This is a genomic window from Nonomuraea sp. NPDC005692 (genome assembly GCF_040631115.1).
GTDB lineage: Bacteria > Actinomycetota > Actinomycetes > Streptosporangiales > Streptosporangiaceae > Nonomuraea.
Genome location: NZ_JBEXYU010000007.1, coordinates 284,220 through 397,629 on the forward strand (window position 1 = coordinate 284,220; position 113,410 = coordinate 397,629).

Sequence of the window (113,410 nt, forward strand, 5' to 3'; positions counted from 1 at the left end):
AGGTGCCGGCGTCGTTCTCGGTCCACGACCAGGTGCCGGTCCTCTCCTTGGGGACCGGCATGAGGACGGTGGTCGCCCCGGCCGCGGAGATCGTCTGGTCGGTCAGTCCCCCGTTGACGCGGAAGGTCACGTCCATGGCGGCCAGGGCGTCGGTCACGAACCGCGGCGGCAGGGCCACCCGGGCCGTCGGCAGCAGGCCCGTGGTGGCGTGGACGGCGGCCCGCGGGTCGACCAGCATCGACACGTACGCCGCCGTCGTGCTGTCGAAGGGCAGGTAGACGTAGTTGCCGTCCACGCCGATCGGGGTGAGGTACGACGAGGACGTCCGCACGGCCTGCTGGACGACGTTGAAGTGCGTGTAGTCGTCGCCGGTGAAGTAGCCGATCAGCCCGTCGCCGAGGCGGGCGAGGTCGCCCAGCTCGATCGGGAACTCGTAGCCGGTGACGACGGGCGGCGCGGGGTCGAAGGTGTACTGCCAGCTCGGGTCGGCGTAGGGCGGGCCGTCCAGCTCGAACCGCAGCCGGGCGCGGACCATCGCGATGGGCCGTCCCATCAGTACGGCGAGATCGTGGTCGAACACGGCCCCCATCGGCGCCGTCGTCCACAGGGTCTCGTCCACGGCCCCCAGGAAGGCGGTGAACGTGGCGGGCTCCTGCCGCTTCAGCGCCAGCAGGAACGGCCCGAAGTGCGGGATGGCGCGGGCGATCTGGTGGAGGGTGGTGTAGGGGCTGCCCGGCAGCGCCACCCAGTGGACCGCCGGCTGGTCCGACAGGTCGTAGCCGACGGACATCTCGCCCAGCGCCGTGCCGGTCGCGTCGTAGGCGATCAGTGAGGCGTCCAGGTGGTTGGGCAGCACCCAGCCGCACACCGGATCAGCCTCGGCGCCGTACCTCGTCCTGTCGTCCGTCGCCGGTGACAGGGTGAAGTCGAGGCGCGCCGGCTGGAGCAGGGCGGGCGGCAGCTGGACGTAGTCGGCCGAGTCGTCGGTCACGCACTGGTGGCCGAATATCTCGGTCACGTACGCCATGCCCTGCTGCGCGATCAGGTCGGCGGTGACCTGCGCGGTGAGTTCGGTGGGGCTGACGTAGGCGGTCTGCAGGGGTGAGCCGTTCCAGGCCAGCATGGACTGCGGCGCGAAGCCGACCCCTGTCGCCGTGAGGGTGAAGGCCGCCGACCCGGCCACGGCCGACGACGGGTCGAGCGTGCCGATCGCCGGGCCGGCCGAGACGGTGAGGACCGCCTGCGGCGAGGTCACGCCGCCCGACTCGACGGTGACGTCGAAGGCGCCCGGCTCCATGACGAAGGTGGCGGGCACCGAGCAGACGATCTCGTCGTCGCCGTTGACCGTGGCGGTGAGCGCGGTGCCGTCCCATCGGACGACGCTGTCGGTCCCGAAGCCCGACCCGCTGACGGTGACGGGGATCCGCGCGGAGGGCGCCATGCCGGCCTGGATCAGGTCCGGTGACAACCCGGTGATGACCGGCCCCGAAGCGTCGGCGGGCGCCGGGGCCTCCGCCTGCCCGTCCGTGATCGTGAACAGCACCTGCTCGGAGGTGTACACGGGCAGCAGGTCGTCCGGGCGGTAGACGATCTCCGTACCCTTCGGCTGCCCCCCGATCGGCCACAGGGCCTGGCCCCATTCGTCGACCAGCACCAGGTTGTCGAAGGCGAACTGACCGGCGCGCCAGGGCTGGAAGAGGCTCGCCGGGACGCCGTCCGACGGGATCAGCGGCAGGTACGGCGGATACTCGTCGGCGCCGCCGATGAGGACCGGCAGCGGCGGATCCGTGGCCGGCGCGGCGCTCCCCGGCCCCAGGAACACCCCGGGCATCCCCAGCCGGATCTGCTCGTTGAAGCCGTCGAGCGACTGCGACAGCAGGTCCCAGCTGTCCTGGGTCTGGACGAAGCCGAGCAGCGCCTCGAACTCCTCGGCCTCCTGCGGGGCGAGCGAGGGATCGTCGCGCAGGAACGCCTGGATGCGCGACTCCATGGTGAGCGAGGCGGTCGAGCTGAGCTGGATGAGGCCGGACAGCGTCCTCGGCTGCTCGACGCTCTGCGGTGTGCCGTTCCACACGTAGGCGCCGTCCTGGAGGGTCCAGTTGGGCGCGTCCGGGGTGCCGTACGCGATCGGGTAGTAGGTGGCCTCCCACATCAGCAGCAGCGGGTGCCACGGGTTCCGGGTCCAGGTCAGCACGCCGCCCTCGGGGTAGACGCCGGTGTAGCTCGCCGGGTCCCCCATGGCGGTCAGCACCTCGGCCGGGGTGCTGCCGGGGATGACCGCGCTGATCGCCGTCGCGTTGGCCGGGTCGGTGAGGAAGAACTCGTTCACGAGGCCGGCCACCAGGTCGTCCGTCCAGGGGGCGCCGCTCACCCCGGACAGGCCGGGCTGCGCGATGGTCAGGCCCTGGGTCGACGCCGAGACGGTCGTGCCGCCGCAGGCGAAGGCCGTGACGAGCTGCGAGGGGAAACGGCACAGCGCGGGGCCGCCGGGGCCGACGATGCCGGCGGCGCCGGCGCCGCTGATCAGCACCACCGGGTTGTTGGGCAGGTGGAAGGGGGCGGCGGACGTCCGCTTCAGCACCCGGGAGGCGGGCAGGTCCCGCAGGGCGGAGAATGCGGCGATCGCCTGCTGGAGCGCCTCCGGGGTGGCGCCGTCCGGCACGAGGGCGGCCAGCGCCTGCACCGTCCGCAGCTGGGCCGCCGTCCGCTGTCCGACGCTCCCCTGCACGGCGGGGTCGATCAGCGATTCCAGAGCCGTCTGGTCCTGGAGTCCCGGGACGCTGGTCTTCCCGGTGTAGAGCCAGGGCTGGCTGACGTACTTCCACCAGGCCGTGTACAGCAGGGTCTGGAGCGCGGCCAGCTCGCGCAGCGCGTCGTCGAGCGCTTTCTGGTCGGCGCGCAGGTTCGCCAGCCACTCCGACTCCCGGGCCCTCTCCCCCGGTGAGAGGGTCTCGGTGCTGCCGGGCGCGTCGACGATCGTCCAGTCGTAGCCGCCGCTGAACCGCTGGAAGAAGCCGGCCTGGAGCCTTTCGGCGAGGATCGCGGCGCCGTCCGGTTCGTCGAGCACGTCGAGCAGCCCGAGCTGGAACGCCTCCAGCAGGTCGGCGTCGACCGAGGTGTCGGCCAGCGCCTGGGCCTGCGTGGCCACCAGGGCGGTCAGCGCCTCCACCGACGTGTTGCCCACGCTGACGGCGATCGGCGTGGTCCCGCCGGGCGTTCCTCCTGGCGGGAGTTGTCCGGTCTGCCAGGTGACGCCGCAGACCGATCCGGTCAGGAAGGTCGTCCGGGTGGTCAGGGTGGGGTCCGTGCCGGGCTGCAACGTCCAGCCCAGCGCGTCGAGCCGCGCGGCGAAGTCCTGGGCGTCCACGCCCGCCAGCGGGTCGTCCCCCGCGTCGGAGAACCAGCCGAGCACCTGGTAGCTCAGCGTGTCGTCCGGCCCGTCGGCCAGCACGTCCACGAAGGAGAAGACGTTGTTGTTGTGGGGCTGGTAGAAGGCGAAGGCGGGATTGCCCGGCGCGACCGCCGTCAGGTGCAGGCTGTCACCGCTCTCCGTCCAGGTGCCCAGCTCGACGTTGCGGCCGATGCGGATGGCCTCGGGCAGGTTCTGCTGCTCGCCGACGTAGAACGAGGCCAGGCCGGCGACCGTCCCCGAGGGCGGCGGCGTCTTCCAGACGAAGTCGCTCTCGATGATCCACGCCCTCGCCTGGCGGTCCGTCTCCGCGCCGTTCATGCGGACGACCAGCCAGCGGTTGGGCACGGGCGGATAGGTGGTGACGCCGGTGACCGGGTCGTGCGCGCCCCGGGTGAGCGCGTCCGGCATGCGCCATTTGAGGTAGACGCCGTCGTAGAAGTCCGTCGTCGGCACGCCGGACTCCGTGAGGCCGGTCCGGGTGAAGTAGAGGTCGTTGTCGCCGATGACCGGCTGGCCGCTCACGCATTCCTGGAGGGCGCCGTACTGCATCTGTGTACGCATGAACGCCTTGCGGGACGTGGGATCGCGATCCAGGCGTACGTCGTCGTTGACCACGAGGGCCTCGACCGTCAGGGGCACGAGAAGGGGTACGGCGTCGCTCATGAGTTCCTCGGCGTCGGGAAGTCCTGCGATTTCGGAGCCTGCACGACCTGGAGCCCGTAGGCCCCCGAGCCGAAGCCGGTGGTGACCGTCAGGGTGAAGCCGGCCGTCCCCGCGACGACGGTGGCGGGTTCGAGCAGGCCGACGACGGGCTGGGGCGTGATGACGCCGAACGGCAGGGCGTTGGAGGTGACGCCGCCGGACACCACGGTGACGGCCGGTTGCCCGCCCGCCGTCAGCAGGTCCGCCGGCACGGTGGCCGTGACCTGCTCGGCGTCGTGCCACGTCGTGACCAGTGCGGTGCCGTCCCAGTGGACGGCCGCGTCGGTGCCGAAGTTGACACCGTCGGCCGTCAGGGTCAGCCCGGCGCCTCCGGCGAGGGCGACGGCGGGGCTGAGCAGGCCCAGGGTGGGGTCGGGCCCCGTGACGGTGAAGACGGCCGGTGAGGACGGCTGCCCGTCCGCGCCGGCCGTGACCGACGCGGTGCCCTCGGTGGCGATGAGGTCCTTCGGCACGGCCGCCGCCAGGAGCGTGCCGTCGGCGACGATCCGGGTGACGAGCGGCGAGCCGTTCCACTGCACGGTGGTGCCGGAGGTGAAGCCCGAGCCCTGCACGGTCAGGGTGAAGCCCGGTGAGCCGGCCGGTCGCAGGGATGGTTCCAGGCTGTCGATCGCCGGGCCGGCGCCGGCCACGGTGAAGGTGGCCGGGTTCGAGGTCGCGTCGCCCGAGGTGACGGTCACGGTGGCGGTACCGGGAGAGGCGAGCTCCTGTGCGGGGACGGCGGCCGTCACCTCCATGACGCTGACCACCTGGGTGGTGAGCGCGTCGCCGTTCCACCGCACGACGGCGTCGGCGCCGAAGCCGCGCCCCAGCACCGTCAGCTTGAGCGGGCCGCTCCCCGCGCCGGTCAGGGCGGGCGCCAGCTCGTCCACGGCCAGCGCGGCGTCGATGGTGAAGGTCACGGGCGCCGAGGTGGCGCCGCCGGTCGTGACCGTCACGGCGGCGGTCCCGGCGGTGGCCACCAGGGTGGCGTCCACGGTGGCCCGCAGCTGGCCGCCGCTGACGGTCGTGGCCAGCGGGGCGCCGTTCCAGTGCACGACGGCGTCGGCGGCGAAGGGCAGGACCCCGGCCGCGGTTTCGAGCCGCGCGGCGAGGTCCGCGGTCTGGATCACGCCGCCGACCGCGCCGTCGGCCGGTGCCCGCAGCATCGGCGCCAGGGGCACCGGGGTGGCGTTGGCGATCTGCGCCCCGGTCGCGGCGGGCAGGGTGAGGCAGCGCGGGTAGATCTCCTCGTCCTCGGCGCCGAAGCGCAGCCCCTGGCACGGCTCGCTCAGCCGGACCACGTCGGGCACCCCCTGGAACAACGACAGGCGGACCGCCGGTGACAGGCAGTCGTCGCGGATCACCGGCAGCGGCGCCCCGCCCATGCTCGGGCTGACCACGAGGGACGGCCAGCCGGCGACGAGCTGGGAGCGGATCAGCATGCCGGTCACGCCGGGGCCGTCGCCCTCCGCCTGGACCGCGCCTCCCGACAACCGCACCCGGTGCCGCGCCACGGCCTGCCGCAGGTACGGCCAGGAGGACGACAGGAGGGCCACGTCCGCCGAGCCGTGCACGGCCAGGCTGAGCGCGCCCGCGACGGCGGCGTCGATCCAGCCCTGGTCGACGTAGAAGAAGCGGACCGACTCCGCCGGCAACATGCGCGGATCGGGCACCAGGTACGAGAACGGCACCGGGCGCAGCAGGCTGAGTCTGGCGAGCCATTTGGCGATCGGCTCCAGGACCTCGTGCAGGTTGTCCGTCACCGCGTCGGCGGCGCCCGGCAGGGCCAGCACGTCACGCGGATGGAGGGCCCTGCGGCGGCCCGCCGGCACCGGCCGCCGCCGTACGGGACCCGGGGGCCGGTCGCCGTCGTGCACCGACTCCAGCACCCGCGTCCACGTACGTCCCAGGCCGTCGCCGATCAGGGACGAGAATCGCGGGCGGGTCGCCGTGGGCGCGGCCAGCGGGGTCAGGTCGTCGTACCGGGAGAAGTGGCCGAAGGTCAGGCGTTGCGAGAGCCTGCCCAGCGCCGCATGGGCCGACCGGCGGTAACCGTTGACCGTCCGGGCGAACGCGCTGTCGGCCAGGGCCAGCTGGCGGCCGATGTTCCACGCCACCGCGTAGCTGAGGTCGAACAGCCCCTCGTCCGCCAGGTAGATCATCAGGGCGTCGGCGCTGGTGGCGTCGCGCGGCTCGACCGCCGGGTCGCCCACCGGCGGCAGCTCCTGCGCGACGAACGGGGTGAAGGGCCCCCGGTACCAGGCGTAGCTCGTCTCACCGGTCCCGGCGGCGAAGGTCAGGGGTGCGTAGCCGAGTCCCAGCCGTTCGTACACGACCGGGTCGACGCCCAGGACGAAGGGGGCAGGCAGCGACAGGGAGGGGGTGGCCGCCTGGCTGTCGATGAGTCCCTGCATCAGCTGGGTGAAGCTCTCGCCGGTCTGCGGCTGGGAGACGAACGTCCAGCCGGTCAGCGACACCAGCCGGACGTCCTTCGGCCCGCTGCCGTCCTGCCGCTGCGGGACGGGGGTGCCGCCGGGGCCGAGGTAGGCGGCGTACCCCTCCAGGGAGACCAGGTGGGCGTGGTAGCGCAAGGGCGCGGGGGCGCCCTGCCGGGTGTCGGCGACCGCCAGCCGGTTCGCCACCAGCACCGACGACATCGCCTCGCCTTCGGCGGCCGACGGCACCGCCCGGCAGTGCGCCAGATAGGGCAGGTCGCCGGTCTGGGGGGCGGCTGCGGTGAAGGCGTCTCCGGTGACGGTGATGGTCTGGCACTGCGAGGCCAGGGTGGTGTCCGACAACCAGCCCTGGGGGAACGCGGGTTTGAGCACGTCCGGGTCCTCGGCCGTCAGCTCCCCCACCGTGCAGGTCGACACCGGGTTGTTCGTGCCCTCCTGGAGGCGGATCTCCCCCTCGGCGAAGACCAGCAGCGCCATCCACGGCGTGTCGCCGGCCGCGTCGCCCGGGACGAGACTGCGCTCCCACGGCAGGCAGGGATCGGTGAGCACGACGAAGGCAAGCGTCTGACCGTAGACGCCGCAGGACCCGGCCGGCGGATGGACGGTCCGGACGACGCCCCGGTCGATGACGAACTCCGGTGCCTGGACGACGAACTCCTGCTGGATGTCGTACGTGGGCGTCGATCCGTCGCCGGAGACGACCTGCTTCACCTCGACGTGGTAGGTGTCGGCCGGCAACGAGGGGACGTAGCCGTCGAAGAACTGGATCGTGCCGGGCTCGCTGACGGTCGGCATGAGGCGTGCTTTCTCCAGACCTGGTCGCATGAGTGGCATCAGCCGACCATCAGAGGCTCGGCGGCGAACAGACGGCCGGCCTCGCCGGCGAAGGACGTCATCGGGTCGTCGGGCGTGTCAGGGCCGTAGCCGAGGATGTCGAGGCCGGTCAGGATGGAGGCGCGCGCGGCGCGTACCGGGTCCGAGGCGATGCCGGAGGCGGCATCGGCGATCCGGCTGATCGTGTTCCCGCCGTTCGCCGGGGTGGGGCCCGCCGGTTGCGCCGAGCCGCTGAGCGGCAGCTGCGCGTCCGGGAGGGCGAGGTCGACCGAGGCCAGGGCGAGCCCGACGTCGACCGGTCCCGGGGTGGCGCCCGTCCGCGGCGGCCGCACGACGATCGTCAGGCCCGTCATCTGGTCCGGTACGAGCTGGGCGCCGCCTGCCGGCACGCCCCCGTTCTGGGGCGGCGCCCCCCACAGCGAGGCGGGTACGGCCGCGCGCAGCGGCGCGACGTCGAAGGCTGCGGATCTGTCGTCTCCCGCCTGGTCGGTCAGGGTGACGGTCAGGCCGGAGGAGACGCCGGTCCACCCCAGCGGGTGGACGTCGAACGTGTCGCCGCTGAAGGCGTGGGCGGACCCGACCCCGGCCGTGGTCACCGGGACGGGGGTGGTCACGGTGAAGCCGAACGTGCCACCGCGTACCGGCCACGACGTGTCGTCGCCCGAGCCGGGGCCCGAGGCGCCCGTCGGGATCATGCCGGAGGTGGGCGTGGCCGACAGGATGTTGGGCTCGGCCTGGTCGCGGGTGTCGGGGAGCATCGCCTCGACGTCGCTCCAGCCCTTGATCCGCGGCCCGGCCTGCCTGGCGGAGCCGAAGGGGACGGTGAAGGAGATGACGGTCCAGTCGACGGTGACCGTGCCGCCGGTCGGCGGCCCCCAGAACTCCAGGTCGCAGCCCAGCTCCACCGAGACGGTCGCCGAGGTGACCAGCAGGTTCATCTTGTACGAGGCGCCGATCGTGATCCCGATGCCGGCGTCGAACCAGAACGGCTTCCACCGTACGACGATGTCGGCGTGGGCGTCGAACCACGCCTTGAGGCTGCCGGACTGGTAGGTGGCGTCGAGCCGGCCGCCGACCATCATGGCGGCCGGGGTGAGGGCGAGGTAGGCGTCGCCGCTGATGGAGATGGTCGAGTCCATCGCCCAGTGGAAGCCCACCGGCGGTACGGCGGGATAGTGGGCGGGCCGCTGGAAACCGGGGTTGTAGCCCCCGAGTGTCACCACGAAGTCGCCGGCGTGGGGGTTGTCGCCGTACCAGACGAAGAAGGCGAAGCCGCCGGTCAGGACGCAGGCGGGGTCGAGCAGGAAGGAGCTGCGGGCCAGCACGGCCTGGGCCGAGAACACCCCTTCGCCGGGCGCGAACCGGACGTCGAGGTCCAGCTCGACACTGGCGTAGCACGGCTCGCCCGCCGTCCCCGTCGGCTGCGGGAACGACGCCCGCGCGTCGCCGACCAGCGAGATGACCAGCTCCTGCCCGGTCTCGACGAAGAGCATGGCCTGGGAGTCGACGAGTTCGTAGCTGGTGAAGGTGATCCCCGCGCCGAACCACAGCGCCCCGGCCTCGTCGCTCACCCACGGCGGCTGCGGCTTCCTGATGACGTCGAGCACCGTGGCGGGCGTCGGGTCGGGGCCGAAGAGCCCGGCCTTGGCGGCGGTCGAACCCGGCAGTACCTGGACGAAGGGAAAGACCTGGACCTCGTCGATGGACGGCAGGCGCAGGGCGGAGTTGTAGCCGAAGCCGAGCGCCGCGCCCGTGACGAAGAACGCGGGCGGGCCGCCGACGGCGTAGCTCAGGTCGCCGAAGACGAACATCGACGAGAAGCCCGACGCGTTGCCGTAGTAGCCGAAGGCCTCCAGTGTCAGTCCGCTCGCCGAGACGATGAGCCCGCCTTCGATGTCGACGGCGTCACTGCCCGGCGGCTCCATGTTGATCAGGGTGCCGGCGATCTCCAGCGGCGGCGTGCTGTAGGCCACCCCGAGGCCCTGGAGGCAGAACTGCGGGGCGAAGCTGGTCAGGGGCGAGCCGACGCCGAGCCCGTCGAGGTTGAGCGTCAGCGGGCCGAAGGCCAGCGTGGCGTCCAGTTCGAACCACAGGGCCTGCTGGCTCGACTGGTACAGGACGCCGATGCGGTTGATCGACACGGGGCCGAAGCTGCGCTGGACGGCGAACCAGGTGATCCCGTCCGCCGCCGGAGCGGACGCGTACGCCTGGGGCCGGCTCGGACCGCCCATGGCGACGTCGATCGGCAGCGCGTCGTCGCCGATCCGCAGGACGGCCGAGATCAGCAGGGTCCCCGCCACGCCCTGGGCCGGGAGGAGCGGGTAGTCCCCGCCGAGATCCTGGATCAGGTTGTTGACCGCGCTCGGGTCGGCGATCGGGGCGCTGGCGGCCAGGACCTTGAGGGCGCCGATCGAGACGTCCTCGACGCGGGCGAGTTCGTCGCCGACCAGCGGCAGGTCCGACAGGCTGAAACTCTGGCCGCCGGCCAGGCAGAAGGTCCAGACGCGGGTCTGGCCGGTCTTGAGCGTGACGAACGCGGCCTCGCCGTAGGTTCGCGACTGCGCTCCGAAGGCCATGCTGTCGTCGGTGAAGTGGTAGACCAGCGTGGCGCCCGTGAGCCCCAGGTCGAGGTCGGGCGGGACGGCCGGCATGGACGTCCAGCCGAAGGCGGCGGCGACGTCGGCGAACCCGAGCGGTTCCCCCTGGTCGATCCAGGAGGCGGTCATCCTGCTGCCGGCGCCGCCCAGGTCGATCTCGACGTCGAAGAACTCCTCGCCGATCTGCAGCGCGCCCACCAGCTGGTACGTCTTCTGGCCGCCGGCCGAGGAGATGACCGCCGTGACGGTGACGTTCAGCGGCCCGGTGTCGAGGCCGAGGCTGAACAACCCCTGCGCCGTACCGTAGATCTGCCAGTCGGAGCCGTCGCCGCCCTTGGCGAAGCTCATGCCGAAGTCGTCGAACTGGATGCCCTGCAGGCAGTCCGGCAGGTCGACGGTGTTGCCCGAGATCCCGTCCACCAGGTCCTTCAGTGTGACCGTACCGCTGAAACCGGCCACGATCCCGAGGTCACCGGCCGTGTCGGCGGTCAGCTCGAACTCGAACACGCCTTGGAAGACGTCCGGGAAGATCTGCGCGGTGGCGCCGAAGCCGGCCAGCACCATCGGGGAGGCGTCGAACGGCGACATGACCGAGCAGTTGAGCGTCAGGTTCTCCAGCGTGAAGTCCCCCAGCGTCCAGGACGACGTCGTGCCGATCCCGCCGGTGATGTCCAGGACCGCGGGCGTCTCGACGTTGAAGGTCGCGCCGAGGCCGGTCAGCCCGACGGAGGAGAAGACCTCCGTCAGCGCCGAGGGGATCGACTGCGTGTAGTCGACCTTGCCGATCAGCTTGATGATCTCGTCGGGCGTGATGGGCTTGCCCGTCGCCGTCATGGTGAGGCAGAGGTTCGGCGATCCCTCGATCAGCGCGGCCTGGAAGGTGCTGAACGGCTGCCCGCCGACATTGAGCGTCGAGGCGAAGGAGAGCCAGTAGGCCAGGAACCCGTTCTCGTCGGGCTCGCTGGTCACCAGGACCGTCGGCAGCGACAGGTCGAAGGACGTGTCCGCGGTGATGGGCGCGTCGATGGTGCCGGTCAGCGCCACGGCCGGCCGGTCGGTCGTGGGGTCGATCGTGCCGCACAGGACGACCGTGCCGGTGGGTTCGAGGCTGTCGATCAGCCCCAGCAGGAGGGCGGCGGGGCCGTCGAGCCCGAGGAGCGCGGCGACGTTCAGTCCCTTGGCGAGGGTGAGGGCGGGCGCCCCCGGCTGCCAGGCGTAGGTGGTCTGGGCGGCTGTGGTCACCAGGAACGCGGGCTGGGTCAGGGTCATGCTGGTGAACGGCTGAGTCTCCAGCGCCTGGAAGCTGGTGCCGAAGGTCCAGTCCGCGGGCAGGGTGGCGACGATCAGGGCGTCGACCGTGCCGCCGGTCTCAAGGGTGAGGACCACCAGCGTCGGAACCGAGGTCACCCCCAGGAAGGCGGCCGTGCCCGAGAGGCTGAGCTGGTTTCCCACGGGCGCCGGGACCTGGCCGGTGAAGGCGACGGACAGGCCGGACGTCACGTTCAGGCTGGTCCGGATCGTGGCGTCGAAGCCGGCCGCCGGGGTCAGCCCGGCCGCCGTCAGGGTGGATTCCGCGACGGTGACGGCGCCGTTCCCGTCGGCCTGGGACTGGAGGACGGTCTGCAGGTCCTGGAGACTCATTCCGCCCCTAAATGTCGATCATCAGAGGCAGGTGGTCACTGGTGCTGAACGGCAGACCGGCGTAGTCCCAGCTTTGGAAGATCTGCTCCAGGAATGCGGCGCCACCGGTGTTCGGCTGAATTCCGCCGGTTCCCAGGAGTGCCGGTGGACATTTGGTGAGCACTTTGGAGGGAAAGTGGCTGGGAAAGGGCAGCCCTCCCGTCAGTTCCGCCGTGACCCCCTGCGGCGCCGGTGGAAACAGGTTGTACGGCGTTCCGGTGTAGGTGTTGACGACGGTCAGGTTGGCGGCGGCGCCCGCGCCGCCATAAGCCGTCAGGATGTTGTCGATGGCGCCGGTGTCGCTGATCCCCGACCACGAGCTGCCCATGTAACCGAAGCGCGGATAGACATTGTGCTGCGGATCCGCCGCCACCCCCGAGTCGTTGTACGGCATCGCCACGTTGGCCGGGAGCAGGTGCGTCATGCAATACGGTTTGCGGCTCGGGACGGGGTTGCCCGCGTGCGCCACCCGCGCGTCGAGTTCCAGCGTGTAGATGCCGCCCGAGCCGCTGAGAAGGGCCGTGAAGGCGTCGGCGGCGGGCTCGAACGTGTCCACGTTGAAGTCGCCGAGCAGGACGTTGACCTCGCCCGCGTTGACGGCGGCGATCTCGGGGACGAGCGCCATCCGCTTGACCCCGGCCCGCGCCGTGTCCGGGGAGGTGTGGACGGCGAAGAGGTTGATGGTGCGATTGCCGGCCACGTCGAGGAAACGGGTGTAGAACGGCGCCCGGCAGCCGTCATTGGGGAACTGCAGGCGGTTGGGCGGCATCGGGGGCGGCACCGGCGAGGGGATCGGCCGGACGGTGCCGGCGGTGTAGTACTGCCATTCGCCGGCCAGCTGGTTCTCGGCGATCGGCTGAGGGACCCCCGGGAACGTGGTCGTCCGTCCCAGGGCCGCCATCCTGGCGAGCCAGGGAGCGGGGTAGGGGGTCAGCTTCTGTGAGGTCGCCAGGGTGACCGGCTGGCTCTGCCCGACGACAGTGCCCGGCGGGCCGTAGAGCTCGTAGAAGAGGTTCGGGCCGGTGAACTGGAGCCTGTTGGCGTTGTAGAGGACGGCCACGGCCTCCTGCTGGCCGAGCCCGCCGATGTTGATCGGCGGGACGAGGCACCAGTCGGTCGCGTTGCCGAGGGTGGCGTCCGCGCGGATCTGGCCCAGCAACCGCAGGACGGCCTTTCCCGCGTTGCTGCTCGGATTCAGCGCGATGCCTTCGGCGTCGACGTCGGTGATACGGGAAAAGACCTCGACGACGACGATGAGGTCGGGGATGGGGCCGCCGGTGGGGCCGCGCATGACTTTGGTGACGATATAGCTCTGCCGGGCGGCGGACTCGTTCGTCGTGGTGACGGTCGTCGGGTCGGAGATCTTGGGCAGGGAGAAATTGCAGAGGTTCCAATAAAGGATGCGGATCACGATGGCACCTTCCCGCCCATCGGCCGTGGCGAGCCCTGGCGGTCACAGTACTTCGTGATGTGTCGGCGGCGTCGTACGCCATTCCCGGGCGGGCGGGTCAAATGCTCACCACCCGCTTTTTACCCGCCCCCGGAATCTCAACTATAAATCCACTGAGTTTTCCGGAAATTTCAGGCAGCGGCGGACGCGTCCGCCGCCGCCAAGCCCGCGGGGCGATCGTCGTCGGCGTCGCCGTCGACCAGGTCCCTGAGTGCCCCAGGTGCGGGCAGAGGGCCGTTAGACTACACCGGTGTTCGCGCGCGTTCCCCTGGCCGTCCGCTCATGGCCGGCCTGGTGGAGAGCCCGGCCGTCCTCGCTCAAGGACGGCGCGCTCGCGGCGACGCTCACCGCGCTGGCATTCGTCCCGACCCTGTCCGTCATCGGAGCGCAGATCGGCGACCTGCCGCGACGCCCTGCCGATGCCTTGGCGGTGGCGCTGACCGTGGCGCAGTCGGCGCCGCTGGCGCTCCGCAGCCGTCACCCGGCGGCATGCCTGGCCGTCGTCGGCGCCGCCTTCGCCGTTCATCAGGCGCTCTGCTATCCGCCGACGTTCGCCAGCATCGGCTTCTACCTGGCCCTGTTCACGGCCGGAGCCCAACAGCCCAGGCACCGACGCACGCTCGCGGCGGCGGTGAGCGCCGGCTACGCCGCGCTGGCGGTCGTTCTGAGCTGGTGGGGATCTGCCAACCGGATCTCGGACTTCCTCGCTTTCTACCTGGTTCTGGTGGTGATCTGGACGGCCGGTGCAGGGATGCGCCGGTGGCGGGCCGAGGAGGCCGAACGGCGGCGGCTCGGCGCGCTGGCGGCCGGCGCCGACGAACGCGCCCGCATCGCCCGTGAGCTGCACGACGTGGTCACCCATCACGTGACCGCCATCGTGGTGCAGGCCGACGCTGCACAGTTCCTGGTCGGCACCGCACCGGAACGCGCAGGGCAAGGGCTGGCCGCCATCAGCGACACCGGCCGGCGGGCGCTGACGGAGCTTCGGCACCTGCTCGGCGTGCTGGAGGCGACCGGCGACGACGCGCTCATGCACCGTACGCCGGGCCTCGACGGTATTGCCGACCTGGTCGACCAGGCCCGCGTCTCCGGCCAGCCCGTCGAGCTGACCGAGCACGGCGAGCGCCTGCCTCAGCCCGTCGACGTCGAGCTGGCCGCGTATCGGGTGGTTCAGGAAGCCCTCACGAATGCCATCAAGCACGCGACGGGCCGGCCCACCAGGGTCACGGTCCACCACCGCGCCGGCCACATCGACATCGAGGTGACCACCGACGGGTCCGCTCCGGCGGAAGGTCCCGTCGTGCCGTCCGGGGGACGAGGGCTGGACGGGCTGCGCCGGCGCATCCAGATGCTGAACGGTGAGCTGTCCGCCGGCGCCCGGCCCGGGGGCGGGTTCAGCGTCCGGGCTCTCATCCCTTTCAGGAGCACCGCATGACCAGTACGCCGATCCGGGTGCTCATCTGTGAGGACCATGAGCTGGTGCGTACCGGCTACACCACGATCTTCTCCGCCCAGCCCGACATGGAGGTCGTCGGGGATGCCGCGGACGGCCGCGCGGCGCTCGAGGCCGCCCGGCGGCTGCTGCCGGACGTCGTCGTGATGGACATCCGGATGCCTGTCCTGGACGGCATCGAGGTCACCAGGCGACTGGCCGGGCCAGGCGTCGCCGCTCCGGTGAAGGTGCTGGTGGTGACCACGTTCAACGTCGACGAGTACGCCTACGAAGCACTCAGGGCGGGCGCCAGCGGCTTCCTGCTCAAGGACGCGCGGCCGAAGGAACTCGTGGACGGCGTACGCACCGTCGCGCGTGGCGACTCGCTGCTCGCGCCCGCCGTCACCCGTGCCCTCATCGGCCACTTCGCCGAGCGCCTGCGCCCCACCGACTCCGCCCGGCCGGCCCTGCAGCAGGTCGTGCGGGCACTGACCCAACGGGAGCTGGAAGTGCTCGAACAACTCGCCGAGGGCCTGTCCAACGCGGAGATCGCCACACGACTGTCCATCAGCACCGAGACCGTCAAGACGTACGTGTCGCGGATCCTGACGAAACTCGACCTGCGCGACCGTGTCCAGGCGGTGGTGCTCGCCTACCGGGTGGGACTGGTGTCCGCCGATCAGGGTTGACGCGGCGCCCGCGCCGGCCGGTCTCCTTGCGGTCAGGCGGAGAGCTTGGCGCGGTGCGGCCGAGGCTGGATCCGACCGGCGCGGGCGGCCCGCCGCAGCAGGAGAATCGTGGGCACCATGCAGACCAGCAGCGCGAAAAGGCTGGCCTCGGGGCCGAAGACGCCGCCGGTCAGCGCGGTCGGGCCGGACAGCGTGACGTTCAGCAGGCCCTCGGGCGGCACGGCCGATCCGGAGACCGTGACACCGAAGATCCCGGCTTGGGCGAAGTTCCAGGCGAAGTGCAGGCCGATGGGCAGCCACAGCGAGCGGGTGGCGACGTAGGCGGCGGCCAGCATGGCTCCGCCCGTCAAGGCGATCGCGAACGCGCCCCACAGGGTGGCGTTGCCGTTGACCAGGTGCATCGCGCCGAACAGCAGCATGGATACGACCAGGGCGATCACCGTGCCGGTACGTTCCTCCATGATGCGGAACACCACCCCGCGAAACAGCAGTTCTTCGGCCACGGCGACGCTCGCCATCAACCCCGCGGCGCCGAGGAAGCCGCCGAAGGACCCCCAGGACAGCTCCTGCCAGCCACCGAACGCCGCGATCAGCACCATCAACCCGATGAACAGGCCCGACCCGAGCAACATCCCGCGCCACAGCTGGGACCATCGCCCCGTCTTCCCGAGTTCGGGGATGTCCGGACGGAGCTCGACGGCCCGGCACAACCAGCGGTAGCAGGTGACGGCGATGACGGCCAGGCCGACCCCCACCGGCAGGGCGAGGATGGGTATGGGCGAGACGAGTTGGTTGATCCCGGTCATCACCGACATCACACCGAACAACGCGACCAGCAGGACGGGGAACCGGAACCTGCGCAACCGGCCACGGCCCGTGGCCGAACCGGTGTGCGAAGGGGTGGTTCTCGGATGCTCCGGGGACGCCACGATCGCGATCCTTTCGATCAAGTGGCCGCGGTGTCTTCCGCGGCTTAAAAGAGGTTAGGGATCGGAGCCAGGCATGCCATCCCCCTGGAACGGACACAGCGGTAGCTCTCAAGAGGGACCAGGAACCGTCCCGGTTTCTGTCCCCACGCGTCGCCGGCCCGCACACCGGCAGCGACCGGATGCAGGCCGCTGAACATCGTCCGGGCCGGAGCTGCTTGATCACGCGCCGACGGAGTACGGCGTCCCGCGCCGGGAACTTCAGCAACCCCGGCCGCCCCGCATGGTTGAGAACGGCACAGCCCGCCACGGACGCCATCGGCGGCCTGATCCCCATGGGAATCCGCGCCACAGGCCGCTTCCTGCCGCTTGACCTGCGCGGACGGAATTATCGGCCGGCGGCATCGCGGGCCACGCCGGGCTGATGTTCAGCACGCCTGACGGCGGCACGACCCTGACCGCTTCGCTGAACTACATGAGCGGACCTGGGAGAAGCACACACGAACCGGTGACAGATGCCTCTGGGCAACCCCTGACCGGGCTGCCTAGTTTCTTGAACGGAACCGTCTCCGTGAAGGGAGCATCGTGCGTCCGCTCAAATGTTCTGTCATCGCCGCCGCAGTGCTCGCGGCGCCCCTCTTCGCGACCCCCGCCGCCCACGCCGAAGGCTCCTACGAGTGCTTCTTCGGCAGCATCACCCCTGGTCAGTACGGCTACCACCTCTCCGGCAACCCGTGCGACGGCACCGGATACGCCGACGTCGTGATCACGATACGGTCCGGCTCGGCCGCCGGAACCCACCGCTGCGCCACCGCCTTCTCCTGGAACGGCTTCCTCGGCGCCGACGGCTGCAGGAAGGAACCCGGGTGAAGCCCCCGCCGCACGCCAACGGCTCCTCGGGCGTGGGCCCTGGGCAGCTTCGTCCGCCCACCCTCAAGACTCCGAAGGGAAACATCATGCGCCCCGTCCGAACGCTCGTCCTCGCCCTCGTCGCGGCAGCGCTCCTGCCCGCGACGCCGGCCGCCGCCCAGGAGCGTGTGTACGACTGCGCCCAGGGCTTCTGGTCGCTCAACCCCTACCGCGGAGGAATCGACATCCTCGCCGGCCCCTGCACGAGATCGGCGTCGGGCACGGAACCGGCCTACATCACGCTCCGGTCCGGAGTGCCCTCGCCTCCCGAGACGTTCCTGTGCCCGACGGCCGGCTATGTCAACGGCACCGTGGTCGCGTCGCAGTGCGCCCACGTGCCGCCAGCCTGACACCGAAAGCCCATTGAACGGGGTCAGCCCTGCGCCGGCTGGAGGTGGGCCCGCTCGTGGACGAGGGTGGCGAGGACGGCGCCGGTCCACATGGCGGCGGCGGTGGCGTCTCCGGCGGCTTCGACGACGCGGGCGAAGAGGGTGAGGACCACCAGTGAGCCGCCCCGGGCCAGACGACCGCCGCCGCAACCAGGAGCTTCAGGTGTTGTTCTACCGTGCCGCCGTCAGGAGCGAGGCGAGTCCGATCGACCCAGTGAAAGCGGCTTCGACGGCCTCCTCGGTCGTGGTGCTCAGCTGGTTGATCTCCAGTACGCGTTCGATCTGGTCGACGAGGCGGAGCGAGGGTCTCGAACCCTAGCGTTGGGCCGCGAGAGTGATGCCCAGGCCGATGAACATGGTCCCGGTCGCGGCGTCGAGCCGGCGGCGCACCGCCTGCCGACCGCGCAGCCAGCCACCGATCCGCCCTGCCAGCACGCCGACCGTCGCGTCGGCCAGGAACTCCAAAATGATCAGCACCGCGCCCAGGATTGTGAACTGCAGCCAGACAGGCCCTGCCCCGGGATCGATGAACTGGGGCAGGAAAGCGACCATGAACGCGAACGTCTGCGGGTTGGCCGCAGAGGACACCACGCCGTTGAGGAAGGCTCGCCTGCCGCTCATCCCGGCGGCCGAATCGGCGGCTTGCCCCTTCCTGAGGTTGCGGAACATCTGCACGCCGAGGTAGATCAGGTACGCGGCGCCGGCGAGCCGCAACACCGTGAACACGACGGGAAACGCCGTCAACAACATGGAGAGGCCGGCTGCGGCTGCGGCGATGTACAACGCGTCACCCGTGATCACGCCGAGCGTGGCGAGCAGCCCGGCTCGGGCGCCGCCCCGCATGCCGCATCCCATGACGAACAGCATGTCGGGGCCAGGGGTGATCAGAGCAACGATGGTGGTCGCCGTGAACACGGCGAGCAGGTGCGAATCAATCGGCATTTGAACTATTTTTCCATTCATCGAGGCGCACTTAGGGACCAAACCGTTCAGGAAACATGGGAGACCTTGACGGCGCGCCCGAGGTTCCAAATCACCTGCTGTCTGTGCGGCAGGCTCATTCCTCCGAAATCCCCAGATGAACGGCACCATTGCGTGCGGCTGTGCTGTGAAGATTTTGGTCCTGGGGTCCTCGTGACGGGGGCCCCACGAACGCGGGCGTGCAACGGACACCACGGGCTCCTGGTCGCCGAGTAGTGCAGACAATGCCTCGGCTACCAGGAGCCCGCTCTTGTCGGCGTGATCAGCGAGAACGACAGCGACCATCCGGCGCCGAACCTCGGCGCGGTTCACGCGTCATGGGACTCCAGCACCTTCATGAGCGGGAGCGGGTTGATGTAGTCCCGGTAGGACACCACCTGCCCGTCGCGGACCCGGAACACGGCGATGACCCGCTGGGTGAACGGCGCTCCTGTGCCAGTGACCGTGCCGTGCGCGGTGTATTCGACGATGACCACCTCGGGGTCGACGGTCTCGTGCATTACCAGGTCGACATATTCGTCGAAGCTGATCAGCGAGCCCTTCGCGGATACGAACGCGGCGATCTCCGCCCGGCCGCACAGCTTGGCCGGCATGCCTTCCAGCCGGTACGGCCACTCGATCACGGCGTCGGGAGCCATGAGGTCGAGGAATCGTTCATGGTCTCCCGACCTGCCCGCCTGGAGGATGTCCGCCACGACTTTCGTTGTACGCATGTTCATTGAACGAGCGTATAGCGAAAGAGGCGATTGGGTCAACGCCCGTATAATGAGCCGGTGAGTGAGTCGTCCAAGCCCAGCCGTACGCGGGCGCAGCAGCGCCTCGACACGCAGCAGCGCATCCTCGCCGCGGCCCGGCATGCCTTCGCCGAACTGGGTTACGAACACACCACCATTCGCGCCGTCGCCGCCGCGGCCGGGGTCAACGCCGGCCTGGTGATGCACTACTTCGGCTCCAAGGAACAGCTCTTCACGCAGGCCGTCCAGGTCGAAACCCACGAACTGCCGCCCGGCGAGCCCGCCGAGGCGCTGCTGTCGATGCTGCGCAGACGCCTCGACGACGAACCGGCGGCGTCGCTGGCGCTGTTGCGTTCCGTACTCACCCACGCCGGCGCCAGTGACGACTTCCGCGACAGCGGGCGTGCCTGGCTGTCCCAGGTCGGCGAGGCCATCCCGCACCGGAACGCGGACCTGCGGGCGGCCCTGATCACGGCCATCATCACCGGCGTGGTCATCGACCGTCACCTTCTCAAGCTGAGCGCGCTCGCCGACGCCTCCGCCGACGACATCATCGAGCTCCTGCGTCCCTGCTTCGAAAGCCTGGCGGGCGAGCACACCAACCCTTGATCGGCGCGCTCGCCATCCGCGCGCAAGGTCATCGCGAGGCTGCGGATCGATGAACTGCGGGAGGAAGGCGATGGTGAAGGTGACCGCCTCAGGGTTCAGCAGATCGGTCAGCAGACCGCTGGTGAACGCGCGCCACCGGCACCGCCTGGAGTGGCGCTCCTCAGGATGGCGGCTCGATCACCGATCCGCGTAATTTCGCCGGCAGCTCGGCGGCCACTAATTTCCTGGGGGCGACCTTGGCGACGGCCCCGTTGATGCGGACCCGTCCCTTCAAGGAGCGGCTGCTCCCGATCGGCGTGCCGGCACCGGGATCGGTGACCTTCCGGGACCGGCTCCCGCGCGGCCTGAAGCCCCGGCCGCGCTGCGCGTCCCGCGTGGGCCGATCCCCGCGCTCCGACAACCCGCGCGAGCCGGTCTTCTCAGGCTCCGCGACAGCCACGTCGCGTCCAACGCAGGACATCGCCGACTGGCACGGCACCGCACGACGCGCCGGGCAGCGCCATATCCGTGCCGCCGGCGAGTTGCGTCGCCAGGCGGCCTTCCACTCGACGATCCGGCGAGCCTGAGCTCAGTCGACGATCGCGCCGCCGGTCAGATTGGCGATCGTCCCGGTCATGGCCCCCGCTCGATCCGAAGCCAGGAACGCGGCCGTCTCCGCGATCTCGGAGAGCGTCGGAAGCCTCTTGAGCAGCGTCCCCTGCGCCATCGCCCCGCCTTCGAGCATCTCCTGGACCGACTGCCCGGCCGCTGCCGCGGTCTGCTCGAAGAGCTCCTTGGTGTAGGAACCGGCTGCCGGCGCGTCGACGACAGCGTGGGGACGGATGCCGATGACCCGGACGTTCCCGGGCGCCAGCTCCGCGGCCAGAACCCGGGAGAACGCCTCCTTGCCGGCCGCACTCACGGCGTGCCCCAGGATGCCGCCCACGGCCAGCTTGGCACCCGGCTCCGACAGCGTCAGGATCACACCGGGACGCTCACCACCCATGTGCCGGGCCACAGCCTTGCTGGTGATGAACAGCGTCCGCAAGAAGCCGTCGATCGGCCGCATGAACTCCTCCAGCGACAGATCCGCCAGCGAAGTCCCCTGGTCGTGCTGGACACTCACGGCGTTGACGGCGATGTCGAGGCCGCCGGCCGCCGCCGCGACCGCGTCGGCGTGCTTCTCGACCGCCTCCTGGTCGAGCACGTCGACCTGGGCGGTCTCCACCTTTCCGCCCGCGGCGGCGATGTCACGCGCCACGGCGTCGAGCTTCGCCGGTGTCCGTCCGGCGATGAAGACCCTCGCGCCCTCCCGGGCGAAGACCCGTGCGATGGCGCCGCCGATGGCGCCGCCGCCTCCGTAGATCACAGCGTTCTTGTCCTTGAGCAGCAATCCGCTCATCGGTGACCTCCACATGATTGTTCTTCCGGACGGACAGGCAGGCTCCCCGGTCGCGGCCGGGCCGCCGTCCGGCACACGAGAGCTCACTTGCGTGATGCAAGCGAGGCTAGTGGGGTAGCCTTGCATGACGCAAGTGCTCCTCGGAGAGGTGTGGTCGCCATGCTGGGCAAGACCTACGACACGCAGGTGTGCTCGGCCGCCAGGGCACTGGAGGTCATCGGCGAGCGATGGAGCCTGCTGATCGTGCGCGACGTGTTGTTCGCCGGGGCGACCCGGTTCGCCGACTTCCAGCGCCTGGGAATCGCGACCAACATCCTGGCCAAACGCCTGGACAGCCTGGTCGACGCGGGCGTCCTCGAACGCCGATCGAGCGAGGAACACCCCGACCGGAGCCGCTACGCCGCGACCCGGAAGGGACTCGACCTGGCACCCGTGATCATCGCGCTGACGCAGTGGGGCGATCGATGGGCGGCGCCCGGCGGCCCGCCCATTCTGTACCGGCACACCGGTTGCGATGGGGCGATCACCGAGCAGACCACCTGCGACACCTGCGGGGAGGTCACCGACCTCGCGCAGATCCACGTCGTCCACGGCCCCGGCTTCCCCGAGGCCCTCATGATCGCGCGGAAGAATCGCCCGGAGGCCGCCGACCTGCGATAACACTCCGCTCCCGGAGATGAGGGCTCAGCCCGCCAGGCGGGATCCCGCGCCCTGCGACGGCCACACCCCGCCCCTCGACCCCAGGACGCGATGCGGGCCGAGCCGAGCTTGTGACTGGTGCGCAGCCGGCACACCTGCGCTTCCAGTTCCGGGGCGTGCAGTCTGACACGAGGCCCCCGTCCGGTGCAGATTCGCCAACTGCACCGCAGCGGAGGCCTCTCCATTGAGAGAACCCTTGGCTGTCAACAACGCTCGTGGTCAATACAGCTACCAGGCACCGAGTCTGCCCCAGAAGCATCCTCAGTAGCTCCCATTAGTGGCAGATCAGCGGGAGTGGTTGGGGACCGCAGGGACGGCCCCGGTTGCCGCCGCCGTCGATCACTCCTGCGGGCGGCGTGATCCAGACGAAGTAGCCGGCGTTGTGCTTGCCCACGTTCCCCGTCAGGGTGATCGGGGAGCTTCCCCGACCGATGTGGATGGCGCCTCGTACGGGGTGGCCTGCCTCGTCGGTGAGCCCGCTGGGATCGCGGCCGTTTCCCTTGAACACGTTGTCGATGAACGACGACGTGGAGGAGGTGGAATTCCTGACGTAGATGCCGGCGGTGCGGTTGCCGATGAACCGGTTGCGGGCGATGGTGGCGTCCGACCGATCGCCGTACACGCCGATGGAGTTGTTCTTGAACGTGTTGTCCTCGACGAGCGTGCCCGGCGCCCAGCCGGCTCGTACCGCGATGTCGGCGTTCTTGAAGACGTTGTCGCGCAGCACGAAGTTCCAGCTGTTGTTGTCCGCGCTGATCGGGGCGTTGTCGAAGACGTTGCCGGTGACGAGGCCGGCGTTGTTCTCGTTGAAGGACAGGCCGCCCGAGATCACTCTGCTCGACGTGAGCGTCGTGTAGGTGCTGCGGGCCGAGACGCGGTGCAGAGTGCAGCCGTCGATGGTCAGGCGGACCTGGCGGGCGTCAACGGCGTCCACTTCGCATCGGCGGAGGGAGGAACCGCTGATGGAGAGCTCGGGCCAGGCGCCGCCGCGCAGCTTCACTGGACCTCCGGCGATCGTCATGTCGCGAAGGCCGACAGTGATGTGGGGTGTGAGGGCGTCGTCGCCGACGCTGGTGGCGAACCCTTCGATCCGGCCGTCGCGTATGACGGTTCCGGTCCAGGCGGTCCCCTGGGGGCTGACCTGAACGCCTGTGCCGGTGCCCGCTCCCCGGAGGGTGTGCCCGGCCAGGTCGATGGTCACGTTGTCGGCGCCGACGATCAGCGCGTCACCGGGGCACGTCAGATCCCCGGTCAGGGTGACGCTCGCCGTCACGACGCTCCCGCAGGTGACGGGGGCGTCTGCGGAAGCGGCGGAGGCCCGGCCAGGGCCGACGGTCGCGGTCAGCAGCAGGACGGAGCAGCCGGCTCGAACGAGCCACCGCGTCGTCGTGGAACGCCTGGGTCGGTGACCCGTGCGGAAGAACCGTTCACCGCGCATGTGCCCTCCATCGCCGATCGACGAAATGCCTGCGCCCTCCTTTCGCTGGAATGGCGCGGTCATTACCGATGTGGCCGCAACAGGACACACCTGACGGCAGCTGCCCGCATCGCCCCGTACGACGGCGACCTGGTGCACGTCGACGTCAAGAAATTCGGTGCCATCCCCGACGGCGGCGGACACCACATCACCGACCGGCAGACCGCACACCACCACCGCCCTGGACGACGAGAGGCACTGACCTTCGTGTTCCTGCTCAGGCCGAACTGGATGACGATCGTGAGACCGGCGGGACGAACGGGCTCTGAGCACCCCCCGGCGGGTGGGGGCTCGGTGTCGCCGATTTGTCTGGGTAGCGGATGGGGTTCCAGACAATCTCCCGGACGCCCACGCTAAGCGGCGTACGCCGGTAGGCCATGGTCGCGCCTGGCGCCTGAGTACCCCGGAGCGAGGGAGACCGCTTCACGGATCCTCAACACGACCTCAACAAGGCCCGGCCTAGCTTCACTCCTACAGCGGATTCACAAGCGAAGGAGATGACATGAAGGCCATCGCAAAGTTCGGCACCGCAGTCGCGGCGGGTACGTTCGCCCTGGTGCTCGCGGGCGGGACGGCGCAAGCGGCAACCCAGACCCTGACCCCCGCGGCGACTTCCAGCGCCGCCGGGGCCATGAGCACGCCGCCGACCCCCAACATCAAGTGGTTGTGCAACAAGCCGATCGTGAGGAAGTTCATCCCCCAGTGCAGCAGAGGCAGGGGCTGGACCCCGGAGGGGCTCAGGAAGGCGCGATGCGTGCTGGGGCACGGGCCCTACATGGGCTGGACGGGCATGCCGAAGCTCACATGGTGGCTGCACAAGTGCTACGAGAAAGACGAGTGGAAGAAGTGGTGACCCCGGGATCCCAGCCGCACATCGCCCAGGTCCCGCCTTCGGCCGTGTAGACCCAGGAGCTGTTCAGGGTTCGGATCATGTGGTTGGGACGAGGAGCCTCAGCCACATGATCGAGCTTCGGAGGCGAAGTCCGGCCTTCCGGTTCCTGAGACGGCGCCTGAGCAGGTCAGCGCGGTGAGAGCTGCGAGGGCCAATCCGGCCCCACGCCGGGCACTGCCATCCACGGGGACGGCAGGAGGCGCGCATGCGGGTTCTGATCATCGGAGTCGGCACGCGTGGGGACGTGGCGCCGTACACGGGGCTGGGGATGCGGTTACGCGAGGCCACGCACGGGCCGTACGCGGAGCCGGTGACCGATGCAGACATCCATCGGATCATGACGCCGGGCACATCGTTGGCCTGGCACAGCCATCTGGTCTGGTGGTCCAGGCGCTGGTCGGGTTGGAGGTGAGGCCCGGCAGGTGTATGAGTCCACGCTGGACCTACCCGAACGCAACGGGGCGTCCGCCGATCCCGGACGAACTGCGTGAGCTGGTCATCCGGCCGGTCAGAGAGAACCCACGATGGGGGCACCGGAACGCTCGTATGGGCCCACGAAGGCCATGCTCCCCGCACGCGGCCTGGAATTCCCGTACCTACGGCGAGCCGCCACCCCGTTGATCACCGGGGGGATCGAGTGGCGAGCCGAGACAGACCGAGTACGCAGAAGGGGGCGCCACCGCTGATTTCTGCGTGCAGCCCGCTCAGGTCAGGTCGAGCCCGGCGAGTTGGGCTCTGCTGGTCACGTTGAGCTTGGGAAAGGCTCGGTAGAGGTGATAGCTGACGGTCTTGGGGCTGAGGAAGAGCTGGGCGCCGATTTCCTTGTTGGTCCGCCCTGCCGCGGCCAGGCGCACGATCTGCAGTTCCTGGGGTGACAGGGCCGGCAGGCCGTCGCCGGCACCGACGGCGAGAGTGGTGTCGCCGGCGGCGCGGAGCTCGTTTCGGGCGCGTTCGGCCCATGGGCGGGCGTCGAGGCGTTGGAAGATCTCGAGCGCGGCACGGAGCTGGACGCGGGCGGCTCTCTTGTTTCGTTCCCTGCGCAGGCGCTCGCCGTACAGGAGCGCGGTGCGTGCCGACTCCCAGGGGCGCCCGCCGTGGGAGTGCAGCCGTACGGCAGTGTGGAAGAGACTCTCCGCACGGTCGCTGTCGGGTTCCAGCAGAGCCCGGCAACGGTGCAGGACGGCTTGCGCCCACGCCAGCCCGGAGGCCTGCGCCCAGGCCTCGTAGCGGCGCAGCGGCTCATCGGCCGGCAAGCCGAGGTGGGCGGCGGCTTCGATCTGGTCGGGGGCGAAGTGGACGGCCTGGTACTGATGGCGTACGGGACCGGCCATTGCCGCATCGAGCCGGTCCAGCGCCTCGGCGAGCCGGCCCTGCCCCAGGTCGAGCAGAGCCTGAGCCCACTGCGCCCAGGCCAGGCCGTTGACGATGCCGTTGGCGTCGTACTGCTCCAGGGAGCCGCCGGCCAGCTCGGTGCATCGGCCGACGTCGCCGCGGGCGGCGGCGATCCAGGCGAGCATGCCCTGCATGCAACCGGCCCGGCTGTGCCGTCCCGTCTCAGTGGTCAGGTGCAGCCCTTCGCTTGCGGTGGCGATGGCGTCGGTGAATCTGCCGAGGAAGATCTCGCTGGTGGCCAGCGTGATGTGGAGCACCGCGAGCTTGCTGATCTCGCCGGCCGTCCGGCATTCGTCGGCGGCGGCGCGGGCGATCTCCCACGCGGTCTGGAAGTCGCCGGTCTGGAGCGCGAAGTAGGCGGCGTTGATGCGGCGCGAGTGCATGCCCGGGGTGATCCGGCTGCTGTTGGCCACCAGCTCCCGCATGACGGGCAGCGCGGTGGCGGGCCCGTCGGTCAGCAGCATCGCCGTGCTGAGGGCGGTCTGTCGGGCCAGGTCGAGATCGTCCTGCGGGCGCAGGTCCAGCCTGCTCAGCCGGGTGGCGGCTGCCACGATGCCGTCCGCGTCGCCGAGACGGTGCGCGTTGCGTGCCGCCTCGACCAGCATCAGTCCTGCGGCGGCACGGTCGTCGTCGGCCACGTCGGCGGCGCCGTTGAGCAGCAGTTCGTGCGCGAGACGCGGTGCGCCCTGGCCGAAGGCGATCCTGGCCCGCAGCGTGGGAAGGGTGGCACGGGCCGACGCGTCCGGCACCAGGCCGGTGGCGGCATCGAGGAGCTGTTGGGCCCGGTGCAGCTGTCCCTCCTCGGTGGCGTCCACGGCGGCTGCGAGCAGCCGCCGTCCCTTGAGTTCCGGATCCTCGCTCAGCTCGGCTGCCCGCTCGAACGCGGCGCAGGCGCTGACGTTCGCGCCTCGCTCTCTGGCCCGGTGAGCTGTCTCCTCCAGGGCTCGTGCCACGCTCTCGTCCAGGCCCGTCGCGGCGGCCGCCAGATGCCAGGCACGCCGGTCCGGATCATCGACCAGCAGGCGAGCCAGGACCGCGTGTACCTCCAGGCGCTGATCGTACGTGCTGAGCTGGAAGGCCGCGGCGCGCATGAGCGGGTGTCGGAATGCCGCCTGCCGGCCGGCGATCCTGATCAGGCCGGCGAGTTCGGCCGCTCCCAGAGCCGCGGGCTCGATGCCGAGTCCGGCACAGACGTTGGTGATCCTGTCCAGGTCGCCGTCGTCGACCAGGGCGGTGACCAGCAATGCGGTCTGAGCGGGCCGCGGCAGCCGGCCGATGCGGTCGGCATAGGCCAAGCGCAGCCGTTCCGGCAGTGGCAACGGGCTGTGGTCATAGGCCGGCACGTCGGCGGTGCGCGGCAGCTCGCGCAGGGCGAGCGGGTTTCCAGCGCTCTCCTGGAGAATCCGCCGGCGCGCCGGTCCGGCCAGTTCCGGGGCTACGTCGGCGAGCACCTGGGCGGCGCTCTGGTCGTCCAGGCCGGCCAGTCGCCGTTCCGGCAGGCCCGCCGGGTCGAAGCCGTCGCGCGCACCGAACACGATCACGACTCCTTCCGCGTGCAGGCGGTGTGCGGCGAAGCACAACGCGCGCGCGGAAGCCTCGTCCAGCCAGTGGGCGTCGTCGACCAGGCACAGCAGCGGCCGGTCCTCGGCCAGCTCCGCCAGCAGCGACAAGACGGCGACGCCCACGTGAAAGCGGTCGTCGGTCCTGGTGGGCGCCAGCCCCAGCGCGCCCGCGAGCGCCACCGCCTGGGGCTCGGGCAACGCGTCCAGGCAGTCGAGCCGGCCGCGCAGGAGCAGGTGGAGGGAGGCGTACGGCAGGTCGGCCTCGGTCTCGATACCCAGACCGCGCAACACGGTCATGTCGTGCGCGCGTTCCCCGGCGTAGGACAGGAGCGAGGTCTTGCCGATCCCCGGCTCGCCCTTGAACACCAGAACGCCGGAACGTCCGGCGCGCGCCTGGTCGAGCAGCACGTCAATGGCCTGCTGATCAGGCTCCCGCCCCCGAAGCATGGGACGAATCCTAGTCGTTTGTCCGGTACCGCCCAGATGTCGGCGTGCCTAGTGTCGTCGTCCATGAATCCCATGCAAGCGGTCGACCTGAGCTCGGTCACCAAACACCACGCCCACGGCGTGACGGCGCTCGACGACGTGTCGATCGTGTTCGGCGCCGGTACGTTCACCGCCGTCATGGGGCCTTCGGGGTCCGGTAAGTCGACGTTGCTGCAGTGCGCCGCCGGGCTGGACCGGCCGACCTCCGGTCGAGTGGTCGTCGACGGGCGGGACCTGGCCACGCTCGGCGACAGGAAGCTGACGCTGCTGCGGCGCGATCGGATCGGGTTCGTCTTCCAGTCCTTCAACCTGCTGCCCTCGCTCACCGCCGCCCAGAACGTCGCGCTGCCGCTGCGCCTGGCCGGCCGCCGGCCCGACACCCGACAGGTACGGCAGAGCCTGGCCTCCGTAGGCCTGGCCGAGCGCATGCATCACCGGCCCGCCGAGATGTCCGGCGGCCAGCAGCAGCGCGTCGCCATCGCCCGCGCTCTGATCACCAGGCCGGCCGTACTGTTCGCCGACGAGCCCACCGGCGCTCTGGACACCGGCACCAGCCGCGAGGTGCTGCGGCTGATGCGGGACCTGGTCGACAGGCAGGCTCAGACGATCATCATGGTCACTCACGATCCCGTGGCCGCGTCCTACGCCGACCGCGTGGTGTTCCTGGCCGACGGCCGGGTGTTCGGCGAACTGCGGGATCCGAGCGCCGAGCAGGTCGCGACCAAGATGTTGCAGTTGGAGGCGTCATGCTGAGCATCGCCTGGTCCACCCTGCGTACCCGATCGTTGTCCTTCGTCGGCACCTTTCTCGCCCTGGCGCTCGGCGCGGCCCTGATGGCCGCGCTCGGCCAGGTGCTGGCCTCCAGCCTGTCCTCGCCGGACCGCGTGCCGCAGCGGTACGCCGCCGCCCCCGTCGTGGTGGCGCCCGATGAGCGGCTTACCCTCAGCAGCCCGTACGGCGAGAGCAGCGCGCCGCTGGCCCAGCCACGCGGCCTGGCGCCCGAACTGGCCGACCGGCTGCCCGGGGCCGTGATCGACCGGATCTTCCCCGCGCAGCTCGTGGAAGGGCCGTCCGCCGTGGGCCGTCCCTGGTCCGCCGCCCGTACGGCGCCACAGCGGTTGGTGGCCGGCAGGGCGCCCGCCGGGGAGGGCGAGATCGTCGTCACCGCCGGGGCCCGTGCCGGTCAGCGCGTCCGGGTGGTGACCACCGCGGGGACCAGGACGTACCAGGTGGTGGGGCTGGCCTCGGCGACTTCACAGCCCACGGTGTTCTTCGCCGACGAGCACGCCGCCCGGCTGTCGCCGCGCATCGACGCGCTCGCCCTCTGGCGTCCCGTCGCGGAAGTGCGCGCCGCGCTGGGCCAGGCGGCCGTGCCCCGTTCGGCTCAGCAGGACACACCGCAGGTCTCCAGCCGGGCGATGGTCCTGACCGGTCAGGATCGGGCGCTGCTCGATCCGACCCGCGAAGCGGACGAGCAGGCACGGAACAACGCCAACACGATCATCGGCATCGCCGCCGGTTTCGCCGGATTCATCGCCATCTTCGTGGTCTCCTCCACCTTCGCCTTCGCGGTCGGTCAACGGCAGCGGGAGTTCGCCCTGCTCCGTACCATCGGTGCGACCAGCGGCCAGGTCAGACGCATGGTGTACGGCGAGGCGCTCCTGATCGCGGTCGCCGCCTCCGTGCTCGGCGCGGTGCTCGGCCCGCTGGGTGCCCAGCCGATCCTGCACTGGCTGATCTCGCTCGGGATGGCGCCCGCTTGGCTCACGCCGTCCACCTCGCCCGTTCCGTCCTTCGTGGCCTTCGCCGTCGGGCTGCTGGTCGCCGTGCTCGGCGTGGTCGCCGCCGCCTGGCGCGCCGCCCGGGTACGGCCGGCGGAGGCACTGCGCACTGCTGCGGTGGAGCCGAAGGCCATGACGATCGGACGCTGGGTCGCCGGAGGCGGCCTGCTGGCCACCGCGGTCGTCAGCATGACCGTCAACGCCGTCAGCGACCCGGACGGTGCGACCAACAACAAGACGTTCATGCCCGTCGTCATGCTGCTCATCGCCGCTGTCGGGCTGCTCGCCCCGGTCTTCGTCCGCCCGGTCACTGCGCTGCTGGCCGCTCCTCTCGGCCGCTTTCGTGGTGCGGGCGCGCTGGTGGTCGCGGCATGGGCGGGCGCCTCGGCGCGGCGTACCGCCGCCGTCGCCGCACCGGTCATGGTCACCGTGGCCCTGGCCGCGACCCTGCTCGGAGCCACCGCGATGACCGACGCCACGAAGGCGGCGATGCAGACCACTCCCGTCCGCGCCGACTATGTAGTGGTGCCCACCGGCGCGGTCGGGCTCGACCGGCAACTCCTCGACCGCCTGCGTGACGTGTCCGGCGCCGATGTCGCCACCGTCACCTCGACCAGCCTCTACACACTGGAGGGGGCGGGCACGCAGCTCGTCAGGCGGGCCGCCGAGGCCGTGAACCCAGCCGCACTCACCAGCACCCTGTCGGTCCCCGTCACCGCAGGATCGCTCGCGAAGCTGGAGGACGACACGATCGCCGTCTCACCCACCTGGGAGCTGAACCTGGGGCAGCGCGTGAGGATGTGGCGGGCCGACGGCAGCCAGGCCACCCTGACAGTCGTCGCGCTGCTCGGCGCCGGCTCACCCGCCGACGCCTACCTCGCCTCGGCCCACGCCCTGTCCGCCCCGCCGTCGGTCGCGTACGTGAAACTGCGCCCCGGCGCCTCCGCCACCGAGGTCCGGCAGGCACTGCAACGGGCCACCGACGGGCACAACGCTCGTGCCCTGACCAAAGCCGCCTGGGCCACCGCCACCAACGACCGTCAGACCTCCGCCAGCCGCCTCGGCCTGTTGGTGGTGCTCGGCATCATGCTGAGCTACACCGTGATCGCCCTGGTCAACACGCTGCTGATGGCGGCCCCGGACCGAGTCGGCGAACACGCCGCCCTGCGCCTGCTCGGTGCGGGCAAGGCTCAGGTGCTGAGGTACGTCATGGCCGAGGCGCTGCTGGTGGTGGCAGTGGGCGTGGTCCTGGCCGCCGTCGCGACCGGGCTCGGACTGCTCGGGCTGTACGCTGCGCTGGCGCAACTCTCCGGGCCCGTGGCCATCGACGTCCCCTGGCAACCGGTCACCGGGCTGATCGGCCTCTGCAGTGTCCTCGCGGTGCTGACGGCCGTACTGCCCGCGACGCGGACCAGGACAGTGGCGACTCCCCGAGGCTGAGCCGCTGCGGCGCGGAACGCGGCACCGGGACGGGGCCCGCCACCAGCTGTTTGTAATGACTTTGTAGCGGCTGTGTAGGGGGTCTCTGGCAGCGGCTCCCAGTCTTGATCGCAGAGGGCGCGATCGGTGCGCCCCCTGAGGAACTGGGAGTTCGTCATGGTCAAGACCGCCCGTCGTTACGCGAAGTACGCCGTCAGCACCCTGTCCAGCGCCATCTTCGGGCTGCAGGTCTGACGAACAGCGAGTGATCCCCCGGGAGCCCGCTCCCGGGGGACACCACGACGGGAGGAAAGCGGCGTGTTCGGCACCGCGGTACGCCAGCTCGGCTACGCCTGGTCGATGATGTCGGGGCGCAGGTTCCGGCTGCGGGACGTCTACACGCTGGTCGACGACATGCGCGAGACGCTGGAGACGTTCGGCTCGCCCGGCGAGGGCGCCGACGACCTGATCGCGGGCAACGACCCCGAGCTCCAGGAGGACCTCACCCGGCGGCGGCTGCGGCGCACGGTGGCCCACGCGGCGGCGGAGAGCCCTTACTACCGGCGGTGGTTCGCGGAGCACGGCGTGGACCCGGCCTCGATCACCCCGCAGACCCTGTCCTCGATCGCCCCCACCTCCAAGGCCGACCTGCGCGGCAGGCCGGCGGCGTTCGTCTCCGACCTGGCCAAGCCATCCGTGCTCGCGCACACGACGGGCACGACGGGCACGCCCACGCTCGTGTGGTTCTCCGCCTACGAGATCGAGCTGCTGTCGTGCCTGTCGGCGCTCTCGCTCATGATGTCCGGGAACGTGCGCACGGACGACGTGTGGGCCAACGCGAGCAGCTCGCGGTCCGTTGCGCAGATCCTCACCGAACGGGCCGTCACCCGTACCGGGGCCGTGTTCGCCCACCTGGGCACCATCGACCCGGCCGCCACGCTCGACCGGCTGGCCACTCCGCTGCACGTGCCGGGCAAGCGCGCGCAGATGTCTCACCTCAACGTGCCGGCCTCCCACCTCGCGGCGCTCGTCCAGGAGGCCGAGCGGGGCGGCTGGCGGGCCGCCGACTTCGCGCTGACCACCATCTGGTCCGGCGGCGAGGTCCTCACCGACGCGCTGCGGGAGCGGGCGGAGCACGCGTTCGGGGCCGAGGTCCGCGACGGGTACGGCATGACCGAGATCGCCCCGGTGTCCGGCCGCGTCTGCCCCGACGGTCATCTGCACCTGTCCGCCGACCAGGGCCTGGTCGAGATACTCGACCCCGAGACCCTGGCCCCCGCCGCTCCCGGCGAGGTCGGCACGATCGTCGTGACGCCGTACTCCACGTTTCGCGACACCACGCTCCTGCTCAGGTACGTCACCGGCGACCTCGTCCAGGTTCTGGCCGAGGCCCCGACGTGCGCCCTCGCCGCCCTGCCCGCCACCTCGCGGGTGCTCGGCCGCCGGTCGCCCGGCGGGCTGACCACGCGTGACGTGCTGGACCTGCTGCAGGCCGAGCACGCGCTGCCGCTGCCCACCCGCTACGCCCTGGAGGGCACGATCCTGTACGTCGTCGCGGGCAAGGCCGAGCAGGGCCTGCTCGGCCGGCTGGAGGAGCGCGCCCACGGGCTGCCCCTGACCGGCATCGTTCTGGTCGAGACCGCCGAGGACCTGCCCACGCCCTGCCGGCTGCGCACGGACCTGCTGGAGATCAGCTTCGAGCGAGGACTGTGATGACCCCGTACGTGCTCGCCCTGTACGCCCTCGTCGCTCTGGCCGTCGCGCTCACCGCCGCGTACCTGCGCCGTTACGTCATGCCCAGACCGCCGGTCGGCCGGATGGTGGGCGCGGACATCGCGGTCATGGTGGTGACGCTGGTCGTGATGCCGTTCGCGTACCTGCATCTGCCCACGGGCGTCGTCGTGTCGATCTTCGGGCTCGTGGTCCTGACGTTGACCCAGCTCACCCTCGCCCCCGTGCTGGGCGGCCGGGGGGGCATGATCGCCGCCCTGCTCCTGTGCGCCGCCGACGTCACCGCCTTCGCGCTGGGATGGCCGGCCGCGCTCCTGGTGATCAACGACGCCCTGCTGATCCTGCTCGTCGTCGGCGTGGTGAACATGTGGGTGCAGGCGGCGATCACGCCCGCGCAGGTGGCCGCCCTGGCCGCCGCCCTCACCCTGTACGACACGCTGGCCACCGGGCTGACGTCGCTCACCGCCGACTTCGTCCAGCGGATGCAGGGGCTGCCGTTCGCGCCCGTGCTGGCCTCCTCCTACGGCGACGATCCCGCCCTCATCGGGCTCGGCGACTGCCTGATGTTGTCGATCTGGCCGGTGGTGGCGCTGCGGGCGTACGGGAAGGCGGCCGCGTGGTGCGCCGCCGGCCTGGAGGCCGTCCTGCTGGCTCTGTCCATCGCCTTCGTCCTGTCCCATGGCCGGCTGCTGCCGCTGCTGACCGTGCTCGGGCCGCTGATCGTCGTGCAGTGGCTGTACTGGCGGCGGCGGCAGGCCCGCCGGACGCCCGCCCCGGCCCGGCCGGAGGTGAACCGGGCGCTGGAGGTGGCCGACGCGCCCGCCGGGATGTGGGCCGCCCTGTCGCCCGAGGGCGTGCTGGTCGCCGAGGGCGCCACACCGGGGCTGGCGCGCAAGGAGGCCAGGCTGGCGGGAACGCAGGACGTGCCGGTCGTGTGGCGGCTCGGCGAATAGCGTCGGTCAGGGCGTCAGGAACGCGGCCACCTCCCGTCCCTCCGCCGCGTCGCCGAACAGGGCGAGGGAGCCGCGCCACGCCGCCACCGCCTCCTCGTGCCGCCCCAGCAGGGCGTAGGCCCGGCCCAGCTCCCTGAGAATGCGGGCTCGCCACACCGAAGGCCCGTCGCCGCCGAGCCGTTCCAGCGCGGTCCGCAGGTCTGCCACCGCCCGGTGGGGCTCGCCCTGGCGCAGGTGCACGACGCCGAGCGTGTGCCCGGCCAGCGCCTCGCCGAGGGTGTCGCCGCTCACCACGAACAGCCGCAGGCTCGCCGCCAGTGTCTCGGTCGCCTCGTCGAAGCGGCCCAGCGCACCCAGTGCCTCCCCCAGCCGGCGCAGCGCCTTGCTCGTCTCAGCGCGATCGCCGAGCGCCTGCGCCGTCAGCAGGCCCTCCCGGTAGCGGACGACGGCCTCCGCCGTCTCGCCCCGCTGGTGGAGGGCGGTGCCGAGGCCGCGCAGCAGGTTGCCGCGGATGGCGTAGTCGTCCTTCTCGGTCACCTCCAGCCGCGCCCTGGCGATCTCCACGGCCCGCCCGTGCTCACCGCGCTCGACGTGGATCCAGACAGGCCAGGTCCACGCGTACGCCAGCCCGGCGGCGTCGCCGTGAGCCGCCATCAGGTCGAGGCAGGCGTACGCGTCGGCCAGCGCCTCGTCCAAATGGCCGATGCCGTGCCGCGCGGCGGCCCTGACGATCAGCGCGTACGCCGCTCCATGCCTGTCGCCGGCGCGGCCGAACTCCGCCAGAAGCACGCCGCACATGGCCTCGGCCGACGGGAACCGACCCCATTCGATCTCCACCGTGGCCAGCAGCAGCCGGGCCCGCAGCGCGGCGCGCCCATCGCCCAGCCCGATCACGATCCGCTGGACCCGCTCGGCGTCGGCCAGGAACCGATCCATGATCAAATAGCTGGTGAGGTGGTGCCCCAGCTCGGCCGCCACGTCGTTCAGGCCCAGCTCGGCGGCGGTGCTGAGGGCAAGCATCAGCGTACGCCGCTCGGCCGCCAGCCACATCTCGCTCACCCGTACGTCGGGCGCCGGCCCCTCCTCCGGCTCGCGCTCGTACGGCGGGGCCAGCAGGATCGGCAGGCGGCGCGTGGCGGCCCGGGTACGCCGCAGGCATTCCAGGACGTGCCAGGTGAGCGCCGCACGCCGCCCCTCGGGGGTCTCCTCCGCCTGCGCCCGTTCCCGCGCGTACACCCGCAGCAGGTCGTGCAGCCGGTAGCGGGGCTGTCCGGCCCCGTCCACCTCGGTCGAGGTGAGCATGCCCCGCGCGACCAAGGTCTCCAGCGCCGCATCCGCCTCCAGCGCGAGCTTGTCCGCGTCCGCCTCCGGCGCGGCCGCCCCCGGCTCGTGCGCATCGGCCTCCGGCGCGGCCGCCCCCGGCTTGTCCGCATCCCCGTTCGAGCCAGGCGGTCCGGCGGGCGCCGCGTCCGTTTCCGTGGCGGGTCGTCTGAGGAGGGCCGCGACCGACCACTCCGCCACGCTGTCCAGCCCGGCCAGGCCCAGCAGCCGGAACGCGCGCCTGGCCGGATCCGGCAGCGCCGCGTAGCTCGGCTCGAACGTCGCGCGCACGTCCAGCCCGCCGACGACCAGCTCGTCCAGGCCCCGTCCGGCCAGCCGGGTGGCGAACTCGCTGACCGGCCAGACCGGCCGGGTGGCCAGGCGGGCTCCCGCGACCCGGATGGCCAGCGGCAACCGGCCGCAGGAACGCAGGATCTGCTCGGCCGCGCCCGGCGCCGAACCGATGCGGTCCGGACCCGCCACGCGTTCCAGCAGGAGCCTGGCGTCCTTCTCGTCAGGGAGGTCGAGCGTGAGCCGTACGGCACCTTCCAGGGCGGGCAGCGGAGAGCGGGAGGTCACCAGGACGGCGCCGCGTGCGGTGCCCGGCAGCAGATGGCGGAGCTGGTCCTCCTCGACGGCGTCGTCCAGCACGAGGAGCACCGCCCAGTCGGCCAGCCGCTGACGCAGCAGTGCCGCGCGTTCCTCGACCGGGACGGGGATGAGCGCGCCGTCGAGGCCGAGCGAGCGCAGCAGCACGTCCAGCAGCTCGCCGGGCTCCCGGGGACCGCGCGCGTCCCGTCCGAGCCGGACGAAGAGCTGCCCGTCGGGATAGTCGGCTCGTAACAGGTGCGCCAGTCGTACGGCGAGCGTGGTCTTGCCCACCCCGGGCAGACCGGACACGACCACGATGGGCGGACCGAGCCGATCCGCGCCCGCCCGCAGCAGCCCCAGCAGCTCGGCTATCTCTCCCGCACGCCCGACGAAGTCCGCGGTATCGCCGGGTAACTGGCACAGCCCCCGGAACGCCATCGGCCGCGCGCCCGCTTCGACGTCCGCGGAAGGCGGCATGCCGTGCCGGTCGGCGTCTGCGGGCGGCGGCGAATGACGACCGCCCTCTCCTGTCGGTGGCGGCGAGTGGCGCCCGGCCTCTCCGGCCGGTGGCGAGTGATGATCGGTCTCGCCGGGGAGCAGCGGCGAACGGCGATCGGCGTCGCCGGAGAGCAGCGCGGCGTGCAGGCGGCGCAGTTCCGGGCCCGGCTCGATGCCCAGCTCGGCCACCAGCAGCTCACGCGCCTCGCGGAAGGCGTCGAGGGCCTCGTCCCGCCGCCCGCTGCGGTGCAGGGCGACCACGAGCTGCTCTCGTAACCGCTCACGCAGCGGGTGGGCGGCGACGAGGGTACGCAGTTCGGCGGCGAGCCCGTCGTGGCCGAGCGCGAGCCGTACGTCGATCCACTCCGATCTGGCCACCGCCAGCTGCTCCTCCAGCTCGGTGATCCGCGGCGCCACGGCCCCGCTGAGCGGTACGTCCTCGGCCGGGGTTCCGCGCCACAACGCGACCGCGGCCGCGTACTCCCGTTCGGCCGCCACCAGGTCGCCGTTCGCCCGTGTCCTGCGCGCCCGGCGTACGCCCTCCTCGAACACCAGCAGGTCCAGACGCTCCGGCGGGACCTCGCAGGCGTACCCCGACCCCTCGGTCCCCAGCCACAGGCCGCTGCCCTCCAGGGAGCGGCGGAGCTGATGGACGTAGGTCTGGACGTTGGACAGTGCCGAGCGGGGCGGGTCGTCCCAGAGTGCGCCGATCAGGCGTTCGGTGGAAACGGTCGCGTTCGGGTGGAGCAGCAGGACCCCGATCACGGCCCGCTGCTTCCGGCTGAGACGGATCCGGCCGCCGGGACCATTGAGGCGAATGGTGCCCAGGATCGCGAAGTCCACCGGTCCTCCCTCGTGCGTGATCGGATGATCAGCTTTCCGGAAGGCAGTACACCTCTGGTGACACCCATTTGACAAACGCGGCAAAGCCGGACGATCAGCGACGGCCGGTGTCGGGTGCCATCAGCCGTGATCGGCCCAGGGGAACAATGGAACAGCGGTTGGCTCTACCCGGGAGTAACCAGTTCGAGCTGGTAGCCCGCTCAGGGTTTCGGTCGCGGGTGAGCGCAAGGCTCTGAGACCAGAATGGCGGACACTCCGACGCGGCGTCCTCCTCCCAACCGTCAAGTAGACCGATCGGTACAGGCCGCGCAGGGTCCGCGCCGGACAGCGCGGAGACCGAGGTCCCGGCCGGCGGAGGTGCCCATGGCCGCGAACGCCGGCCACCAGATGGACGGCGGCCGCGGGCCCGCGTTCTTCGCTCATGGCAGAGGTCTTCCATCGAGCCTGGCCGAGGCCTCGCCGAACACCGCCTGGCCGGCCTGGGCGAGGAAGTCGCCGGGAAAGCCCAGGGTGAAGTCGGTGGCCGCCTCCAGGCGTCGTACGGCGTGGTCGGGCAGGGTGAGGTCCAGGGCGCCGAGGGTCTCTTGGAGTTGCGCCGCGTTCCTGGCGCCCAGGATCGGGTGCACGGCGGACGATCGCGCCCGGGTCCAGGCGATGGCCACCTGCGCGGAGGTGGCGCCGAGTTCGTCGGCGACCTCCCGTACGGCCTGGGCGACGGCGTGCTCGCGGGCTCCGAGGGAGCGCGGGCTGACCCGCGTGCCGGCTTGCGGCCCACCGGCGGAGGTGAACTTGCCCGACAGGACGCCGTGGGCAAGCGGTCCCCAGGCGGCGACCGTCAGGTCGAGCGTCTGGGCCATGGGCAGCAACTCGCGTTCGATGTCCCGGTTGAGCAGGCTGTAAGGAGCCTGCAGGGCCGCGAACGGGGTCCAGCCGCGCCACTCGGCCAGGGTGTTGGCCTGCGCGATGACCCACGCCGGCGCGTCGGACATGCCGATATGGAGGATCTTCCCGGCGCGGACGGCGTCGTCCAGCGCCCGCATGGTCTCCTGGATCGGGGTGTGCCGGTCCCACAGATTGACCCAGTACAGGTCGAGATAGTCGGTACGCAGCTGGCGCAGGCTGGCTTCCAGGGACAGGGTGAGGTTCTTGCGGTGACTGCCCGCGGCGTTGGGATCACTGCCGTCGCGTGCGACGGTGTACTTGCTGGCCAGCACGAACCTGTCACGGCGGCCGGTCAGCAGTTCGCCGAGGATGCTCTCGCTACGCCCGCCCGAGTAGAAGTTCGCGGTGTCGATGAGGTTGCCGCCGGCCTCGCCGTACAGGTCCACGATGCGGCGGGCCTCCTGGGGCGAGGCGCCGATCTCTTCCTCGCCGAAGGTCATCGCGCCGAGGAAGACCTCCGAGACCCGCAGTCCGGTACGGCCCAGCAGCCGGTATCGCATGCTCATGCGCTCACCGCCTGACCGGTTTCCTGGCGCAGCGGCTGCAGCGCCCGGGACCAGGCGATGACCTCGTCGAGCAACTCGTTCAGGGCCGGCTCCTGGTGCGGGCCGGGGGCGAGGGTGCCGGGCTCGGCCGGGTCGGTGATCTCGAAGTCGGTGAAGGCCGACAGCGCGACCTGGGTGCGCACGTTGGCGACCTGGAGTTCGGTCATGACGTGCCGCAGGTGCTCCACGGCGCGCACGCCGCCGTGGACGCCGTGGCTGACGAACCCGGCGGCCTTGTTGTTCCACTCGGCGAACAGGAAGTCGATGGCGTTCTTCAGCGCGGCCGGGGCCGAGTGGTTGTACTCGGGGGTGACGAACACGAACCCGTCGAAGGAGGCGATGGTCTCGGCCCACCGGTTGGTGTGCGGGTGACGGTAGTCGCCGAACAGGGCGGGCAGCGGCTCGTCCAGTACCGACAGGCCGTATTCGGCCAGGTCGACGACCTCGAAGGCGGCCTGGCCCGCCATGACGGCGGGGTGATGGGCGGCGACTTCGGCGACCCAGCGGGCCGCTACGGCGGTCCGGCGCCGCGGACGGGTGCTGCCGACGACAATGGCGATCCTGATCATGCGTGGCTCTCCTCACAAGGTGCCGCCCGGGTGCGACACGAGGTAAAGTACAACGTGTATGGCAAAAATTACAACGCTCCTTGCAAATTGCTGGAAGGCCCCATATGACCACGGAAGACAGCACGACACCCCGCCCTCGCCGAGGGCCGACCGGCAAACGGCAGGCGATCCTGGACGGCGCCCTGACGGTGTTCGCCCGCGACGGATACACCCGCGCCAGCGTGGACGCGATCTCGTCCGAGGCAGGAGTGTCCACCCGGACCATCTACAACCACTTCACCGACAAGGCCGAACTGTTCCGCGTCGTGATCCAGGAAAGCGCCGAACAGGCCGCCGACATCCAGATCGCGATCATCGACCGCCACCTGCGCAAGGTCACCGACGTGGAGACCGACCTCATCGACTTCGGACGGGACTGGGTGACACCGAGGCCCGACAGCGCCGCCCACTTCTCCCTGGTCAGACAGATCAACGCCGAAGCGGACCACATCCCCAAGGAAGCCATCGACGCCTGGCAGGAGACCGGACCACGGCGGGTCCGCCGCGAACTGGCCGCCCACCTGCGGCGGTTGGCGAACCAAGGGATGCTCCGCATCGACGACCCCGACCGCGCGGCGCTACACCTGCTCCTGCTGGTCTCAGCCGGGTTGCCGGCGCATCACACCACCCTGTCCGCCGAGAAGATCACCGAGACGGTCACCGCGGGCGTCCACGCCTTCCTGTACGGTCACCTGCACCACAGCGGCACGCCCGGACACGAGTGACACCTGACTCGAATGGCGCGAAGACGGTGTGCAGCCGCTGACGCGAGCCGAAGAGGGCCTCTTGAGCAGAACTCGAGCCGAATCTCGCGGCAGAGCTGGACGCCGACGCTGAGAGGGCGGGATCGGGGTCCTCTGGCTGCCGACCTCAGGCTCCACGTCCCGAGGCTTGGCATGTACTTCGCTCCCGGTACTGGCATCAGCGCCCAGCAGCGCCTTGGCCTGCCGCCGGATGCGGTTGCCGTGCCGGTCGAACTGCAGCGTGGCGACCCGGTCGGCGGCCTCGCGACTCCCGCACTGGGGATATCAAAACCGTCCGAATGCATGCCCTGTTGGCCTGTTCTGGTAGCGAAGGTGGACGACGTCGCGCCTCCGCTGGCCGAGATACCAGTCGGCGGCCTCGTCCGTGTCGATGGTCGCCCGCAGCATGCCCTTGCCGGTGGCGGGCACCTCGGCGAGGCTCTCTCCGCGAGGGGAGATGATCATGCTGGGGCAGTGCTGGTGAGGATCGGCGACATTGGCCGCGAAGACAAACCGCTGGTTCTCTGCGGCCCGGCTGATCAGGTGGCTTCGCCAAACTCCAGCCGGCTCGGCGAGGTTGGCGGCGTGGGTGAGGTAGATGAAAGCCTGTGCTCCTGCGTCGGCCAGGTACTGCCACTGTTCGGGAAAGCGGATCTCGCGGCAGAGCTGGACGCCGACGGTGAGAGGGCCGTTGGCCAGGTGAAGTTGGAGCGTGGGGAGCTCGGATCCGGCCTGCAGCAGGCCGCGCTCGTTCATCGCCAAATTGATCTTCCGATAGGTCCATCTGGTGCCGTGTGGCGAGAGGTAGAGGGCGGCGTTCCACCAGGCGCCGTGCTCGAACAGCAGCGAGCCGCAGAACAGGTGCACCGCTTTCGCACGCACCAACGTGGCGAGATCGTCGATGGCGCGGGCGAGCGTCGTGGGGTCGAGATGGCGGAGAACCGACAGGTCAGAGCCGTAACCCGACAGGGCGCCCTCGGGGAGCACAACGATCTCGTCCGGCTGGCTGTCGGCCAGGACCGCCGCGATGGTCGACAGATTCTCTGCGATGTCCCAGGTGATGGGGATCTGCGCGACCGTTATCGATGCTTTCATGAGTCCTTCCTTCGGCGGCTGACGCTGGCGGCGTAGGTCGTCCAGTCGCCGGAGGCTGGTTGCCAGGCGACGGCGACGTCGATCTGGATGCCGAGCATGCGGGCGAGTCTGTCGGAGTCGAGGTCGCCGTGCACCGCGGTCACGGGATCTTGCCCTGCGTGGCAGTGGGGCATCCGTGACGACGGCTCGTTCGGCCAGGAGTCATCCCTGGTTCGGGCTGCATGGGCCGTTTCGGCGGAGACCGCAGCCGGCGGGGGGCTTGTCAGTGCTCATCGGGAAGCGTTCCGCTTCGGCGGAGGTGCTCATGGGCGTCGTGGAAGAGGACGAGCAGGCCGACGGCCAGGGCGCAGCCGTGAGGGCGGTGTGCTCGTCCTCGCCGGATCTGCCGGCCCTGGTGGTGCAGCACCACGGCGCCGTCCAGCAGCCGGGCGACGGCAACGCTCGCCTCGGGCAGCCTCACCCCGCGTACGCCGTCGCCGAGGTCGCCGCTGAGGTCAGCCGGCTCGGGGCAGCACCAGCCCGGCGGCAACCGGCGCGTCCGGTGCTCGGCCAGGGTCTGCTCCGCTCGGGCAGAGCGTCGTCGCGCGCCTGCTCGGCTGCGCCCGACGGGCTGTCGCCTTCATCAGCGGCCCACCCGTCAGCCGTCAGGCCAGTGCCCCCTCGAAGACCGCACGGTGCTCGTAGACGAAGTGGCGTTCCCGCCTGGTCCTCCAGCGCCACGGCCTGTTTCGATGAGATGGACCAGGTCCAGGCCATGTACGCGACGTCTTCAAGGCGGCCCCCCGGAGCGGCCTGCTCGAAGTCGATGAACGCAACCGGCATTCCGTTCCGGAAGACCGCGTTGTTGGGGCCGGGAACTTCTCAGGGACGTCACCCGCGATATAGGTGAACATGTCTTTGCCGTCTACTTGGCCGAGATACTTCGGGGCGCCGACGAAGTTCTGTTGATCGAAGATTCTCAGAAGTGACGCCATGAATTCCGTCATTGTCGCCACTCCCCCACCTTGATCGTCGCACGCGGTGTCTGCCTCTCCGCCACGGCGAATCGTCCGGCCGGAGAAGGTACATCAGTCACGAGCGGACTCTCTGCCCGTTCCATCGCGATGGGCGCTGTGTGACGTCATGCCTGTTGCCGGCGCGACCTCCGCGCCCTCGACCGGCTGCGGCCCCGGCCGGGAAGCTGGGGCCGCACCGCATTCGTCAGACGCGGGTCGAGGGGCTGTAGCCGTGGTAGCGGACAGTGTTGTTGAGGAACGCCCACACATGGGACCTGACCAGCGTGCCCACGGGGATGCTCGCGTAGCAGGTCGTCGAGTAGGTGTCCTTCGCCGTGCACGCGACGACCTGGACCCATTCGCCGCGGTAGTACTTCTCGATGCTGCCCCTGATGCGCCAGTTGCCGAGGTCGGTGAAGTCCTGGACCTTCAGGTACGTCTGCCCGCCGCTCGGGCCGAGGTGGGCCTCGCCGTAGACGCTTCCGCCGCCCACGGTGGTGGCGACCACGTAACCCGTCGCGGCTGACGCCTGCGCCGGGACGCTGGTCAGAGACAGGGCAAGGACGGACGCCGCGAGGGCGGGAAGCAGTTTCTTGATCTTCACGGGGGAATCATCCAGGGATAACCACCCATATGTCCATAGGTGGGTGATTAGTCCGTGGCGCGGCCCATCCTGGCCCCCGCTCGCGAACCTGTCCTCAGCCGCCAGGTAGCGGCATCAAGGACCAAGCTTAGGTTCGGGCCGTGCGCGCCTGAACCTTGGTGCAGGCGACCCCGGCGGCCGTCGAGCTGGACCACCGGAGCCGCTGGCGCGCGGCGAGGAGGCCACCCGCCGCTCCCGGGGCACACGCCCGAATGGACGCCCAGTGTGCACAAATCAGGGCCCGCCATGAGGACGGCACGTGCAGCGGCGGCATGGGCCGCTGAGGAGTAGGCGCGCGCCAGGCCCTGGGCAGGTCCGCCGCGCCAGCCGGGCCTCCACGGACTGCAGCCCATGGTCATCGCGGCTGGAGGTCCGTATCGAAGCAGTGCTCCCAGCTTGACCGCCGGCACCGGATCGGTGGCCATCCGGTCTCTGCCAGTACCCGGTGTGCCGGTTCCTGGGCAAAACTCCTCACCCGTCCTGCCTCGGGAAAACCTCGTAGCCGGGGGTGAGGACGCGGCCGGGGTCATACGCCCGCTTGGCGGCGGCGAGCCGGTCCCACACCGGACCGAAGTGGGCCTGCCAGTCGCGGGCGGACATGGGCAGGGCGCTGGCCGGGTTGAGCATGCCGCCCGCCGCGACGACCCGCTCATACACGGCGCGGTTATCGGCCACCATGGCGGCGACCATGTCGGCGGGGCCCGGTGTCGGATATCGCATGAGGTTCATCGCGAACGCCACCGGCTCCGCGGGGAGCCGGAACAGCGGGCTGCGTACGGCATTCGTCCGCAGCGGCAGGACCGAGACGACGCCGTGGTCGCCGAGGTCGCCGACGGTGAGCCCGGCGAGCGTCTCGGCCAGGACCGCACCCGCGCGGGACGCCCCGATGAAGGTGAACAGCCATGGGTGCGGGGAATCCCAGCGCCCGGCGTCGCGCAGGGCGTTCTCCAGGGGCGTGAACCGGTCGGTGTAGGTGCGGTAGTCGTGTGTGCCGATGGTCGCCTTCGCGCGGTCGTCGGCGAGTCCCGCGAGCATGGCGTCGTCGTCGGGCACCTCGCCGGAGAACAGCGCCGCCCCGTCGACGAGGTAGGTCCAGCCGCCTTCCCGGCCGGGGACGGCGCGGCCCTGGAGGTAGTCCCATCTGCCCTCGTCGAGGAGCAGGCGCTGGTCGGTGAGCATCGCGTCGAGGTCGGAGTAGAGGAGCTGGTACCTGCGGACGGACTCTGGCGCTGGCGTCAGTCGCAGGGTCGCCCGCGTGATGACGCCCACCTGGCCGAGTCCGGCGCGCACGGCGTCGAACAGGTCCGGGTGCTCGTCGGGTGAGCAGGTGCGGACGTGTCCGTCGCCGGTGACGACCTCGAGCGCGAGCACGGAGTCGCTCATGACGCCGTGCCGCCAGCTGGTGCCGCCGACGCCGCCGACGGTGACGGTGCCGCCGATCGTCAGGTCGAGGTACTCGGGGAGGACCGGTGGGGTGCGGCCGTCGCGGAGCGCGGCCGTGAGGACGTTGCGCCAGGTCGCGCCCGCGTCGACGACGATCCGGTCCGCGCCGACATGGTGGATCGTGTTGTGCCCGGACATGTCGACGACAACGCCGCGCTCGACCTGGGACCGGCCGTACACCGAGTGCCGCGCGCCCTGAACAGCGACCTGCCTGCCGGCGCCGGCCACCCACCGCACGACGGCGGCGACGTCGGCGACCGAGCCGGGGCGGAGCACCGCCTCGGGGACGGTGTGCACGACGTGACCGAAGTCCGCCGCGGCCCGCTCGCGGGTCGCCGGGTCACGCACGAGCTCGCCGTCGAGCGGGGGCTGGTCGAGGTCCTGGGGGTACCAGCGGAGTTCGACGGTGTTGCCGTCGGGGTCGCGGACGTAGATCGACTGGCCGTCGCCGCGGGCGCCCGAGCGGACAACCGGGCCCTGGACCACGTCGAGCACTCCGGCGTCGATGACCGCCGGCCAGTCGAGCGGCGCCACGACCAGACAGATGTGGTCCACGTTGGACTCCCCGCGCGGACGTTCGACGAGGTCGATGATCGTGGCCGCGTCGATACGGACCGAAGGGAAGGAGACCTGGCCGCGGCGCCACTTGTCGACCCGCTCGGCCTCGAGGCCCAGGATGTCGCTGTAGAACCGCAGCGAGCGGTCGACGTCCTCGACGTTCAGGACGATGTGGTCCAGTGCCGTCACGCGGATCGCCCCGTTGTGCGTGCTGGTGTTCACGTGTGCCCCTCTCAGGCGTGCGCGGCGTCGCGGTGCGAGCTGAAGGCGGTCAGTAGTGCGGTCGCCGTCAGCGCGACGCCGAACCACACCGCGCCCGTGGTCCCGAAGCCGTCCGCGAACAGCCCGCCCAGCAGCGCGCCGAGCGCGATCGAGATGTTGTAGCCCATGGTGTTGAGCGACATGGCGGCCTCGAAGGTGTCCGGGGCCGCGGCGAGCATCATGTTGACCTGACAGAGGTTGGCGGCGCCGAAGGACAACCCCCATATCACCACGGCGACCGCCAGACCCGCCGGGCTGTCGCCGATCACCAGGAGTAGCAGCAGCGAGGCGACGAGCCCGGTGCAGGCGCCTACGAACGTCGCGCGCATGTTCTTGTTGACCGTGTGTCCGGCGACGAAGTTGCCGACCGCGCCGCCGACCCCGAAGACGATCAGCAGCCCGGTCACCCACGCCGCCGACGCCCCGGCACGCTGCTCCATGAAGGGGCGGATGAACGTGTACGCCCCGAAGTGCCCGAGCACGTACAGCGCGACGGTGATCATCACGACCCGCAGCCGCCCGTTCCGGATCGGCAGCGCGAACACCTCCCGCACCGGGATGGCGCTCTGGGACGGCAGCGACGGAAGCGTGAGCACGACGGCGAGGAGCACGGCCAGGCTCAGGCCGCTCCAGATGAGGAACGTGGTGCGCCAGTCGGTGAGGCTCTCGATGAGCGTGCCCAGCGGCATGCCCACGACGGTGGCGATCGACATGCCGGAGAGCACGACCGCGGCGGCCTTGCTGGCCTTCTCGCCGGGGACGAGCCGCATCGCCATGGCGACGCCGATCGCCCAGAACACGCCGTGTGCGAACCCGGTGACGAGCCGGGCGGCCAGGACGATCGGGAAGCTCGGCGACACGGCCGTGACGAGGTTGCCGAAAGCCATGATCACCAGCAGCATGGCGAGGAGAGCACGGCGGTTCACCGTACGGCTCCACGCGACCAGGAACGGCACCCCCACGCCCGCGGAGATGCCGTACAGCGTCACCATCATGCCCGCGAGGCTGACGGAGACGGACAGTCCCGCGCTGACCGGGGTGAGCAGCCCGACGGGCATCAGCTCGGTGGTGACGAAGACGAACAGGCTCGCGGTGATGGCCGCGACGCCCAGCCACGCCCGCAACTGTGAGCGTGATTCAGTACTGACAGTGGTCATACGTGTCCTTACGAACGTCCCCGCACGAGCGGGGAAGAGTGCGAGGTCAGGAGAAGCTGGGTTCGCGGTCGCGGCCGCGCTTCAGCTCGAAGAACCCGTCCGTCGCGGCGACGGTGACGACGCCGTCCCAGAGCGCGCCCGCGGCCTCGCCGCGCGGCGCCGGGGTGATGACGGGACCGAAGAAGGCGATCCGGTCGCCGGCGGGACCGGGAACGTGGATGACAGGGGTGCCCACCTCGCCGCCGACCGGAGCCATCCCCGCGTGGTGGCCGGCGCGCAACGCCGTGTCGTAGCGGGTGTCCTCCGCCGCGTCGACAAGCGTGTCCGGCAGGGCGACGGCACGCAGCGCGGCGAGCATCATGTCCCGGCCCAGCCCGGCGCCCTCGAGATGAATCCGCGCTCCCATCGCCTCGTACAGCGGGCGCAGCACCGCTTCCCCGTACTGTTGCGCCGCGGCGACGCACACCCGCACCGGACCCCAGCCCTCGATCTGCGCCTGCCGGTACTTCTCCGGCACCTCCCGGTTCTCGTTGAGCACCGAGAGGCTCATGATGTGGAACCGTGTCCGCACGGGCCGGACCCGCTCGACCTCCAGCAGCCACCGCGACGTGATCCACGCCCACGGACAGCGCGGATCGACCCAGACGTCGATCGCGGTCACTTTCTCTGGCGCATTGGCCATGACGATCCGTTCACCTCCGAAGTTCCGATGGTGGCCTTGCCACGACTCGAGTCTTGCGGCGCGCCGGCGATGAGTCCAACGCATTGTTGTCACTTCAGCGATGCCGAAGCATCATTGATCCATGGAACTCCAGCAGATGCGTTACGTCCTCGCCGTCGCCGAGACGAACAGCTTCACCCGGGCGGCGGAGCAGTGCCTGGTCGTCCAGTCGGCGCTGAGCCGCCAGATCGCCAGCCTCGAACGAGAACTGGGCGCGCGGCTGTTCGAGCGCACCAGCCGCCACGTGCGCATCACCCCGGCCGGGAAGGCGTTCGTGGCCGCGGCCCGCGAGAGCCTCAACGCCGCGGAGCGGGCGGCCGCCGACGTCGCCGCGGTGACCGGCGAGGTGCGCGGCAGGCTCGCCCTCGGCCTCATCCCCACCGTGGCCGCCGTCGACATCCCCGACGCACTGAGCCGGTTCCGCGACAGATATCCCCAGGTCCAGCTGAACATCCGGGTCGGCGGCAGCGAAGAACTCACCGAGCAGGTCAGACAGGGCAGGATCGAGGTCGCATTCCTCGGGTTGCCCACCAGCGCGCGACCGGTGGGCGTCAACGCCCGTGAACTCGCCCGGGACCGGCTGGTCGCCGTCGTCGCCCCCGACCACCCGCTGGTGGGCGAACCGGCCGTCGACCTCGCCCGGCTCTCTACCGAGACCTTCATCGACCTGCCCCCGCACTCGGCCGCGCGGGCGCAGTCGGACGAGGCGTTCGCCGCCGCGGGTCTGAGCCGTGAGGTCGCGTTCGAGGTCACCACCGCGGACTTCATGATGGCCCGGCTCGTGCGGAAGGGGCTGGCGATCGCGCTGCTGCCCTCGGCCTACGTCCCCCACCTGACCGGTCTGGCCACCATCGAGATCACCAACGCTCCCATGCGCGTCGAGTACCTCATCTGGAGCGGCGTCGGACGCACCCCGGCGGCGATCGCGTTCCTCGACCTGCTGGACCTGCCGGACCGCTGACTATCGGGGCTGCGGTGCAGGACGGACACTGCGCATGCCGATGGCTACATCCGCCCAGGTCATGGATGTGCTTCGCCTGGCCTACCTGACCGTCACGAACGCTTTCGCCGCGCTGCGATCACCACCCATGGGCGACCGGGACACGGACGTGGAGCTTCTCGTCCTGCGTCACCAGATCTCCGTCCTGGAACGCCGGCGCATCCGCCGCTGAAGTTCGGCCTGCGCGTCACCACCGTCGTCCGGTACGGCGCCGCCTGCCGCGGCAGGAACCGGCGGAAGACGTGACTCAGGCGGAGGGGCGCAGGCGGCGCTCGGCCGGTGGGATCAGCAGCACCTCCAGCGCGCGGGCGCAGGCCCGCGCGTGCGCGGCGAACCAGTCGATCCGCGCGTCGCTGATGACCAGCGGCGTGGAGCGCACGGCCAGCGCGTAGCGGACGTGGTTGTGCCGGTCGAGCACCGGCACCGCGACGGTGCGGATGCCGTCGCCCGACTCCCGGTCGTTGAGCGCGTACCCGGACTCGCGCACGCGGACCAGCTCCTCGCGCAGTTCGGCATGGTCCACGATGGTGCGGCCGGTCAGCGCCGGCAGCGGGCCGAGCGCCTCCAGGTCGGCGCTGCCCTCCGGGTCCCAGGCCAGCAGCACCTTGCCCAGCGCCGTGGAGTGCAGGGGGCGGCGCAGCCCGGCGCCGCTGTCGGGGTTGAGCGAGCCGCCGCTCAGGATGACCGCGTGCCGGTCGTTGCGGACGGCCAGGTCCACGGTGGCGGAGGTGATGCGGGCCAGCTCGGCCAGTTCGGGGGCGATGCGGTGCAGGCCGCGCCGGTGGAAGGAGAGCTGCCCCAGCTCCGTGATGGACGTCCCCAGCCGGTAGCGGCCGGTGCGCGCCTCCTGCTCCAGGAAGCCCGTGGCGGCCAGCGTCCTGGCCAGGCGGTGGGTGGTCGAGGTGGACAGCCCCATCCTGCGCGCCAGGTCGGACAGGCCGAGCGAGGCGTCACCGCCCCCGAAGCAGCCGAGCAGGCCGATCGCCCTGCGCACCGACTGGACGCTGTCGTCTGTTGCCATGCGGGAAACTCCGCCTTCCGAGTAGGGAGATCGGGGACCAGGTAAGAGCCGGTCCAGCCGGGAACGCTTCCCGCATCGCGGGACAATCTTTGCATTCCCTACCAATTTACTAGCAAACTCTGCCCCATGACCACAGCCGCACTCGACGCCATCTGGTTCACCCGCTGTCCCGTCCCCACCGCCACAGGCATCGCGGCCGACCAGGGCTGGCTGGCGGGAGAGTTCGCCGGCGACGGGATCGAGGTCCGCTCGCTGCAGGACGACGACCCCGGCGTGCCCCGCGAGACCCACTACACCCACGCTCTGACCGGCCTGTTCCGCGAGGGCGGCAACGTGCCGGCGCTGTGGGCGCGCTCGCGCGGCGAGGCGACCAGGCTCATCGGGCTCACCTGGATCGAGGAGCGGCAGGTCGTGCTGGTGCGCGGCGGCACCGCCCTGGAGAGCCCCGAGCAGCTCAAGGGCCTGCGGCTGGCGGCGCCCCGGCATCGCATCGCCATCGACTTCTGGCGGGCCATGGCCCTGCGCGGCTTCCACGGCGCGCTCTCCCTGGCCGGGCTCGGGCTCGGTGACGCCGAACTGGTGGACGTCGAGGCCGAGCCAGGCGGCGGCCAGTGGGAGGCGGAGCTGGCCGCGCTGGCCGCCGGCCGGGTGGACGCGGTCTACGTCAAGGGCGCGCTCGCCGTCGAGGCCGCCCTGCGCCACGGCGCGGAGGTGGGCATCGACCTGGACGCCGTGCCGGACCGGCGCGCGCGGATCAACAACGGCACCCCCCGCCCGATCACCGTCCACCAGCGCCTGCTGGACGAGCATCCGCAGGTGGTCACCCGCTTCCTGGCCGTCCTGCTGCGCGCCGCGGACTGGGCCGCCGCGCACCCGTCCGAGGTGGCCAGGATCCTGGGCGCGGAGACCGGCGCCGGCGCGACCGGCGTGGCCGCGGCCTACCGCCCCGGCGCCTCGCTCCACCTCGACCTGTCCGCCGAACGCCTCGACCTGCTGGCCGAGCAGGAGCGCTTCCTGCGCGGCCACGGCTTCCTCGAATCACCCGTGGACGTCGCCGCCTGGGCCGACCACACCCCGCTCCAAGGAGTCACCCATGCGTAAGCTGCTGCTCGCCCTTCCGCTCGCCCTCCTGGCCACGGCCTGCGGCGGCCCGGACACCACCACCACCGCCGGCCAGGAGCAGGTCGTCGTGCGCATCTCCGACCCCGGCAACAGCGGCTTCCTGGCCGTCGCGAAGAAGGACGGCAGCCTGGACGCGGCCCTGGCCAAGGTCAACGCCAAGGTCAAGTGGGCCGGCGACTTCTCCGTGTTCGCCCCGGCCGCCCAGGCCATCAACGCGGGCTCGCTCGACATCGCCACCGGCTCGATCACCTCGGGCGTCACCGCGCTGGCCGTCAAGCCCAGTTTCAAGATCTTCGCCACCGTCCCGCCCGACCTGGCCGGGGAGGGCATCGTGGTGAAGAAGGACTCGCCGATCAGGTCCGTGGCCGATCTGGCCGGGCGCAGCGTGGCCGTCGGGCACGGCGGCACCAGCGAGTACCTGCTGCTCAAGGCGTTGCAGACGTTCGACGTGCCGGTCGAGAAGGTCAAGCGGGTCTATCTGCCGCCGCCGCAGACCGCGCCGGTCTTCGGCTCGGGCAAGGTGGACGCCTGGTCCACCTTCTCCACTTTCCTCATCCCCGCCGTCACCGATCTGGACGCGCGCGTCCTGGCCGACGGCGAGGCGATCAAGTCGGACAACTACGTGATCTACGTGGCCGCCAACAAGCTGTTGCAGGAGCATCCCGAGGTGGTCAAGGCGCTGTTCGCGTTCATCAAGGAGGGCAGCGCCAAGGAGATCGCCGATCCGGCGGCGTACCTGAACGTCTTCACCCAGACCGGCCCGCAGGCCGTGCAGGGCGAGCAGAAGGAGCTCGTGGCCGGCATCCAGAAGAAGGGCAGGCCCGTCCAGGCGGTCACCGCCGCCGAAATCACGAAATATCAGGACGTGGCGAGGTTCTTTCTCGACCAGAAGGTGCTCACCGCGCCGCTGGACGTCTCCCAGCACGTCGTGGACGTGAACACGCTCGGGAGCGCGCGGTCATGAGCGTGGCCACTCACGCGGAGGCCGGCGTCGAAGGGCTCGTCGCGCCCCAGCCGCCGCGCTCGTCCGGCCGCCACCCGGCCGTCACGCTCGCGCTGCGCGCCGCCGGCCCCGTCCTGCTGCTCGCCGCCTGGTACGCGGCCACCGCCACCGGCGCCCTCACCCAGGACGTGCTCGCCGGCCCTCAGGACGTCGTCAACACCTTCGGCGAGCTGTGGGCCGACGGCCAGCTCCCCGAGGCGCTGCGCGTGTCGGTCACCAGGGCCGGGCTCGGCCTGCTGCTGGGCGCCTCCACGGGGCTGGCGCTGGGCGTCGTCTCCGGCTTCACCCGGCTCGGCGAGGAGCTCGTCGACTCCTCGATGCAGGCCCTGCGCGCCATCCCGTTCCTGGCGCTGACCTCGCTGTTCATCGTCTGGTTCGGGATCGAGGAGGCGTCCAAGATCCTGCTGATCGGGGTGGCCTGCACGTTCCCCATGTACATCAACGTCTCCAGCGGGGTGCGCAACGTGGACCGCAAGGTCGTCGAGGCGGCGCGCTCGTTCGGACTGGGCCGGCCGGCCATCGCCCGCGAGGTCGTGCTGCCGGGCGCGCTGCCGTCGATCTTCGCCGGGCTGCGGTTGTCCACCACGCTCAGCGTGATCGCGCTCATCGCCGCCGAGGAGATCAACGTGACGGCCGGGCTCGGCTACCTCATGGCCCGGGCCACCGACTACCTGCGCACCGACATCCTCGCTCTGTGCGTGCTGCTGTACGCGGTGATCGGGCTCGCCGCCGACCTGGCCCTGCGGCTGGCCGAGCGGGTCACGATGCCCTGGCGCAGGGCGGTGACGATCCGATGAGCCTCGCCGTGCGCACCCGGGGGCTGCGCAAGGTCTTCGGCGAGCGGGCCGTGCTCGACGGGGTTGACCTGGACGTGCGGCGCGGCGAGTTCCTGGCGCTGCTCGGCGCGAGCGGCACCGGCAAGACCACGCTCCTGCGCATCCTGGCCGGGCTGGACGCGGCCGACGGCGGCAGTGTGCTGGTGCCGCCGGTGCGCACCGTCGTCTTCCAGGAGCCGCGGCTCGTCCCGTCCAAGCGCGCCCTCGCCAACGTGATCATCGGGCAGGGCCGCGCCGCCCGCGCCAAGGGCCTGGCGGCCCTGGCCGAGGTGGGGCTGAGCAGCCATGCCGACGCCTGGCCCGCGACGCTGTCCGGCGGCGAGGCCCAGCGGGTCGCGCTGGCCAGGGCCCTGGTACGCGAGCCGGAGCTGCTGTTGCTCGACGAGCCGTTCGCCGCGCTGGACGCCCTGACCCGGCTGCACATGCAGGACCTGATCGCCGAGCTGTGCGCCCGGCACCGCCCGGCCGTGGTGCTGGTCACGCATGACGTGGAGGAGGCGATCCTGCTCGCCGACCGGATCGCGGTGCTGCGCGCGGGCACGTTCGTCACCGATGTGCGGGTCGAGCTCGACCGGCCGCGCGACCGCACCGATCCCGACTTCGTCGAGCTGCGCCGCCGGCTCCTCGCCGACCTCGGCGTGGACGCCCACGCGGGAGCGGCGCCATGACGGCGCCCGGAAGCAGGGCCATGACGGCGGCCGGCTGGATCGCCGGGAACGCCGCCGCGCTGACCGGGCTCGCCGACCGGATCTGGGCCTACGCCGAGCCGTCGCTGCGCGAATGGCGCTCGGCGCAGGCCACCGCCGCGCTCCTGCGCGCGCACGGCTTCACGATCGCGTGGGGCACGGCCGGCCTGCCTGCCGCGTTCGTCGCCACCCACGGCGACCGCGGGCCGGTGCTGGGCTTCAACGTCGAGTACGACGCCCTGCCCGGCCTGTCCCAGCGGGCCGGCGCGGCCCGGCACGAGCCGGTCGCGTTCGAGGGCGACGAGTACGCTCCCGCCTACGGCCCCGGCCACGGCTGCGGCCACAACGTCCTGGCGGCGGCGTCGGCAGGCGCGGCCATCGCCGCCGCCACGGCACTGGGGAACCGGGCCACGATCAAGGTGTTCGCGTCCACCGGCGAGGAGCACCTGGTCGGCAAGGCGTACGCGGTGCGCGACGGCGCCTACGACGGGCTGGACGCCTTCCTCGACTGGCACCCCGCCCCCGTCACCGGCACCGGCTGGGACGTCACCAGCGCCCTGTACTCGGCCACGTTCTCCTTCCTCGGCTCGACCGGCCACGGCTCGAACCCGCTGGGCACCCGCAGCGGCCTGGACGGCGCGCTGCTGCTGACGGAGATGGTCGAGCGCCTGCGCGCCGGCCACGTCTCCCCCTCCGGCCGCGTCAGCTACACGATCAGCGGCGGCGGCGCCCCCAACGTCACCCCCGACCTGCGGACGGTCTGGGTCTACGTCCGCGAGTCCACGGCCGCCGCCGCCAGGACCCTCTACGACCAGGTCGTGACCTGCGCCCACGCCGCCGCCGCCGGCAGCGGGACCCGGCTGGAGCACCGCCTGGTCACCGCCATCAGGCAGGGGCTCGGCAACCGGGCGGGCGCCGAGCTGCTGCACCACACGATGAGCGAGCTGGGGCCGCCGGCGTTCACCGACGCCGACCACGCGTTCGCGCGGCGGCTGCAGGCGGCGATCGCCCGCCCGCCCGCCGGCCTGGCCGGCGAGGTGCTGCCGCTGCGCCCACCCGCCGGTCCTGACCTCGGCGGCCCGTCCAGCGACACCTCCGAGGTGAGCTGGGCGGCGCCGCACCTCAGCCTGGTCGCGGCCGTGGTGCCGCTCGGGGTGCCCCTGCACTCGTGGGCGGCCACCGCGGCGACCGGCACCCCGATCGCACACGCCGGGCTGCTGGCCGCCGCCCGCTACCTGGCCACGGCGGCGGTCACGCTGGTCGAGCAGCCCGAGACGCTGGCGGCGGTCAGCGCGGAGTTCGACTCCCGCGAACGGGAGCCCGCGCTCCTGCCGGCCGGCGCCGAGCCGCCGTACCACCTGCCGCCGCCCGGCTTCCTCGACGAGACGGGCCAGTCGCCGCGGCCGACCCGGACGCCGCCCGTTTCCGCTGAACCCCTAGGAAAGATCTGACATGTCCGTCCTGCTCATCTCCGGCAGCCCATCGGCCGCCTCGCGCACCGTACGCCTGCTCGACCACCTGGCCGGGCGGCTGGGCCGGCCCGCCACCGTACTGCGCCTTCGTGACCTGCCCGCCGAGGCCCTGCTGCGCGGTGACACCGCCCATCCCGAGCTGGCCCGGGCCACCGCGCAGGTGGCCGCGGCCGACACGATCGTCGTCGCCACCCCGATCTACAAGGCGTCCTACACCGGGCTGCTGAAGGCGTTCCTGGACGTCCTGCCGCAGGGCGCGTTCGCCGGCAAGACGGTGGTGCCGATCGCCACCGGCGGCACCCCGGCCCACCTGCTGGCCGTGGACTACGCCCTGCGCCCGGTGCTGAGCGTGCTCGGCGCCCGGCACGTCACGCGCGGCCTGTTCGTGCTGGACACCCAGATCGAGCCGCTGGCCGGGGAGCTGCTCCCGCGCATCGACGCCCTGCTGGAAGAGGTCCCGCTGGGGGCGGCGGCATGACGGCGCACCGCACCGGCCGCTTCCACCTGGCCCTGCCCACCCGGAGCCCCGCCCTCGCCCCGTTGCCGGGCTTCGTCACCGACGTGCGGCCGGCGCTCAGCGACCCCGCCGGGCGGGCCGCCGTGGCCGCGGACCTGTCCGGGTGGGCGGGCGCGCTTGCGCCCTTCGACCCCGCCGGCCAGGAATCTCTCGCCGTAGCCGCCAACGCGCTGCGCCGCACCCGCCACCTGCGGGTCGTGGCCGAGTTCCACCCGGCCGTGGCCACCCCGGTCTACGCGGCCAAGCTCTCGGCGTCCCTGCAGCGTTTCTCGGCCGGACGGCTCGGCTGGCGGCTCGCGGTGGATCTGGACCCGGCCGTGGCCAGGGCGCAGGGCGACTTCCTGACCGGCGCCGCCCGGTTCGCCCGCGCCGACGAGTTCCTCACCGTGGCCAAGGGCGTCTGGGGCGGCGGCCCGTTCGACTTCGCCGGGAACTTCTACGAGGTGGTCAAGGGCGGTTTCGGCGCGCCGCTGTCGTCCCCGCCCTTCCCCGAGGTGCACCTGTCAGGCGTCTCGCCCGAGGCCCTGGAGCTGTCGCGCCGCCACGCCGACGTGCACGTCTTCGCGGCCGGGGACGACCTGGCGGCCCTCGTCCCCGAGCTGCCCGGCCTGCGCTACGGCGTGCACCTGCCCTCGATCGAGGCCGCCGACGAGTACGCCGCGCTCGGTGTCACCGAGTTCTTCCTCCAGACCGAGGACGTCTACCGCCTCGGCGAGCACGTGAAGGAGCGGTCTGTTGACCGTTGACATCTACTGGCGCATTCACATGGAGGGCGACCAGCCCTCGCTGCGCCGCCGCGTCCGCAGCCGAGGCGGTTTCGCCCCCGGCGGCACCGCCCCCGGCACCAGGGACGGCCGGGACGACGGCTACAGCCACGCCGACTACATGGCCGAGGTCGCCAGGGCCGCCGAGGACAGCGGCTTCACCGGCGGGCTGCTGCCGAACTTCCCGCACACCGACGACCCGTGGGCCGCCGCCGCGACGCTGGCCCGCGAGACCACGTCGTACCGCTTCATGGTGGCCTTCCAGCCCGGCTTCCTGCACCCCGTCCAGGCCGCCCGGATGACGGCCACGCTGCAACGGGCCACCGGCGGCCGGATCGTCTACAACGTCATCTCCGGCGGCGGCGGCCCGGCGCAGCTCTGGTGGGGCGACAAGGTGGACCACGACGACCGCTATGCGCGCACCTCGGAGTTCCTGGACGTGCTCAAGGGCGTCTGGCAGGGCGGGCACACCCACCGGGGCCGCTTCTACCAGGTGGAGAACGCCGGGCTGCCGGAGGAGCTGGCCGGGCAGCCGTTCCCCGAGATCTTCTTCTCCGGCTCCTCCCCCGCCGCCATCGACGCCGCTGGGCGGCACGCCGACTACTACCTGTCCTGGCTGGAGCCGTTCGAGGCGCTGGAGGAGAAGTTCGACGCGGTGCGCGCGCACAGTGCCACGCCGCCCCGGTTCGCCGTGCGGGTGGACCTGCTGGCCCGGGAGAGCGAGGAGGAGGCGTGGGCGGAGATCGAGGCCGGCTGGCGGGCCCGGCCGCGCGAGAGCGACGCCGGCGAGGGCGACTCCGTCGGCGTGCGACGCAGCCGCGCCTTCCTCGCCGGAGCCGGTGACGATCCCCGCGCCCTGGAGGTCGCGCCCCACGTGTGGGGCGGGTTCAGCCAACTGCGCGACGGCCCGGCCTTCGGCCTGGTCGGCGACTACCACCAGGTCGCCGACCGCCTCGACCGGCTGCTGGACCTCGGGGTGGACGCCCTCATCCTGGCCGGGATCCCCCATCTCGAAGAGGCCCGCCGCGTGGGCCGCCACGTTCTGCCGCTACTGAAAGGACGCTCCTGATGACCACCAAGGTCGGCTTCTTCCCGCAGAACAACACGCTCTGGGTGGCCCGCCACCGCGACCTGCTGCCCGGCGTCGAATGGGTGGACCTGAACGCCCTCGGCCGGGACGAGCGCGTCGATCCCACCCGGGCCCTGCCGTCCGCCCACGGCGACCACCTGTTCGACGGCGGATACGACTTCATCGGCACCGGCTCCACGCCCCCGGTCACCGCCCAGGCCAAGGGGCACGACATCGTGTACGTGGCGATCTCGGGGCCGCGGGTCGAGAACGGCCGCCTGGTGGTGCGGGACGACTCCCCCATCGGCTCGGTGGCGGAGCTGAAGGGCAGGCGGGTGGCGCTCGGGCACGGCTCCTGGCAGACCACCCTGCTGCTGCTGGCGCTCAAGCGGGCCGGGCTCGGGTGGGGCGACATCGTCCCGGTGGACGCCTACGGCAACGCCGCCGAGCTGCTGGTGAACGGCGACGTGGACGCCTGGGTGGGCTCCTACCCGTACCTGACGCCGGTCGAGTCGCGCACCCGGACGCTGGTGGAGACCGAGGGCCTGTTCAGCCACCGCTCGCTCTGGTTCACCCGTCGCGACTTCGCCCAGGAACGGCCGGAGGAGCTGGCCAGGATCGTCACCGCGCTGCAGCGGGCGGACAGCTGGACGGAGGAGCACCCGCGCGAGGCCGCGGCCCTGTTCGACGGCGACCTCGACGCGTGGGAGCACGCGCTGCGCACCCGCCCGTGGGGGCTGCACCCGGTCAGCGCGGAGTTCGTCGCCGAGCAGCAGCACGCCGCCGACCTGTTCCACGCCAACGGGCTCATCGAGCGGAAGATCACGGTCGCGGACGCCGTCCTCCCCGAGATCGGCGAGCTGGTGACGCGAACCCGGTGACTCCCGTCCTCTCCGCCGCCCACGCGGCAGCGGAGCAGGCGATCGGACTCCGTGGTCAGTGCGCCTGGTCGGCGAGGTCGGCCAGGTCCTCCTCGGTCAGCTTCAGGGACGCGGCGGCGACGTTCTCCTCCAGGTGGGCGAGCGAGCCGGTGCCGGGGATGAGCAGAATGTTCGGCGACCGAGCCAGCAGCCAGGCCAACGCCACCTGCGGCACGGTCGCGCCGTGGCGGGCGGCGACGGCGTCCAGGCGCTCGGCCGTGAGCGGCCGGAACCCACCGACCGGGAAGAACGGCACGTACGCGATGCCCGCCTCGGCGCAGGCGTCCACCAGCGGGTCGTCCTCGCGGCTGGCCAGGTTGTAGAGGTTCTGGACGCAGACGATCGGCGCGATCCCGTGGGCCTCGGCGAACTCGGCAGGTGTCACGTTCGAGACGCCGAGGTGGCGGATCAGCCCCTCCTCGCGCAGCGCGAGCAACGTCTCCAGCGGCCCGGCGAGCGGCGTCCCGGCGCGGTCGAGGTCGCCCATGCGCAGGTTGACGACGTCGAGGCGGTCAACGCCGAGCGAGCGCAGGTTCGCCTCGACGCCGCGGCGCAGGCCGTCGGGGGTAAGGCCGGTCTTGCCCTCGGCGGGCAAGGCGAGGTCAGAGCCCTCGACCAGCGCGCCCACCTTCGTCACGATCACCAGGTCGTCCGGGTAGGGATGCAGCGCCTCCCGGATCAGCTCGTTGGCCGCCACGCCGTCGCGAGCGTAGTAGTGCGAGGTGTCGATGTGGTTCACGCCCAGATCGACGGCCCGGCGCAGGACGGCGAGCGCGGTGTCCCTGCCGGGACGGTCGCCTCTCGGCCAGCCGGTCAGCTTCATCGCGCCGTACCCGACCCTGGCGACGCTCAGGTCGCCGCCCAACGCCCATCGTCCAGTCGTCATGATCACGCACTCTAGCGGTGATCAGCGTCCGGAGCCGCGGATGCCGTCTGAGCGCGACGTACCGGCCTTCGAGGATACGGCCGCGTCGTCCAGGCCGGGCAGGGGAAGCCGCCGCGGCGTGGCGCGCGCCAGTGAGGCCGGCCCCGCTGCCGCGGCCCGCCCAGGGGAACGGGCTCGCCGCCGACCTCGGCCACGAAAGAGCCCAGCACCCGAATGAAGATCATGATCCGCACATCTCACGTGGACGTTCCAAATCCCTTCCAAATCCCCTCCAAACACCCAGGAGCAGCCTGAACACATCGCAACCGATGAAGGAGCGGGAACGGATGAGCGTCAACACCCAGGACATGGAGATCGTCCACCGCGTGCTCCGCCGTGAGTCACGGCGGCTGGTGGAGCTCGTCGCGGCCGTCGCCCCGGGTGACACCGCTCGCGCCAAGGTGATCGCCGGCCACTTCCGCATCTACCGGCTGGGCCTGCACAACCATCACGAGGGCGAGGACGAGCTGCTGTGGCCGCCGCTGCTTTCCCGGGTGGACCTGGAGGCCGACATCGTCCTGCGCATGCAGGCCCAGCACGAACACGTCGCGGCCACCCTGAGCAGGCTGGACGCCGCGTTCCCCGCCTGGGAGGCCACCGCGGGCGCCGACGAACGCGACACCCTGGCGGCCGCCCTCTGCGAGCACCGCGCGGTCCTGCTTGAACACCTTCACGACGAGGAGGCCACCCTCCTCCCGCTCGCGGCCGAGCACATCACCCAACAGGAGTGGGCCTCCTTGGGCGAGCACCTGGTGAACAACACGCCCAAGCTCACCCTGCTCACGATCTTCGGCGCCGTCCTGGAGGACGCGAACCCGGCCGAGCGCGCCATCGTCCTCGGCGGCCTTCCCGTCCCGGTCCGCGTCATCTGGCACGTCATCGGCCGTCCCCGCTACGCCCGCCACATCCGCCGTGTCCGCGGCTGAACCCTGCCCGTCCGTACAAACAAGGAGAACGACCATGTCGCTGAAGAAGCTCAACACCGTCCTGGCCGCCGTCGTCGTCCTGTTCACCCTCTACCTCGGGTTGTCCTTCGTCCTGCCCCTCGGGACCACCTTCCCGGGGCTGGCGAACTGGCCCTCTGACGGCAGCGGCTTCTCCATCGTGAAGGGCAGCCGCGAGATCGCCATGGGCCTGGCCATGGGCGTCCTGCTGGTGACAGGCCACCGCCGCCCGTTGGGCTGGGTCCTGCTCATGACGGCCGTCGCCCCGTTCGGCGACATGGTCAACGTCCTGGCCCACCACGGATCCACGGCCGCCGCGCTCGGCGTCCACGGCCTGACCTCGGCGCTGATCGCGGTCACGGGGTTGCTGACCCTCCGCGAGGCCGGCACCAACCCGGCGACCGCCGCACAGCGCGCCTGACGTCCGCATTCTCTGACAACTCGAAAAGGAGACGACAATGACGACCGACGATTTGCGGTCACCGTTACCCGAGGTGCTCCGTCAAGGTGCGGCGGTGGGCGCCACCCAGCTGCTGAGGAGGCGGAGCGCCTGCGCGGTCGGGGAGCCCGGCTCGACGTTGTAGACGCACAAGGTCTGGTCGGGGTCGCCCGGCGGCTGGAGAGACTCGTAGTGGAAGTGCAGCTCGCCGACGAGGGGATGGTGGTAGTGCTTGGTGCCGTGCGTGCGGCGCAGCACGCGGTGGTCGTTCCACCAGGAGCTGAACTCCGGCGAGCGCAGCGTGAGCTCGCCGACGAGGTCGGCGAGCCGGCGGTCCTCGGGGTGGCGGCCGGCTTCCAGGCGGAGCATGGCGACGGTTTCCGCGGCGACGCGTTCCCAGTCGCCGGTACGGGTTCGGGCTTCGGGGTCGAGCAGGTAGTAGCGGGCCAGGTTGCGCTGAGGCACGGCAAGGGCCTCGAAGTCGGTCAGCACCTCGCGGGCCAGACGGTTGGCGGCCAGAACGTCCGTACGGCGGCCGAGGATGAAGGCGGGCACGTCGTGGAGGGTCTGGAGCATCAAGTGGAGGCCGGGCCTGACCCGCTGGGGGCTGACGGGGGCGTGGCGGGCGGGACGGGCCAGCAGGTCGGTGAGGTGCTCGCGTTCGGCGGGGTCGAGCTGAAGGGCTCGCGCCAGCGCCTCGACGACCTCGGGCGAGGGGTGACCGGCGCGGCCCTGTTCGAGCCGGGTGTAGTACTCGGTGCTGACCCCGGCCAGCCTGGCGACCTCGTCGCGGCGCAGGCCGGACACGCGACGCGCGCGGCCGTCGGCGGGCAGCCCGGCCTGGTCCGGCGTGATCCGGGCACGGCGTGAGCGCAGGAAGTCGGCGAGTTCGCGACTGCGGTCCATGTCCTCCAGTGTGCAGGGACGGGCGAGCGGCCAGGTGCACGGAGGTGGCCCTGCCAGTACCTGCCTCGCGGTTACCTGCCTGGTCAGGGCCTGTTCGGGCACCCCGGGAAGGGGACGCGGGCTGGTGTGCTGATGAGGGAGCGCGGCGATGGGCCGCGGATGACTCGGAAGGCTCGCACCATGAACGCAGCAACCCCTCTCACCGGCCGCGTGGCCGTCGTCACCGGCGCGTCCAGCGGGATCGGCGAGGCCTCGGCCGAACGACTGGCCGCACTGGGCGCACGTGTGGTCGTCGTGGCGCGGCGCGCGGAACGGCTGGACGACCTCGTCGTCCGGATCGGCAGAGCCGGAGGCCAGGCCCTGGCACTGGCGGCCGACGTCACCGACGCGGCGGCGGCGCGGGCCGCCGCCGAACGGGTCGCGGCCGAGCTCGGCGGCGCCGACCTGCTGTTGAACAACGCGGGCGTCATGCTGCCCGCCCCCATTGAGGAGCTGGCCGCCGACCAGTGGCAGCGCCAGATCGACCTCAACATCACGGGCCTGATGAACGTGATCGGCGCGTTCGTCCCCCAGCTCGTCGAGGCCGCGGGCACACGCGGCGTGGCCGACCTGATCAACACCTCCTCCATCGCGGCGCAGAACATCTTCCCGAACTTCGCCGTCTACTCCGCGACCAAGGCGTACGTCACCCATCTGTCCCGGCACCTGCGGGCCGAGCTGGGGGCCAAGAACGTGCGGGTCTCGGCGATCGAGCCGGGGATCGTCGGCACCGAGCTGCAGAGTCACGTCACCGACGAGGGCGCGCGGGCGTGGCTGGAGGGCTCCAAGGAGACGATGGAGTGGCTCACGCCGCAGGATGTCGCGCAGACCGTCGGGTTCATCGCGAGCCTGCCGCCTCGGGCGAACCTCCAGCAGGTCACCATCATGCCCACCGGCCAGCCCAGCTGACCGCCTCCGCCACCGTGCCCCGTCTGTGCCTCTGACGGGCACGGCACATGATGTTTAGCGTGCGTTCTGTCGAAGGTCGGTCGTCGCGGGACCGGCTGGGACGGCGGGGGTTCGAGGCCATGTCCAGGCGGAGCGCAGGACGAAGGCCAGGAGCAGCACCTCGATTCCGATGGAGAGGCCGTAGAAGGGGGCCCAGTCCCAGGACTCCCCTACCGCGTTGAACAACGAGTAGGGGATGTAGAGCGATGCGACGACGAGGTTCGTGGCGCGGTTCACCCGGGCGGGCAGCGTCATGGAGAGCATCACCATCAGCGCCGGGATCGCCACGGACGCGAGCATCATGGTCAACAACATCGGGCTGGTGTCGAACTCGAAGACGACGCCGGCACGGAGGTTGTCGATGACGCCGGGCTTGTGGAGATGGAAGTAGTCGACGTAGATGTAGAGGAACATGAAGCTGGTCCATGCGGCGGCTAGCTTGGCGTGCACGGGGACCGACCGGTTGTCGAGCAGGGTCGGGGTTTTCGTTCGGATGGTCATCGGTTCTTCTTTCGAGAGGAGCGGTCCCTCCGCCGCACTGGCGGCAGGGATGTACCGAGGCCGCGCCCACCTGGACGAGCCCATCGCCTCGACCGGGCAGCGGTAGCCCGGACCTCGGACGACTCGAGCGCCGAGGGCAGGCCGTAACGGTGCTGGTCGGCGGCCCGCATCGTCGTCGCCCCGGCCGGACTCGCCCCCGGCGCCAGGCGTGCTCCGGCACTCGATCGCTGTTCGATTCCCACAGAAGCCTCCTCACGTCCGAGCTACGACTCCGGCTGGTTTCGTACGCCGTACGTCGTACGCTGTACTACAAGTAGTACGCTGTACCATGACCGTGCGCGGGACGATTGTCAAGCCGTTCGAGCGAGCGAGAGGAGACCCGTGTCTGCGAGGGAACAACGCCAGGTGGCGTCAGACGCGGCGCTGAGCAGGCAACGGGTGGTGGTCGAGGCGGTCCGGATCGCCGACCGCGAGGGGGTCGACGGGCTGAGCATGCGGCGGCTGGCCGGCGCGCTCGGCGCGGGCGCGATGTCGCTCTACTACTACGTGGCGAGCAAGGAAGAGTTGCTGGACGCCATGATCGACGTCGTGTTCGAGGAGATCGAGCTTCCGCCCGAAGAGACCGACTGGCAGTCGGCGATGCGCTGTCGGGCGGTATCCGCCCGACAGGTTCTCGCACGCCACCCGTGGGCGATCGGCCTGATGGAGTCGCGGACCTCGCCGGGGCCCGCGAACCTCCGCCACCGCGAAGCGGTCACCGCCTGCCTGCGGAGGGCCGGCTTCCCGGTCTTGATGGCGACGCACGCCAACTGGTTGCTCGACAGCTATGTGTACGGTTTCGCCCTGCAGGAAGCCAGCCTGCCGTTCGACACCGCCGACGAGTTCGCGGACATGACCGAGGACGTCTACCTGCCCCAGCTTCCTCCTGACGAGTTCCCCTACCTCAACGAGTCCGCCGCCGTGCTCGCCGCCGCCGGCTACGACCCGGCGGAGGAGTTCACCTTCGGCCTCGACCTCGTCCTGGACGCCCTCGAGCCCCTGAGAGTGCCTACGTGAGCCTCCATCGGTGATGTCGGCGTAACGCACTCTCATGTGGTCCGCGCTGCGCGGTCGGCGTACTCGCATGACCCACACATGCCCGACCCAGACGTCCCGCGCCGGCGAATGCGCACCTGCGGCGTCGCCGCTCATGGCCCTTCGATGGCTCAGTCGTCGTCTTTGTCGTCAGGATCTGGAGTATCGACGTTCGCGTAGTGCTTCGCGAGCTTGTACGCGAGCTTGATCCCCTTGCGGGTGGCCTTGTCGTGCTCTCTCTGCTCCTCGGGAGTCATCGCGTCGTACATGGCCCAGTACGCCCCCTCGCCGGAGCTCTCCGCCCCCTCGGCCCGCCGCGACCTCCGCCGTCTCCCCGGCGCAGCCCGATGCCCGCCCGGACCGGAGGCATCACCGCGTCGCGCGTTCACCATGTTCGGCACTCTTGCGGCCGCGAACGACTCTCTGCCATGCCCAGCGCCTATGGCACTCGGCGGTCGAAGCGGCCGACCGAAGGGCCGTAGACGAACTCGCGCGACATCTGGATGAAGTTCTGCGGGAACCCGAGCGGGAAGGCACTGGCCTCGTCGAGCCGGTCCACCATCTCCGACGGCAACCGCAGTTCGAAGGCGGCGAGGTTGTCGGTGAGCTGGTCGAGAGTCCTGGCGCCGGAGATCGGGTGGATCCAGGTGCGGTGTGCCCGGGTCCAGGCGAGGGCCACCTGCGAGGAGGAGACGCCGAGCTCGTCGGCGACGGCGTCGACCTCGGCGGCGATCGCCAGGTGGTGGTCGGGTACGGCATCGCGGCTGATCCTGGACCCGGCGGCGGCGTCGGTGCGGGTGAACTTTCCTGACAGCACACCGCGAGCAAGCGGTGCCCACGCGGCCACTGACAGGCCCAGGGTTTCGGCCATGGGCAGCAGCTCGCGTTCGATATCGCGCTCCAGCAGGCTGTAGGACAGTTGCAGGCCGATGAACGGCGTCCAGCCGCGCAGTTCGGCGATGGTGTTGGCGCGCGCGATCACCCAGGCGGGCACGTCGGAGAAACCCAGATAGAGCACCTTGCCCGCGCGTACCAGGTCATCGAGAGCGCGTAACGTCTCCTCGATCGGGGTGGCGGGATCCCAGATGTGCACCCACAGGACGTCCAGGTAGTCGGTGCCCAGGCGCTGCAGGCTCGCCTCCACCGATCGCCTCAGGTTCTTGCGGTGGTTGCCCGAGGCGTTGGGGTCGTCGCCGTCCATCGACAGCGTGTACTTGGTGGTGAGCACGTAGCGGTCGCGCTCCTTGGCGATCAGGTCGCCGACGATGCGTTCGCTGGAGCCCTCGGTGTACCTGTTCGCCGTGTCGATCATGTTCCCGCCCGCCTCGGCGTACGCGGTGAACATCCTGCGGCATTCCTCGAGCGGAGCGCCCCAGCCCCAGTCCTCGCCGAAGCCCATCGTCCCGAGGATCATCTCGGACACTCGCAACCCGCTCGTTCCGAACGTCGTGTATCTCATGGCAAGGACTGTACATAGCGTCTAGACAAGCTGTCTAGACGCTAGGATTCGAGAATGGAGGCGAGAGCGGGCCGTCGCGCACCACGGCCGAAGGACGACGACCGTGACCTACGCGAGGTGATCCTGACCGCCACGCGCAGGCTCCTCGACGAGCGGCGCTTCGACGAGCTGAGCGTGGCCGACATCCTGGCCGCCGCCCAGGTGGCGCGCGGCAGCTTCTACTTCTACTTCGCGAGCAAGCACGAGGTCCTGGCCGAGCTCGTCCGTCGCGCCATCGCCCGCGGCCACGAGGTCGCGCAGCCCTGGCTCACGCACGACGAACCCGACCAGCGGCGGGCCTCCGTACGCCACGGCATCAGCCAGGGCGCCCGCCTGTGGCGCGAGGAGGCGCCCGTGCTGCGGGCCATCGTGGAGAACTGGCGCACCGACCCGGAGCTCACCGCACTCTGGCACGACCAGATGGCGAGCTTCACGGCTGTCACCACCGAACGCATCACCACCGAGCACGTCACCACCGGCGGCGCCACCGCGCCGGACGTGGATCCGGCCGCCCTGGGCGCGGCGCTGACCTGGCTCGGGGAGCGCCTCTACTATCTGGCCACCCTCGACGTGGCCCCCTTCAACGATGAGGACACACTCATCGAGGTCCTCACCCACATCTGGATGACCTCCCTCTACGGCGAGCCGGGAGCCTAGGCGCCGAGATTCGGAGTGCTCACTCCCGAGTGCGCAATCGTCTCTTCAGCGGTCTTCCGGCCACCGGGGTCGCCGGACTATCATGGACGCCGCGCGCGCGGATCCCCACGATCTTTCAGAAAATCTGAAAGATCCGGTGCAGAACTCCTCGATGGACGCGTGCTCTCGCTCGCCAACAGACTCCCTTCCTGAGATCCAGCAGCGGACCCGACCGATCGGGGCCGCTTCACAGGAAGCGCGATCTATGGCGAATCGATCCCGGAGAGTGGTGCCCGCAGGGCTCGCGCTCGTCCTGGCCCTCGTGACGGCGGGCTGCAACGCGAACTCGCAGTCCACCTCGCAGTCCACCGAGCCGACGAAGGGCAAGAACGCGGCGCCGCTCGAGTCCGTGCCCCAGGGCGGGACCCTGCACTACCTCTCGCGGCGCGCGACCGAGTCCTTCGAGACCGCCAACGCGCAGATGGTGCCGACCAGCCGACTGCGGTGGGTGCACCGCGGGCTGACGTCGTGGCGGACGCTCCCCGACAAGGACACGGTCCTCGTGCCGGACCTCGCCACCGACACCGGTAAGACGGACGACGGCGGCAAGACGTGGACCTTCACGTTGAAGGAGGGCTTGAAGTTCTCCGACGGCAGCCCGATCACCGCCCAGGACGTGAAGTACGGCATCGAGCGGTCGTTCGCACCGATGTTCCAGGGGGGCCTTGGCTACCACAAGACGCTGCTGGTCGGCGGCACCGACTACGACGGCCCGTACGACGGCAAGGAGCTCGACTCCATCGAGGTCTCCGGTGACCACAAGATCGTCTTCCGGCTGAAGCGTCCGTTCGGCAACTGGCCGTGGATCGTCAGCATGCCGGCCTTCGCGCCGGTGCCGGCCGCGGCCGACACCAAGCCGGAGACGTACGGCGAGCACCCGGTCGCCAGCGGCCCGTACCAGGTGACGAGCTTCCGCAAGGGGGCGCAGGCGGTGCTGGACCGCAACCCGAACTGGACGGCCGACAGCGACCAGGTACGGTTCGCCGGCCCGGACAAGATCGTCCTTGACATGGGCCTGAACAACGACACGATCGTGCAGCGCCTCATCGACGACAAGGGCGAGGACCAGACCGCGATCAGCAACGCGCTCATCTCGCCGTCGCAGTTCCAGCGGATCCAGTCCGACTCGTCGATCTCCGACCGCATGGCCAACAGCCCGTCGGGCTACTTCCGCTACCTCGCCATGAACGTCAAGCGCCCGGGCCTGTCCGACCTCCGCGTACGGCAGGCGATCAACTACGCGGTCAACAAGGCCGAGGTGCAGAGCGTGTACGGCGGCCCGAAGTTCGGCGGCCAGATCACCTCGACCATCATGACGCCCGGCATCCCCGGCTACACCGAGTACAACCTGTACGACGGCGGTGGCACCGGCGACGTCGGCAAGGCGAAGGAACTGCTCGCCGCCGCCGGTGTCTCCGACCTGAAGCTCACGCTGACCTATCCGACCGACGTGAGCGCGATCGAGGAGAAAGAAGCCCAGAGCATCAAGAACTCGCTGGCGCGGGTCGGCGTCAAGGTCGAGCTCAAGGGCCTGGACAGCAACACCTGGTCCGAGCTGGTCTCGTCCGCCGACGGCGACTACGACATGACGACGAACGGCTGGGGAGCGGACTTCCCGAGCGGCATGAGCACCATCCAGCCGCTGTTCGCGTCGAGCGAGATCGGCAACGGCGGCGGAAACGCCTCGAAGTTCTCCGACCCCAAGGTGGACGCCGCGATCGACGCCGCGATAGCCGAGCCGGACCTCGACAAGGCCGCCAAGATGTGGGCCGCGATCGACAGGCAGATCATGGAGGACGCCCCGGTCGTGCCGATCCTCGTGCAGCGCACGCAGGCCCTGGCCGGCTCGAAGATCATGAACTACTTCATCCCCGCCTACCCGCCGTTCGCGAACGAGTTGGTCGTCGGTGTCGATCGCTGAGATCCAGCAGGCGGAGGGCCGGGGCGCCTCGGTCCTCGGCCGCTTCCTCCGGAAGCGGTCCGGCGTCGCCGGCCTGGTCATGCTGGTCGTGCCGCTCGTCGCGGGACTCTGCGCCCCGCTGCTCGTGCGGATGGAGGGGCAGGACCCGAACACCCTGCACACCGACCTGCTCGACCCGGACGGCGGCCGTCCGCTGGGCGCCTTCGGTGGCGTCAGCGCCGACCACTGGCTCGGCGTCGTCCCGGTGACGGGTGTCGACCTGTTCGCCCAGATCGTCTACGGCATCCGCTCGTCGCTGTTCATCGCCTTCGGGGCGAGCATCCTGTCGATCGCCTTCGCAGCCGTCCTCGGTACGGCGATCGGGTACTTCGGCGGCTGGCTCAAGGCCGTCGCGGGGCGGGTGATCGACTTCATGTTCGGCTTCCCGGGCCTGATGTTCGTCATCGCGATCATGGCGATCGTGCCGCCGGAGATGCCGCGGGGCCTGGTCCTCGTGCTGGTGTTGGCCTTCTTCGGCTGGACCGTTCCGGCCCGGATCATCGGCGCCCAGGCCGGCGCCCTCAACGCCCGCGCCTTTGTCGAGGCGGCGCGCGCGAGCGGGGCCGCCCCCTGGCAGATCATCCGCAGGGAGATGCTGCCGCACCTCTTCGGCCTGGTCGTCGTCCTGTTCGCGATGTCACTACCCGGCAACGTCAGCGTGGTCGCGGGACTGTCGTTCCTCGGCGTCGGCATGCGTGGCGACGTTCCCGACCTCGGCAAACTGCTCTCGGACTCGCTGCCGTGGATCTACAGCGGTGCGGACGTCTGGTACATGCTCTTCCCGGGCGCCGTGGTGTTCCTGATCGTTTTCGGCGCCACCCTCGCCGGTGACGCGCTGCGCGACGTCCTCGACGTGCGCATGGAGGATGCTGCATGATCGTCTACATTGCCCGCCGCATGGCCACCGCGATGTTCATGCTCCTCGCGATCGCCTTCGTGACGATAGCCCTCTTCTTCGGGGCCTCGAAGGATCCGGCCCGCGCCATGTGCGGCAAGCCGTGCCCGCCCGAGACCCGGGCCAAGGTCAGCGCCTACATGCAGACCGACCAGAGCCCCGTGTGGCAGTACGCCGAGTTCGTGAAGGGCCTCTTCGCCGGCCGTACGTACGGCGAGGGCGCCCAGCAGGTGCACTGCCAGGCGCCCTGCTTCGGCTACTCGTTCCCGAACCGCAGCGACGTCACGACGCTCATCGCCGAGCGGCTGCCCGTCACGTTGTCGCTCGCGTTGGGCGCGGCCGTCCTGTGCCTCGTCGTGGGCATCGGCCTCGGCGCGTTGTCGGCGATACGCAAGGGCGGGATCGTCGACCGGTTCTCGATCGGCTTCGCGATGTTCGGGTTGTCGGTCCCGACCTTCCTCGTCGGTCTGCTCGTCGTCCAGGTCTTCGGCTTCATGCTCAACGCGCTGCCGTACTCCGGCTTCGTGCCGTTCTCGGAGTCACCCGCGGGTTGGGCCTGGCACCTGATCGGCCCGTGGATGGTGCTGTCGTTCATCCTCGCCGCCGGCTACATCCGGGTCACCCGCACCCAGTTGCTCAACGAACTCTCGGCCGACCACCTCGTCGCGATGACCGCCCGTGGCGCGTCGGCTCGGCGGGTGAACCGGCACGCCGTCCGCGGCGTGATGGTGCCGGTCGTGGCGATGTTCGCGCTCGACGTCACCGCGCTCCTGGGCGGCTCGGTGATCGCGGAGAAGGTGTTCAGCCTGCACGGGCTCGGCGACCTGCTGTTGTCCGGCGTGAACGAGTCAGATCTGAGCATCGTCGTCGGGGTGACGCTCTTCTCCGCTTTCCTCATCATCGTCGGCAATCTGATCGCCGACCTGCTGATGCCGCTTCTCGACCCGAGGATCCGCCGTGCCTGATCCCGTACTCCAGGTCGAGGACCTGTGCGTCTCGTTCACCGGCGGCGGCGTCACCGCCGATGTCGTGCGGGACCTCTCCGTGAGGCTGGACGGCGGCCGCACGCTCGCCGTGGTCGGCGAGTCGGGATCGGGCAAGACGATCACCGGCCGGGCGATCATGCGGCTCCTGCCGCGCGGGGCGAGCGCCCGGGGCCGGATCGTCGTCGCCGGCCGGGAGATGCTCTCCGCCGACGAACGTGAGCTGCGCCGGGCCCGCGGCTCCGACGTGGCCATGGTGTTCCAGGACTCGATGTCCGCGCTCAGCCCGTACCTCGACATCGGCGCGCACATCGCCCAGGCGGTCCGCCTGCACGCCCCGTCGGTCACCCGTCGCGCTGCGCGGGCCCGTGCGGTCGAGATGCTCGACCGGGTCGGCATCCCCGAGCCCGCGGAGGCCGTACGCCGCTTCCCGCACGAGTTCTCGGGCGGCATGCGGCAACGCGCGGTGATCGCGATGGCCCTCGTGAACCGGCCGGCTCTGCTCATCGCCGACGAGCCGACCACCGCGCTCGACGTGACGGTGCAGGCGCAGATCCTGGCCCTGCTCCGCGGGCTCCAGCAGGAGTACGGCATGGCGATGCTGCTGATCAGTCACGACTTCGGAGTGGTGGCGAGTGCGGCGGACGACGTCCTCGTGCTGTACGCCGGCCGCCAGGCCGAGTACGGCAGCCTCCGCGACATCTTCGATCAGCCCGCCCACCCGTACACCGCCGGCCTCCGGGCGGCCACGCCGCGGCTGGATGCCCGGCTCGACATCGGTGGGGAGCGGCCACGGCTGCGCGCCATCCCCGGCACGCCCACGTCGCTGCGCGACGCCGGACCGGGTTGCGCCTTCGCGCCGCGCTGCGGCTTCGCCGACCAGGTCGGCGAACGCTGTGTCGTGGAGGTACCGCTGCCCACCGTCCGCCCGACCAGCGAGGGCGGCGGCGTGCACCTCGCGGCCTGCCACCTCGATCGTCTCCCCGAACCGCAGGAGGTCGCCCGGTGAGCGAGCCGATCCTGGAGATGACCGACGTCAGCAAGCGCTACCGCACCGCCGGTGGCCTCGGCCGAGGCCGCAAGGGCTTCCTCGCCGTGGACGGCGTCTCGCTCCATGTCGAGCGGGGCGAGGCGCTCGGCCTGGTCGGCGAGTCCGGCTCGGGCAAGTCCACGCTGGCGCGGATGGCCAACGGCCTGGTGGTGCCGACGTCCGGCACCGTCCGTACGGGCGGGCAGGACATCGCCCGCCTCAGCCGGCGAGGACTGCGGCGGCTGCGGCGCAACGTCGCCATGGTCTTCCAGGACCCGCTGGCGTCGCTGAACCCGCTGCAGACCGTGCGGCAGACGCTGGAGAACGTCTTCCGCGCGCACGGCGAGACGACGTCGACCGCCGAACTGGTCGCGCTGCTGGAGTCGGTCGGCCTCGGCGCCGACTACCTGGGGCGCTACCCGCACGAGGCGTCCGGCGGGCAGCTCCAGCGCGTCGCCGTGGCACGCGCGCTCGCCCTCAAGCCGGATCTGATCATCGCGGACGAGCCGACCTCCGCGCTCGACGTGTCGGTGCGTGCCCAGATCCTCAACCTGCTGGCCGACCTGCAGCGCGACCAGGGGATCTCGTTCCTCCACGTCAGCCACGACCTGGCGGTGATCCGGCTCTACAGCGACCGCGTCGCCGTCATGCAGCGCGGCCGTATCGTCGAGACCGGCTCGTCCGACGAGATCTTCCGCTCCCCGCGGCATCCCTGCACGCGCGCGCTGGTCGAGGCGACACCGGAGGCGGAGCTGCTGACCTGACCTGCGGGAGCGTTGCGCGACGCCGAAGAGGCGTGCCACGATCATGACCATGATCCACCGAACGACAACCCCGTCGTGAGCCGGCCGGGGGCCGGCGCGACAGAGCAGTGAATGAGGACACGTGGGAACAGACCTGTTCGTCCGAGAATATGGGCGGGACGCAGCAGACGCGCCTGCCATTCTCATCCTCCACGGCGCCGTGGAGTCCGGCGCCTGCTACGGTGACGCCGTCGACCGCTGGGGCGGCGACTACCACATCGTGGCGCCGGACGCGCGGGGCCACGGGAAGTCGCCCGGCCGCCTGCCCGAGCACGAGGGCGTTCCGTCCACCGACGTGATGGTGCACGACGCGATCGACATCCTCAAGGACATGCTCGACGAGACCGGGCGCAGGACGCTCGTCGTCGGACACTCCATGGGCGCGCGGATCGCCGCCTTCGTCGCCGCCGACGCCCCGCACCTCGTGGCCGGCGTGGTGCTGGAGGACCCGCCGTGGTGGGTTCCGGAGGCCGGTCCCAACCCGTGGCTCAGCGTCGAGCAGACCACCAAGGACCCCTTCGACTACGCCGACACGGCGTCGGTCGAGGAACTCATGGACATGCAGCGCGAGCTCAAGCCCCACTGGGCGGAGCAGGAGCTGCGCCCGCTCGCCGAGGCGATGAAGGCCGTCGACATCGACTACATGCAGCAGCGGGTCCACGAGAAGCGCCGGATCTGGACGCCGACCGCACGGCAGATCACGGTCGGCCCGGCCGGCGTACCGGCGCTGCTCGTCACCGGCACCGGCGACGTCATCGTCGACAAACACTCCCGTGAGCGCCTCACGGCCGTCGCGCCCGGCTTCGACGTCGTCGTGATCGAGGGCGCACACCACTGCGTGCGCCGCGACAAGCCGGAGGAGTACCACCGGCACGTCGACGCCTTCCTCCGTGAGAACGCGCCACCGGCGGGAGCCGTCACTCGACGCTGAAGGTGTCGGACCGCGCGAGCGGGCCGTAGACCTCCGAGTCCGGCTCGGCGACAGCGGCCCGCATCGCCTCCAGCCCCGCGCGTACGACGGGGTGGCCCTGGTTGTCGCGCCGCGTCGTCATGATCACCTTGCGCAGCGGCGCGATGCCGCGCGTCGGCAGGATCGTCACCCACTCGGCGTCGCGGGCGGAGAGCGCGGACTCCGGCACCAGGCAGATCCCCGCCTCGGCGGCGACCAGCGCCAGCGCGGCGCGGTAGTCGTCCGAGACGTGGGTGATCGGCGGGTGGAAGCCGAGCTCCGCGCACGCCTGCAGCACCATCGTGCGGCACGGATTACCGGGCGAGGGCATGATCCAGCCCTCCTCGGTGAGCTGGGTGAGCCCGATGCCCTCCTCGCCGGACAGCGGGTGCGCCTGTGGGAGGACGACCTTGAACCGCTCGATATAGAGCGGGAACTTCACGATGTCGGGGGAATCGCGCTCGGGGTCGGACTCGTACTCCATGCTGACGGTCACGTCGATGTCGCCCCGCATCAGCATCCGGTGGCTCATGTGCGCCTCCGCGTCGACGACGGTGACGTCGACACCCGGGGCCTGACGGCGCAGCTCGACGATGGCGGGTGCCACCAACCAGCTGATCGCCGTGGGGAAGGCGCCGATCCTGAGCTGCCCGAGGACGCCGCCTGCGTGCGCGGCCAGGTCAGCCTCGGCGATCTTCAGCCGTGAGCTGATCTCCTCGGCGTGCCCGGCGAGGATGCGCCCGGCCGGCGTGAGCACCAGCTTGCGCCCCGAGCGTATGACGAGCGCGTGACCGACCTCGCGCTCGAGCGCCGCGAGCTGCTGCGACACCGCGGACGGCGTCAGGTGCAGCGCCGCCGCGGTCGCGGTGACAGAGTCGGACAGCACGAAGGCACGGAGGATGAGGAGACGTCGGGGGTCGATCGTGGGCACGCGGGCTCCGTGGCAGGTCGGCCGGGCGTCCGTCGCAGTGGGGCATCCGCGAGGCGGGACCGGGGGACCCCGATGTTAGCGGGCCCTTCCGGACGCGGGCGCTCCGGCACGGGGTACGCCGCCTGTGGGCGCCGAGAACTGCGTCACCTGCTCTGACCTGGCATGTGTCTCTCGGACAGCGGCGGCTGTCGTGGGTGGACCGGGTGCGACGCCGGTGCGGGCGTGTTCCGGGCGCGCGAGACAGGCGGTCGCGTTCTCCTCGACGGTCAGCACGCCGAGCACGGGTGTGCCGCTGGACCGGTCAGGGGTGGAGAACGCCACGGTGCCACTGCGGTCGGCCATCGGAGCTGGTGCCGGAGCACCAGTAGCTCAACGTCCTTGGACGGACCAGAGCGCATGAGCACCGTCAGCAGACCTCTTACCGACCGGTGGACAAGCGAGAGCTGCACCCGGCGATGGTCCCAGTTGCCGCTCTGGTCGCACGGCGAATCCCCGCTCCCACTGCGAGACCGTGTACCGCAGTGGGAGCGGGTGTCGTCGAATCGTTCTATGTCAGTTCCACGAAGGTGGGATTGGTGTAGCACCAGAGGTCGTGCCAGGGGTTCTCATTGCGGCCTGTGTCCGCCGCCGGCTCCATCCCGCCGGGAGCGCTGCGCCTGCCGTCGGTGCCACGCAGCCGGAAGTAGAACGGCTCGCGCACGTCGCGGAACCTGTAGTGGAACTGGGCGACCCGGCCCTTGCCCTTCGGCAGGAACGACTCGACCACACTCACGTCCGGGGCAGTGAAGACGTCGGGGTCGGCGGCCGGCCCGGTGATCGCACCGCGGATCAGATCCAGGCGGGCGAGCCGGGGGATCTCTTCATTGGCGTTAGGACGGCCGGCGAGATCGACGGAAATGGTGACGGTGACGTCGTCGCCGCGCCGCACCGACAGCCGTCCGCCGAACGTGGCCGGGGCATTGCCGGGGGCGTGCGCGTCGACGTGCAGCCCGTCGACGAGGCCGCCCATCGACACCCAGGATCGCCCGGCCTTGATCGCCTCCATGACCGCGCCATAGCTGCGTGAGGTCGCCCCTACAACCGTGCGGCTGAACTGACCTGGCCAGAAGTCGGCGTGCCGCAGCGGGACGCCGCCGTCGATGGGATCAGGGTACCTACCGTGCTGGTCGTACCAGTCAGCAGGTCGGGAGGGCTCGACGATCGTGTCACCGTTGTAGAAGTGGCCGTCGGAGTTGGCAGTGATCCACCAGCCCTTGCCCTCGGCGAGCATCGAGTCCCACATGCCGCCCAGGATTCCGGTCATGGAGTCGAAGCCGCCGTACGTCGGGTAGTGTTCCGGCCGCCAGCCGGGCCAGGAGTCGGCGTCGGCGGTGTTGTTGAAGTCGCCGCGGGCCCTGGGCTCGTTCTGGGCGCCAGGCGCGCCCTCCATGCCGACTGCGATGTTCGGCGCCTTGTCGCGATAGGTGCGCAGGTCACGCGGGGAGTACCTGCCGCGCCGCATCACGTGGTTGATCAGGAACAGCGCGGAACTCGCCGAACCCGTGCGCAGCGCGGTCTCGAGCCAAGCGAGCGCCTCCAGCGCCTTGGCCTCGTTCGCCGGGCTGCCGGCGCCGGTGCCGTTGATCCTGGAGTCGAAGAGCCGCTCGAACGCGCGCAGCAGTTGGATCTCATCGCGAGCACCGTCGAAGAACACCGTGGCGTGCTCGCCTCCGGGAACGTTCCACTCGAGCCCCTGCCACAACAGCAGCTCAGGGTGCTTGCCCCGGGAGGTGACGATGTCGGCATACGTGGACTCGACCGCGAACTTCTCGTGCGCGGCGTGCCCGTGGTCGGTGATGACCAGCCAGTCCAGGCCGTGCTTGAGAGCGCCCGCAGCCTGCTGCTCAATGGTGTACATGCCGTCGTAGCTGTACTGCGTATGAACGTGATGGTCGCCGGCCAGCCAGTGGAGCGCGCGGGAGCCTCTGCTGGTTGCGGCGGCGGGACGCGCGGTCAGCCCGCCCAGAGCGGTGACGCCGAGACTGCTGATGCCGAGCAGCCCACTGTTCAGCAGAAAGCGGCGCCGACCGAGGTCGGCGGGCGACAGCTCGGTCTCTGAGACGGACAAGTCGGCGAACGCAGCCGTTCCTTCCGGTGCGCTGTGGGAGTGTGCATGGGTGCGGCACATGGGTCATACCTTTCATCTGGAATACCTGGTGCGTCGTTCTCGGGTGGCCCATGAGCTTGCGCACGAAGTGGGGCGGAGCAGGTGAACCTGCGGCCCTTCGTCACGCTCGCAGAGGAGCGTGACGGCTTGCATGGGGAGGAAGCGAATGCTGGGCGACTTCTTGCCGAACGGCGGAAGGCTCCGGCGAGCCGTCTGTGGCGCTGTTCGGGACGCCTCTGCGCTGCCGGCCCTCCCCAGCACTGTCGGCCTGCTGGTACGGCAATGGGGCGGTCGTCTGTCCGACCTCCGTGCGGGACGTGCGGCGATTCGCGCAGTGGTCCTGTGCCTGATCGCGGTGATATTCGCATGACGGTCTGCGCAATGATCCGATAGAGAGGGCCCATGTCGATTCGTGTGCGCCTTGACGACCTGTGCCAGGAGACCTGGGAAGCGGTGGCCGAGCTGAGGGTGGCTGACGACCAGGCTGATCTCATCGCGTCGAACCTGTACTCGATTGCGGAGAGCCGGTTCTTGCCGGGCTTCGTGACCCGTGCGGTGATGCACGATGAGCGCGCCGTGGGCTTCGCGATGTACGGCCCCGATCCCGATGACGGCCAGATCTGGCTCTACCGCTTGATGATCGACAAGGATCACCAGGGGAAGGGGCTGGGCCGAGCGGCCCTCCAACAGGTCATCGCCCACGTGCGGGACGCGTTCGACGTACCGGTGCTGCGGTTGGGGGTGCGTGGCGACAACATCGCGGCCAGGGCGCTCTACACCTCTGCCGGGTTCGTTCCCACCGGGCAGGTCTTCGGCAGGGAGGACGTCCTGGAGCTCCCTCTGCGAACGGGGCACACCGAAGCGTCCAGTGACGTGCATGATCCTCGAAAAGGAAATCCCGGAAGTTGATGCCCGCCTCACCGGCAGGAATCGCACGGGCCGCCCTGCAGCCAAGGATGGCGGCGCGTTGATGGCCGTCACGAGGACGGTCACCTCGTGGCGGACCGCGGGCTTGTCGTATCTGACGGCCATGGCACAGTGTCTTGAAGGCGGTTGATGCCGCACCCCACCGCCTGCCGAGCCTTGACGTCCGCACGAGCCTGCAGCTGCTCGAGAACGAGATGCCGGGTGCCGAACCGGCGCTTCTCCGAGGAGACCGCCGCGCGTCTCAGCGACCTCACGCGCCGCTTGCTGAACGCCACGGAGGGCTAGACCGAGGGCTGAACACGTAACCACCACCACCTGCTGCAGTGACGGCAGGGGCAGCGGGACGGGATCACGGCAGGGACACGTACGGGAGCAGGAGAGCTGCTCGCTCGTGCCGTCGCCGGCCAGAGAGCGTGCGCGCCTGACACGCCGGATCACTGGTTCAAGGCCTGCCAGCGCCTCCTTCGGCTGCCTGCCGGGTGGCAGTGCGGAGATGGTGAGCCGCGATGTCAGGTACGCCCGGCCGTCCGGCGTGCGGACGGCACGGACGTGCTCAACCTTGTGAGCTACCAGTTAGCGTCGCTGATGGGCTCCAGCCGGAACTTCTCGTTGTCCTGGGTGCCCGTGTCGTACTGGTTCACGCTGGCACCCTGATGGAGGCTGGCGTTCTCGATGGCCAGCACCTTGCCCGAATGCTTGACCACGATGCGGACGTAGCCGTCGCCGGCGTCGCGCAGCTCGAACTTCTCGTTGTCCTGGGTGCCGGTGTCGTACTGGTTCAGGCTGGCACCCTGATCGAGGCTGGCGTTCTCGATGGCCAGCACCTTGCCCGAATGCTTGACCACGATGCGGACGTAGCCGTCGCCGGCGTCGCGCAGCTCGAACTTCTCGTTGTCCTGGGTGCCGGTGTCGTACTGGTTCAGGCTGGCGCCGTCCTTGAGGCTGGCGTTCTCGATGGCCAGCACCTTGCCCGACTGCTTGACGATCAGCCGGGCTCGCGACGGGTAGGGAGCCATGGGTACCTCCTGGATAGGGGGAATTCGGGGCAGGGCCCTGCCACACACACCGGACGGTGCGACCCTGCCAGTGGTCAGCACATTGAGCCGGTCGACACTCAAGGGTCAACAGAGACACAGTTGCCATTCGGAGACATATTCCTCAGCCTCGAATTCCGGCAGATGCGCCCGTCAGGAAAACCCGTGATGAGCTGCCGAACCACGGCTGCGCCTGGACATCATGGAGTCGTCGGTGATGGCCCGAATTTGCGACAGCAGAAACGGCCATTTGATCCCCTCCAGTCGATGATCGAGGCGGCGACGCGCTGTTCGCCTCTATGAAACTTGATTGCGGGCGGGAAATCATCCTCCAGCCGTGGCCACATGCGGACAGTGTTCAAGCCTCCGCCACCTGGTCCCACCAGCGGTGTCAGACGAGATCACCACGACGCGCCCGGCCACACCCCCTCGAGAGGAACCGGCGCAGGCGACTATCAACGTTCAGATCCGATGCCAATGGCAGGAGTGGGTCACGGCCCGGTCGCATGGAGAATTGATGTCAAACTATGCCCCGCCGAAGCAGTGGTACTGGGTCGGGACATCGCCCATGGATAGGTGACCAAATAACTACAACCATACGGCGCCGGCGATCGGCCGCCATTGGCCGGCAGACTGGTAATCGTGGACGCGGGCTGGGAATAGGCCAACAATTCACCTCGTCGGGAAGTTTGATTCGGCCTTCTTGACAGAGTCGGTAGTGCTTCCGGGCGGGTCAGCAACGCTGGCCGCTCCGTAGCGAACGGCTCATCTCTCCATCGGAACCAAGCTCGATCACCCTCGATTGCAGCAGGAACTCGGCGACCGGGAGGTCCAGCGCCCGATCCAGGCCGAGCGCGTCACGACAGGCGGCGAAGCGGGTGTTGATCGGGGAGAAACCGATCCGCGGGCCGCGCTCGGAGGGCCCGGTGACCAAGCCCGCGTTCACGCCGACTGATCGGTTCCTCCTCGCTGTGTTGCTTCACCGCCTGCCGACGGAGAGACTCCAGCACCTTGCGTTGCTGGTCCGGCCGCACGGGAGAACGCCTCCTGGGGCTACCGGCGCGTTCACGGTGAACTGGCCACGCTAGGTATCAAGGTCGCCGCCTCCACGCTCTGGGAAATCCTCGAAGCACACGGCATCGACCCCGGCTCCCGAACGGACCGCCACAACCTGGGCCACGTTCCTACGCAACCAGCCAGCCGCCCTACTGGCGTGCGACTTCTTCGAAGTCCGCAACCCTCACCGGCGCCCGCCTGTACGTTCTGGCGGTCATCGAGCACGCCACCCGCCGTATCCGCATCCTCGGCGTCACCGCCCATCCGGGACGCCACGTTCACCGCGGTACTGGCCGATGCCGGAATAAGCATCGTCAGGAGCGGTATCCGGATGCCGCGAAATGTCGGTGGATGTTGAGCGCCGTGATCTGGGGTGCTCAGTGTTGGGAATGGGTAGCGGTCGGAGCGGAGCTGCCTGGCACAGAACCCGATGCGGCCGGTGTTCGTCGGAGAAGGCTTCGAACTCGCGGAGCGCGTGCAGAAGGTGATGCTGGTTCCAGATCCACCGCTCCGTGATTGCCTTCGAATGTCTCGGGGGCATACTGAAGGAGTATCGGCATGCAGCTTGACCTGGCCGGATGATCAATCGGCACCCGCAGGGTCAGGTGGCCAGGCCGTCCTCTCTCAGCCGGACCGCGAGCTCCAGCTTCGTGTACGCCGGGCGCCCAGCCTTCCGGTACTTCTCCTTGACACGTTCCAGGTAGTTCTTGGCGGTTCCCGGCCGCACTCCGGCGCTGCGCGCCGCCGCGGCGAGCGTCATTCCGGAGGCGTAGGCGAGCAGCACCGCATGCTCCTGAGGGGACAGGACAGGACGGACGCAATCCCGCCCGGCCATGTGGTCCGCAGGGCCCGGCGGGCAGGCCATCTTCTCCTCGGCCAGCTCCCTGACCTTGGACAGCAGGGTCTCCAGCCTGTGGTTCTTGGTGAGGTATCCGCCGGCTCCCGCCTCGATCATCCGCCTGGCCAGGTTGCCACCGGGCATCGCGCTGACCACGAGCACCCGCCGCCGCCGTAGGACCAGCGCGCATACGTTCTCGACCGGGTCGGAGCCGTCGGCGAGCCGCGCCTCGAGCAGCACCACGTCGGCCGGGGACGGCTCGGTCCTGAGCAGCTCGGCGACGGAGGCGGCCCATCCGGTCAGCCGTACGTCGGGAACGACCGCCAGCCAGGCGACCAGCCCGTCGATGAGCATCTGGTCATCATCTACCGCAGAAACGGTGATCACGCCTGTCTATCTCATATCCCCTATCTGTCGTCAAGTGCGCAGTTATGAGGCCTATGAGGCGTTGCGTCGACCCCGAATCATGGGGCCAGATTCGAGAAGGGAGCGAACACATGACCGTCACCCTCGAGAGGGCCGAGGAGATCATCGCCGCCTGGAGGGCGGGCGACGACCCGGACAGCCCGGCAGGCCCGCTGATGCCCGGCATGTACGTCGAGTCGGAGATCACCATGACAGGGCCGGGCGGCTCCGGCAGATGCGGGACCGCCTGCTCGGGTTCCAGAACCTATCAGTGCTGCTGAGCAGGGGCGGAGCGCATGGCCGGTGAGTTCGACCCTCCGCTGGACCCGCTGATCGGCCCCGCACTGACCGACCTCGGGGCCCGGCTGCGCGCACTTACCGGTCTTGCGCCGGCCGAGCGCAGCGCCGTCCTGTCAGGCGCTGCGCTGTCCGTCGAGGAGGAGGTCCGCCGCAAGATCACCAGGGTACTGGTGCTGGAGGTGAACGCCGCCCGCCTGTCCGGGCGCCTGACCGCCGCCGACCCCGCCGCCCGCTGGCGGGAGTGGCGGCGAAGTGCGGCGCAACCGGCATTCTGGAACGATCTGGCGGTGCTCTACCCCGGCATGATGCCGAGGCTCACGACGATCATCCGCAATCGGTGCGCCGCCGCGTTCCGCCTGGCCGAACGCTTCGCCGCGGACCGCGCGAGGCTGGTCTCGCTTCCGGGAGCGCCGTCGGGCGAGCTCGACCGCGTCGAGTTCGGCGCCGGCGACAGCCACCGGGGCGGGCAGACGGTCGTCGTGCTGCACGGCGGCGGCGGACGGGTGGTCTACAAGCCGCGTTCGCTGGCGGTGGACGCGGCGCTCGCCGACCTGCTCACGTACCTCGGCGTCCCGACCATGCGGGTGCCCGCCGTCGTGACCAGGCAGGGGTACGGCTGGGCCGAGCACATCGAGCACCGCCACTGCGCCGGCGACGGCGAACTGCGCGCGTTCTACCGGGGACTGGGCCATTGGCTGGCCCTCATGCGCCTGCTCGGTGGCAACGACCTGCACGCCGAGAACCTCATCGCCGCCGGGCCGCACCCCGTGGTCGTGGACTGCGAGAGCCTGTTCGCCCCGCACGCGAAGGCCCGTCCCTCGGGGTACGGCCGGGCCTTCGACACGGCGGTGGAGCTGGTGAACAGCTCGGTGCTGGGCATCGGGCTGCTCCCGGGACGAGGGGTGGCCCTGGGCTGGCGCGGCGTGGACATGTCGGCGGCGGGCGCGCTGCCCGGCCAGCAGCCGCAGATCGAGCTGCCGGTGGTGCTCGGCGCGGGCACCGACAGCCCCAGGATGGGCACCGAGCGGGTGACGCTGCCGCCGGCGGCCAACCATCCCAGCCCCGAGCCGGTGCTCGGCCGGTACTGGGACCTGATCATCGCCGGCCTCGACGAGCTCGACGACCGCCTGACCGAGCTGGACCGGTCGGGCAAGCTGGAGCCGCTGCTGGCGCCGTTCGCCGACTGTCCCGTCCGCGCGGTGCTGCGCTCCACCGAGTCGTACGCCGAGCTGGCGCGCATGCTGTGGCATCCGGCCGCGCTCCACGACGAGGCGGACGCCCGCGCGAAGGCCGCCCGGCTGCTGGCGAAAATGTCGGAGAACGTCCCCGGGGCCCCGGGCGACGCCGCGATCATCGCCGCGGAGGTGGACGAGCTGTGCCACGGTGACATCCCGATGTTCGACACCACGCCGCGCGTCGGCATGCTCCGCGGCCCCGCCGACACCAGGTGCGGCCCGGAGAGCGATCTGGTCGCCGGTGCGGTGGCCCGCTGGCGGGAGCGCGACCACGGCCTGGACCGCGCGGTGGCTCAGGCGGCTCTGGTCAGCGCGTACCTCAACGAGGGCTGGATGCCGGACCTCGAACGGCTCCCGCCCGGCCTCGTCCGTACCGAACGGCTGGAGCCCAGGCGGCGCGCGGCGGCCGCCGGCATCCTCCGCGAGGTCCTGGAGAGCGCCGTGCGCGGTGCGGACGGCACGGTCACGTGGATCACGCCCGTGCTCGACCTCACCGGCTGGGCCGTGCAGCCGCTGTCGCTCGACCTGTACGGCGGAGCCCACGGCCTGGCGATCCTGCTGAGCGCCTACATCAGGGAAGCCGCGGACGGCAGGGCCGAGCCGATCGCGGAACTGGACGGGCTCCTGGAAGCGGTCCTGCGCACGATCCGCGCCATGGAGGACCGCGACGCCGCCAGGCGGCAGGAAGGGGTACGCCTGCGGCCGGATCCGCCCGGTGCCTACCTCGGGATCGCCTCGCAGGTGTGGAGCTGGCTGCTGCTGCGCTCCCTGGGTGTCGTCGGGGAGGAAGCGCTTCAGCGCGCCCGCGTTCTGGCGGGACTGCTGCCGGACTCGATCGAGGCCGACGACAGCTACGACCTGCTGTCAGGGATGGCGGGGGCGATCGTTCCGCTCCTCCTGCTGAGCCGGGAGACCGGCGAAGCAGGCTGGGCCCGGCTGTCCCGTACGATCGGGGAGCGCCTCGCGGGGCTGGCGGAGCGCCGCTCCGGCGGGGTGTGCTGGCCGAGCCTCCGCTTCCCGCAAGGGCTCGGAGGGCTGGCGCACGGCGCGAGCGGCATCGGCTGGGCCCTGGCGCGCCTCGCCGATTCCCCCGGTGACCATGAGGGCATGAGAGAGCTGGCCGGGGCCGCCTTCGCCTACGAGGACACCCTCTACGACGCCGAGCAGCGCGGCTGGCTGGACCTTCGCAACGACGGCTTCGCCGCCAAGGCGTGGTGCCACGGCGCGGGCGGGATCGGGCTCGTCGCCGCCGACCGGCTGGCCCGCGAGGGCGGCACCCGGTGGCGCGACAGGCTGGCGCGCGCCGCCGCCTCCTGCTGGGCCGACGGGATCGGCTGGAACCACACGCTCTGCCACGGCGATCTCGGCTGCTGGGAGACGATCGAGCAGGCCCGGGCCGCCGGCGTCGCACCGGTCGAGCGGGACCGGCTGGACGCCGTCATCCTGGGCAGCCTGGAGACCAACGGCCCGGTCAGCGGCCTGGCCAGAGACGCCTTCGCGCCGGGCCTGCTGCCCGGTCTGGGCGGAGTGTCCTACCAGTTGCTCCGCATGCACCCCGAGTGCGCGCTGCCGTCCGTGCTGCTGCCGGACCTGGCATGAGCCCCATGGACGAGAAGGTGGACGAGGAGCTCGTCACTCCCTACTGGCACCTCGACCAGCCGGACGGATCCCGCCGCACGCCGCGGCAACTGCTGGCGGTCACCGTGCCGGTGCTGCGGCTCATCTGGCGGTGCGGGCGCCGGTCCGCGATCGCCGTCCTCGTCCTTCAGCTCGCCGCGGGCGCCGCGACGGCCGGCGGGTTGCTGACGAGCGTGGCTGTGCTGGACGAGTTGCTCGCGTCAGGCGCGGCGCCCGACCGGCTCGTGGCGGCGGCCCCCGGCCTGGCGTTGGTCGCCGGGATCCTGGCGCTGCGCGGGGCGGCCGAAGCGGCGGTGGAGCTGGCCAGGGCGCGGCTGGAACCGGCGCTGCGCCGGGCCGCCGAGGAACGGCTGTTCGCCGCCGCCCTGGACGTGCAGCTCGCCGACTTCGACGACGCCGACTTCTACGACGGCCTGCACCGGGCCCGCGACCGCGGGTTGTTCCACCTCGACCGCGCGGTCGGCAACACGATCGACCTGCTCGGCTCCGTCTGCGGAGTGACGGCCGCGGTGGCCGGGCTGGCCGTCCTGCACCCCCTGCTGGTGCCGCTGCTCGTGGCCGGCATGATCCCGGAGGCCTGGGCGGTGCTGACGGTCGCGCGGCGCGGGTACGCCGGCATGCGGAGCATGGTCACGCTGAACCGCCGGGTGCAGATGCTCGCCGAGCTGTCCACCGAGCGGGACCCGGCGGCCGAACTGCGCGCCTGCCAGGCCGAGCCGTACGTGCTGGCCGAGTACCGCCAGGTGGCGGACGTGCTGAAGAAGAGGGAGACCCAGGTCGGGGTGTCCATGGCGCGGGGCAGGACCGCGGGCCGCGCGCTGGCCGGCCTCGCCCTGGCCGGGGTGCTGGCCGTACTCGGTCTGATGTTGCACGCCGGCTGGATCGGGCCGGCCGCGGCGGGCACCGCGGTGATCGCCGTCAGGGTGGCCGCCGCGGCGCTGCGGCAGCTCACCCAGGCCGCCAACCAGCTGTTCGAACAGTCCCTGTACGTGGCCGACTACCAGGACTTCCTCACCGACGCCGACGCCAGGAAACGACCGGCGTCCGGCGTACCGGTCCCGCGTTCCCCGGAGTGCGTCACCCTGCGCGGCGTGGGCTTCGCCTACCCCGGCAGGCGGACTCCCGCGCTGCGCGACATCGACCTGACCATCCGCGCCGGGCAGACGATCGCGCTGGTCGGCGAGAACGGTTCGGGCAAGACCACACTGGCCAGGCTCCTCGCCGGGCTCTACCGGCCGACCAGCGGAACCATGCGATGGGACGGGATCGACACCGCCCTCCTGGACCCGCGTACCCTGGCCGACCGGGTCGTCCTGGTCCCGCAGCACCCGGTCCGCTGGCCGCACGATGCCCGGACCAACGTCCGTATCGGCCGCCACGACCGCCCGGACCCGGAAGACCACGCCCTGCGCGAGGCCGCCTCGCTCGCCGCCGCCGCGGACGTCGTCGCGGGCATGCCCGCGGGATGGCACACCCTGCTGTCCAAACACTTCAAGGGCGGCCACGAGCTGTCGGCGGGCCAGTGGCAACGCCTGGCCGTGGCCCGCGGGTTGTTCCGGGACGGCGCCCTGCTGATCTGGGACGAGCCGACCGCACCGCTGGACGCCAAGGCGGAGTACGCCGTCTACGAGACCCTCCGCGCGATCGCCGGAGAACGGACCATCCTGCTCATCACGCACCGGCTGACCAGCGTCCGCCACGCCGACCGCATCTACCTGCTGCACCAGGGGCGCGTGGCCGAGGAGGGCGTCCACGAGGAACTGCTGGCGCTGCGGGGACGCTACGCCGAGCTGTACGCGTTGCAGACCGGAAAGCCGGCACGCCGATGACCGGCCCGCGCATGATCCGTCCGGGCGAGCCTGGTTACCAGGCCAGGCGCAAGCCCTTCCTCGGCACGCTCACCGAGAAGCTGCCCGCCGCCGTGGCCTGCTGCGCCTCCGAGGCGGACGTGGTCGGCGTCCTTGAGCTCGTCCGCGCCCGCGGCATGCCGTTCGCCCTGCGCGGCGGTGGTCACAGCTTCGCCGAGCACTCCTCCACGACCGGCCTGCTCGTCGATCTCAGCGCGGCGAACGAGATCGAGGTCGGCGCGGAGAACGTGCGGGTGGGCCCCGGCGTGCGGATCGGCGAGCTGGCCCGGCGCCTGGCCGAGCACGGGCGCATGGTGCCCTGCGGCTGGTGCCCGGCGGTCGGCGTCACCGGAGCGGTGCTGGGCGGTGGATACGGCGTGTTCAGCCGCCTTCACGGGCTCGGCGCCGACCACCTGCTCGCGGCGCGGGTGATCCTGGCCGACGGGTCGCGCGTCGAGGCGGACGACGATCTGCTGTGGGCGCTGCGCGGGGCCGGTGGCGGCAACTTCGGCGTCGTCACCCGGATGACGCTGCGTACCCGCCCCATCGTGCCGGTCACCGCTGTGCAGGCCGTCTGCGACTTCGAGCGGGCCGCCGACCTCATCTACGCCTGGCAGCGGTGGGCGCCCGAAGCGCCGGACGAGGTCAACCTGGAGATCGCCGTCATCTCCGGGGACGAGCCGGACGAGCCGCCGCAGGCCGTCCTCTTCGGCGTCGTGGTCGGCGCCGAGGAGCGGGCCGTCGAGGTCGTCGACGCGCTCGCGCCGCCGGGCCGCCTGCGGCTCACCCGGCTGGAGGGCGCGGCGGCCGCCTGCCACCACTCCTACGCCGACGGCGGGCAGGGCCCCGTCACCGCGCTGCCGTACGGCGAGCGGCCCGGCCTGCGCCTGAACAAGTCGGGTTTCTTCGATGGTCTCCTGCCGCGTACGGCCGTCGAGGACCTGCTGGACCGGCTGGTCGCCGACCGGGTGCGCGGCGAGATCCGGGACCTGGAGTTCGTGCCGTGGGCGGGCGCCATCGGCCGCCCGGCCTCCGACGCGACCGCGTTCGTCCACCGCGGTCCGCGGTTTCTGCTCAAGCAGGCCGTCCAGGTCGGTTTCCGCGCCTGCGACGAGCGGCGGCGGGAGGCGCACGCGTGGTTGCGCGAGTCGTGGGAACGGGTGTCGCCGTGGTCGTCCGGCGGGGTCTACCCCAACTACCCGGACGCCGACCTGGAGGACTGGGCCCGGGCCTACTACGGCGACAACCTCCCGCGCCTGCGCGAGATCAAGGCCGCCTACGACCCCACCGGCCTGTTCCGCTCCGCCCAGTCACTGCGCTGAGAGCCGGGGACGTCCCCGCCTCGGGTGCGCGGCGGAACCGGCCCGAGACGGTGTGGCGCCGGGCCCGTCTCCCGCTCGCCGGTGGGCCGGCGCCCGCGAACCCACCAACGCTCGTGGTCAATACAGCTAGCGGGCGTCGCGGGCGAAGGAGCGGTAGACGAAGCCGTCGTCCTCCGCGTCCTGGTCTGTGGTGAGGTCGCGGACGATGTGGTGCTCAGGCGACAGGGAGCAGGCCGGGTCGGTACGGCCCGGGTCGCCGGTCAGGGCGAATGCCTGGCAGCGGCAGCCCCCGAAATCCTGGTGCCTGAGAGGGCAGCCGGAGCACGGTTCGGACATCCAGGACGTGCCGCGGTAGGCGTTGAACGCCGCCGACTCCCGCCAGATCCACTCCAGGCTGTGCGTGCGCACGTTGGGCAGCTCCAGCGGAAGCGAGTAGGCGGCCGGGCACGGCAGCACGCGCCCATCGGGTGCCACGGTCAGGGAGAGCGTGCCCCAGCCGCCCATGCACGGTTTGGCGGTTCCGTCGAAGTAGTCGGGTACCACCCAGATCAGCTCGACGTCGCTGCGACGGCGCCATCGCTCGACCTTCTCCCGGGCCGCGCTGAGCTGGGCTCGCGTAGGCATCAGGGCGCGCCGGTTGACCAGGCCCCAGCCGTAGAACTGAATGTTGGCCAGCTCGATGCGCTGCGCCCCCCAGGTGATGCCGAGCTCCACGATCTGATCGATGGCGTCCAGATTGTGCCGGTGCAGCACGACGTTGAGGCCCAGCGGCAGTCCGGCCTCGACGACCAGCGCCGCCGCCCGCTGCTTGTCGGCGAAGGACGGGCGGCCGGCGATCCGGTCCGAGGCGGCCGCGTCGGCGGCCTGCGTGGACAACTGGACGCTGCGCACCCCGGCCCGCAGGAGTTCGGCCAGCCGCACCCGGGTGAGGCCGACGCCGCTGGTGACAAGCTGGGGGTAGATGCCGGCCGAGGCCGCTGCCGCGGCGATCTCGGCCAGATCGCCGCGCAGCAGAGGCTCCCCGCCGGACAGGTGGACATGGACCACGCCCAGGGCGGCGGCCTCGTTGAAGACCCGGACCCAGGTGGCGGTGTCCAGCTCCGCCGACTTCGTCACCAGCGATGTGGGGTTGGAGCAGTACGGGCAACGCAACGGGCAGCCATGGGTCACCTCGGCCAGCATGGCCCAGGGCCCGTTCACCGGATCCATCCCTGGGCACGCACGTCCCGCAGGAACTCTGTCACGTCGGCGAAGATCTCGGAGGGGAACCGCGCGGCGATCTCCTCGACGGTGTTGTGCCCGTCGCACAGCCCTACGATGGCGGCCGCCTCGGCATTGAGCACCACGATCCGTTCGGGCACGATCAGCAGTTCCGCCTGCCGTACCGGGCAATGCCGCAGCAGAGCACCTGGGCTCGACGACGGGCGCCAGGTCATCGGTAGGCCCGCTCGACCGCGTTCAGAAGTGTCCACAGCACCTCGCACTTGTACTCCAGCGCCCTGATCGCCGCCTGCCGGTCAGCGGGACTGCGAGCCCAGGACAACACCAGCGGCAGCGCCCGTTCGCTGTCCTTGCGCCCTTGGTCGATCCGGACCTGGAAATACCGCAACCCAGCGGGATCGATCCATGGGTAGTGTTCTGGTCGATGCTGGAGGGCAGCTCCGTGAGGATGTCGTGGGCGCCGGTCAGCTTGCCGTCGGCCCAGGTGTAGCGGGTGAGCTTGGTCTTGTTCCCGTCCCGGCCCTTGTAGGTGTAGGACAGGTACACGTGGTCGGTGCCCCTCCCCTTACCGAAGTCAGGATGCAGGGCCAGCCCCAGCACCCCGTCCTTGCTCATCGGGGTGTGGCGGGCCTGGCCGGTCAGGTCCAGCGCGGTACTCACCAGGCCGGTGTCCGGTTTGATCCGCTTGACCGTCAGCCCGCTCTTTTCCGTGAGCCACAGGTAACCGTCGGGGCCCATGATCAGCTCATAAGGATCCTTCAAGCCGGTGGCGACGATTCTCGTCCCGGGCGCGGACGTAACGCCGGAGCCGGGCACGGCCGGCCCGGCCACCACAGAGGCCGCGGTTGCCGCTGCGGCGAAGACCCGCAGCATTCCTTTCCATGCGGGCACTCGTGCCCCCAAGAGTCACAAAGCAACGTATAAGCGGACATTGCAGGCAACCTTTGGGGCGTTTTTACGCGCACACGCCACCAGACCAGGCCCACGCCGACGCTCTCAAGGCGTGGATCGTGTGCGGTCTTTGATCAGTGGCAAGAACCACGCGTCACCCATCGCCCCCAGCTCATGCCGATCACGTGGCATGGCGGCGGTCTCCCGCAAGCGCGAAAGAGAATCTGTAGTCGCCGCTGTAGACATTCGCGCTATGTGAAGCTAGAGTTTCTGACATCGCAAGGGATGGATCCACGAGGGCAGCACGAGCACCACGATGGGGCTGCCGGACGAACGTGGACAGCAGCACAGAACGAGGTAGGGCAGAAGGTCGGACTGCCGCGGCCGGCATGGTTGAGCAAGAGGGGCCGGGGCGGTGGACGCGCTGCCGCTTACAGGAAGTCGGCGCCGGCGATCGGAGCGCCGAGGTACGGATAACCGGAAGGGAGTGTTGAACGCCATCAGGATCGCCCGTCGCCGGCCGCATGTCGCCGCACGGGTACCGCAGCTCCACGAACAGGACGGTGGTCTACGGTCACGCTTACGCGATCCCCGCACCCCCGCATCGGGCGGCTGGTGCGGCACAAGTGAACCGCCCCTGCAGCATGCAGGCAGGGCCGGTCGATGGTGTTAAACCTCTGGGCCCCGGCGCATCATGGCGCCGGGGCCCCTGTTCGCATTCGGGAAGGTTGAATGGATCAAACACCTCAGGCAACGGTCACCGCCTCCGACCGGGAGCGGCCCCGCCCCACCGGCGACCACCCAGCCGATCACCCGGTCCAGGAGATCGAAGCGGCCGGCAGTCTCGGGCAACGGCTCGATGACGAGGACTATCCCGCCTACAGCATGGGCCGGGCCGCCGAGCTCCTCGGCGTCACCCCCGCGTTCCTGCGCAGCCTCGGCGCAGCCAAGCTGATCGAGCCGCTACGCAGTGAGGGTGGGCACCGCCGCTTCTCCCGCTACCAGCTGCGCCTGGCCGCTCGCGCCCGCGAACTCGTCGACGCCGGCACCCAGCTGGAAGCGGCCTGCCGCATCATCATCTTGGAGGACCAGCTCGCCGAGGCGCTGCGCATCAACGAAGAACTCCGCCGGCGCCACTGACCGCTTCGGCCCCCGGCCATGCCGTTGGCCGCTTTGCACTCGCCTTCTCGGAGGCCGGAGCGGGCGAGGGTTCGCGGCACCCTCCACGCCCTCGTCGTGCTCCAACCGCTCCCCCGTCGAGGCCGGCCGGCGTCAGCTGCGAATCATGCCGGCCGCCGACGACCCTCTCGACGTGGTGCGTCGCTTCCGGATGTGTGACGGCGTGGATGGTGCGCATGCGTAAGGTCTTCCTGCTGGGGGCTTTTGAGGCGGCAGTGGCGGGCGGCGGCGAAGCGGGGCTCGCTGATGATGACGTCGGCTTGCCAGACGGGGAACGCGGCCCTCCGTGAAGCGGGTGAACGGCCGACCTATCGTGAGAGCTGCCAGACGCGTGCCGTACCGTCCTCCGCACAGGAGGCCAGTGCGGTGCCGTCGTGGTTGAAGACCGCGAACCGCACCGCGCCTGTGTGGCCGGTGAGGGTCGCGACTGCGGCTCCCGTGGCACCGTCCCACAGGTGGATCTCGCCGCTCTCGGCGCAGGTGGCCAGGAGCGAGCCGTCGGCGGAGAAGGCCAGGGCGTTGAGCCGGCCCTGGTTGGGCAGCTCCGTGGGCCGCGCGGGCGCGGCGGGGTCCCAGAACCTGAACGGACCGGTGATGTCGGTGGTGGCCAGGAGCGCGGGGCCGGCGGGGCGGAAGGCGAGGTTGTAGGCCTCGCCCTCCAGTTCGGCCAGTTGCTCGCCGGTGGCGGTGTCCCACAGCCGGGTGGTGCCGTCTCGGCTGGACGTGGCCGCGAGCTTGCCGTCGGGGCTGATGGAGGCGTCGGTGACGATGTCCTCGTGCCCGTTGAGCGTGTGCAGGAGCTCGCGTTCGCGCACGTCCCACAGCCGGGCCGTGCGGTCCTCGCTGGGGGTGATGAGCAGGCTGGAGTCGGCGCTGAAGGCGGGGTTCCAGACGATGCCCTTGTGCCCCTTCAGCTTGGCGATCAGCTTGCCGTCCTTGTTCCACAGCAGGACGGGCTCGCCCGCACCGGTGGTGACCAGCACCGAGCCGTCGGGGCTGAACTTCGCCGCCCAGAAGGTGTCGTGTCCCGACAGCCTCCTGACCAGGGCGCCGGTCGCCGGATTCCACAGCGAACCCCAGGTCAGGCCTTCGGTGAGCAGCCTGGTCCCGTCCGGGTTGAAGGACAGGGAGTCGGCGCCGAGATCGGTGTCGCCGAAGGTACGCCGGCGCTTGCCGGTGCGCATGTCCCACACCGCGACCACACCGCCCCCACGGTAGGCGCTGGTGATCACGGAGTCGCCGTCGGGGGTGAATATGGCCTTGCCGGGATATTTCTTGTCGTGGGCGGTGAACGTGTGCAGGGCCGTCCACTTGAGGGCGATGGTCGCCGGGGTAGGCGGCCCGCTGGTCTTCGGCGTGGGCGACGGCTGGGCCTGCGGGGTGTGCGCGGGGGTGTCGTCGTCTCCCAGCAGGATCACGGCCGCGGCTCCGGCGGCTGACAGCAGGGCGGCGGCTCCGCCGTACAGGAGGAGGCTGCGGCGGCGCAGGGGCGGGGGCCCGGCCGGCGGCGCGAGGTAGGGCCCGTTCGACGGTACGGCGGGCGCTGCGGGGTGCGGCGGGTAGGGGGCGGCGGGTAAGGCCCTGGGAGGTGCGGCGGGTTGCCGGGTGGCAGTTGCCGCGAGGAGCGCCAGCGCCTGGGCGGCGGTCGGGCGGCGCGCCGGATCCCGCTGGAGCAGGGCGTCCAGCAGCGGGGCCAATGGCCCCGCCCGTTCCGGGCGAGGACGATCCGCTGCCAGGATCGCCGCCAGCGTCGCGACGAGGGTGGGACCCTCGAACGGCGAGCGCCCCTCGATCGCGGCGTGGAGCGTGGCGCCCAGCGACCACAGGTCGCCCGCCGGGCCGGTGTCCTCGCCGCGCACCTGTTCCGGCGGCAGGAAGGCGGCGACGCCCAACGGCGCGTCCGTGGGCGGGCGTTCCTCGGCCGGACGGCTGACGCTGAAGTCGGTCACGACGAGGCGGGTGTCGGACAGCAGGATGTTCGACGGCCTGAGATTGCCGTGGTTGATACCGGCCTTGTGTGCCTCGACCAGCACGTTCAGCACGTCGACGGCGATCCCGCGCACGTGCGCCACCGGGAGCGGGCCCTCGGTGGCGACGGCCTGGGCCAGCGAGCGGCCGGCGAAGTACTCCATGACGATCATCGGACCGTCGTCGGTCGGGACGATGTCGTGAACCGTCACGACGCAGGGGTGGTGGAGCTGAGCCGCCGACGTGACCTCGTGCAGGATCCGCTCGTAGTCGTGTTCGCCTGGCGTCGGCAGGCGGATCTCCTTGACGGCGACCGTACGCCGCATCAGCTCGTCTTGGCCGCGCCAGACGCGGCCCATCCCACCTGCGCCTATCTCCTCGATCAGGCGATATCGGCCGGCGACCAAGACCCCGTTCATGATTCGCAGTAAACCAGAAAGGCCGTCGCCGCGGAGGCACGTGGAAATGGCCGCGAGCCACCAGCGCAGTTCCTCCCTGCCAAGCGTCGAGGCAATACGGCGCGCGCCGGCCGAGCTCGTCCTCGTCCGGCACGCCCACGCGGCCCCCGGCCGGCCGAGCCTCACCGACTCGCTGTCACCTCGGTCACCTTCTCCTCGGCCGACGGCCGGCGGTGACAAGGCGCACCGTCGTACGCCGGCGCGACTCGTGTTGATCTCAGCGAGATCCAACTGACCTCCAAGCCCGCGGCTGTGCACTTGTGCCGGGGGTTGGCCGGGAAACGAGATGGGAATCATCGGTGTCACGACTCTTCAGGGGGACCAACGGCAGGCGGATCGCCGCCGTGCTGTTCGGCGCCAGGTCCATCACGAGGCCGGCCGCCCCTTCACCGTGGAGCTGTGCTGGACGTACGAGTGGGGCCTGGTGCCCTGCGGCCGGTACTTCCGACCAGATCGGCGGGGCCCGCGCAGGGGGCCGGCCGTTCTCATGCGACCGGACCGTACGCGGCCGGCTCACCGTGATCAAGCATGCCGGAACACCGTGAACCCCTACCGGAGGACCTGACCATGAACAAGAAGGTTGTGCCCGCGGCGATGGCCGGAGTCGCCTTGGCCGCCCTGACCGTGACCCCCGCCACGGCCGCGGCCACCCCGGTGATCGAGATCCGTCCCGGGCACAGCGCGACCGTGCAGGAGTCGGACCACAAGTTCCTCTGCCCCACGAACGAGGTGTTGATCGGCCGAGAGCACATCGGTGACGAGAACGCCGACACCACCTATTGGTGCGGCCGCATCTACATCGACAACGAACAGGTGACGACGCTGAGGCTCAGTTTCCTCGGCAGCACCGAACCGGAGAACGAATCGTTCTTCGTCACCCAGGCCCACCAGGCCCTCACCGGACGCAGCCACGACGGGGACGAGAACGGCTACACCTCGTACTACACGGGCGCGCTGTTCTGGCAGGGCAAGGTCGTCAAGCTCGTCGACCGGCACTGGGTCACCTATCCGCGTGAGAGCAACCACTCCACGAAGGCGGGGGCACTGGAGGTCATGACGGGCCGCTGGCACTCCGGCGACGAGAACGGCCAGACCGGCTACGAGTTCGCCACGGTCACCTTCAGCGGCTAGCGGCGCCCCATCAGGACGGAACCAGAACCCGAGGACGGAAACATGCAGAAAAAGGCTCTGGCCGCCGCGATGGTGGCGGCCGCCGCGCTGACCCTCGCCCCTGCCGCTCCGGCTGCGGCCGCCGCGACGATCGAGGTCAGGACCACGTCCACCGCGACCGTGCGGGAATCGGACAGCGATTTCATCTGTCCGGCCAACGAGGTACTGACCGGCCGTGCTCACCACGGTGACGAGAACGGCTACACCACGTACTGGTGCAGCCGCATCTTCATCAACGATGTGCAGGTGTCGGTGGTCCGCATCGACATCTTCGGCGTCCACGTGCAGGAACCCTCGTTCTACACCACCCCGGAGAATCACGGCCTCGCAGGCCGCAGGCACGACGGGGACGAGCACGGCTGGACGGAGTACTACCCGGCCGCGCTGTTCTGGCAGGGCAAGGTCGTCAAGCTCGTCGACCGGAGGTGGAGCGGGCAGATGAAGGAGAACGACCACTCCTCCAGGGCGTGGCCCAACGAGATCATGACCGGACGCTGGCACGCCGGCGACGAGAACGGCGACACGACCTACCAGTACGCCAGGGTCTCCATCGACGCTTGACCCCGTGCCGCGGGACCGAGCCTTTCCGCAGGGCCGGTCTCGCGGCGCACAGAACAGCGCCCGAAGGGGCCGGCGCGTCATTCTTCTTGCGTGTGGCCGGGGGATCGTCTACCTTAATTCCCACTAAACCAGTCGCTTATTGTGGAATAGGGGCGGAGACGGTGATCCGTGGGGTCGGGCTTCGGGTGGCGGGGGTGGTCCTGCTGGCCGCGATCTGGTGGGCGGTCGCGGCCTCCCACCTGTGGCCCGAGGTGTTCGTCCCCAGCCCGGGGTCGGTGTGGGAGCAGCTCTTCCTGACCTCCTCCGTGCACGACGGCCAGCGCGGCTACGGCGGCTACCTGCTGTCGGAGCACCTGCTGGCCAGCCTGCGCCGCATCCTGCTCGGCAGCCTGTACGGCATCGCGCTCGGCCTGGTCGTCGGCCTGGTCCCCACCGTGCGCGCCCTGCTCAACCCGCTGATCACGTTCGTCCGCACGTTGCCGCCCCTGGCCTACTTCAGCCTGCTGATCATCTGGCTGGGCATCGACGAGCCGCCCAAGGTCTCGTTGTTGTTCGTGGCCGCGCTGCCACCCGTCGCCGTGGCCACCGCCGACGCGGTACGCGGGGTGCACGAGGACTACCTGTACGCGGCCAGGTCGCTGGGGGCCGGGCGGTGGCAGCTTCCGTACCGGATCGTGCTCCCCTCGGCGCTGCCGGAGGTGATCACCGGCGTCCGGGTCGCGGTCGGGGTGGCCTACACCACGGTCGTGGCCGCCGAGACCGTCAACGGCGTGCCGGGAATCGGCGGGATGATCCGCGACGCCCAGCGCTACAACCAGACCGACGTCGTCGTGCTCGGGCTGCTCGTCATCGGCGCGTCCGGCCTGCTCATCGACACCCTCCTCCAATTCACCGAGCGCCTGCTCGTGCCCTGGCGCGGCAAGGCCTGACCCCCCTGCGAAGGCATCAGCCATGAAACACCGCCTCATCCCCGCGCTGGCGCTCGCACTGTGCCTGGCGGCCTGCTCCACCGGCACCGGAGCCGCCACCGGCGCCGACGGCAGCCCCGAGGAACTGCGGATCGGCTACCAGCTCATCCCGAACGGCGACCTCATCGTCAAGGACCAGCGCTGGCTGGAGAGCGCGCTGCCGAACACGAAGATCAGCTGGATCAAGTTCGACTCGGGCGGCGACGTGAACACCGCGATGGTCGCGGGCAGCATCGACATCGGCCTGGCCGGCAGCAGCCCGGTCACCCGCGGCCTGTCCGCGCCGCTGAACATCCCGTACCAGGTGCCGTGGATCTTCGACGTCATCGGCGAGAACGAGGCACTCGTGGCCCGCCAGGCGGGCTCGGTGGCCGAGCTGAAGGGCCGGAAGATCGCGACGCCGTTCTCGTCGACCTCGCACTACAGCCTGCTGGCCGCGCTCCAGGAGGCCGGGCTGAGCGAGTCCGACGTCACCGTCGTCGACCTGGAGCCGCCCGACATCCAGGCCGCCTGGACGCGCGGCGACATCGACGCCGCCTACGTCTGGACGCCCGTGCTCGGCGAGCTGCGTAAAAGCGGCAAGGTGCTGGTCACCAGCAAGGAGCTGGCCGCCAAGGGAAAACTGACGGCCGACCTCGCCGTCGTCCGCACCCAGTTCGCCACCTCCTACCCCCAGGCGCTGCGCACCTGGCTCACGCAGCAGGACCGGGCGGTCAAGCTCGTACGCACCGACAAGCGGGCCGCGGCGGCGGCCGTCGGACGCCAGCTCAACCTGAGCCCCGACGAGGCCGCCGGGCAGATCGACGAGCTGATCCTGCTGGACGCCAAGGAGCAGGCCGGCCCCGCCTACCTGGGCACCCCGGACAAGCCTGGCGCGCTGGCCGAGAACCTGCGCAGCGCCGCCGAGTTCCTCAAGGCCCAGCACAAGCTGCCCGAGGTGCCCGCCCTGGAGGTCTACCAGAAGGGCCTGGACACCAAGGACCTGCGCGATGCCGTCGCGGGCTGACACGCTCACCGCGGCGGCGGTGCGGCTGGTGGGCGTCTCGCTCACCTACCGGCCGCGCTCCCGCTGGTCGAAGGCGGAGCCGGTGGAGGCGCTGCGCGGGATCGGCGCCGACGTCGGCGCGGGCGAGTTCGTGACGATCGTCGGGCCCTCGGGCTGTGGGAAGAGCACGCTGCTCAGGCTCGTCGCCGGGTTCGCCGCGCCCACCTCCGGGACGGTCACGGTGGGCGGCGAGCCGGTGGCGGGGCCGGGTCCCGACCGGGGCGTGGTGTTCCAGCAGCCGCGGCTGTTCCCCTGGCTGAACGTACGGCGTAACGTCGAGTTCGGGCTGCGCATGACAGGAGTGCCGAAGCGGGTCAGGACGGCCAGGGCCGACGAGCTGCTCACGCTCGTGGGGCTGGGCCAGGTGGCGGGGCGGCGGCCGTACGAGTTGTCCGGCGGCATGCAGCAGCGCGCCGCCATCGCCCGGGCGCTCGCGCCCGACCCCGCGATCCTGCTGATGGACGAGCCGTTCGCCGCGCTCGACGCGCTCACCAGGGAGCGGCTCCAGGAGGAGCTGCGACGGCTGTGGCAGGCCACGGGCAAGACCGTGCTGTTCGTCACGCACAGCGTCGACGAGGCCGTCTACCTGGGCACCCGCCTGCTGGTGATGAGCCGCGGGCCGGGCACGATCGTGCTCGACCAGCCCTCGGAGCTGCCGCGCGCGGCCGATCCGCGCACCCATCCCGACTTCCCGTCCGTACGCGAGACCGTGGCCGCAGCCGTCCGGCGGGCCGCCTCGTCCGACCCCGAGGTTTCCTGATGCGTTTCCACTGGTTCCTGCCCACGACCGGTGACGGCCACGACGTACGCTCGGCCATCACCACCACCGACGCCTACCGCCCCTCCGCCCGCCCGGCCACCGTCGCGTACCTGACGCAGGTGGCCAGGGCGGCCGAGCAGGGCGGGTTCGAGGCCGCGCTCACCCCCGTCGGCGCGGGCTGCCCCGACCCGTGGATCGTGTGCGCGGCCCTGGCCCAGCACACCGAGCGGCTGCGGCTGCTGGTCGCCTTCCGCACCGGCTACGCGCTGCCCACCCTGCTCGCCCAGCAGGCCCAGACCTTCCAGGAGATCTCCGGCGGCCGGCTGCTGCTGAACGTCGTGACCGGGGGCGACCCAGTCGAGCAGCGCGCGTACGGCGACTTCCTCGACCACGACGCCCGCTACGCCAGGACCGCCGAGTTCCTGCACGTGCTCCGCCGCTCCTGGGACGGCGCGCCGTTCGGCCACCACGGCGAGCACTACCGGGTCGAGGGCGGCGGCCTGCCCGCGCCGCTCGACCCGAGGCCGCCGCTCTACTTCGGCGGCGCCTCCCCGGCCGCCGAGCAGGTCGCCGCCCGCCACGCCGACGTCGTGCTCATGTGGGGCGAGCCGCCGCAGGCGGTCGCCGAGCGGGTGGCCAGGTTGCGCACGCTCAGCGCCGCGCACGGCCGCACCCTCGGGTACGGCCTGCGCGTGCACGTCATCGCCCGCGACACGAACGAAGCCGCCTGGGCCGAGGCCGACCGGCTGCTCGCGGGCATGGACCCGGGCCGCATCGCCGAGGCCCAACGCCGCTTCGCCCGCTACGACTCCGTCGGCCAGCGCCGCATGGTGGACCTGCACGCCGGCGGCACCCGTGAGCTGGAGATCCACCCGGGGCTGTGGGCCGGGGTCGGGCTGGTGCGCGAGGGTGCCGGCACCGCCCTGGTCGGCTCGTACGACGAGGTCGCGGCGCTGTTCCACGAATACGCGGCGGCAGGAGTGGAGGAGTTCGTGCTGTCCGGGTGGCCGCATCTGGAGGAGGCGTACCGGGTCGGCGAGCACGTCCTGCCGCGCGTGCCGCGGACGTCGGCCCTTCCGGCCTGAGCCCCCTGGAAGGCGGGTCAGTCGCCGCCGCGCTCGTCGGCGATCTTCTTCAGCAGGGTGATGGCGGTCATGGCGTTGGTCGGTGACCGGGCTCCGCCCACGGCGAGCACAGCCAGTTCCCTCTTGGGGTCCTGCGCAGCCCCCTACATCGGCTCCGACGACAGGGTGCACGTCTTCTGCACCGGCCCCGGCATCGCCGACCTGCACGTGCAGTGCGCGTGGAGCTGGTGGCGGGACGCTCAGGCCAACCATCATCGTGCTGATGGGTGCGGCCGGCATGCTTCTGCCGGCGGCACCGCCGGCCATGGCAGCGCCCTCGAACGCCGCCGCGACCGTGGCCGCGTAATCCAGCGCGGCGGGCCGGAGACGGCGACGGCAGCTACGAGCTCTGGGGAGATAGGCGCGAGAGTCCGCGGCCCTCCCCTACAGCAGGGCCGCGGATGTCCATGTCGGCGTCGCCCGCAGTGGCGCTATCTCAGCATGATGGCGCCGAAGCGGGCATCCGCGGCGCTCACCCCGCTGGGGATCGCGTGCATGGACTGCGCAGAGGACGGGAGCCCCGTGGCGGTGCCGGCAAGCACTGCGAGCATGCCTCTGCCGCCGTTCTTGCCGGGCACGCCGATGATCAGCTCGCCCTTGCCGTCGGCGGTAACGTCGATGATCGAGACGGCCTCGCCCATGCGGTCGTCGGCCACGGACTCCTCGGCGATCGGATCCGCCGAAGGCGCTGTGTCGGGTGCGGCGATGCCGTCCTGGGTCAGGATCCGGGCAGCGGAGACGTCCGGGCCCGAGGCGGTCCCGGGGATCAGCGCCACGGCCCCTGCGGCCGCCTTGCCGCCGATGGTCGCCTTGGGCAGGCCGATGGCGATCTCGCCGGGGCCGTCGCCGTTGGTGTCGCCGATGGTGACGGTGATGTCGGTGGACCCGAGCGTGGTCAGCCAGGACAGGTTGCGGGCCGTGAAGCCGGGCTGAAGCATGCCGGCGCCGTAGTAGGAGCCGTACCAGACGTGCACCGTACCGGTGCTGGGCGTCACCATGACAAGGTCGCGGTAGCCGTCGCCGTTCACGTCGCCGAGACCGAGCTGGGAGTCCTTCGTGGTACAGGCGGGCTTGGTCGCCTCAGGGTTGTCGCAGGCCGCCGTGTTGCCCATGAGCATGGGGGTGTGGGCCGGGTTGCGCGGGCTGTCGATGTACCACAGCTCGTGGCTGGTCGACCCGTAGGTGGGGGCGAGCACCACCATCGCTTCCATGATGTCGTCGCCGTTCACGGTGCCGATCGCCGTCGACTGCAGCAAGGGGCCGCTCGGGGCGTTGAGCGGCGTCTTTTCGAAGGTGCCGCCGTTGTACCAGCCACCGAAGGATGCGAACCAGCCAGAGGCGAACAGTCCCATGACGTCGGTTCGCGAGTCACTGTCGGCGTTGCCGACGGTCAGCCCCCGGAAGTACGCCGAGCTTGAGCTGCCCTGCCGGGTGATCCCGCCCGGTGTCCAGGAGAAGACCTGCCGCTCGCGCAGCCCCGCGCTGACCAGCTCGGTCCTGCCGTCGCCGTCGACGTCGCCCGCGGCCAGTCCCTTGCCCCAGCCCTGGCAGACGTCGGCCGATTCACCCGAGCAGCCGGACGTGGGCCGCAGGAACTGCTTGGCGCCGCTGAGTCCGTTCGGGCCGCCGTACAGGACGGCGATCATGCCGCTGTTCTTCGTGCCGAGATAGCCCGGGTACGTGGGCATGCCGACGGCGACGTCGTTGTACCCGTCGGCGTTGAAGTCGCTCTTGACGGTGATGGCAGGCGCCGCCGCAGCGGGTGCGGCGGGAGTGGTGGTGAGCCCGACGGCCGCCGCGAGCACCGCGGCCGACCAGGCGATCTTGTTCACGCGCATGGGGCGAGGATTGCGCTTGCGACTTGTGGCCGGGTTGGGGCTGACTGGCGACGACCGCCGACCAGATCCGGGCAGGTCGGCGCGTCCGACGCCCTCACGGGACGGCCGCCGCCGGAAATGCCACGGATACGGGCCTGACCTGCATGGATGGGACTCAGGGCCCGTTCGTCGAGCCTGCCAGGTTTCGCAAGACCGATCCAACCCGATCACAAGACAACGCTTCTAGCTTCGTCCGCTGAAGGCAACCACGAAGGAGACCGAGCAGCGTGCAGTTAAGGACGAAGATCGCGGGCATCCTCATGGCGGCACTGGCGATGACCTCCGCCGCCACTCCCGTCCGCGCGGCGACCACCCAGAACACACCACAGGACACACCGCAGGACACACCGCAGAGCACTCTGACGGCGGCCGCCGACCAGATCAGGAAAGTTGTGGACGGCGGCGGGTACGCGGGCGTCGAACTCGGCGAGGACCGGGTGATCCTGTGGTGGAAGGGCAAGGTCCCCGGCCCGATCCGGGCCGCGATCCAGCGGGCCGAGAAGATCGCTTCGGTGGAGGTGCGCCCGGCCGCATACTCGGAGAGCGAACTGAGCGCGGCCTCCGACCGGCTCTGGGCCGCCTCGGGCGCCGAGAAGGGCGGCCGCGTCCACGCCGTCCAGATGCCCTTCGACGGCAGCGGTCTCACCGCGGCAGTCGAGGAGAAGGACATGGCCCTCGTACGGCAGGCGCTGCCGGACGTCGGGGTCCCGGTCCAGGTGGTCGCGCAGGAGCCGCTGCAGCTCACGTCCCGCTGCGACGACGACCTCCCCTGGTACGGCGGCGTGGCGATCGCCAACGCCACCTTCGGCGGCGCTGCAGGCTGCGGCGGGAGCCCCGTCCTGGGCTACAACTGCACCGGTGGCTTCCCCGTGTACATCGGCTCGACCCGCTACCTGCTGACGGCCGGGCACTGCGGCGCTCCCGGCGACGTGTTCACCGACGGCGCCGGCCAGGTCATCGGCGTCGCCGAGCAGGAGAACGTCGCCCACGACCTCCTGCTCATCCGCGTCACCGGCCTTGTCAGCACGGGCAAGGGCAACGGCAGGATGTGGGACGGCTCCCCCGGCGTCAGCGACTTCACCAAGCCGGTGGTCGGATGGGGGTTCACCTACAAGAACCAGTCGCTGTGCATGTCCGGCGCCACCACCGGAGCCTCGTGCGGCCGAACCGTGGACTACAAGTACAGCGAGATCTGCGGCAAGGACATCTACGGCAACCAGGAGTGCTACAGCAACCTGGTTTCGGCCAAGCAACGGATCGACAGCTCCAGGCACGGTGACAGTGGAGGCCCGGTCTTCGAGCTGACCGGCGGCGACGCCCAAGTCCGCGCGATGGGCACGGTCACGGGCACCATCACCAAGGACTGGATCATCACCAAGGACCAGTGGTTGTTGTTCCAGGAGTTCGCCACCGCCGTGCGGGACTTCCCCGGCCTCGAACCGGCCCTCGACCTCGGCCCCGATCCCGCGTAATCCACAGCATCACCGATGCCGGCTCGACGCTCTGCAGAGCTCCCCAGTAAGACGTGAAGGGTCCCGGTGAACTGAAGCGCAGCATCATGGACATCCTGAGGCCTCAGTAGCAATGGAGCATCCTGAGGCTCGGCTGTTCACCGGGCCACGGGGCGGTCGCATCAGCACCGCGCTCCTCCGCGACGCGACACACCGGGACGAGGCCGTCACCCAGCTCGGCCACGAACATCTTCGCCGTCACGATCTCCGCCATAGCAGTGCGGGCGTAGAACGTCGGGGATGCACGACCGTGCCGTCCGCGGGTGGCTCCCCGCGATCGACGGGTTGTCGGCTATCGCCCGGTGTGCCGGAGGATCGCGGCGGAGATCCGAGGAATCACCTGCGGCGGGAACCCGTGCCCCATTCCCTCGATGGGCAGGAACTCGCTGCCGGGAATCGCCGCTGCCAGGGCCTGGCCATGAGCGAAGGGCGCCATGGGATCGTCCGAGCCGTGAATCACCAGGGTCGGAGCGGTGATCGAGCCGACAAGCCCGGAACGGTCGCGGGAGGCGAAGGCCGCAAGGATGTGGTTCTTCGAGGCGTGGCCCGCATCGGTGGCGTTCTCGATCTCCCGCTCGATGATCGCGCGCGTGGCCGCCTCGTCGAACGCCGTCAACCGTCCGGCGAGAATGCGCGCCAGTTTGAGATGCGACTCGACGTGCTCCTCCCGGGTGCTGGGCGGATCGGCGATCTGTTCGGCGTCCCAGGCGGCCAGCCGTGGATCGCGTACCGTGCCCCGGAAGGTGTTGGTCGCGGGGTCGAGGGGCTCGGCGCTCGACATGATGACCGTCAGGCTGCGCAGCCGGTCAGCGTGTTCGAGCGCGATCTCCTGGGCGATCATGCCGCCCATCGACGCGCCGACCACGTCCGCCGTGGCGATGCCCAAGCCGTCGAGCAGGCCGACCGCGTCCTGGGCGAGGTCGACCATGGTGTACGGGTTGGCCTCGTAATCCACACAGCCGGACAGCCCGGTGTCCCGGTTGTCGTAGCGGATGACGTACCGGCCTCCCTCCTGGAGAAGCCGGCAGAGCTCATCAGGCCAGGTGGCGCCTCGGGCGCCGAGCCCCATCACGAGCAGCAGCGCGGGGTCGGCCGAGTCACCGAACGTCTCGCACCACAGACGGATCCCGTTGGCCTCGACTATGCGTTCCATCATGTCCTGCCCCTCGTTCTGGCTCGCACCAGCGGCGACGACTGGCGCTACGACGTCCCGTACGAGGACGAGCGCTCACGGACCGTGCGCCGAGTCCGCTCCCACAGCGCCCTCCCATGGCAAAAAGTATATACACGTTAACTTTTTGCTTGATCCAGAGCCGTCACAATCCAGCCGGCACATGCAGGACGGCGAGCATCTGGGCCCGCAGGTGCACACTCAGCGCCTGGATGTCATCGCCCAGCCGGGCGGCGAGCACCGCCGTCACCATCCCCATGACGGAGGTGACGGCGATCCGCGCCGCCAGGTCCGACAGCTCCGGCCGCACCTCGATCAGCAGCCCGACCCACTCCTCACGTATCTGCCGCATTTGGCGGTTGAGCCGCCGCCGATCCTGCTCCGGCAGCCACAGCAGCTCGGCCTGCATGATCAGAGTCAGACTCCGGTTCTCGACGGAGGACCGGGAGAACCAGTCCACCAGGGCGATCAGCGCCTCCTGCGGGTCCTGGTCGCGGTCGGCCAGCGCGGCTTGCGTCCCCTCCTGAAGGCGTTCCAGCGACAGCTCGATCAGGGCGAGGAGGATGGCCTGCTTGCCGGGGAAGTGCCGGTAGACCGCGGGTCCGGAGATGCCCACCGCGGCCCCGATGTCGTCGATCCCGGTGTCGGCGTAACCACGCTCCACGAAGAGCCGGGCCGCCTGCAGCAGGATGACCCGCTTGCGCACCCCATGTTTGCGCCCCTGCGAGATGAGGGATTCCAGCTCGTCGGACTCGGCCACGTACGTACCTCTCTGGAAGAAACAGGAACCACGGTTAACATATTGGATGGAGGCTGGCCAGGCACACCCTGAAGTGCACCCCGTCAGCTCCGGATGCCGGCAAGGCGACCTCCGACGGGATCTTCCGCCGTTGCCGCCAGAACCCTCGTCAACCAGACAAGGCCGCGGCCCGGTCGAGGCGGTCGCGGACGTCCCGCAGCACCGGGACCGGCTCCGGCGGATCCAGCACCTCGGAGTCGAACCGCATTGGCGGAGTACAACAGATCAGGATCTATGTCGATCTGCGGATCAGCTCGGGGATGAGTGGCGGGGCAGGCGAGCGAGCTGTACATCGCCGACGGCACGAGCATCGACTGGATGTTCAACAACCAGGGCATCTTCGCCTACACCTTCAAGAGGCCCGACCTGGTGCTGCTCCGGCGACGGCTCCTACCTGCCCGACGAGCAGCTCGTGCCGCAGACAACCCGCAACAAGGAGGGACTCCTGAGACCGCCCACTGTGATGGCGAATGGGTTACCCAGCAAGCCCGCAACCTCCTCGAAGTTCACCAGCAGCTTCGATGAAGTGCTCGCAAGCGACAACATGCACGTGCTGAAGATCCCACCGCGAGCGCCTCGATCGACGCGTTCGCCGAGCGATCGGTCCGCACCGCACACAGTGCACCGACAGGCGACCAGCGGGATCGAGCGCCGCCGAGTCCGGCGGGCTGATCAACGAGTACCAGCGAGCCGGCTGCCCGGTCTCCGCGGCCCGCAGTGACTGCGGGCCGGTGATGCCCGCGCTGGGTTCCGGCTCGCGCCCCTCGGCGAGTCGGACGCGTTCGCGAAGGTCATCATGGAGAGCACAGAGATCACCGTCCTGCCGTCAGCGCGTGAAGATCGCACGGGTCGTAGCTCGCCTGGGGGGCGGGAAGCCGCAGGGAAGTGCCTCACTTGAGGGAGGCCGGGCGGCGGCGCGGAGGCGTTGCGCCGGGCCACCGTGGTGCTGGAGACCGAGGTCGTCGACACGATGCCGGAGGTCCCGGCCGGTGCTCCCGAACCGGTGAGTTGCTGGGCATCAGATGCGGTCTCCGGCTCCAGGGACGATCAGGCCGGTCTCGTATGCGATGACCACGGCTTGGGCGCGGCTGGACAGCTTGAGCTTGGTCATGAGGCGGCCCAGGTGGGATTTGACGGTGGCCTCGGCGATGTTCAGGCGGGTGGCGATCTGCTGGTTGGTCAGGCCCTGGCCGACCAGGTGGAGCACGGCGGTTTCCTGGCTGGTGAGCCGGGCGAGTTCCTCGGGCCGGCGCCGGTTGGGTTCGGGCGCGGTGACGAAATGGTGGACCAGGCGCCGGGTGACGCTGGGCGCCAGCAGCACCTCGCCGCGGGCGACCGTGGCGATCGCGGCCAGCATCTGGTCGGCGGGGGTGTCCTTGAGCAGAAATCCCGAGGCGCCGGCGCGCAGGGCGGCGAAGACGTGTTCGTCCAGGTCGAAGGTGGTCAGGATGAGGATCTTCGGTGCCGGGCCGGCGGCGTGGGTGAGGATGTGGCGCGTGGCGGCGACGCCGTCCAGGTTGGGCATGCGGATGTCCATCAGGATGACATCCGGGGCGGTCGCCGCGGCCTGGGCGATGGCTTCGTGGCCGTCGGCGGCCTCGCCGACGACCGCGAGAGCGGCGTCGGTGCGCAGGAGGGCGACCAGGCCCGCGCGGACCAGGGCCTGGTCGTCGACGACCAGGACGCGGATGGTCCCGCGGTCGGCGTCGGGGCCGGTCATCGGGGCGCCCCGGGCCGTGGTGCGCTCTGCTGCGGGTGGGCCGTGGCGAAAGCGGGCTCGGCGAGTGGGGAGGCGGGCAGGTGCGCGGTCACGGTGAAGCCGCCGTCCGTACGTGGGCCGGCGGTGAGGGTGCCGCCGTAGAGGGTGGCTCGTTCGCGCATGCCGATCAGGCCGTGTCCGTCGGCGCTGTGCCCGGTGGTGGCCGGGCCGTTGTTGCCGACCTGCAGCGTGACCGCGGCGGGGTGGTAGGTCAGGGTGAGGGTCACGTCGGCGTGTGGGGCGTGTTTGAGCACGTTGGTCAATGATTCCTGGGTGATGCGGTACAGGCACCGGTCCACGCCGGGCGGCAGCGGGCGTACCTGACCGGAGGTTTCCCGGCGGATCGACAGGCCGGACAGGCGGGAGCGTTCCAGCAGCGTGTCCAGCTGGGCCAGCCCCGGCTGCGGGGCGTAGGAGTCCTCGCCGGTGTCGGACGTGAGGCGCAGGACCGACAGCATGTTCCGGAGTTCGGCCAGCGCCTCGCGGGTCGTGGCGGCGATCGCGGTGAACGCTTCGCGTGCGGCGTCGGGCTCGGTGTCGATCAGGCGACCGCCGGCACCGGACTGGATCGAGACGACCGACAGGTGGTGGGCGACCACGTCGTGCAGTTCCCTGGCGATGCGCACGCGTTCTTCGGCGACCGCTCGGAGGGCTTTCTCCTCGCGTTCGATCTCCAGGTGGCGGGCGTGCTCGATGAGGTCCTGGTGGCGCAGCCGGCGGCTGCGCACCCCGTCCCCGATGGCCCAGGCCGCGCCGAGCTGAAGCGCGTTCTCGACCAGGCTTTTGACGATCGCGAAGGTCAGCCCGGACCTGATGAGGTCGGGAACGAGGATGCCCGCCATCAACACCAGGGCCAGGGCGCCGTCGCGGTGGCCCTCCCGGCGGTAGGCCGCGACGGTGTAGAGGCTGACCAGCACCGGCGGGGCCTGGAATCCGTTGGGATAGCCGGCCAGGCCGCAGCCGATCAGGCCCGCCGTGATCACCGCAAGGACGAGGATGGGGTGACGCCTGCGCAGCACCAGCGGCGCGCTGGTGAGCACCGCCAGCAGGTACGCCAGCACGACCGGGTCATGGGCGGACAAGGCGGCCTGCGTCACCGCCAGCGCGGTCGACACACCGGCCAGCAGGCTGTCGGCGACCATCACCGGCAAGCCGCGCCACCAGCGGCCCCATCGTCGCACCACGTTCATGAGACGAAGGTAGCCGCCAGCATGACCCGCTTTGTCCTCCTTTGGGAGGAGTCGTCGTTAGGGCAGCGGTTGCAGAGAAGCGGGCGGTTGGTGTGCCGGTGGCAGGGCCCGGATCGACCTTCCGCACGATGTCCAGGGGCTGCTCAGGCCCCTAGTTTGGATACAGCCGGTGATCAGCGATCAACAGGGGTCACCCCTGAGACCGGACACATCACTACCGGAGCGTCGAAATCCGACGCGCGCCGGATCCGCAGGAAACAACCCCTTCACCAAGGAACGACGCATGCTCCTCATCAAGAGTGGAACGGCTGCCGCAGTGGCACTCACGGCCGGCATCGGATTGGGCGCCGCCGGACCGGCGCAGGCGGCCACGCCCCTGGACCGCTTCCACCATCAGACGATCACCTGGCGCGCCTGCGCAACCGGACCCGGCGATCAGATGGGCGAACAGATGGACGCCGCCGGTGCTCGATGCGCCACCGTTCTGGTCCCGATGGACTACCGCAGACCGCAGGGGCGGACCCTCTCCATCGCGCTCTCCCGGATCAAGGCCACCGATTCCTCCCGGCGCCGCGGCGTCTTGCTGCTCAACCCCGGCGGGCCGGGAGGCGCCGGCCTCTCGATGACGCTCCTGGGCAAGGAGATGCCCGAGGTCGCGGCCCGTTACGACCTGGTGGGCATGGACCCCCGATTCGTCGGCCGCAGCACACCGATCAGCTGCCGGTGGCAGACCGACACCTTCCTCCGCTCGGCGGGGCCCGACCGGCGTACCTTCGATGAGGGGGTGCGCCTCGCCGAACAGTTGGCGGCGGGCTGCGCCAAGGGCAATCTCCAGACCCTGCCGTACGCCACGACCAGGAACACCGCACGCGACATGGACGTGATCCGGGCCGCGCTCGGCGAGCGGAAACTGTCCTACCTCGGCTACTCCTACGGCACCTACCTGGGTGCGACCTACCTGCAGATGTTCGGCTCGCGGGCCGACCGGGTGGTGCTCGACAGCGCCGTCGACCCGCGGGTGTACGGCCCGCGCATGCTCTCACGCGCCGCCCCCGCGATCGACGCCGCGCTGCGGCGCTGGGCGTCCTGGGCCGCAGCACATGACAAGGAGTACGGGCTGGGCGGGACACGTGACGCCGTCCTGGCGACCGTAGAGAAGATCAACCGGCATCCCGTGAAGATCGGCGGATACCGCGTCGATGCCCATGTCGTGCCGTACTGGCTGTTCGTACGCCTCTACAGCGACGGCCCGCAGTCCTATGCCGTCCTCGCCGAGGAGGCGCGGGTGCTGAGCCGCGGCGGCGAGACACCGCCGCCCGCCTCGCTGAAGGAACTCCTCGACGGCCTGTTCACCGGTGCCGGAGCGGCCTCGGACCGGGCGGGCACGGCGATCCTGTGCGGTGACCGGGCCGCACCCCGCGACCCGGCGACCTACTACCGCGACATCCAGCGGCACCGCACCGCCGAACCACTGTTCGGACCGCTCGTCCGCAACATCACCCCGTGCGCGTTCTGGCCGGTCAAGCCGCTTGAAGCGCCCACGAGGATCGGCAACTCCGTACCGGCGTTGATCGTCGGCGCGGCCGGCGACCCCGCGACGCCCTATCCCGGCCAGCAGGCCATGCACCGGGCGCTGACCGGCTCCCGCATGATCACATTGAACGGCGCCTTCCGTCACGGCGTCTACCTCGCGGCGGGCAACGCCTGCGTCGACACCAAGGTCACCGGCTACCTGGTCGACGGTGTCCTGCCCGGTAAGGACGTCGCCTGCGGCCGCCCGGCCGTCTGACACAGATCCGCGCCTGGGCCGACGCGCACCCCGATCGCGGCCGTGATCGACTCGTTACTGTGCGGCTGGCGACATGAACCCGAGCCGCGGCCCTTCCAGGAGCGGCAGGCCCGCCGCGTACCGCCGGAAGAAGCCGGCGGTCGGGGTGTTCGCGGTTGCGACGGCGTCCGGGGTGCCCTCCGCGACCACCGCGCCCCCGTCCGGACCGGCTCCCGGCCCCAGGTCGATCACCCAGTCCGCGGACGCGGCGACGGGGATGTCATGTTCGGCCACGACGACGGTGTTGCCCGAGTCGAGCAACACGTCGAACGCATCCACCACACGCTGGATGTCAGAGGGGTGCAGGCCCGAGACGGGTTCGTCGAGAACGACAAGACCGGCCTTGCGGCCCGCGGCACCGCGCTGGATGGCGGACGCCAGCTTCAGCCGCTGCGCCTCGCCGCCGGACAACTCTGTGGCGCTCTGGCCGAGCTGCAGATAGCCGAGCCCGACCTGGTCCAAGGCTCCCAGGGTTTCGGCGAGTTGCCGGGGTTCGGAGAACTGCTCCACCGCCTCGGCGACGGTCAGCTCCAGCACCTGATCGATGGCCAATCCCTGGTACTTGATCTCCAAGGCCTCCGGCGTGTAGCGCCGCCCCTGGCATGCGTCGCAGACCACCCACACATCCGGCAGGAAGTGCATGTCGACCAGCTTGCGGCCATAACCGGTGCAGGGTTCGCAGCGGCCACCGCCCGCGGTGTTGAAGCTGAACCAGGACGCGTTGACCCCACGTGCGCGCGCCATGTCGGTTTCGGCGAACAGCTTACGGACGACGTCGAACGCCTTGCTGTAGGTGGCCGGGTTGGATCGCGGCGTGCGCCCGAGCGGTTCTTGATCGACGACGGCGACCCAGTCGAACCCCTCCAGGCCGGTCACCTGTCGCACGGTGTCGATCGTCGTCCCGTTCAAAGCGGCCTCCACGCTCGTCGCGAGCGCGCCGAGCAGGCTGCTCTTGCCGCTGCCGCTCACTCCGGTCAGGCAGGTGAGCCGGCCGGCGGGGAAACGCACCACGTCCGCGGCCACGTTGTGCGCACGCAGGCCGTGCAGCTCCACCCAGCCGGTGTCATCCCCGGCCGGACGGCAGGTCCGGCGCAGCCGTGGCCCCTGACCGGCCAGGTAGCGTCCGGTCAGTGACGTGGGGTGGGCGGCCGCGTCGGCGGGAAGCCCCGACACCAGGATCTCACCGCCGAGGCGGCCCGCGCCGGGCCCCATGTCGATCACCCAGTCGGCTCGGGCGATCAGTTCGGGGTCGTGCTCGACCAGGAGCACCGTGTTGCCGGCCTGGCGCAGCTCCAGGGCGATGTCGAGCAGGTGCGCCTTGTCCGCCGGATGCAGCCCGGTCCCGGGCTCGTCCAGGACGAAGACGATGCCGCTCAGCTCGGTGCTGAGCTGCGCGGCGAGCCGGGTTCGCTGCAACTCGCCCCCGGACAGGGTCGCCGCGCTCCGGGACAGCTGGAGATGGGCCAGGCCGAGGCGGTCGAGGATCCCGAGTCTGCGGCCCAGGTCCTGCAGCAGCGGCTCACCCACCTCGCGCTGCCGGGCGTCCAGGTCGCCGACCACCCGCTCGGCCCAGCTGCGTACCTCCCGTACGTCCACCTGGAGCAGGTCGGGAAAGGTCAGCCCGCCGAGCCGCACGGACCGGGCCACCTGGTCGTACCCGCTGCCGCCGCAGGTGCCGCACGGCTGCTTGCGCATGTACGGCAGGTAGCGCTGCTTGGCGCTGGCGGTCTGGGCGTTCAAGAACACCCGCTCCACCTCGGCCAGCGCCCCCCGCAGCGGCTGGCTGGAGGTGTAGGTCACCGAGACCGTCTCCTTCTTGCTGGTCATGTCGACGGTCGCCTCGACCTTCTCCTCACCTGTGCCGTACAGCACGCAGTGGCGGAACTCCTCCGGCAGCGACCGCCATGGCAGGCCGAGGTCCACGCCGCGCTTGTCGGCGAGCGCCGGCACGAACGCGTGCTCCCCCGACCGCCACTTGGCGTACCAGGGCGAGGCCCCCTCGAAGAGGGGAAGCTCCGGATGGGTGATGATGAGGTCCTCCTGCGCCTGCCAGCGCCCGCCCACGCCGTGACAGTCCGTGCAGCTGCCTTCCGGGGTGTTGCGGTCGAAATGAGCGGTCGTCAGAGGCCCGTTGACGCTCTGCGCCGCCGGGTCCGCGCCGATCCCCGGAAGGCGCGAGTACAGCAGTCCCAGATGCCCGTCGATGCCGGTGATCGTCGCGACCGTGGACCGGGGGTTGCGGTTCAGGCGGCGCTGGTCGACGGCGAGTGTCACGCCGAGCCCCAGGATGCGGTCGACCTTCGGCCGATTGCGCTGGGTGATGTACTGCCGTACGAACGGCGAAAGCCCCTCCAGGTACCGCAGCTGGGCCTCGTTGTGCAGGGTGTCGATGGCCAGCGAGGTCTTGCCGCTGCCGCTCACCCCGGTGAAGGCGGTGAGCCACCCCTTGGGAATGCTCACCGACACGTCCCGCAGATTGTTGGTACGAGCCCCCACCACCTCGATGGCCTCTCGCCCCATACTGGCGACGTCCCGTACGAACGCAGTCAACCTTGATCCACCCTCTCGCAACACAACAGAACACGGGCGGACGGACTCCCACCCATGTCGAACAAGTTGATTCCGCCACTACGCGGCCGTTTGATCAGATCCCTCGGTACGTGGCCGGTCCGGGCATAGGCGGTCATCCAGTGCGGATGCGGCCGGCCGTAGACCACGTCGTCGTCCCGGTCGAAGGCGTCGTCGCCGTAGAAGTTCTTGCAGTACGCGAACAGGTACGGCCAGTCCGCCGCCGGCTCCCCATCCTCGGGGTTGAGGATCTCCACTGTGCCGTGCGTGAACACGCCCAGATCCTCACCGCGCATGTGTGCGGCGGCGGGACGGGCGGCCAGGTGGCGCGCCTTGGCGAACGGGACAGGGAGGCTTCGAGGAGAGACTGAAGCTCCTTGAGTTCCACGGGCGTTTCGCGCATTGAGGTCCTTGTCTATCCATGAGGCACCCGGTCCACGCCCACATCGGCGCCGACCGGTGCATTGATGATCACTCTGAAACCCGACGCCTTGTGTCATGTTTTCATCCGTGTCCCGTCCCGGGACATGCTTGACACGTCGGTCCCAAGGCATGGGTGACAGGTGCTGTCTTCGGCGGAGGTGCTGGTGTGTGAGTTGCGGCGTCAGCATCCGCGGTGGGGACCGGTTCGGCCGGCGCACGAGGCCGGTCGCCGTGGCGTGGATCCGCCGCCGTCGCGGATGGGGGTGTATCGGGCGCTGGTGCGTCACGGGCTGGTCGAGCCGGGTGCGGGGCGGCACAGGAGGGTCTCTCGCCGTTGGCAGCGCTGACCGACAACGGCACCCTGCTGGACGAATGGGCCTACGCCCGGCGCTACGCCTCAGAGATCGAACGCCGCCACGTGCCGTACTGGCTGCACACCTACAATCACCACCGCGGCCACACCGCACCAGCAGGTCTGCCACCAGCCAGCCGCGTACTCGACCTCACGGGACAGAACAGCTAGACGTCGTCGTCCGGGCGCAGGGCGTGCAGGACCGCAGAAGTGTCCAGGTAGAACGGGTGTATCTCGGTGATGCGATCATTCCTGATCGTCATCAGCTGCATCACCGAGGTCTCCAAGGCCCGGCCGGTGGCGCGGGCGCGCAGGATGCCGCGGTTCCAGACCACGACACTGCCGCCGTCGACCACATACTTCTGCTCCAGGAACTCCAGGGACTGCCATGCCTCGCTCATGGCGGCCATGAACCGCTCGATGCCGCTCGGTCCGCGCCAGGTGCCCCCGTAGGGCAGGGAGTCCGCCTGGTACATCACGACCTCTGGGTCCAGGCACTCGGCAAGCTGGCCGAAGTCGGCCTTGCCGAAGCCCCCTGCGGCGATATAGGCAACTTCCGCCCGGTAGAACCGCTCCAGCACTGCCAGTGAGCTCCTGCCCTCGTCGCCCCCCGAAGCCGGACCGTCATTCGTCATTGCTTCTTCCATCATGCGCTCATCATGTCCGCCTCGGACAGGATGCATCCGGCGTAAATCGGACCCGTAGGCGGCAAGCTCGCCACCGACGACCGGCCCGCACCACTGGACGCGCTGTCCTACCTCCGGGACGGCTCGGCCGTGCTCCTTCGTCTGGCCTGCAGTCGCGGCCCGACGGGGCTCGACGCGGCCGAACGGGTCGGCGATCCGGGCCATCAGCTCGTTGCAGATGACCATCCAGCCATCAGATTCTCCGCTGTGGTTCGCGGCCACCGCACGATCTTTGGTTGTCTTCACCAACACCGGAGATCTCGCGGTGGCCGTCGCCATGTGACCTGAACGCCTCAAGATCGCGAAGTGTCACTGGAGTACTAGCCAGCGCTTTCTACGCGCGCTGGCGCCGGCAGCAGGCTGGCTGAACGCCTTCGAGGCCGTCCACGACCCGCCACCGGCCCGAGCGGCCTGACCCGTCCCATGTCCCGCGCCACCGCCTCGAACCCGACGACCACGACAGTCACCGGCCATGTGGCCCACCCACTGCCCCAGCCCGCAGCACCCGGACAAGCCGCGACCCGAGGAATTGAGCCAAAGAACGATCACCACAATTCACACCGTGGACCCAGGCTCAGACGGAAGCGTTGTCATCTGTGCCGGTCCTCGCGATCCCCTCGCACGTTCAGCGCGCAGGTCCTCGCTCACCTGCGCGTGCGCGGTGATGGCGTGGGCTTCGGCCTGGAGGGCGGTGTCGCGTTCAGCTTCGGCCGCGCCGACGGCCTTCTCGTCCTGGGCGGTCTGTTTCCAGGCGGAGCGGCGTCAGGTCGTAGGAGAGCGAGGCGAACCGTGGGCGTCCGACCAGGGCCAGGTAGAGCAGGTCATGAGCGGCGGGTGCGCCGGCGGCGGCCTCCAGGGACGCTTCCCTGACGCTGCGCACCGGGCGGCAGAACAGGCCCTGTACGGCCGCGGCCGTACAGGCGTGCTGCGCCAGCGCTCCGGCGGCCCGCAGGAGAGCGGGGTAGGCCTGGGGTCCCTCCTCCCGCACCGCGCGCCCGACGTCGGCGGTGATGAGAACGGCCAGGTTCATGCCGCCTACGTGGATCTGCTCGGGCGGGTAGGTGAAGGCGGCCTGGACCGCCGCCATCGCGGCGCCCGGTTGTCGTACCTCCAGGGGGGACGGCGGGTGGCGGTCGTCGCACCTTCGCGGCTCCAAGGGAGACAGCGCGTACCAGCCGTCCGGCAAGCCGGTCACGTTCCTGAGCGCCAGCCGTACTCTCAGGCGCGAGGTCGCGACAGGTGAGCCCGGCGGCGGATCCGTGAGCGCCTCGGCGACCGCCCGGGCAGCCGACTCCGGCAAGGGCCTGGGGTCGGCCGACACGCCGCGCGGCCCCAGACCGGCGCTGCGCCAGGAGGGCAGGAGCGGCAAGGCGACGGCGGCCGAGGCGCCGGGGGTGATCGTGACGCCCGCGGGATCCGGGACGAGGGTGAGCCCATGGCCGGGCGCACGTTCGGCCAGGGCTCCCATGAGGTGCCCGGCTTCCAGCTCGGCCAGGGCCTCGGCGAGCGAGCCGTAGCCGGCGGGCAGCCGGTCCGGACGGCGCCGCAGATCCAGCCTGACCCTCCGGGCGGGGCGCGGCGAGCCGGGACCGGCCAGGGTGCGCCGGACCGGGTCGACGCGCCAGGCACTGATGCCGATCCGCAGCCAGGGCTCGATCAGGTAGGCGGCGCGCGGCGAGGGGTAGGCGCGGTGGTCGTTGAACGGGTTGTGCGGCTCCCAGCGGGTCGGGGTGAGCACGTCCGTCAGGAGCCTGGCCAGGGTGGCGCCGAAGTCACCCCAGGCCGCGAGCGAGCTCAGCGGGGTGCCTGGAACGGCGGGCGGCTCGGGCCGTACCGGGCCCTCGGAGTGCGGGCCCTTGCCCGGCCCGTGCTCGTGGACGGCGGCCAGGACGGCGGCGATGCTGTCGGCTGGTAAGTCGATGCCGTCGGCCGACGACGGGGCAGGGGACTCCGCCATGAGAGGCTCCGTCACGGGAATGGGTGGGGTGGCAGGCGGTCGGGTCCACGTGTGGGGCGGCGGCCCAGGCGGGCGGGGACGCTCCAGAGCCGGTCCAGGCCGCGCAGGCGCCGGTTGGCGTGGCCGAAAGTCATGGGCAGCGTGCCCGGCACGATCACCTTCGCCGCACGCAGGCCCAAACGGTCGCGGATGACGGGATGGCTCTGGTCCACGGCGGCGAGCTCCAGGCCGAGCCCACGCAGATGGCCGACGTAGTGGTCGAGAACCGCCCACAGGTCGCCGCCGGGTGGAGCGGGGGCGGGCACCGGTTCCGGAGCGTCCTCCAGGAGGAACGCGTACCTCCCTGCCGCCTCCGGCAGGCCGTACACGGCGACGTGGTCCTCCATGGTGCGGATCCGGTCCGGGTCGTCGAGCAGGCGCAGCAGCCGCTCCCTCGTGTAGTCGCCCGGCACCCGCCTGGCCCGGTCGGCGGCGGATTCGACGTCCACGGCGATCTCCGCGGCGGCCGAGACCATCGCGGCCACCGGATCGGGATGCGCTCCTGCGGCGAAGAAGGCCGCGGGCTGCCTGCCGTCCCTTTGCCGGGCCATCGCCAGGGCGACGGGGACGCCGAGATCGTTCGTGGCGTCGAAAAACTCCAGGACGTACCCACGGTGGTCGAGGCGATCGACTAGGTGGGGCAGCAGGGGATGATCGTCCGGTACGGCGAGGCGGGGCAGCGGGGTGCCC

General features: G+C 70.7%; 96 protein-coding genes and 4 pseudogenes (2 of these 100 only partly in view). 52 read left to right on the top strand and 48 right to left on the bottom strand.

The annotated features are described in order from the left end of the window. The 4 genes in view from ABZ459_RS18455 to ABZ459_RS18470 are tightly spaced (at most 38 nt apart) and all read right to left on the bottom strand, a layout consistent with a single transcriptional unit that may run on beyond the window. Positions 1 to 4,075, bottom strand: partial view of an IPT/TIG domain-containing protein gene (locus ABZ459_RS18455; protein WP_357971453.1) — the 5' portion only. 137 nt of this gene lie to the left of the window's left edge; 4,075 of the gene's 4,212 nt are visible here — the first part of the coding sequence; the start codon lies at positions 4,073 to 4,075; its stop codon lies off the left edge, out of view. Continuing rightward, on the bottom strand, positions 4,072 to 7,365 hold the full coding sequence (locus ABZ459_RS18460; protein WP_357971454.1) for an IPT/TIG domain-containing protein: 3,294 nt from the start codon (positions 7,363 to 7,365) through the stop codon (positions 4,072 to 4,074). The genes ABZ459_RS18455 and ABZ459_RS18460 overlap by 4 nt, the downstream gene beginning before the upstream one ends. 38 nt (positions 7,366 to 7,403) lie before the next feature. Beyond that, a complete protein-coding gene (locus ABZ459_RS18465) occupies positions 7,404 to 11,642 on the bottom strand; it encodes a DUF6603 domain-containing protein (RefSeq protein WP_357971455.1) in 4,239 nt (1,412 codons plus the stop codon). A gap of 7 nt (positions 11,643 to 11,649) precedes the next feature. Continuing rightward, positions 11,650 to 13,092, bottom strand: coding sequence for a hypothetical protein (locus tag ABZ459_RS18470; protein WP_357971456.1), 1,443 nt, complete (start codon positions 13,090 to 13,092; stop codon positions 11,650 to 11,652). 289 nt (positions 13,093 to 13,381) lie between these two features. Here ABZ459_RS18470 and ABZ459_RS18475 point away from each other — a divergent pair, with 289 nt between their 5' ends. Both ABZ459_RS18475 and ABZ459_RS18480 read left to right on the top strand, forming a co-directional pair. Further along, positions 13,382 to 14,566: a histidine kinase gene (locus tag ABZ459_RS18475; protein WP_357971457.1), complete on the top strand. Its 1,185-nt coding sequence runs from the start codon at positions 13,382 to 13,384 to the stop codon at positions 14,564 to 14,566. Further along, entirely contained in the window at positions 14,563 to 15,252 is a 690-nt protein-coding gene (locus ABZ459_RS18480) for a response regulator transcription factor (RefSeq protein ID WP_357971458.1), read from the top strand. The genes ABZ459_RS18475 and ABZ459_RS18480 overlap by 4 nt, the downstream gene beginning before the upstream one ends. Positions 15,253 to 15,284: 32 nt before the next feature. Here the strand turns inward: ABZ459_RS18480 and ABZ459_RS18485 are convergent, their stop codons facing one another. Continuing rightward, positions 15,285 to 16,181 carry a type II CAAX endopeptidase family protein gene (locus tag ABZ459_RS18485; protein ID WP_357971459.1) on the bottom strand — a complete coding sequence of 299 codons (897 nt, stop codon included), beginning with the start codon at positions 16,179 to 16,181 and terminating at the stop codon, positions 15,285 to 15,287. 582 nt (positions 16,182 to 16,763) lie between these two features. On the opposite strand from ABZ459_RS18485, the gene ABZ459_RS18490 reads away from it, so the two are divergent. Then, complete coding sequence (locus ABZ459_RS18490; RefSeq protein ID WP_357971460.1) at positions 16,764 to 17,048, top strand: hypothetical protein; 285 nt, start codon at positions 16,764 to 16,766, stop codon at positions 17,046 to 17,048. 86 nt (positions 17,049 to 17,134) lie between these two features. Beyond that, positions 17,135 to 17,437, top strand: coding sequence for a hypothetical protein (locus ABZ459_RS18495; protein WP_357971461.1), 303 nt, complete (start codon positions 17,135 to 17,137; stop codon positions 17,435 to 17,437). Positions 17,438 to 17,460: 23 nt separating this feature from the next. Here the strand turns inward: ABZ459_RS18495 and ABZ459_RS18500 are convergent, their stop codons facing one another. The 3 genes from ABZ459_RS18500 to ABZ459_RS18510 all read right to left on the bottom strand — a co-directional run bounded on the left by ABZ459_RS18500 (position 17,461) and on the right by ABZ459_RS18510 (position 19,176). Continuing rightward, positions 17,461 to 17,589 carry a hypothetical protein gene (locus ABZ459_RS18500; protein ID WP_357971462.1) on the bottom strand — a complete coding sequence of 43 codons (129 nt, stop codon included), beginning with the start codon at positions 17,587 to 17,589 and terminating at the stop codon, positions 17,461 to 17,463. Between the two features lie 202 nt (positions 17,590 to 17,791). After that, on the bottom strand, positions 17,792 to 18,418 hold the full coding sequence (locus tag ABZ459_RS18505) for a LysE family translocator (RefSeq protein WP_357971463.1): 627 nt from the start codon (positions 18,416 to 18,418) through the stop codon (positions 17,792 to 17,794). Positions 18,419 to 18,765: 347 nt separating this feature from the next. Continuing rightward, a complete protein-coding gene (locus ABZ459_RS18510) occupies positions 18,766 to 19,176 on the bottom strand; it encodes a nuclear transport factor 2 family protein (protein ID WP_357971464.1) in 411 nt (136 codons plus the stop codon). 54 nt (positions 19,177 to 19,230) lie between these two features. On the opposite strand from ABZ459_RS18510, the gene ABZ459_RS18515 reads away from it, so the two are divergent. Then, complete coding sequence (locus ABZ459_RS18515) at positions 19,231 to 19,800, top strand: TetR family transcriptional regulator (RefSeq protein WP_357971465.1); 570 nt, start codon at positions 19,231 to 19,233, stop codon at positions 19,798 to 19,800. A gap of 568 nt (positions 19,801 to 20,368) precedes the next feature. Here the strand turns inward: ABZ459_RS18515 and ABZ459_RS18520 are convergent. Beyond that, positions 20,369 to 21,172: an SDR family oxidoreductase gene (locus tag ABZ459_RS18520; RefSeq protein ID WP_357971466.1), complete on the bottom strand. Its 804-nt coding sequence runs from the start codon at positions 21,170 to 21,172 to the stop codon at positions 20,369 to 20,371. Positions 21,173 to 21,340: 168 nt separating this feature from the next. Between ABZ459_RS18520 and ABZ459_RS18525 the strand changes: the two genes are divergently transcribed. Continuing rightward, positions 21,341 to 21,841, top strand: a complete 501-nt coding sequence (locus tag ABZ459_RS18525) for a helix-turn-helix domain-containing protein (RefSeq protein WP_357971467.1) — start codon at positions 21,341 to 21,343, stop codon at positions 21,839 to 21,841. 313 nt (positions 21,842 to 22,154) lie between these two features. Here ABZ459_RS18525 and ABZ459_RS18530 read toward each other — a convergent pair whose 3' ends face one another. Beyond that, entirely contained in the window at positions 22,155 to 23,381 is a 1,227-nt protein-coding gene (locus ABZ459_RS18530) for a right-handed parallel beta-helix repeat-containing protein (protein ID WP_357971468.1), read from the bottom strand. 478 nt (positions 23,382 to 23,859) lie between these two features. Here ABZ459_RS18530 and ABZ459_RS18535 point away from each other — a divergent pair, with 478 nt between their 5' ends. Next, positions 23,860 to 24,210, top strand: coding sequence for a hypothetical protein (locus ABZ459_RS18535; RefSeq protein WP_357971469.1), 351 nt, complete (start codon positions 23,860 to 23,862; stop codon positions 24,208 to 24,210). Positions 24,211 to 24,953: 743 nt separating this feature from the next. Here ABZ459_RS18535 and ABZ459_RS18540 read toward each other — a convergent pair. Beyond that, positions 24,954 to 27,650 (bottom strand): LuxR C-terminal-related transcriptional regulator, encoded by a 2,697-nt coding sequence (locus ABZ459_RS18540; RefSeq protein ID WP_357971470.1) that lies wholly within the window; start codon positions 27,648 to 27,650, stop codon positions 24,954 to 24,956. 63 nt (positions 27,651 to 27,713) lie between these two features. On the opposite strand from ABZ459_RS18540, the gene ABZ459_RS18545 reads away from it, so the two are divergent. The 4 genes from ABZ459_RS18545 (at position 27,714) to ABZ459_RS18560 (ending at position 33,573) form a co-directional block, all read left to right on the top strand. Next, entirely contained in the window at positions 27,714 to 28,442 is a 729-nt protein-coding gene (locus ABZ459_RS18545; RefSeq protein WP_357971471.1) for an ABC transporter ATP-binding protein, read from the top strand. Continuing rightward, positions 28,436 to 30,910 carry an ABC transporter permease gene (locus ABZ459_RS18550; protein WP_357971472.1) on the top strand — a complete coding sequence of 825 codons (2,475 nt, stop codon included), beginning with the start codon at positions 28,436 to 28,438 and terminating at the stop codon, positions 30,908 to 30,910. Before ABZ459_RS18545 ends, ABZ459_RS18550 begins: the two co-directional genes overlap by 7 nt. Positions 30,911 to 31,207: 297 nt before the next feature. After that, the gene (locus ABZ459_RS18555) at positions 31,208 to 32,602 is read left to right on the top strand and encodes an AMP-binding protein (protein WP_357971473.1); all 1,395 of its coding nucleotides are present in this window, start codon (positions 31,208 to 31,210) and stop codon (positions 32,600 to 32,602) included. Continuing rightward, entirely contained in the window at positions 32,602 to 33,573 is a 972-nt protein-coding gene (locus tag ABZ459_RS18560) for a hypothetical protein (protein WP_357971474.1), read from the top strand. The genes ABZ459_RS18555 and ABZ459_RS18560 overlap by 1 nt, the downstream gene beginning before the upstream one ends. 6 nt (positions 33,574 to 33,579) lie before the next feature. On the opposite strand, the gene ABZ459_RS18565 is transcribed toward ABZ459_RS18560, so the two are convergent. The 3 genes from ABZ459_RS18565 to ABZ459_RS18575 all read right to left on the bottom strand — a co-directional run bounded on the left by ABZ459_RS18565 (position 33,580) and on the right by ABZ459_RS18575 (position 38,881). Continuing rightward, positions 33,580 to 36,825, bottom strand: coding sequence for a BTAD domain-containing putative transcriptional regulator (locus tag ABZ459_RS18565; RefSeq protein ID WP_357971475.1), 3,246 nt, complete (start codon positions 36,823 to 36,825; stop codon positions 33,580 to 33,582). Between the two features lie 419 nt (positions 36,826 to 37,244). After that, positions 37,245 to 38,273, bottom strand: coding sequence for an aldo/keto reductase (locus tag ABZ459_RS18570; RefSeq protein WP_357971476.1), 1,029 nt, complete (start codon positions 38,271 to 38,273; stop codon positions 37,245 to 37,247). Beyond that, entirely contained in the window at positions 38,270 to 38,881 is a 612-nt protein-coding gene (locus ABZ459_RS18575) for an NAD(P)H-dependent oxidoreductase (protein WP_357971477.1), read from the bottom strand. The genes ABZ459_RS18570 and ABZ459_RS18575 overlap by 4 nt, the downstream gene beginning before the upstream one ends. A gap of 104 nt (positions 38,882 to 38,985) precedes the next feature. On the opposite strand from ABZ459_RS18575, the gene ABZ459_RS18580 reads away from it, so the two are divergent. Further along, positions 38,986 to 39,645 carry a TetR/AcrR family transcriptional regulator gene (locus ABZ459_RS18580; RefSeq protein WP_357971478.1) on the top strand — a complete coding sequence of 220 codons (660 nt, stop codon included), beginning with the start codon at positions 38,986 to 38,988 and terminating at the stop codon, positions 39,643 to 39,645. 303 nt (positions 39,646 to 39,948) lie between these two features. Here the strand turns inward: ABZ459_RS18580 and ABZ459_RS18585 are convergent, their stop codons facing one another. From ABZ459_RS18585 to ABZ459_RS18620, 8 genes and pseudogenes are all read right to left on the bottom strand, one after another. Then, positions 39,949 to 40,758: a carbon-nitrogen hydrolase family protein gene (locus tag ABZ459_RS18585; protein ID WP_357971479.1), complete on the bottom strand. Its 810-nt coding sequence runs from the start codon at positions 40,756 to 40,758 to the stop codon at positions 39,949 to 39,951. Beyond that, positions 40,755 to 40,901, bottom strand: coding sequence for a hypothetical protein (locus ABZ459_RS18590; protein ID WP_357971480.1), 147 nt, complete (start codon positions 40,899 to 40,901; stop codon positions 40,755 to 40,757). The genes ABZ459_RS18585 and ABZ459_RS18590 overlap by 4 nt, the downstream gene beginning before the upstream one ends. Positions 40,902 to 41,020: 119 nt before the next feature. Next, a complete protein-coding gene (locus ABZ459_RS18595) occupies positions 41,021 to 41,287 on the bottom strand; it encodes a hypothetical protein (RefSeq protein ID WP_357971481.1) in 267 nt (88 codons plus the stop codon). Further along, positions 41,215 to 41,595, bottom strand: a pseudogene (locus tag ABZ459_RS18600) (hypothetical protein); the annotation flags it as partial. The gene ABZ459_RS18595 and the pseudogene ABZ459_RS18600, both read right to left, overlap by 73 nt. Positions 41,596 to 41,958: 363 nt before the next feature. Then, positions 41,959 to 42,357 (bottom strand): hypothetical protein, encoded by a 399-nt coding sequence (locus ABZ459_RS18605; RefSeq protein ID WP_357971482.1) that lies wholly within the window; start codon positions 42,355 to 42,357, stop codon positions 41,959 to 41,961. 510 nt (positions 42,358 to 42,867) lie between these two features. Then, positions 42,868 to 44,619, bottom strand: a complete 1,752-nt coding sequence (locus ABZ459_RS18610) for an FAD-binding protein (protein WP_357971483.1) — start codon at positions 44,617 to 44,619, stop codon at positions 42,868 to 42,870. A gap of 11 nt (positions 44,620 to 44,630) precedes the next feature. Further along, entirely contained in the window at positions 44,631 to 45,815 is a 1,185-nt protein-coding gene (locus ABZ459_RS18615; RefSeq protein WP_357971484.1) for an MFS transporter, read from the bottom strand. A 46-nt stretch (positions 45,816 to 45,861) separates the two neighbouring features. Continuing rightward, positions 45,862 to 46,497: a disulfide bond formation protein DsbA gene (locus tag ABZ459_RS18620; RefSeq protein ID WP_357971485.1), complete on the bottom strand. Its 636-nt coding sequence runs from the start codon at positions 46,495 to 46,497 to the stop codon at positions 45,862 to 45,864. Positions 46,498 to 46,618: 121 nt separating this feature from the next. Between ABZ459_RS18620 and ABZ459_RS18625 the strand changes: the two genes are divergently transcribed. Further along, a complete protein-coding gene (locus ABZ459_RS18625; RefSeq protein WP_357971486.1) occupies positions 46,619 to 47,497 on the top strand; it encodes a LysR family transcriptional regulator in 879 nt (292 codons plus the stop codon). 61 nt (positions 47,498 to 47,558) lie between these two features. Further along, complete coding sequence (locus ABZ459_RS18630; RefSeq protein ID WP_357971487.1) at positions 47,559 to 47,708, top strand: hypothetical protein; 150 nt, start codon at positions 47,559 to 47,561, stop codon at positions 47,706 to 47,708. Positions 47,709 to 47,783: 75 nt separating this feature from the next. On the opposite strand, the gene ABZ459_RS18635 is transcribed toward ABZ459_RS18630, so the two are convergent. Beyond that, positions 47,784 to 48,557, bottom strand: coding sequence for an IclR family transcriptional regulator (locus ABZ459_RS18635; RefSeq protein ID WP_357971488.1), 774 nt, complete (start codon positions 48,555 to 48,557; stop codon positions 47,784 to 47,786). Positions 48,558 to 48,683: 126 nt separating this feature from the next. Here ABZ459_RS18635 and ABZ459_RS18640 point away from each other — a divergent pair, with 126 nt between their 5' ends. Genes ABZ459_RS18640 through ABZ459_RS18680 form a run of 9 tightly spaced genes read left to right on the top strand, consistent with a single transcriptional unit; the run spans position 48,684 to position 56,907 of the window. Further along, a complete protein-coding gene (locus ABZ459_RS18640) occupies positions 48,684 to 49,658 on the top strand; it encodes an ABC transporter substrate-binding protein (protein ID WP_357971489.1) in 975 nt (324 codons plus the stop codon). Continuing rightward, the gene (locus ABZ459_RS18645; RefSeq protein ID WP_357971490.1) at positions 49,651 to 50,643 is read left to right on the top strand and encodes an ABC transporter substrate-binding protein; all 993 of its coding nucleotides are present in this window, start codon (positions 49,651 to 49,653) and stop codon (positions 50,641 to 50,643) included. The genes ABZ459_RS18640 and ABZ459_RS18645 overlap by 8 nt, the downstream gene beginning before the upstream one ends. Next, positions 50,640 to 51,479 (top strand): ABC transporter permease subunit, encoded by an 840-nt coding sequence (locus tag ABZ459_RS18650; RefSeq protein ID WP_357971491.1) that lies wholly within the window; start codon positions 50,640 to 50,642, stop codon positions 51,477 to 51,479. Before ABZ459_RS18645 ends, ABZ459_RS18650 begins: the two co-directional genes overlap by 4 nt. After that, positions 51,476 to 52,186: an ABC transporter ATP-binding protein gene (locus ABZ459_RS18655; RefSeq protein ID WP_357971492.1), complete on the top strand. Its 711-nt coding sequence runs from the start codon at positions 51,476 to 51,478 to the stop codon at positions 52,184 to 52,186. Before ABZ459_RS18650 ends, ABZ459_RS18655 begins: the two co-directional genes overlap by 4 nt. Continuing rightward, positions 52,183 to 53,655 carry a hypothetical protein gene (locus ABZ459_RS18660; protein ID WP_357971493.1) on the top strand — a complete coding sequence of 491 codons (1,473 nt, stop codon included), beginning with the start codon at positions 52,183 to 52,185 and terminating at the stop codon, positions 53,653 to 53,655. Before ABZ459_RS18655 ends, ABZ459_RS18660 begins: the two co-directional genes overlap by 4 nt. 1 nt (position 53,656) lies before the next feature. Next, a complete protein-coding gene (gene ssuE / locus ABZ459_RS18665) occupies positions 53,657 to 54,154 on the top strand; it encodes an NADPH-dependent FMN reductase (RefSeq protein WP_357971494.1) in 498 nt (165 codons plus the stop codon). Then, a complete protein-coding gene (locus ABZ459_RS18670; RefSeq protein ID WP_357971495.1) occupies positions 54,151 to 54,939 on the top strand; it encodes an LLM class flavin-dependent oxidoreductase in 789 nt (262 codons plus the stop codon). Before ssuE ends, ABZ459_RS18670 begins: the two co-directional genes overlap by 4 nt. Next, positions 54,929 to 56,026, top strand: a complete 1,098-nt coding sequence (locus ABZ459_RS18675) for an LLM class flavin-dependent oxidoreductase (protein ID WP_352356221.1) — start codon at positions 54,929 to 54,931, stop codon at positions 56,024 to 56,026. Before ABZ459_RS18670 ends, ABZ459_RS18675 begins: the two co-directional genes overlap by 11 nt. Further along, positions 56,026 to 56,907, top strand: coding sequence for an ABC transporter substrate-binding protein (locus ABZ459_RS18680; RefSeq protein WP_357971496.1), 882 nt, complete (start codon positions 56,026 to 56,028; stop codon positions 56,905 to 56,907). Before ABZ459_RS18675 ends, ABZ459_RS18680 begins: the two co-directional genes overlap by 1 nt. Positions 56,908 to 56,962: 55 nt before the next feature. Here ABZ459_RS18680 and ABZ459_RS18685 read toward each other — a convergent pair whose 3' ends face one another. Beyond that, positions 56,963 to 57,832, bottom strand: coding sequence for an oxidoreductase (locus ABZ459_RS18685; RefSeq protein WP_357971497.1), 870 nt, complete (start codon positions 57,830 to 57,832; stop codon positions 56,963 to 56,965). Between the two features lie 326 nt (positions 57,833 to 58,158). Between ABZ459_RS18685 and ABZ459_RS18690 the strand changes: the two genes are divergently transcribed. Further along, complete coding sequence (locus ABZ459_RS18690; RefSeq protein ID WP_357971498.1) at positions 58,159 to 58,797, top strand: hemerythrin domain-containing protein; 639 nt, start codon at positions 58,159 to 58,161, stop codon at positions 58,795 to 58,797. 34 nt (positions 58,798 to 58,831) lie between these two features. Beyond that, entirely contained in the window at positions 58,832 to 59,236 is a 405-nt protein-coding gene (locus ABZ459_RS18695) for a DUF4267 domain-containing protein (RefSeq protein WP_357971499.1), read from the top strand. Between the two features lie 81 nt (positions 59,237 to 59,317). On the opposite strand, the gene ABZ459_RS18700 is transcribed toward ABZ459_RS18695, so the two are convergent. Further along, the gene (locus ABZ459_RS18700; protein WP_357971500.1) at positions 59,318 to 60,160 is read right to left on the bottom strand and encodes a helix-turn-helix transcriptional regulator; all 843 of its coding nucleotides are present in this window, start codon (positions 60,158 to 60,160) and stop codon (positions 59,318 to 59,320) included. A 180-nt stretch (positions 60,161 to 60,340) separates the two neighbouring features. Here ABZ459_RS18700 and ABZ459_RS18705 point away from each other — a divergent pair, with 180 nt between their 5' ends. Further along, a complete protein-coding gene (locus tag ABZ459_RS18705) occupies positions 60,341 to 61,108 on the top strand; it encodes an SDR family oxidoreductase (protein ID WP_357971501.1) in 768 nt (255 codons plus the stop codon). Between the two features lie 54 nt (positions 61,109 to 61,162). Here ABZ459_RS18705 and ABZ459_RS18710 read toward each other — a convergent pair whose 3' ends face one another. Next, the gene (locus ABZ459_RS18710) at positions 61,163 to 61,648 is read right to left on the bottom strand and encodes a DUF6326 family protein (protein WP_357971502.1); all 486 of its coding nucleotides are present in this window, start codon (positions 61,646 to 61,648) and stop codon (positions 61,163 to 61,165) included. A 405-nt stretch (positions 61,649 to 62,053) separates the two neighbouring features. Here ABZ459_RS18710 and ABZ459_RS18715 point away from each other — a divergent pair, with 405 nt between their 5' ends. Then, positions 62,054 to 62,704 (top strand): TetR/AcrR family transcriptional regulator C-terminal domain-containing protein, encoded by a 651-nt coding sequence (locus ABZ459_RS18715; protein WP_357971503.1) that lies wholly within the window; start codon positions 62,054 to 62,056, stop codon positions 62,702 to 62,704. A 149-nt stretch (positions 62,705 to 62,853) separates the two neighbouring features. Here ABZ459_RS18715 and ABZ459_RS18720 read toward each other — a convergent pair whose 3' ends face one another. Then, positions 62,854 to 62,991, bottom strand: coding sequence for a hypothetical protein (locus ABZ459_RS18720; RefSeq protein ID WP_357971504.1), 138 nt, complete (start codon positions 62,989 to 62,991; stop codon positions 62,854 to 62,856). A 170-nt stretch (positions 62,992 to 63,161) separates the two neighbouring features. Further along, complete coding sequence (locus tag ABZ459_RS18725) at positions 63,162 to 64,181, bottom strand: aldo/keto reductase (RefSeq protein ID WP_357971505.1); 1,020 nt, start codon at positions 64,179 to 64,181, stop codon at positions 63,162 to 63,164. 54 nt (positions 64,182 to 64,235) lie between these two features. Between ABZ459_RS18725 and ABZ459_RS18730 the strand changes: the two genes are divergently transcribed. The 7 genes from ABZ459_RS18730 to ABZ459_RS18760 all read left to right on the top strand — a co-directional run bounded on the left by ABZ459_RS18730 (position 64,236) and on the right by ABZ459_RS18760 (position 71,518). Next, on the top strand, positions 64,236 to 64,877 hold the full coding sequence (locus ABZ459_RS18730) for a helix-turn-helix domain-containing protein (protein ID WP_357971506.1): 642 nt from the start codon (positions 64,236 to 64,238) through the stop codon (positions 64,875 to 64,877). 244 nt (positions 64,878 to 65,121) lie between these two features. After that, the gene (locus tag ABZ459_RS18735) at positions 65,122 to 66,837 is read left to right on the top strand and encodes an ABC transporter substrate-binding protein (RefSeq protein WP_357971507.1); all 1,716 of its coding nucleotides are present in this window, start codon (positions 65,122 to 65,124) and stop codon (positions 66,835 to 66,837) included. Next, a complete protein-coding gene (locus ABZ459_RS18740; RefSeq protein WP_357971508.1) occupies positions 66,824 to 67,753 on the top strand; it encodes an ABC transporter permease in 930 nt (309 codons plus the stop codon). The genes ABZ459_RS18735 and ABZ459_RS18740 overlap by 14 nt, the downstream gene beginning before the upstream one ends. Further along, positions 67,750 to 68,736 (top strand): ABC transporter permease, encoded by a 987-nt coding sequence (locus tag ABZ459_RS18745; RefSeq protein WP_357971509.1) that lies wholly within the window; start codon positions 67,750 to 67,752, stop codon positions 68,734 to 68,736. Before ABZ459_RS18740 ends, ABZ459_RS18745 begins: the two co-directional genes overlap by 4 nt. Next, positions 68,729 to 69,763, top strand: a complete 1,035-nt coding sequence (locus tag ABZ459_RS18750) for an ABC transporter ATP-binding protein (protein ID WP_357971510.1) — start codon at positions 68,729 to 68,731, stop codon at positions 69,761 to 69,763. The genes ABZ459_RS18745 and ABZ459_RS18750 overlap by 8 nt, the downstream gene beginning before the upstream one ends. Next, positions 69,760 to 70,548 carry an ATP-binding cassette domain-containing protein gene (locus ABZ459_RS18755; RefSeq protein ID WP_357971511.1) on the top strand — a complete coding sequence of 263 codons (789 nt, stop codon included), beginning with the start codon at positions 69,760 to 69,762 and terminating at the stop codon, positions 70,546 to 70,548. The genes ABZ459_RS18750 and ABZ459_RS18755 overlap by 4 nt, the downstream gene beginning before the upstream one ends. 121 nt (positions 70,549 to 70,669) lie before the next feature. After that, the gene (locus ABZ459_RS18760; protein ID WP_357971512.1) at positions 70,670 to 71,518 is read left to right on the top strand and encodes an alpha/beta fold hydrolase; all 849 of its coding nucleotides are present in this window, start codon (positions 70,670 to 70,672) and stop codon (positions 71,516 to 71,518) included. On the opposite strand, the gene ABZ459_RS18765 is transcribed toward ABZ459_RS18760, so the two are convergent. Both ABZ459_RS18765 and ABZ459_RS18770 read right to left on the bottom strand, forming a co-directional pair. Further along, on the bottom strand, positions 71,505 to 72,467 hold the full coding sequence (locus ABZ459_RS18765; RefSeq protein WP_357971513.1) for a LysR family transcriptional regulator: 963 nt from the start codon (positions 72,465 to 72,467) through the stop codon (positions 71,505 to 71,507). The two genes, ABZ459_RS18760 and ABZ459_RS18765, sit on opposite strands and share 14 nt — an antisense overlap. 547 nt (positions 72,468 to 73,014) lie before the next feature. After that, complete coding sequence (locus tag ABZ459_RS18770) at positions 73,015 to 74,634, bottom strand: PHP domain-containing protein (RefSeq protein ID WP_357971514.1); 1,620 nt, start codon at positions 74,632 to 74,634, stop codon at positions 73,015 to 73,017. Between the two features lie 381 nt (positions 74,635 to 75,015). Between ABZ459_RS18770 and ABZ459_RS18775 the strand changes: the two genes are divergently transcribed. Both ABZ459_RS18775 and ABZ459_RS18780 read left to right on the top strand, forming a co-directional pair. After that, positions 75,016 to 75,522: a GNAT family N-acetyltransferase gene (locus tag ABZ459_RS18775; protein ID WP_357971515.1), complete on the top strand. Its 507-nt coding sequence runs from the start codon at positions 75,016 to 75,018 to the stop codon at positions 75,520 to 75,522. Then, positions 75,491 to 75,670: a hypothetical protein gene (locus ABZ459_RS18780; RefSeq protein WP_357971516.1), complete on the top strand. Its 180-nt coding sequence runs from the start codon at positions 75,491 to 75,493 to the stop codon at positions 75,668 to 75,670. Before ABZ459_RS18775 ends, ABZ459_RS18780 begins: the two co-directional genes overlap by 32 nt. A gap of 436 nt (positions 75,671 to 76,106) precedes the next feature. Here ABZ459_RS18780 and ABZ459_RS18785 read toward each other — a convergent pair whose 3' ends face one another. From ABZ459_RS18785 to ABZ459_RS18795, 3 genes are all read right to left on the bottom strand, one after another. Next, positions 76,107 to 76,556, bottom strand: a complete 450-nt coding sequence (locus ABZ459_RS18785) for an RICIN domain-containing protein (protein WP_357971517.1) — start codon at positions 76,554 to 76,556, stop codon at positions 76,107 to 76,109. Between the two features lie 751 nt (positions 76,557 to 77,307). Further along, complete coding sequence (locus tag ABZ459_RS18790) at positions 77,308 to 77,520, bottom strand: hypothetical protein (RefSeq protein ID WP_357971518.1); 213 nt, start codon at positions 77,518 to 77,520, stop codon at positions 77,308 to 77,310. 711 nt (positions 77,521 to 78,231) lie between these two features. Then, the gene (locus ABZ459_RS18795; RefSeq protein ID WP_357971519.1) at positions 78,232 to 78,822 is read right to left on the bottom strand and encodes a hypothetical protein; all 591 of its coding nucleotides are present in this window, start codon (positions 78,820 to 78,822) and stop codon (positions 78,232 to 78,234) included. A gap of 143 nt (positions 78,823 to 78,965) precedes the next feature. Here ABZ459_RS18795 and ABZ459_RS18800 point away from each other — a divergent pair, with 143 nt between their 5' ends. The 4 genes from ABZ459_RS18800 to ABZ459_RS18815 are packed head-to-tail and all read left to right on the top strand — an operon-like array spanning position 78,966 to position 85,215. After that, on the top strand, positions 78,966 to 79,154 hold the full coding sequence (locus ABZ459_RS18800) for a DUF6229 family protein (protein ID WP_125634764.1): 189 nt from the start codon (positions 78,966 to 78,968) through the stop codon (positions 79,152 to 79,154). Between the two features lie 15 nt (positions 79,155 to 79,169). Next, complete coding sequence (locus tag ABZ459_RS18805; protein ID WP_357971520.1) at positions 79,170 to 82,007, top strand: type 2 lanthipeptide synthetase LanM family protein; 2,838 nt, start codon at positions 79,170 to 79,172, stop codon at positions 82,005 to 82,007. A 5-nt stretch (positions 82,008 to 82,012) separates the two neighbouring features. Further along, positions 82,013 to 83,875 carry an ATP-binding cassette domain-containing protein gene (locus tag ABZ459_RS18810; RefSeq protein WP_357971521.1) on the top strand — a complete coding sequence of 621 codons (1,863 nt, stop codon included), beginning with the start codon at positions 82,013 to 82,015 and terminating at the stop codon, positions 83,873 to 83,875. After that, a complete protein-coding gene (locus tag ABZ459_RS18815; protein WP_357971522.1) occupies positions 83,872 to 85,215 on the top strand; it encodes an FAD-binding oxidoreductase in 1,344 nt (447 codons plus the stop codon). The genes ABZ459_RS18810 and ABZ459_RS18815 overlap by 4 nt, the downstream gene beginning before the upstream one ends. A gap of 126 nt (positions 85,216 to 85,341) precedes the next feature. Here ABZ459_RS18815 and pqqE read toward each other — a convergent pair whose 3' ends face one another. From pqqE to ABZ459_RS18835, 4 genes and pseudogenes are all read right to left on the bottom strand, one after another. Continuing rightward, the gene (pqqE, locus tag ABZ459_RS18820; protein ID WP_357971523.1) at positions 85,342 to 86,415 is read right to left on the bottom strand and encodes a pyrroloquinoline quinone biosynthesis protein PqqE; all 1,074 of its coding nucleotides are present in this window, start codon (positions 86,413 to 86,415) and stop codon (positions 85,342 to 85,344) included. Continuing rightward, entirely contained in the window at positions 86,412 to 86,651 is a 240-nt protein-coding gene (gene pqqD / locus ABZ459_RS18825) for a pyrroloquinoline quinone biosynthesis peptide chaperone PqqD (RefSeq protein WP_357971524.1), read from the bottom strand. Before pqqD ends, pqqE begins: the two co-directional genes overlap by 4 nt. Next, complete coding sequence (locus ABZ459_RS18830; RefSeq protein WP_357971525.1) at positions 86,648 to 86,824, bottom strand: hypothetical protein; 177 nt, start codon at positions 86,822 to 86,824, stop codon at positions 86,648 to 86,650. Before ABZ459_RS18830 ends, pqqD begins: the two co-directional genes overlap by 4 nt. Positions 86,825 to 86,868: 44 nt before the next feature. Beyond that, positions 86,869 to 87,309: pseudogene (locus tag ABZ459_RS18835) on the bottom strand (PQQ-dependent sugar dehydrogenase); the annotation flags it as partial. A 903-nt stretch (positions 87,310 to 88,212) separates the two neighbouring features. On the opposite strand from ABZ459_RS18835, the gene ABZ459_RS18840 reads away from it, so the two are divergent. Continuing rightward, positions 88,213 to 88,467, top strand: coding sequence for a MerR family transcriptional regulator (locus ABZ459_RS18840; RefSeq protein WP_357971564.1), 255 nt, complete (start codon positions 88,213 to 88,215; stop codon positions 88,465 to 88,467). 347 nt (positions 88,468 to 88,814) lie between these two features. On the opposite strand, the gene ABZ459_RS18845 is transcribed toward ABZ459_RS18840, so the two are convergent. Next, positions 88,815 to 90,893, bottom strand: a complete 2,079-nt coding sequence (locus ABZ459_RS18845) for a serine/threonine-protein kinase (RefSeq protein ID WP_357971526.1) — start codon at positions 90,891 to 90,893, stop codon at positions 88,815 to 88,817. A gap of 606 nt (positions 90,894 to 91,499) precedes the next feature. On the opposite strand from ABZ459_RS18845, the gene ABZ459_RS18850 reads away from it, so the two are divergent. The 6 genes from ABZ459_RS18850 to ABZ459_RS18875 all read left to right on the top strand — a co-directional run bounded on the left by ABZ459_RS18850 (position 91,500) and on the right by ABZ459_RS18875 (position 96,521). Then, on the top strand, positions 91,500 to 92,063 hold the full coding sequence (locus ABZ459_RS18850) for a hypothetical protein (protein ID WP_357971527.1): 564 nt from the start codon (positions 91,500 to 91,502) through the stop codon (positions 92,061 to 92,063). Between the two features lie 42 nt (positions 92,064 to 92,105). Continuing rightward, positions 92,106 to 92,663, top strand: a complete 558-nt coding sequence (locus ABZ459_RS18855) for a hypothetical protein (protein ID WP_357971528.1) — start codon at positions 92,106 to 92,108, stop codon at positions 92,661 to 92,663. A gap of 161 nt (positions 92,664 to 92,824) precedes the next feature. Continuing rightward, entirely contained in the window at positions 92,825 to 93,592 is a 768-nt protein-coding gene (locus ABZ459_RS18860) for an ABC transporter permease (RefSeq protein ID WP_357971529.1), read from the top strand. 22 nt (positions 93,593 to 93,614) lie between these two features. Beyond that, a complete protein-coding gene (locus ABZ459_RS18865) occupies positions 93,615 to 94,637 on the top strand; it encodes a glycine betaine ABC transporter substrate-binding protein (protein ID WP_357971530.1) in 1,023 nt (340 codons plus the stop codon). After that, the gene (locus ABZ459_RS18870) at positions 94,621 to 95,436 is read left to right on the top strand and encodes an ABC transporter ATP-binding protein (protein ID WP_357971531.1); all 816 of its coding nucleotides are present in this window, start codon (positions 94,621 to 94,623) and stop codon (positions 95,434 to 95,436) included. The genes ABZ459_RS18865 and ABZ459_RS18870 overlap by 17 nt, the downstream gene beginning before the upstream one ends. Then, positions 95,436 to 96,521 (top strand): LLM class flavin-dependent oxidoreductase, encoded by a 1,086-nt coding sequence (locus ABZ459_RS18875; protein ID WP_357971532.1) that lies wholly within the window; start codon positions 95,436 to 95,438, stop codon positions 96,519 to 96,521. The genes ABZ459_RS18870 and ABZ459_RS18875 overlap by 1 nt, the downstream gene beginning before the upstream one ends. Before the next feature lie 470 nt (positions 96,522 to 96,991). Here ABZ459_RS18875 and ABZ459_RS18880 read toward each other — a convergent pair whose 3' ends face one another. Then, on the bottom strand, positions 96,992 to 98,398 hold the full coding sequence (locus ABZ459_RS18880) for a VCBS repeat-containing protein (RefSeq protein ID WP_357971533.1): 1,407 nt from the start codon (positions 98,396 to 98,398) through the stop codon (positions 96,992 to 96,994). Between the two features lie 266 nt (positions 98,399 to 98,664). Here ABZ459_RS18880 and ABZ459_RS18885 point away from each other — a divergent pair, with 266 nt between their 5' ends. Continuing rightward, the gene (locus ABZ459_RS18885) at positions 98,665 to 99,909 is read left to right on the top strand and encodes a hypothetical protein (RefSeq protein WP_357971534.1); all 1,245 of its coding nucleotides are present in this window, start codon (positions 98,665 to 98,667) and stop codon (positions 99,907 to 99,909) included. 331 nt (positions 99,910 to 100,240) lie between these two features. Here the strand turns inward: ABZ459_RS18885 and ABZ459_RS18890 are convergent, their stop codons facing one another. Together ABZ459_RS18890 and ABZ459_RS18895 are read right to left on the bottom strand one after the other, a co-directional pair. Beyond that, entirely contained in the window at positions 100,241 to 101,104 is an 864-nt protein-coding gene (locus ABZ459_RS18890; RefSeq protein ID WP_357971535.1) for an alpha/beta hydrolase, read from the bottom strand. Between the two features lie 160 nt (positions 101,105 to 101,264). Then, complete coding sequence (locus ABZ459_RS18895; protein ID WP_357971536.1) at positions 101,265 to 101,879, bottom strand: TetR/AcrR family transcriptional regulator; 615 nt, start codon at positions 101,877 to 101,879, stop codon at positions 101,265 to 101,267. Positions 101,880 to 102,182: 303 nt separating this feature from the next. Between ABZ459_RS18895 and ABZ459_RS18900 the strand changes: the two genes are divergently transcribed. Next, positions 102,183 to 102,443: a hypothetical protein gene (locus ABZ459_RS18900; RefSeq protein WP_357971537.1), complete on the top strand. Its 261-nt coding sequence runs from the start codon at positions 102,183 to 102,185 to the stop codon at positions 102,441 to 102,443. A gap of 493 nt (positions 102,444 to 102,936) precedes the next feature. On the opposite strand, the gene ABZ459_RS18905 is transcribed toward ABZ459_RS18900, so the two are convergent. Further along, entirely contained in the window at positions 102,937 to 103,638 is a 702-nt protein-coding gene (locus tag ABZ459_RS18905) for a response regulator transcription factor (RefSeq protein WP_357971538.1), read from the bottom strand. Then, positions 103,635 to 104,867 carry a sensor histidine kinase gene (locus ABZ459_RS18910; protein WP_357971539.1) on the bottom strand — a complete coding sequence of 411 codons (1,233 nt, stop codon included), beginning with the start codon at positions 104,865 to 104,867 and terminating at the stop codon, positions 103,635 to 103,637. The genes ABZ459_RS18905 and ABZ459_RS18910 overlap by 4 nt, the downstream gene beginning before the upstream one ends. Before the next feature lie 283 nt (positions 104,868 to 105,150). Between ABZ459_RS18910 and ABZ459_RS18915 the strand changes: the two genes are divergently transcribed. Continuing rightward, positions 105,151 to 106,656, top strand: a complete 1,506-nt coding sequence (locus tag ABZ459_RS18915) for an alpha/beta hydrolase (protein ID WP_357971540.1) — start codon at positions 105,151 to 105,153, stop codon at positions 106,654 to 106,656. 54 nt (positions 106,657 to 106,710) lie between these two features. Here the strand turns inward: ABZ459_RS18915 and ABZ459_RS18920 are convergent, their stop codons facing one another. Beyond that, positions 106,711 to 109,215: an excinuclease ABC subunit UvrA gene (locus ABZ459_RS18920; RefSeq protein WP_357971541.1), complete on the bottom strand. Its 2,505-nt coding sequence runs from the start codon at positions 109,213 to 109,215 to the stop codon at positions 106,711 to 106,713. Positions 109,216 to 109,241: 26 nt separating this feature from the next. Continuing rightward, positions 109,242 to 109,538 carry a hypothetical protein gene (locus tag ABZ459_RS18925; RefSeq protein ID WP_357971542.1) on the bottom strand — a complete coding sequence of 99 codons (297 nt, stop codon included), beginning with the start codon at positions 109,536 to 109,538 and terminating at the stop codon, positions 109,242 to 109,244. A 291-nt stretch (positions 109,539 to 109,829) separates the two neighbouring features. On the opposite strand from ABZ459_RS18925, the pseudogene ABZ459_RS18930 reads away from it, so the two are divergent. Further along, positions 109,830 to 110,030: pseudogene (locus ABZ459_RS18930) on the top strand (IS481 family transposase); the annotation flags it as partial. Between the two features lie 8 nt (positions 110,031 to 110,038). Next, positions 110,039 to 110,209: pseudogene (locus ABZ459_RS18935) on the top strand (IS481 family transposase); the annotation flags it as partial. Here the strand turns inward: ABZ459_RS18935 and ABZ459_RS18940 are convergent. From ABZ459_RS18940 to ABZ459_RS18950, 3 genes are all read right to left on the bottom strand, one after another. Beyond that, positions 110,206 to 111,003 (bottom strand): nuclear transport factor 2 family protein, encoded by a 798-nt coding sequence (locus tag ABZ459_RS18940; protein WP_357971543.1) that lies wholly within the window; start codon positions 111,001 to 111,003, stop codon positions 110,206 to 110,208. The pseudogene ABZ459_RS18935 and the gene ABZ459_RS18940 overlap by 4 nt on opposite strands. 421 nt (positions 111,004 to 111,424) lie before the next feature. After that, a complete protein-coding gene (locus ABZ459_RS18945) occupies positions 111,425 to 112,681 on the bottom strand; it encodes a hypothetical protein (protein WP_357971544.1) in 1,257 nt (418 codons plus the stop codon). A gap of 11 nt (positions 112,682 to 112,692) precedes the next feature. Further along, on the bottom strand, positions 112,693 to 113,410 hold the final stretch of the coding sequence (locus ABZ459_RS18950) for a TOMM precursor leader peptide-binding protein (RefSeq protein WP_357971545.1). Its footprint extends 1,226 nt past the window's final position; only the last 718 of its 1,944 coding nucleotides appear in the window; the start codon falls outside the window, past its right edge; the stop codon is at positions 112,693 to 112,695.

What these genes read in the sequence shown, in the direction of transcription:
- ABZ459_RS18460 (WP_357971454.1), bottom strand. Translation starts at nt 7,365, where the DNA reads ATGCCGACCGTCAGCGAGCCCGGCACGATCCAGTTCTTCGACGGCTAC.
- ABZ459_RS18465 (WP_357971455.1), bottom strand. Translation starts at nt 11,642, where the DNA reads ATGAGTCTCCAGGACCTGCAGACCGTCCTCCAGTCCCAGGCCGACGGG.
- ABZ459_RS18480 (WP_357971458.1), top strand. Translation starts at nt 14,563, where the DNA reads ATGACCAGTACGCCGATCCGGGTGCTCATCTGTGAGGACCATGAGCTG.
- ABZ459_RS18495 (WP_357971461.1), top strand. Translation starts at nt 17,135, where the DNA reads ATGCGCCCCGTCCGAACGCTCGTCCTCGCCCTCGTCGCGGCAGCGCTC.
- ABZ459_RS18505 (WP_357971463.1), bottom strand. Translation starts at nt 18,418, where the DNA reads ATGCCGATTGATTCGCACCTGCTCGCCGTGTTCACGGCGACCACCATC.
- ABZ459_RS18510 (WP_357971464.1), bottom strand. Translation starts at nt 19,176, where the DNA reads ATGAACATGCGTACAACGAAAGTCGTGGCGGACATCCTCCAGGCGGGC.
- ABZ459_RS18525 (WP_357971467.1), top strand. Translation starts at nt 21,341, where the DNA reads ATGCTGGGCAAGACCTACGACACGCAGGTGTGCTCGGCCGCCAGGGCA.
- ABZ459_RS18530 (WP_357971468.1), bottom strand. Translation starts at nt 23,381, where the DNA reads ATGACCGCGCCATTCCAGCGAAAGGAGGGCGCAGGCATTTCGTCGATC.
- ABZ459_RS18535 (WP_357971469.1), top strand. Translation starts at nt 23,860, where the DNA reads ATGAAGGCCATCGCAAAGTTCGGCACCGCAGTCGCGGCGGGTACGTTC.
- ABZ459_RS18540 (WP_357971470.1), bottom strand. Translation starts at nt 27,650, where the DNA reads ATGCTTCGGGGGCGGGAGCCTGATCAGCAGGCCATTGACGTGCTGCTC.
- ABZ459_RS18545 (WP_357971471.1), top strand. Translation starts at nt 27,714, where the DNA reads ATGAATCCCATGCAAGCGGTCGACCTGAGCTCGGTCACCAAACACCAC.
- ABZ459_RS18550 (WP_357971472.1), top strand. Translation starts at nt 28,436, where the DNA reads ATGCTGAGCATCGCCTGGTCCACCCTGCGTACCCGATCGTTGTCCTTC.
- ABZ459_RS18560 (WP_357971474.1), top strand. Translation starts at nt 32,602, where the DNA reads ATGACCCCGTACGTGCTCGCCCTGTACGCCCTCGTCGCTCTGGCCGTC.
- ABZ459_RS18570 (WP_357971476.1), bottom strand. Translation starts at nt 38,273, where the DNA reads ATGAGCATGCGATACCGGCTGCTGGGCCGTACCGGACTGCGGGTCTCG.
- ABZ459_RS18575 (WP_357971477.1), bottom strand. Translation starts at nt 38,881, where the DNA reads ATGATCAGGATCGCCATTGTCGTCGGCAGCACCCGTCCGCGGCGCCGG.
- ABZ459_RS18580 (WP_357971478.1), top strand. Translation starts at nt 38,986, where the DNA reads ATGACCACGGAAGACAGCACGACACCCCGCCCTCGCCGAGGGCCGACC.
- ABZ459_RS18585 (WP_357971479.1), bottom strand. Translation starts at nt 40,758, where the DNA reads ATGAAAGCATCGATAACGGTCGCGCAGATCCCCATCACCTGGGACATC.
- ABZ459_RS18615 (WP_357971484.1), bottom strand. Translation starts at nt 45,815, where the DNA reads ATGACCACTGTCAGTACTGAATCACGCTCACAGTTGCGGGCGTGGCTG.
- ABZ459_RS18620 (WP_357971485.1), bottom strand. Translation starts at nt 46,497, where the DNA reads ATGGCCAATGCGCCAGAGAAAGTGACCGCGATCGACGTCTGGGTCGAT.
- ABZ459_RS18625 (WP_357971486.1), top strand. Translation starts at nt 46,619, where the DNA reads ATGGAACTCCAGCAGATGCGTTACGTCCTCGCCGTCGCCGAGACGAAC.
- ABZ459_RS18630 (WP_357971487.1), top strand. Translation starts at nt 47,559, where the DNA reads ATGGATGTGCTTCGCCTGGCCTACCTGACCGTCACGAACGCTTTCGCC.
- ABZ459_RS18635 (WP_357971488.1), bottom strand. Translation starts at nt 48,557, where the DNA reads ATGGCAACAGACGACAGCGTCCAGTCGGTGCGCAGGGCGATCGGCCTG.
- ABZ459_RS18640 (WP_357971489.1), top strand. Translation starts at nt 48,684, where the DNA reads ATGACCACAGCCGCACTCGACGCCATCTGGTTCACCCGCTGTCCCGTC.
- ABZ459_RS18645 (WP_357971490.1), top strand. Translation starts at nt 49,651, where the DNA reads ATGCGTAAGCTGCTGCTCGCCCTTCCGCTCGCCCTCCTGGCCACGGCC.
- ABZ459_RS18650 (WP_357971491.1), top strand. Translation starts at nt 50,640, where the DNA reads ATGAGCGTGGCCACTCACGCGGAGGCCGGCGTCGAAGGGCTCGTCGCG.
- ABZ459_RS18655 (WP_357971492.1), top strand. Translation starts at nt 51,476, where the DNA reads ATGAGCCTCGCCGTGCGCACCCGGGGGCTGCGCAAGGTCTTCGGCGAG.
- ABZ459_RS18660 (WP_357971493.1), top strand. Translation starts at nt 52,183, where the DNA reads ATGACGGCGCCCGGAAGCAGGGCCATGACGGCGGCCGGCTGGATCGCC.
- ssuE (WP_357971494.1), top strand. Translation starts at nt 53,657, where the DNA reads ATGTCCGTCCTGCTCATCTCCGGCAGCCCATCGGCCGCCTCGCGCACC.
- ABZ459_RS18670 (WP_357971495.1), top strand. Translation starts at nt 54,151, where the DNA reads ATGACGGCGCACCGCACCGGCCGCTTCCACCTGGCCCTGCCCACCCGG.
- ABZ459_RS18680 (WP_357971496.1), top strand. Translation starts at nt 56,026, where the DNA reads ATGACCACCAAGGTCGGCTTCTTCCCGCAGAACAACACGCTCTGGGTG.
- ABZ459_RS18685 (WP_357971497.1), bottom strand. Translation starts at nt 57,832, where the DNA reads ATGACGACTGGACGATGGGCGTTGGGCGGCGACCTGAGCGTCGCCAGG.
- ABZ459_RS18690 (WP_357971498.1), top strand. Translation starts at nt 58,159, where the DNA reads ATGAGCGTCAACACCCAGGACATGGAGATCGTCCACCGCGTGCTCCGC.
- ABZ459_RS18695 (WP_357971499.1), top strand. Translation starts at nt 58,832, where the DNA reads ATGTCGCTGAAGAAGCTCAACACCGTCCTGGCCGCCGTCGTCGTCCTG.
- ABZ459_RS18700 (WP_357971500.1), bottom strand. Translation starts at nt 60,160, where the DNA reads ATGGACCGCAGTCGCGAACTCGCCGACTTCCTGCGCTCACGCCGTGCC.
- ABZ459_RS18705 (WP_357971501.1), top strand. Translation starts at nt 60,341, where the DNA reads ATGAACGCAGCAACCCCTCTCACCGGCCGCGTGGCCGTCGTCACCGGC.
- ABZ459_RS18710 (WP_357971502.1), bottom strand. Translation starts at nt 61,648, where the DNA reads ATGACCATCCGAACGAAAACCCCGACCCTGCTCGACAACCGGTCGGTC.
- ABZ459_RS18720 (WP_357971504.1), bottom strand. Translation starts at nt 62,991, where the DNA reads ATGTACGACGCGATGACTCCCGAGGAGCAGAGAGAGCACGACAAGGCC.
- ABZ459_RS18725 (WP_357971505.1), bottom strand. Translation starts at nt 64,181, where the DNA reads ATGAGATACACGACGTTCGGAACGAGCGGGTTGCGAGTGTCCGAGATG.
- ABZ459_RS18730 (WP_357971506.1), top strand. Translation starts at nt 64,236, where the DNA reads ATGGAGGCGAGAGCGGGCCGTCGCGCACCACGGCCGAAGGACGACGAC.
- ABZ459_RS18735 (WP_357971507.1), top strand. Translation starts at nt 65,122, where the DNA reads ATGGCGAATCGATCCCGGAGAGTGGTGCCCGCAGGGCTCGCGCTCGTC.
- ABZ459_RS18745 (WP_357971509.1), top strand. Translation starts at nt 67,750, where the DNA reads ATGATCGTCTACATTGCCCGCCGCATGGCCACCGCGATGTTCATGCTC.
- ABZ459_RS18770 (WP_357971514.1), bottom strand. Translation starts at nt 74,634, where the DNA reads ATGTGCCGCACCCATGCACACTCCCACAGCGCACCGGAAGGAACGGCT.
- ABZ459_RS18775 (WP_357971515.1), top strand. Translation starts at nt 75,016, where the DNA reads ATGTCGATTCGTGTGCGCCTTGACGACCTGTGCCAGGAGACCTGGGAA.
- ABZ459_RS18780 (WP_357971516.1), top strand. Translation starts at nt 75,491, where the DNA reads ATGATCCTCGAAAAGGAAATCCCGGAAGTTGATGCCCGCCTCACCGGC.
- ABZ459_RS18785 (WP_357971517.1), bottom strand. Translation starts at nt 76,556, where the DNA reads ATGGCTCCCTACCCGTCGCGAGCCCGGCTGATCGTCAAGCAGTCGGGC.
- ABZ459_RS18795 (WP_357971519.1), bottom strand. Translation starts at nt 78,822, where the DNA reads ATGCTCATCGACGGGCTGGTCGCCTGGCTGGCGGTCGTTCCCGACGTA.
- ABZ459_RS18800 (WP_125634764.1), top strand. Translation starts at nt 78,966, where the DNA reads ATGACCGTCACCCTCGAGAGGGCCGAGGAGATCATCGCCGCCTGGAGG.
- ABZ459_RS18805 (WP_357971520.1), top strand. Translation starts at nt 79,170, where the DNA reads ATGGCCGGTGAGTTCGACCCTCCGCTGGACCCGCTGATCGGCCCCGCA.
- ABZ459_RS18810 (WP_357971521.1), top strand. Translation starts at nt 82,013, where the DNA reads ATGGACGAGAAGGTGGACGAGGAGCTCGTCACTCCCTACTGGCACCTC.
- ABZ459_RS18815 (WP_357971522.1), top strand. Translation starts at nt 83,872, where the DNA reads ATGACCGGCCCGCGCATGATCCGTCCGGGCGAGCCTGGTTACCAGGCC.
- pqqD (WP_357971524.1), bottom strand. Translation starts at nt 86,651, where the DNA reads ATGACCTGGCGCCCGTCGTCGAGCCCAGGTGCTCTGCTGCGGCATTGC.
- ABZ459_RS18840 (WP_357971564.1), top strand. Translation starts at nt 88,213, where the DNA reads ATGGGCCGGGCCGCCGAGCTCCTCGGCGTCACCCCCGCGTTCCTGCGC.
- ABZ459_RS18845 (WP_357971526.1), bottom strand. Translation starts at nt 90,893, where the DNA reads ATGAACGGGGTCTTGGTCGCCGGCCGATATCGCCTGATCGAGGAGATA.
- ABZ459_RS18850 (WP_357971527.1), top strand. Translation starts at nt 91,500, where the DNA reads ATGAACAAGAAGGTTGTGCCCGCGGCGATGGCCGGAGTCGCCTTGGCC.
- ABZ459_RS18855 (WP_357971528.1), top strand. Translation starts at nt 92,106, where the DNA reads ATGCAGAAAAAGGCTCTGGCCGCCGCGATGGTGGCGGCCGCCGCGCTG.
- ABZ459_RS18865 (WP_357971530.1), top strand. Translation starts at nt 93,615, where the DNA reads ATGAAACACCGCCTCATCCCCGCGCTGGCGCTCGCACTGTGCCTGGCG.
- ABZ459_RS18870 (WP_357971531.1), top strand. Translation starts at nt 94,621, where the DNA reads ATGCCGTCGCGGGCTGACACGCTCACCGCGGCGGCGGTGCGGCTGGTG.
- ABZ459_RS18875 (WP_357971532.1), top strand. Translation starts at nt 95,436, where the DNA reads ATGCGTTTCCACTGGTTCCTGCCCACGACCGGTGACGGCCACGACGTA.
- ABZ459_RS18880 (WP_357971533.1), bottom strand. Translation starts at nt 98,398, where the DNA reads ATGCGCGTGAACAAGATCGCCTGGTCGGCCGCGGTGCTCGCGGCGGCC.
- ABZ459_RS18890 (WP_357971535.1), bottom strand. Translation starts at nt 101,104, where the DNA reads ATGATGGAACGCATAGTCGAGGCCAACGGGATCCGTCTGTGGTGCGAG.
- ABZ459_RS18905 (WP_357971538.1), bottom strand. Translation starts at nt 103,638, where the DNA reads ATGACCGGCCCCGACGCCGACCGCGGGACCATCCGCGTCCTGGTCGTC.
- ABZ459_RS18910 (WP_357971539.1), bottom strand. Translation starts at nt 104,867, where the DNA reads ATGAACGTGGTGCGACGATGGGGCCGCTGGTGGCGCGGCTTGCCGGTG.
- ABZ459_RS18915 (WP_357971540.1), top strand. Translation starts at nt 105,151, where the DNA reads ATGCTCCTCATCAAGAGTGGAACGGCTGCCGCAGTGGCACTCACGGCC.
- ABZ459_RS18920 (WP_357971541.1), bottom strand. Translation starts at nt 109,215, where the DNA reads ATGGGGCGAGAGGCCATCGAGGTGGTGGGGGCTCGTACCAACAATCTG.
- ABZ459_RS18940 (WP_357971543.1), bottom strand. Translation starts at nt 111,003, where the DNA reads ATGGCGACGGCCACCGCGAGATCTCCGGTGTTGGTGAAGACAACCAAA.
- ABZ459_RS18945 (WP_357971544.1), bottom strand. Translation starts at nt 112,681, where the DNA reads ATGGCGGAGTCCCCTGCCCCGTCGTCGGCCGACGGCATCGACTTACCA.